Genomic DNA, 115343 nt, shown 5'->3' on the forward strand with positions numbered 1-115343 from the left:
ATTGTCGTGTTCTGCAATAACAAGAGTCGTCATCAGATCACCTTCGCTTCGTTCTTCAGTTTTTCGACCAGCGTCTTCACGTCGGGCACCGTGATGCCCGCGCTGCGCTTCGGCGGCTCGACGACTTTCAGCGTCTTCAGACGCGGCGCGACATCGACGTCAAGATCGGCAGGCGTCATCGTGCTTAAAGGCTTCTTCTTTGCCTTCATGATGTTGGGCAGCGTCACATAGCGCGGCTCGTTCAGGCGCAGGTCTGTCGTGATTACCGCGGGCAGCTTCAACAAAAGCGTCTCGGCGCCGCCATCGACCTCACGCGATACAGTCGCTTTACCATCGGCGATAACGACCTTCGATGCGAACGTCGCTTGCGGCAAACCCGCCAATGCAGCAAGCATCTGACCGGTCTGATTCGAATCGTCATCGATAGCCTGCTTGCCGAGGATCACGAGTTCAGGCTTCTCCTGATCGACCAATGCCTTCAACAGCTTCGCCACCGCCAACGGCTGCAATTCCTCTGCGCTTTCGATCAGCACAGCGCGATCCGCACCGATAGCCAACGCCGTCCGCAACGTCTCCTGACATTGCGTAACACCACACGACACGGCGATCACTTCCGTAGCGACGCCCGCTTCCTTCAATCGCACCGCTTCCTCAACAGCGATTTCATCGAACGGGTTCATCGACATCTTCACGTTCGCGATATCGACACCCGTGTTATCCGATTTCACGCGGACCTTCACGTTGTAATCGACGACGCGCTTCACTGGAACCAATATCTTCATTCGGTTGTTCTCCGTTGAACCTCGTTCACGCGGCTTGAATTCTTCGCGCACGATCGACGATCGGCTTGTCGACCAGTTTCCCGTCCACCGAGATCGCGCCGCGCGGATTCGCTTCCAGCGCAGCGAGCACGCGTGCCGCCCATTCGCGTTCGGCGGCGCTCGGTGCGAAGCCGTCATTCACGGCGTCCACCTGCTTCGGATGAATGCATAGCTTGCCGCCGAAACCGAAGCGGCGCGCATCGAGCACGTCGGCGTTGATCGCGTCGAGGTCGCTCGTCGCGAGCGTTACGCCATCGATCGGCGGCGGCAGGCCCGCAAACCGCGACTCGATCACGAACTGCGAACGCACGTAGTCCAGTTCGCGCCCGGTGCCGTCGATGCCCGCGTCCACGCCGAAATCGAACGAGCCGAACGCGAGCCGCGCAACGCGCCCGCATTGCGCGATCTCGCGCATACGCACCACGCCCGCAACGCTCTCAACCAGCGCGATCAACTCGACGTCATCGGCGCAACGTGCCGCGATATCCGCGAGTTGCGCCGCATCTTCGGCCTTCGGCACCATCACGGCGCGCACGTTCGCCGCGCGAATCATCTCGACGTCTTCCTCGTGCCATGGCGTACCGAAAGCGTTGACGCGAATCACGACGCGCTCATGCGTCTCACGTAACCAATGCGCGATCTGCGCGCGAGCTTGCGCCTTGGCATCGATGGCCACGGCATCTTCCAGATCGATGACCACGCGATGCGCGTGCGTCGCCAATGCCTTGTCGAACCGTTCCGGACGATCGCCCGGAACGAACAAAAAACTGCGTGCAATCATGCGAATTTCCTCGAATGCGTCAGGTGCCGCTCCAGCCGCGCTGGAACGTCTCCGAATAACTGAAGCGGTCGGCGGGATGAATGCTGACCGCCGCTTCGACGATCTCGCCGCGCTTGTTGAAGTAGCGGCGCGACAGCCATAGCGCGGGCGAACGCGCCTTCGCGTTGACGAGACGCGCGATGTTCGCGGGCAGCGCCACCGCGCGAATCTCCTGCTCCACGCGCGCGATCTGCTCGCCGAACTGACGCTCGATCATCGTGAAGATCGGCGTGTGTGGATCATCCTCGATGCCTGTCAGCGAACGAAACGCCGGCTGGATATAGACCTCGGTATGACAGATCGGATCGACGCTCTCCGGCGAACGACGAATGCCTTCGAGACGCAACCACGTTTCGCCGGGCTTCGCCTGCAACATCTTGCAGAGCGACGCATCGCTCACTTCGACGGTCTCTTTTTTCAGGACCTCGAGCGCGGTATCGGCGGAATAGCGATGCAGGTCGCTCAACTGCTGCATGACCTGCCGATAGCTGCCTTCCGAATTCACGGCCTTGACGGTCGTGCCGATGCCGGCCTGCCGCACGACCATGCCGAGCTGCACGAGCTGCTTGACTGCCTCGCGCACGGTCGAGCGGCTCGCGCCGAACTGCTCGCAGAGTTCGAATTCGGTGGGAATGGTGGAGCCCACCGGAAAGCGCCCGCTCTGTATTTCGTTGATGAGCGTCTGCGCCAATTGCAGATAGCGCGGCTGCTGACCGAGCACGTTGACCATCTTTTGCACGCACGATGAAGGATTGACGGAGGGATCCGCCTGTCGCGCGACATCATCCGGTGCGAGCATCGTCATTGCACCGCACCGCTCTCGCGCAACCGGGCGATCCGACCAGCATCGTAACCGAGTTCGGCGAAAAGCCTCGCGTTGTCCTGTCCCAGTTCGGGCGCCGAACGCGCGGGCAAGGTCTCGTTCACGCGAACCGGCGCCGCCACGTTGCGCACCTTGCCGAAGCGCGGATGCTCCGCTTCGGTCACGCCTTGCCGCTCCGCGACGAACGGATTGTCGAGCGCCTGCTTGATGTCGTACACCGGCGCGGCGGGCACGCGTCCGCCCAGACGTGCGAGCCATTCGGCGGTCGTCGCGCGCGAAAGCGCCGCATCGAGTTCCTGTTCGACGAGATCGCGATTCGCGAGCCGCGCCTTGAAATTGCAGAAGCGTTCATCGGTGATCCACGAAGGCTTGTCGAGTATCTCCGCCAGCACGCCCCAGAACTTTTCCTTGTTGCACATCAGGAAGATCCAGCCGTCCTTCGTCTTGTACAGCTGGCTCGGCGTCAGCGACGGATGCGCGGAGCGCCGGTCCCGTCCTGTCACCGTGCCGCCGTTCAGATACCAAGTGCCGACATACGCGAGGTTATGCAGCGCGACATCGAAGAGACTCGTGTCCATGTCGCGGCCGATGCCCGTCGTGCGCGCCTGCACGAGACCCGCGAGCAGCGCCATCGCGGCGGTGGTGCCCGTCATCAGATCGATGATCGACAGACCGAAGCGCGCCGGCGGACTGTCCGGCTCGCCAGTGACCGAGAGATAACCCGCTTCCGCCTGCATCAGATAGTCGTAGCCGGGCCACGATGCGCGGCTGCCGGTGCGTCCATATGCCGACAAATGCGCGCATACGATAGCCGGATTCGCGTCCTTCAACTGATCGTAAGTGAGACCCAGCTTCACGGGCAGATCGCCGCGCAGATTGTTGAAGACGGCATCGCTCGACTTGACGAGATCGAGCAGCACGTCGCGCCCTTCGGGCTTCTTCAGATCGAGCGTCAGACTGCACTTGTTGCGATTGAACGCTTCGAAGAAGTGGCTATCGCCTTCGCCGAAAAAATGCGGTCCCACGTTGCGGCCCACATCGCCGCCTTCGCGGAAGTTTTCGATCTTGATGACTTCCGCGCCGAGATCGGCGAGATGTTGGGTCGCGAACGGACCCGCGCCGTATTGTTCTATGGCGACGATGCGTACGCCGGAAAGAGGCAGGCTCATGCAGGGTTCCTCGCAATCAGCATCTTGGCGATGATCAGGCGTTGCATCTCGTTGGTGCCTTCGCCGATGGTCAGAAGCGGCGCATCGCGATACAGCCGCTCGACGTTGTATTCCTTCGAATAGCCATACGCGCCATGAATGCGCATTGCTTCCATGCTGTTCTCGACAGCCGCTTCGGTTGCGAAGTACTTCGCCATGCCCGCTTCCATGTCGCAGCGCAGACCTTTGTCGTATGCGCGCGCGGCCGAGTCCGTCAGAAGGCGCGCGGCTTCCACGCGCGTCGCCATTTCGCCGAGCTTGAGCGCAATCGCCTGATGCTCGCAGATCGGCTTGCCGAAGGTCTTGCGCTGCTGCGAATACGCGACCGCTTCATCGAGCGCGGCTTGCGCAACACCGACCCCGCGCGCGGCTACATTGATGCGGCCCAGCTCCAGCCCGCTCAGAATCTGCTTGAGGCCGAGCCCTTCCTGCCCGCCGATCACGCTCGACACCGGCACGCGAAAATCGGTGAACGTAAGCTCGCACGTATCGATGCCCTTATAGCCGAGCTTTTGCAACTGACGGCTCACTTCGAAGCCCGGTCCCTTCTCGACGATCAGAAGGCTCATGCCCTTGTGACGCGGCTGCGCTTCCGGATCGGTCTTCACGAGCAGCGCGAGGATGTTGCCGTACTTGCTGTTCGTGATCCACGTCTTGCTGCCGTTGACGAGATAGTGATCGCCGTCGCGCCTCGCGACCGTGCGGATCGCCTGAAGGTCCGTGCCGCAATCCGGTTCGGTCAGGCCGATACCGCCGCGCAGCTCGCCCGTCGCCATGCGCGGCAGGAACTCGCGCTTCTGCGCTTCGGTGCCGTTGCGCTGGATCGTCATCGCCATGATGAGATGCGAATTGATGATGCCGCTCACCGACATCCATACCGCGGAAATGCGATCGACGATCTTCGCGTACGTCGAAGTCGTGAGACCGAGGCCGCCGTACTCGGGCGAGATCAGGCAGCCGAAGAGTCCCATGTCCTTCATCTTCTCGACGATCTCGTGCGGATACTCGTCCTTCGCATCGAGTTCGTGCACGTAGGGCTTCACTTCCGTCTTGAGGAAGCGGTCGAGCATGTCGAGAATGAGCGTCTCGTTCTCTTCGTAGTCGCTCATGTCCTGCTGTTGATCGGCGTCGATGGTGGCCATTGCTTCTCCTGTATTCATGGGTGTTGCTTACGCGAGCGCTTCCGCCAGACTGCGCGCCGGTCGCGTGTCGAGCGAGAGCACCGCTTCGCAGATGCGCTCGGCGGCATCGCGCGATACGTTGCGCTGCGCGTTGTCGAAGAACTTCGCGACGATGTCCTCATTCGTGAGCGGCCTGTCCGACGAGCCGCGATTGATCGACTCGCGATGCGTCAGCATGCGGCCGTCCCGCGTATGGACGATCACTTCGCCGGTGTAGTGACGCGGAAACGTCGAGTCCTGATCCGCTTCGTGCGTGACGCGGGCCGCGACGGCGCGCACGGTTTCATCGGCGAGCGCTTCGGCTTCGAGATCGTCGAGCGTGAAGCGGCCGCGCAACAACCCCGTCGCGACGATGTACGGAATGCTGAACTGCGCGTCATAGCTGTTCGACGGCCTTTGCTTCGGCGCGACCGGCTCGCACACGATGGGAATCGTCGGGCCGGGCACGCGCACGATCACACGCTCGATGTCGTCGGCTTGCAAACCATGTGCGCGATGAAGCGCGATGGCCGCATCCGACGAAGCATGCGTGAAGTGACACGCGGGAATCGGCTTCAACGCAACGCCGTCGATCTCCCATGTCTCGCCGAGGCCCGCCGTTGCGATATCGATATCGCCCGCTTCGAGCGGCGTCTTCATGTAAAGCGCATAGAGACCGAAGCGTCCTTCATAAGCCGCGCCCGGACCGATATAACCATGCTTCGCGAGCGTCGCCGAAGTCGCGCCCGCTACCGCCGCCCATCCCGGATGCAGACGCTTGGTCCACGCGCCGTCCTGCAGGAACTCGAGATTGCCCGATGCCATCGACAGCACGATGCCTTGCGCATGCTGCGCCGCTTCGACCGGCAGACCCAGAAGACGCGCCGCGCCGAGCGCGCATCCGAATGCGCCGACGAGTCCCGTCGGATGAAAGCCCGCGTGATGAAAGCCGCTCTTCGCCGCCGAGCCGACGCGCGTCGATACTTCCATCGCGCAGAGATACGCGGTGAGCAGATCCGCGCCGCTCGCGTTCTCGCGCTCAGCGAGATTGAACGCGACCGGAAACGCGCTCGCCGTCGAGTGGATCACGCCGCGTGCATGCGTGTCGTCGAAGTCGAGGCTGTGAATCAGAAGGCCGTTGAGCAGCATCGCATCGCGCAATGCGAGCTTCTGCGTTTGGCCGAACACCGTCGCTTCGCCGCTGCCGAGCTCCTGCATCGCGGCGAGCGTCGAGGTCGCGTACGGCAGTTTCAAGGTCGCATAAGCCAGGCCGATGCTGTCGAGAATCAGATGCTTCGCGCGCTCGCGCACGCTTTGCGGCACGTCGCTCAATTGCAGATGCGTCGAAAACGATGCAAGGCGTTGCGATACGGTTTGCGCCTGCTGCATGTCGTTGCGTGCGTTCATCGCGTGGCTCCCTGATGGTTGAGCGGCAGATCGTCTGCGTTGGCTTCTTCATCGGGCGAGACTTCTTCCAGCGAGAACTGGTTCGCGTCCACGCCGAGGCTCAGCACGGCGATCACGAGCAGGATCAGAACGCCCGCGACCATGCCGAGCACGCCGAACAGCCCGAGTTGCGCATACAGGATCACGGCGGCATACGACGTGAGCATCGACGCGATACGTCCGCACACGCCCGCCACCCCGGTGCCGCGCAGGCGCAGCGCGGTCGGGAAGAGCTCGGGCACGTAGCCGAAGAGACCCAGCGTGACGATGCCGAAGATGCAACTGACGAGCGTGAAGCCGACGATGGCGATCGCCGCGTTGGCCGTCATCTGCGGATAGACGAAGCCCAGCACGATCGCGATGACGCTATAGAACACGAGACCTTTCGCGCGTCCGAGGCGGTCGGCGGTGAGGTAGCCGAGCACTGCGCCGAACGGTGCGCCGAACGACATCAGCGTCGTGAAGCCGAGCGACGTGACAATATCGCGCCCTTCGTGGACGAAGAACGTCGGCAGCCACGCGACGAAGCCGTACACCGCGACGTTCACCGCGATCGCCGTCAATGCGGCCGTCAGCGTGCGTCCGATCATGCCGCGGCGAAACAGCGCCGACAGCGGCGCGCGCGGCACTTCGAGATTCTGCGTGCGCGCACAGTCGGGCAGCGGTCCCTTCTGATGCGCGACTTCGGCTTCGATCGCGCTCACGGTGTCCTCGGCTTCCTGCGTGCGTCCGACCGATTCGAGCCAGCGCGGCGATTCCGGCATGCGATGACGCAGCGCCCATACGATCACCGCGCCGATGCCCGCGATGCCGAACATCCAGCGCCAGCCGAGATGCGGAATCACCACGTAACCGACACTCGTCGCGAGCACGAGACCCGAATTGACGATGAGACCGAGCAGCGAAATCCAGCGTCCGCGATACGCGGGCGGAATGAACTCGCACAACGTGCCCGCCGCGACGACCAGCTCCGCGCCCAGCCCGATGCCCATGACGAAGCGCGCGCCGATCAGCCACTGGATATTCGGTGCGAACGCGGCGACGAAGGACATCAAACCGAAGAGCGCGAGATTGAACTGATACGACGAGCGGCGTCCGAAGCGATCGCCGAGATAGCCGGACAAGCCCGCGCCGATCACCATGCCGAAAAAGCCCGACGACACGAACAATGCGTTGAGCTGCATCGTCGAGAAACCCGCCTTGAGCATCGCGGCGGATACGCCGCCCGCGAGATAGACGTCGAACGCGTCGAGGCACGCGCCCGCGCTGATGAGGCCCAGAATCTTCCAGTGAAAACGCGACATCGGCAGCCGGTCCAGCCGGGCGCCCGAGCTAACGTAATGACTCACAGTTGTCTCCAGTACTGTGACGATGAACCGTCTCGCCGCCGTGCGCCGATGCATCGATGCAATCGAACGGTCTTGTATGCGAAACGGAAACGGGACGCCGGCGCGCGACAACGCCGGCGATATGTGCGGTCAGTCTTCGGCGGTGCCGTGGCCGCGCTTGGCGATCAGCGCGGTACGGATGAAATCCATGACGGGCTTGCCGTCCTGATTGAACGCGCGCGTGTGCACCGTGACGATGCCCTGCGTCGGGCGCGATTTCGATTCGCGCACTTCGAGCACTTCCGACTCCGCATAGAGCGTATCGCCCGCAAAAACAGGGCCCGTCAGGCGAATTTCCTTCCAGCCGAGATTGGCGATGGCCTTGCCGCTCACGTCGTTCACCGACATGCCGAGCACGATCGCGACCGTGAGGCCGCTGCTCACGAGAAGCTTGCCGAACTCGCTCTTCGAGGCGTGATGCGCGTCGCAGTGCATCGGATGAAAGTTCATCGTCAGCAGCGAGAACTGAATGTTGTCCGCGTCCGTGATCGTGCGGCCCGGGCGATGCTCGTATATATCGCCGACTGTGAAATCCTCCAGATAACGGCCGTAACTCGCCCGATATCGCTGCTTGCCTACTCTGTCCGAATGCATTGCGTCATGCCTCCTGTCTTAAACATCACTTTGTACGGACAAAGTATCAGGCGCAGCGCGGCCGACGTCAAGCAGGAATGGATTGCGGTAAACCCTCGCTTACTTAGCGGGGCTGGCGGGCGGCGGCGGCGGCGGGCACTGCATGTCCGCGCCTTTCGCGCCATCGAGATTCTTCAGCGATACGAGCAGCCTGCTTCCCGTATTCGCCGTGATGATGTGCCCGTAACTGACGGTCGGGATGAACTTGATATCGGGCGCGACGGCGACGGGCGGAGTCTGCGCGCCATCGACGGTCAGATCGAGTTCGACGGTGATCGAATCGATCGCCACGCCGTAGTTCTGCTTGCGCTCGGCCTGCGTCTTCCGGAAGTTGCACACGCCATCGAGGACGTTCTGAAGCGCCGTGGGTATGTCCACCGATTTGCCCGGCGGAATCGGCGGCGTGTTGCACGCGGCGAGAAGCATCGGCAACGCAAGAACCGGCAGCGAGACGAAGGCGCGCATCGAATTCTCCCAGCCCCTGGCGGGGCAACAGTATCCGGTAAATGACCGCTTGAACTGAATCCGTTTTCGTCTACAACCTTATTGTCACGTGTCTCTTCGAACGGGTAGAAACAAGCAATATCACACGCTCGCCTTTCGAGCATGAACTGCGTGGCAATACGCCGTGAACGGAAGTCTTCAACAAGAGAAGACGATGGCAAACGCATCGGGGAGATTCATCGCGATCGTCGGCGCCGTGCTGCTCGCGCTGCTGACATCGGGCGCGCCCGTCCTCGCGGCGGGATCGGACACGCTCGCGCAAGTCAAGGCGCGCGGCGTTCTGCGATGCGGCGTCAGCGACGGCATCGCGGGCTTTTCACAGCAGGATGCGTCCGGACACTGGTCGGGCATCGACGCGGACTTCTGCCGCGCGGTGGCCGCCGCGACGCTCGGCGACGCGAACAAGGTCGCCTTCGTTCCACTCAGGACGTCCGCGCGTTTTCCGGCGCTCAGGACGGGCCGCGTCGATCTGCTCGCGCGCAACACGACCTGGACGCTGCTGCGCGAAGGCACGCTCGCCGTGCAGTTCGCGGGCGTGCTGTTCTATGACGCTCAGGCGTTCATGGTGCCGGCGAAGAGCGGCATTCGCACGCTCGCGTCGCTCAGGGGCGCCACGGTCTGCGTGCAACGCGAGACCACGAGCGAAAGCAATCTCGCCGGCTATTCGAATGCGAACGCGCTCGACCTGAAGCCGCTCGTGCTCGGCTCGGTGACGGAACTGGAGCACGCGTTCGTCTCCGGCCGATGCGGCGCCGTGACCGCCGATACCTCCCTGCTCGCCACGCTGCGCAGCCGCGCGCCGGGCGGCCCGTCGTCCATGACGATCCTGACCGAGCGAATCTCGAAGCAGCCGCACGCGCCCGCCGTGCGCGGCGACGATGACCGCTGGCTCGTTATCGTCCGCTGGGTGCTCTTCACGCTCATCACCGCCGAAGAAGTCGGCGTGACGCGGAGCAACGAAGCGGAGCGCGTCCGCGATCCGATCGTGGCCCGCGCGCTCGTGCCGGATGCGAGCGTCACCGCGACGCTCGGCATCGACCCCGGCTGGACGATTCGTGCGCTGAAAAGCGCCGGCAATTACGGAGAAATGTTCGACCGCAATCTCGGCACCGGAAGTCCGCTCAAACTCGAACGCGGACTGAACGAACTCTACCGACGCGGCGGCCTGATGTACGCGCCGCCGATGCAATAGCGCCCGCGCGAGCCCATCATGAGCGATTGGCAAATCTATCTCGTAGTCGGCGTGTTCTCGGCGGTGATCCTCGTGATCGCCTTCGATCTGATCGACATGGCCGTCGCCGCGCTCGTCGGTGCAAGCGTGCTGATCGCGCTCGGCATCATCGACGAGCAGGATCTGATCGCGACCGCGCGCACCGCGGCAGGACCGATCAGCCTGCTGTTCGGCGGCATGATCGTCGCGCGGATTCTTTCGACGACGGGTCTCTTCGATCTCGTCGGCGAATACTATCTGCGCGCGACGGCGGGCAGCGGCAAACGCTTCCTGCTTCTCTTGATCGTGATCGTCGCGCCGCTATGCGCCTTGCTTCCCAACGCGACGACGGTGATCCTGCTCGCGCCGATCATCGTTCGCGTCGCGCGCGCGCTCGAACTCGATATCGTGCCGCCGCTGATCCTCACCGCCCTGCTCAGCAACGCCGCCGGCCTGCTGACGCTCGTCGGCGATCCGGCGACGTTTCTCGTCGGCAGTTCGATCGGCATGAGCTTCGGCGAGTATCTGCGGCGCGCGAGCCTCGGTGGTCTGCTCGCGATCATCGTCGTGATTCCGCTCTTGCCGATCCTCATGCGCGGCATCTGGCGCAGCGTCACGCCGCTACCGCCGCGCAGCCCGGGAACGAAGCTCAAGCGGCCCGTGTACGCGGCGCTCGCCGTCGTCGTGCTCGCGCTGATGATGGTCCTCTTCGTGCTCGGCGAAGAGTTGCCGACGCGCATTGTGCCACCCGTCGTCGCCGTGATCGCGAGTGCGCTCGCGCTGCTCGTCGCGTATGCGTTCAGGGTCGAGCCGACCGATCGCGTGCTGCGCGACGTCGACTGGAAGACGCTGCTGTTCCTCACCTGCATTTTCTGTCTCGTGCAGGGCATGGCCAAGACGGGACTGCTGCAAGTCATGTCGCTCAAGCTGTATGAAGTGTTCGGTACGCGACTCGCGCTCGTCGCGCTCGCGATGATCGGCGGCATCGGCCTGCTCTCTTCCGTGCTCGCGAACGTGCCGGTCGCGGCTGCGTCGATCGTGATGGTCAAGGGCTATCTCGTCACGGCGGAATTCGTGCCGGAGGCCGCGCTCTCCGACCAGTTCACGCAGTGGCCCGACGCGGTGATTCCGGTCTTCATCGGCATGATGTACGGCGCGACGCTCGGCGGCAACGCGACGCTCGTCGGCTCGGCGGCGAACATCGTGGCAGCGGGAATCTGCGCGCAGGAAGGCGCGCCGGTCAGCTTCGGGCGCTTTCTGCGCTATGGATTGCCGTTCACCTTATGTCAGCTTGCGATCACGGCGGTGTATGTGATCGTGCTCGGGCATATTCTTCGCTGATCTTCGTAAGCGTCTGCATAAAGAATCGTTCGCTGCCCCATTCAGGAAATGGATACCCTGCATTCGAACATTTAATTTGTCGATAGCGCGCATCTCCGATATTTTGTATGTGTTCTGCCGGGTAAATTCGTCGCGCCTGTCATTCGCGTCCGGGAAAGCCGGACGACCAAGGCGTCGAAATCACGACGACGGCGTGAACCTAACGGAGACTTTCGTATGTCAAGCAACACGTACTACGCGCCGCACGGCGGTCATCCATCGCAGACCGAGCTGCTCACCGATCGCGCGATGTTCACTGAAGCGTATGCCGTCATTCCCAAAGGCGTGATGCGCGATATCGTCACGAGTCATCTGCCGTTCTGGGACAAGACGCGTCTCTGGGTGCTCGCGCGTCCGCTTACCGGATTCGCCGAGACGTTCTCGCAATACATCATGGAAGTGGCGCCGGGCGGCGGCAGCGAAAAGCCCGAACAGGACCCGAATGCCGAAGGCGTGCTGTTCGTCGTCGAAGGCGAGATCGAACTGACTTTGCAAGGCACCTTGCATGTTCTGAAGACAGGCGGGTATGCGTTCATTCCGCCCGGCACGAACTGGCAGTTGCGCAATCGTCATAAGGATGCGGCGCGTTTTCACTGGGTTCGCAAGCACTATGAAGCCGTCGATGGCGTGCCGCTTCCCGAAGCGTTCGTCACGAACGAGCAGGACATCGAGCCGATTCCGATGCCGGGCACCGAAGGCCGCTGGGTGACGACGCGTTTCGTCGATACCAGCGACATGCGTCACGACATGCACGTCAACATCGTTACGTTCCAGCCGGGCGGCGTGATTCCGTTCGCAGAAACGCACGTGATGGAGCACGGCCTGTATGTGCTCGAAGGCAAGGCGGTGTATCGGCTGAATCAGGACTGGGTCGAAGTCGAAGCCGGCGACTTCATGTGGCTGCGCGCATTCTGTCCGCAAGCCTGTTATGCGGGCGGACCGAGCCGCTTCCGCTATCTGCTGTACAAGGACGTGAACCGCCATATGAAGCTGACGCTCAACGCACCGCGTTGAGCGTCATGCGCGAGGCGGCGTCAGCACGCCGTCGCGCGCGACGATACGTCCGTTCGCAACGACGAGCTTGCGCACGGGCCGCGTCACGACCGCATGGGCGACGGTCTCGGCATCGACGAGCACGAGATCCGCGCGCGCGCCCACGCGCAGGCCGTAGTCCGCGAAACCGCAGCCGCGCGCTGCCGCGTCGCTCACGCAATCGAACGCGATCGTGAGATCGTCGTCGCGCCGCAAGTCGTAGCGCATGCCGATCAGCATCGCGCGTTCGAGCATGTCGGGCACGCCGTACGGCGTCCATGTATCGCGGATGCCGTCGTTGCCGCCGAACATCGTGATGCCCTTCTCGCGGCATAGCTTGAGCGGCGGCACCGTGCACGAAGGCGGCGCGCTCGTCAGCAGCGCCACGCGCAAATCAGCGATGCGATCGAGCAGCACATCGCGCTCGCGCTCCGGCAGCGCGCCAAGACAAAAGCCGTGACTGACGACGACCTGTCCCTGCATGCCCGACGCTTGCACGCGATCCAGCAGCAGTTTCAGCGTGAACGCGCCGATCTCGCCCGGTTCGTGCAGATGGATGTCGATCGGCTTGCGATAGCGTTGCGCGAGCGCCAAGGTCGCGTTCAACGATGCGACCGGATCGCCGTCGATCAACGCGGGATCGAGCGCGCCGAGCACATCGGCGCCTTCTGCGAGCGCTTCGCCGAGCAGCTCGACGGTGCCCGGACGAATCAGCATGCCCGACTGCGGAAACGCGACGATCTGCATGTCGAGCGTATCGCGCATCGTCTGCCGTGTTGCGAGTACGCCTTCGAGATGGCGCAGGCGTGCGTCGGTGTCGATATCGACGTGCGTGCGCAGACGCGTCGTGCCCGCAGCCACGAATGCACGCGACAGCGCGAGCGATTGCGCGGCCGCATCGTGTCCCGATGTCCTGCGCCATTCGCGTTCGTTGCCGATGCGATCGGTGAGCAGCGGGCCGACTTCGTTGCGATACCACGGACGCCCCCAGTTGCTCTTATCGACATGCGTATGACCTTCGACGAAGCCCGGCAGCAGCAACGCGCCGCCGCCGTCTTCGATCTGCGCATCGCGTGGGGCGGCGGCATCTGCGCCGAGCGCGTCGATACGACCATCGACGATGGATACGGAAACCTGTTGGCCATCGGCCAGGCGGACATTGCAGAGATAGAGAGAACGAGTCATGTCGGCGATATCGGTAAGCGGACGCACTGCCCTACCGGAACACTATCACGCGATTGCCAGCGCCCTTCGCGCGTGATAGAAGTCGATGTCCCATTCGAAGATCCATCGGGTCGATGAAACACCTTCCCAACGCACGCACGCCGCTGTTCGACCTCGACTTGTTGAAGGCCATCGTCATGGTGGCCGATTGCGGCACCTTCACCGCCGCATCCGCGCGGCTTCATTCGACGCAATCGACGATCAGCCAGAAGGTGCGCCGGCTCGAGGACATGGCGGGGCACAAGCTGCTCGAACGCGGCAGCGGCGATGTTCGCCCGACCGACGCCGGTGAAACCCTGCTCGCCTACGCGCGCCGCATGCTCGCGCTCAACGACGAAATGATCGAGGCGCTATCGGGCGCGAACGTCGGCGTGACGGTCCGGCTCGGCGTGCCGGAAGACTTCGTCGGCGGACCGACGACGCACATGCTCGCGGCCTTCAATCGCAAGCATCCGCAAGTGAAGCTCGAAGTGACGAGCGGACTGGTCCGCGATCTGAGCAACAGCTACGATCGCGGCGATCTCGATCTCGTCCTCGTGAAGCAGCGGCGCAATAGCCGCGAAGCCGTCGCGACATGGCCCGAGCAATTGCGATGGATCGACAGCGCGACGAATCCGTCGATTCAACTCGATCCGATTCCGCTCGTCGCGTTTCCGCCGCGCGGGCTGTATCGCGACGACATGACCCATGCGATCGAAAGCATCGGCCGACGCTGGCGGCTCGCGTTCATCTGTTCGAGTCTGAGCGGCATCCAGGCGGCCGTCGCCGATGGTCTGGGCATCAGCCTGCTTCCGGCGCGCGCCGTATCGCCGGATCACGTCGTGCTGACAGCGAAAAGCGGCTTGCCCGCCATCGAGACAATGGATATCGCGCTGCTGCATCACCCGACTGCCGATGCCGTTGTGAAGGAACTCGCGCGGGCCTTGTCGCGCATGTTCGGGCCGCAGCGTCGTTGAGCGCGTTGTTCAAGGGGCGGGCGCGAAAGGAAAGTTAGTTGCATGGCTAACTAACCCATCCTCGTTCGATGAGCGGCACGTCCCACGCCGGCTCCGGACCCAGCCGCTCGGCGAGAAATTCGACCAGCGCTTTCACCTTGAGCCCTTGCCGCTGCGTCGCGGGATAGACGGCTGCGAAGTTCATTGGAGAGAGCGCGTAGTCCGGCAGAATCGGCACGAGCGAGCCATTGAGCAGCGACGCGCTCGCGACGAGCGTCGGCAGGCACACCACGCCGCCGCCCGTCAGCGCGTAGTCGTGCAGCAAGTGCACCGAATTCGAACGCACGATGCCCGGCAGTTCTATTTCGACGACCTCGCTGCCGCGCGTCATCGTCCAGCGATTGCGCGACGGATAGCCCGAGTAAAGCGCCGTCCTGTGATCGAGCAGTTCGCGCGGATGCCGCGGCGCGCCATGTTCGTTCACGTAGGAAGGCGCGGCGCAAAAGAGCCGCCGGACGGTGAAGAGACGCCGCTCGATCAGCGATTCGGAGATCGCCGGAAAGATCTGGAACGCGACGTCGAAGCCCTCTTCGATCGGATCGACGACACGGTCGTTGACGATCACGTCGAGTTGGATGCCGGGATACCGTCGATTGAATTAGGCCAGCGATGCGCCGAAGTGACCCAGCGCGAAGCCCGGCAACATCTGAATGCGCAGCCGCCCGGTCGGTGTCGCGCGCAACTCGCGCATCTGGTCGGTCAGTTCGTTGACGCGCCCCACCACTTCCGCGCAGTCCCGATAGAACGCCTCGCCGACATCGGATAGCCTGACGTGCCGCGTGCTGCGATGAAACAGCGGCACATTGAGGAATTTCTCCAACTGCTGAATGCGCGTGGTGACGACCGAACTGGCGACGCCGAGCTGCCGCGCCGCTTCCGCGAAGCTGCTGGTCTCCGCCACGCGCACGAAGGCCTCTATGCTGAGAAAACGATCCATGCTGGTCCCTTTCGAGCGTGTCCAGCATGTCAGTGTATCCGCAGCGCGCGTATGCGCTTACTCGGGCTGCTCGCCTCCGACGAGTCCCACGCCGCGCGCTTTTCCGCGCACGCGGGCGGGCGCGGTCTCTTCGAGCAGCAGGCTCACGCCGATGCCCAGAATCACCGCGCAAATCGGGAGCCAGAGAATATTCTGGATTCCGAATCGTGTAGCGACGAAACCCGCGATCGCGGGCGCCACGCCGCCGCCGAAGATCTCGCCCGCGCCGACGACGATGCCGATCGCCGTCGACACCATGCCGATCGGCGCCGCTTCCGTCGCGACCGGCCCGGACAGCAGCGAAACGAGGCCGAGCGTGAAGAACGACGCCACGAACAGCACGATGAACAGAACGAGCGGCTGCGCCCCGACGCCGCGAAACACGTACAGCATGACGGCCGTGCCCGCGAAACCGGCGATGCTCGCAAGCCGCCGTCCGACGAGATCGGAGAGTCCCGGCAACGCGAACTGGCCGACGAATCCGCCAAAGCCAATCGCCGATACGACGATGCCCATGCGCTGCGTGTCGAGCGCGAGATAGTCGGTGAGGTAAAGCGGCAGCATCGCGCCGAGCACGAAGACGCCCGTCATCGCGCAGAAGAGCGCGACCATCGCGACGCGAATGTTGCGGCTCTTCAGCACGTCGCGCCAGTTGCCCTTCGCGGCCTGCTGTTGCGCAGGCGCCGACGCCGGTTCGCGAATCACGAAGAACATCAGCACGCCGAGTATCAAGCCGGGAATGGACACGAGCGCGAACACCCAGCGCCACGACACGACGTTGAGCAGTTGCGTCGCGATGATCGGCGAAAGCGCAAGCCCGAAGAGTGCGAATCCGCTTTGCTGCAGCCCGAGATTGAAGCCGCGCCGCTTCGGATGCGAGGCGTCGGCGGTCGCGGCGAAACTCGTCGGACAGAACGAGCCTTCGGCGACGCCCATCAGCGAGCGCACGGCGAGCAGGCTGGCGAGGCCGCCCGCGACGCCCGAAAATCCGGATAGCAGCGAAAACGCGATGATCGCGGGAATCAGCACTTTGCGACGTCCGATCTTGTCGGAGATGCCGCCCATCAGCGCGGCGAACACGCCCCACGACAGCCCCAGTATGCCGATGCAGTTGCCGACATCCTGCGCGGTGAGATGCAGGTCCTTCATCATTGCCGGAAAGAGCGGCGCGATCAGCCATCGATCGAGGCCGACAAGGCCGAATCCGAGCGCAAGCAGCGTCACGGCTTTCCATTCGTAGGACGTATCCCACCGGTTCGAGGTCATCTTTGTCTCCTGAGTCAGAATCGCGCGCCGCGTGGTTGAAATGCGGCATCGTCGACGCAACAGAGGGTGACTCAGACGCGCTTCGAAAAGAACGGGCGAACCGCCGAATGCGTCATTCGCGATTCGCAAACAATGGCGCGGCTGCAGCGCTCGCCGGGCTGCGCGAAGCAGTTCGAGCGGATTTCCGCTCAACTAGGATACTTCCGATAGACGCCCCGAACCGGAGGAAAACGCAACATGAAAACACTTTCGATGATCCCGGCGCTCGCCATTGCGCTCGCCGGTTGTGCCGCAGGCGGCTCGCAGCCAGGCGCGCCGAATCTGAGCGCTGCGCAATGCCGCGATCTCACCGCGCTCAGAAACCACGCGCCGCTGACGCGCGAGCGCAATCTGAGCGAACTGGCCGCGCTCGAACGAGCGGGCTACGATCCGTCGAAATTTTTCGACCCGTACTATCCCGACGATCTGCATGCGGCGCAACGTCAGGTCGATATCTGGTACCGGACGGAATGCCCGGAGGCGCGGACGAATTGAGGCCAAAGGGCTGTCGATATAATGGCCCTTCCGTTCAACGAGGTTATCGCATGAAATCAGTCATCGCTCTGCTCGCCGCATCCGCCATCGCAACCACCGCGTTCGCCGCCAACACCACCGAGAAGCTGCCGTCGGGTGTCGTCGTCGAGCACCTCAAGCAAGGCACCGGCGCGCAACCCACCGCCGACGACACCGTGAGCGTCAACTATCGCGGCACGCTCGCCGACGGCACCGAATTCGACAGCTCGAGCAAGCACGGCGGCCCCGCGACCTTCCCGCTCAACCGCGTGATTCCGTGCTGGACGCAAGGCGTGCAGAAGATCAAGGTCGGCGGCAAGGCGAAGCTGACCTGCCCGGCCGCAACCGCCTACGGCAGCCGCGGCGTCGGCACGATTCCGCCGAACAGCGACCTGACGTTCGAAGTCGAACTGCTCGAGATCAAGAAGTAATCGAAGCACGCGCAATCGCGGACGATGCGCTTTCTAAGCGGCCTCGTCCCGCAATTGCGCGAGCGATGCACGCTGCCTGCCGTTCACGTCGAAGTTATCGTCGGCGAGCCAGCGTTCGAAGCCGCGCCGGATGCGCGGCCAGTCCTTATCGATGATCGCGTACCACGCCGTATCGCGATTGCGTCCCTTGTAGACGATCGCCTGCCTGAAGATGCCTTCGAACTCGAAGCCGAGCCGAAGCGCCGTCTTGCGCGAAGGCGCGTTCAGGCTGTCGCACTTCCATTCGTAGCGCCTGTAGCCCAAATCGTCGAAAACATAGCGCATCAGCAGATATTGCGCTTCCGTCGATATGCGCGTCTGCTTGAGCAGGGGCGAGAACGTGACGCTGCCCATTTCGATGACGCCATGCACAGGCTCGATCCGCATCAGCGCGAGCGTGCCGACCGCCTTGCCGCTCGCCGAATCGATGACCGTGTAATGCAGCGGATCGGCGGACGCGGCGGCTTTCGCCAGATAGTCGCGAAAGGTTTCGAAATCCGCGAACGGCCCGACGAAAAGATAAGTCCAGTCGCTGCCGTCCGGCGCGCGACCGTAGGCATCGAAGAGATCGGCCGCGTGGCGATCCACGTCGAGCGGCTCGATGCGGCAATGCCTGCCGTCGATGCCGATGCGCGCCGGGCGCTCACGCGTTTTCCAGTCCGTTACCGCTTCGCCGATCGGCTGCTGATATTCGTTGGTTCTCGTCATGCGTGAAGGCGCTCCGGTTGCGTGAAAGGGCAACTCGCAGTCTAAAAGCTCGGCCATCGAAAATCGAGCGATTCTGAAATTTCGGAATGCGGCGCGTGCCGCGAACCTCGCCTTCGGAAAACTTCGCGCATCTGTTCGATCCGCTGGTCACGACCAAGCCGCGCGGACACGGACCCGGCCTCGGGCTCGCGATCACGTCGCCCATCGTCGACGGATTCGGCGCGCGGATCGCGGCTGTCAATCGAGAAGAAGGTGGCGCACAATTCACCATCGCATTCGTGGCGGCGAACGGCCGGAGCATCGACAGTGCATGAAAGCATGAACGTTTCGACGCGCTGGACACGGTCATCGAGGAACTCAAACGCAAGGAGAAACGTGATGGTCGCAAGCAGAGAAAATGAGCCCGCCCGCACGAGCAACCGCACGAGCAACCGCACGGCATCGGAGCGCAAGTCCGAGCGCGAGATGGTCATCACGCGAATCTTCGACGCGCCGCCGCGGCTCGTGTTCGAAGCGTGGACCACGCCCGAGCTTTTCCGGCAATGGTGGGTGCCGAAGTCGAGCGGTGCGACCCTGCTCTCGTGCGAACAGGACGTGCGTGTCGGCGGGCGCTATCGGCTGGCGTTCGCTCATCCCGAGGCATCGGCGCCCATGGCGTTCTTCGGCAGATACCTCGACGTGGTTCCGGATGCGCGCCTCGTCTGGACCAACGAGGAAAGCGACGATGGCGCCGTCACGACCGTGACCCTCGAAGAGAAAGATGGCAAGACGCTGCTCGTGATGCACGAGCTGTATCCGTCGAAGGAAGCGCTCGACGTCGCCATCGAGGGAATGGACGAAGCAATGCCCGAAACGTTCGAGCAACTGGACGAATTCCTGATTCAGCGCGGCGCGTTCCCCGGTAGGTCTTGATGAACGCAAATATGGCCCGATCAGCGCAAGCCGATCGGGCCATTTGTCATTTCGCGTGAAGTACGAGCGCGATCAGAACTGGTTCATCGTGTTGTCTTTCCCCGCCGCCTTCAAAGCCGCTTCGCCGCTGAAATACTCCTTGTGATCGTCGCCGATGTCCGAGCCGGACATGTTCTGGTGCTTCACGCACGCGATGCCCTGACGGATTTCCTTGCGCTGCACGCCCGCCACATAACCCAGCATGCCCTGGTCGCCGAAGTATTCCTTGGCGAGATTGTCGGTCGACAGCGCGGCCGTGTGATACGTCGGCAGCGTGATCAGATGATGGAAGATGCCCGCTTCGCGCGACGCGTCGGCCTGGAAGGTGCGGATCTTTTCATCGGCGAGCTGCGCGAGTTCGGTCTGATCGTATTCCACGCTCATCAACTGGGCGCGGTCGTAGGCCGAAACATCCTTGCCCGCGGCCTTCATCGTGTCGTACGCCTGCTGGCGGAAGTTCAGCGTCCAGTTGAACGACGGGCTGTTGTTGTACACCAGCTTGGCGTTCGGAATGACCTTGCGGATCTCGCTGACCATGCCGCCGATCTGCGCGATATGCGGTTTCTCGGTTTCGATCCACAGCAGGTCGGCGCCGTTCTGCAGCGCGGTGACGCAATCCAGCACGCAGCGCGCCTCGCCCGAGCCGGCACGGAACTGGAACAGGTTGCTCGGCAGGCGCTTGGGACGCAGCAGCTTGCCGTCGCGCTTGATGATGACGTCGCCATTGCCCAGTTCGTCCGCCGTCAGTTCTTCGCAATCGAGGAACGAATTGTATTGATCGCCCAGGTCGCCCGGTGTGCGCGTCACGGCAATCTGCTTGGTGAGGCCCGCGCCGAGCGAATCGGTACGCGCCACGATGATGCCGTCGTCGACACCGAGTTCCAGGAACGCGTAACGGATCGCGCGAATCTTGGCGAGGAAATCCTCGTGCGGCACGGTGACTTTCCCGTCCTGGTGACCGCACTGCTTCTCGTCGGACACCTGATTTTCGATCTGGATGCAGCACGCGCCCGCTTCGATGAACTGCTTGGCAAGCAGGTACGTCGCTTCCGCGTTGCCGAAACCCGCGTCGATGTCGGCGATGATCGGCACGACGTGCGTCACGTGGTTGTCGATCTTTTCCTGAATGGCGGCCTTGGCAGCGCCTTCGGCCGCATCGAGCTGACGGAACAGGCCGCCGAGCTCACGCGCGTCGGCCTGGCGCAGGAACGTGTACAACTCGCGGATCAGCGCGCTGACCGAGGTTTTTTCGTGCATCGACTGATCCGGCAGCGGACCGAACTCGGAGCGCAGCGCGGCGACCATCCAGCCGGACAGATAAAGGTAACGGCGCTCGGTGCTGTTGAAGTGCTTCTTGATGGAGATCATCTTCTGCTGGCCGATGAATCCGTGCCAGCAACCGAGCGACTGCGTGTACTTCGACGGGTCGGCGTCGTAGGCGGCCATGTCGGCACGCATGATTTTCGCCGTGTACTTCGCGATGTCGAGGCCCGTCTTGAACTTGTTCTGCGCACGCATGCGCGCGGCATATTCGGGATTGATGGCACTCCACGCGCTGCCGTGATTCTCTTTCAAACCGGCAACTGCCTTGATGTCGTCTTGATACTGGGCCATGTGACTCTCCTAAGAACAAAGCGCGTTAGATGAATAGTCGAAGCGAAACCGCATGACTACATGGTAACGCCGTTTCTTCGCTGGCAAGCCAAGTCTTATATAAGACACAAGACAGTATTTATCCTTTCATATCAACGAGATAGCCGACCGTTTTTGCGATGCAAAACACGCTTTCAAGCCGCGAAAAGTCGAAGCGCCGCACGCGCGACGCGTGTCCCGCGATGTGAAACGCGCTTTCGAAAAATGGATGCGTGCGGCGAGCCGCCGGGATCACTCGACCGCGGCCAGCGCCAGATCGATTCCCGATTGACGGATGCCCGTTGCGGCAGCCGGGGCGAGGCCATCGTCGGTGATGACCTGATCGAAGCTTTCGAGACTCGCTACCTTGTATAGCCCGACCGTGCCGTATTTCGAACTCGCGACCGTGAGCACGTTGCGCGAGGCGGCTTCCATCGCAGCGAGCTTGACTTCGACTTTCGGCGCGGAAGGCGTGGTCACGCCACGGCGCAAGTCCCACGAACTCGCCGAGATGAACGCGACGTCGAGCACGACCTGGCGCAGCGTCGCCGCCGCGAGCGTGCCGACGCTCGAAAGGTTCCGGTGATCGAGCTGTCCGCCGATGTGTATGACGTTCACATGCGTCGCGCTGGCGAGTTCGCGCACGATCTGGAAGTCGTTGGTCACGACCGTCATGTCCGACAGCTCGACGATATGCGGCACGAACGACAGCATGGTCGTGCCGGCATCGAGATAGATCGACATGCCGGAGCGCAGACCTTCTGCGGCGCGGCGCGCGATGGCCTGCTTCTGCGGCTGTTCGACGACCGCCTTCGACTGATGGCTCGGCTCGCTGTTCAGATGACTCGCGATCCGCACGCCGCCCGGCACCGTATAGACGAATCCGGCTTCCTCGAGTGCGGCGATATCGCGCCGCACCGTCATGTGCGAACAGTTGAACGATTCCATCAGCTGATGCACCGACAGCACCTTGTCCCGGCGCAACTGGCGCAGCATGGCCTCGCGCCGCTGATCGGGAATCAGCGGGACATCGGATGCATCGGGTTTGGCCTGGCTCGACATGAGAAAACCTTCATTAAGCGCCCCGGCGCGCGGGCTCGCCGGGGGTCGCCTATCTTAGCCGATGAACATGTTGATGAGCAGCACCCCCGCGAGCCCGACCAGCGACTGCACGCACAGCATCAGCGTCCACGTCCGCAGGGTCTGCGAGACCGTCAGCTGGAAATACTCCTTGAAAAGCCAGAAGCCGGAGTCGTTCACATGCGACAGCATCACCGCGCCGGATGCGGTCGCGAGCACCATCAGTTCCGGCGAGACGCCCGGATGCGACATAAGCAGCGGCGCGACGATGCCCGAAGCCGCCACCGTCGCGACCGTCGCCGAGCCGACGCACACGCGCAGCAGCGCGGCGATCACCCATGCCAGCACGAGCGGGCTCACGGCCCAGCTCGCCGTGTGCGTGACGATGATGGTGTCCAGATGGATCGATGTCAGCATCTGCTTGAAGCCGCCGCCCGCGCCGAGAGTCAGCAGGATCGCCGAGAGCGGCGCGATGCCCTTGCCGATCATCTTCTGCATGTCCGCGAGCGGGAATCGCGCCTTGATGCCGAGCGCGAAGAACGCGAAGATCACCGCGGCAAGCAGCGACAGGATCGGATCGTTGAGCGACTGGAAGAACACGTATTGCCCGGTGCCCTTCGTGCTGTAGTCCATCCCGACGGTGCCCGCGAGCATCAGTCCGGGCGGAATCAGCAGGCACAGCACGGACAGCGCGAGCGACACGTCGGTGGCGTTCTCCGCATCGGTGCGCGTGCCGCCCGGGCCCTTCGAAAGATCGGGCGCCGGGCCGAAGCTGCGTCGCGCGAACGCGGTGAAGAGCGGACCGGTAATCACCGCCGCCGGAATCGCGATGATGAGACCGTAAAGCAGCGTGAGGCCGGTGTTGGCGTGATACGCGGTCACGGCGAGCGTCGGCGCCGGATGCGGCGGCAGCAGACCGTGCGACACGTAAAGGCCGGCTGCGAGCGGCAAGCCGATATACAGCAGATGGCTGCCGGTGCGCCGCGCGATCGTATAGACGAGCGGCGCGAGCATGATGAAGCTCACGTCGAACAGATGCGGCATGCCGATCAAGAGCGCCGCCGCGCAGACCGTCCACGGCGCGAGCCACAACGGCCGCTTGCCGACGAACGCATTCGCGATGCGGTCCGCGCCGCCCGTGCCGATCATGATGCCGCCCAGCACCGCGCCCAGACCCACGACCGGCCCGGTGCGCGCCAGCGCGCCGCCGAAGCCCTTCGTGAAGCTGTCGATCGCGTGCTCCGGCGTCACGCCCGCCGCGAGCCCGAGTCCGAGCGCGACCAGCGTCAGCGCGATGAACGGACTCAGCCTGTATCGCGCGATCAAAACGATCAGCACGACAATCGCGATCACAGCCATCGTGATCGTCCCGAATTCTCCCCGCATGGTGTCCCCTTCCTGATTCAGTGTTCGAATGATTTCGTCGTTATCGGAACGTGCGGCGCTCAGGCGCAGCCCGTCGTCCATGCGCTCAACAGCGCTTCGTCGGGGTTGTACAGATCGGCGATCGTGATGAGTTCGCCCGCCTTCACATCGCGTGCGAGCGTCGTGTGAGCCGCGAGATACAGCGGCGCGACATCGGCGGGGGCGTTCCTGCGATCGAGCAGCACGGCCTGCACGCCGGTCACGTCGTGATGATGGCCGCCCATGTGCAGCACCGTGCCCGCGGCGATATCCACGTTCGCGCGGCCCGCCAGCACGACGCATTGCGCCGGCTTCGCCGCGCCCGACGGACGCCCGTGCAGCACCGCGTCGAGCAGCGTGATCGGCGTCTCGACGCCCATGAAGTGATACGGCAGATACAGGCACGCGTAGCGGCCGTTGCGGCTCACGACGTGGCCCTTTTGCGCGAGCAGTTTCCACGTCGGCGCATCGAAGGTACGCACGACGACGAACACGCCGCCCGCGAAGCTCGCCTCGTCGGGACGGCGCAGCATGTTGAACACGTCGATGACGCCCGAGCGCGACAGCACGCCGCCGTCTTCGCGCAGCGCGTAGATGTCGGCAAGTTCGGTCGTGCGCGCGACCGGGTAATGCAGCAGTTCGACGTCGGATACGAGGTTCGTGTTCGTCGCGACGACGCTCATCTCGCAGTAATCCGCCGTCGCCGATGTCTTGCGGCCGCGCAGCGCTTCGCGGCGCGCGGCGAGCGTCGCGGGAATGTCGTCGCCGAGCGACATGAGGCCGGCGAGTTCCGGCGCTTCGAACGTCTGATCGAGCTGTGTGACCTTGCCGGTCGCATCGTCGAACACGAGGTCGTATTCGCTCGACTTGCCCGCCGCGACGACATCGAGCCCCAGCACGCGCGCCCACGTCACCCAGCCGATCAGGTTCGACGGCTGATCGCCGTCCGCCGTCGTGTAGACGACGCCCTGGCGCTGGGCGAGCCGCGCGAGCGACACGCCCGCGACCGAATCGACTTCCTTGCTGACCATCGCGACGTGGCGCTTCGCGATGAGCGCCGCGACCGCCACGCGATAGCCCACCGAGGGATTGCCGGTCGCTTCGACGAGGATGTCGTACTGCGCCGAGGGGATCAGCGCGACGTCGGCGACGAGCGCGATCTTGCCGGCGTCGAGCGCGGCGACGCTCGCGGCATCGGCGCATTCGACGAGCGCGGCTTCATCGAAACCCAGCTCGATGCACATCGCGCGCAACCCGGCGACGTCGAGATCGCACAGGACCGCCGGAAAGAGGCGCGCCATCAGCCGCGTCTGCGCGAGCAGCGTGCGGGCGAAACCGCCCTTCGCGCCGGTCAGCGCGTAACGCACCGGCTGGCCCGCGTGCGCCGACGAAGCCGGGGAAAACAGAAGTTCGAAGTTCATCTTGGGATCCGCGCAAAAAAGCGTTGCCGACGCACGTTAGCCGGCGAACGGGGTGACAGGTCGCGGACACAGCCCGCGCCCAATGGAGCAGACGTTAACGCTCTTTATCATTACAGTCAATTTTTTTAACATGGATTAACACGGAATGTTCACTGCGCCGTACAATCGGCCGCCGGAGGGAACACCATGCAAACAAGCCATCGCCGTCCCGTTCTGGGATGCATCGCCGACGATTTCACCGGCGCCACCGACCTCGCCAGCACGCTGGTGCGCGGCGGCATGCGTACGATCCAGACCATCGGCGTGCCAGCATCCGCCGTGCTCGACGATGTCGACGCGCTCGTCGTCGCGCTCAAATCGCGCACCATCGCTAAGGACGACGCCATCGCGCAGTCGCTCGCCGCGCTCGACTGGCTGCGCGGCCAGGGCTGCCGTCGGTTTTTCTTCAAGTACTGCTCGACCTTCGATTCGACCGATGCGGGCAACATCGGACCGGTTGCCGAGGCGCTGCTCGATGCGCTCGCCGACGGCGGCAAAGGCGACTTCGCGATCGCCTGCCCGGCGTTTCCTGAGAACGGGCGCACCGTGTATCGCGGACATCTGTTCGTCGGCGACGCGCTGCTCAACGAATGCGGCATGGAGAACCATCCGCTCACGCCGATGCGCGATCCCAACCTCGTGCGCGTGCTGCAGCGTCAGTCGAAGTCGACAGTCGGCCTGATCGCGAGCGCGACGGTCGCGGCGGGCGCCGATGCCGTGCGCGACGCGATCGCGAAGCTGCGCGCCGACGGCGTGCGCCTCGCCATCGCCGATGCGCTCACCGATGCCGACCTGCGCACGCTCGGCGAAGCGTGCGCTGAGTTGCCGCTCGTCACGGGCGGCTCGGGCGTCGCCATCGGATTGCCGGAAAATTTCCGCCGCGCGGGACTGATCGAGCCGAACGACAAGGCCGCCGATCTTCCGGCCGTCAGCGGCCCGGCGCTCGTTCTGGCAGGCAGCGCGTCGAAGGCAACCAACGCGCAGGTCGCGGAATGGCTCGAGACGCGCCCCGCGTACCGCATCGATCCGCGTGCGCTCGCGCGTGGCGAAGCCGTCGTCGAGGCAGCGCTCGCTTTCATCGATACGCACGCGACGCAGCCGGTGCTGGTCTATGCGACCGCCGCGCCCGACGAAGTGAGCGAAGTGCAACGCGAGCTGGGCGTCGCGGCGGCGGGCAAGCTCGTCGAGGATGCGCTCGCCGCCATCGCCCGCGAGGCGAAGGCGCGCGGCGTGCGCAAGTTCGTGGTGGCGGGCGGCGAGACCTCGGGCGCGGTGGTGCAGGCGCTCGGCGTCGACATGCTGCAGATCGGACCGCCGATCGATCCGGGCGTGCCCGTCACGGTCGCGCTCGGCGAGACGCCGCTCGTGCTCGCGCTCAAGTCGGGCAACTTCGGCGCACGCGATTTCTTCGCGAAGGCCCTGCGCTATGCCGAAGGAGAACGTTCGTGATGACCGACGCGAAATTGCGCGAGGAAATCTGCGCGGTCGGCGCGAGCCTCTATGCGCGCGGCTATACCGTGGGCAGCGCGGGCAATATCAGCGCGCGCTGCGACGATGGCTGGCTCATCACGCCGACCGACGCCTGTCTCGGGCGGCTCGATCCGGCGGACATCGCGAAGGTCGATGCGCAAGGCCGGCATGTGTCGGGCGCGCGGCCATCTAAGACGCTGGAACTGCATCGCCGAATCTACGAAAACAACGCCGACACGCGCGGCATCGTGCATACGCATTCCACTTCGCTCGTCGCGCTGACGCTCGCGGGCGTATGGAGCGATGAAGACGTGCTGCCGCCCATCACGCCGTACTACGTGATGAAGGTCGGGCATGTGCCGCTCGTGCGATACCGGCGTCCGGGCGACCCGCAGGTGGCCGCGGAAATCGCGCGGCGTGCGTCGTCCGTGCGGGCCGTATTGCTCGAACGGCTCGGGCCGGTAGTGTGGGAACGCAGCGTCTCGCACGCTTCGTATGCGCTCGAGGAACTCGAAGAAACCGCGCGTCTGTGGCTCATGACGACGCCGCGTCCCGCTCCGCTGGATCAGTCCGCCATCGCTGACTTGTGCGCGGCTTTTGGCGTGCGCTGGTAGCGGCGCAGCAAGCGAATCGGTGAGATGTGCGTTCGATCGTCGACAGAACGCCGTCGCGATCAGAACTTGTGCACCAGGCCGATCCCGATGCCGCGCGAGTCGCTGCCGGGCGCGACCGAAAGGGCCGAACGCTCATCCCTTGCCGAGCGGCGGCCGGCTCGGAAATCCCGCGAGATTGCTCAACTGGGCCAGCTCACTGGAAGCTTCGAGCAGCAGGACCGAATACTCGTGAATCTTCTCGGCGGTCAGCCGCACGCGCGGACCGGCCAGGCTGATCACGCCGACGCAGCGCGAGCCGCTGACCACAGGCACGGCCACCGCCGACATGCGCGGCGCAAACACCTCGTCGATCATCGCGTAGCCACGCACGCGCGCCGCGTGCAGGAAACCGAGTAGCGCCTTGAGCGTCGTCGGCGCATTGGGTCCGAACTCGTTCGGCTGCCCGAAGCCCTGCTTCAGCACGAGCGCGGCCGCGCGTTCGTCCGACATCGTCATGAGCCATGCGTGTCCGGTCGATGTGCACGAAAGCTGCGCTGCCTGACCCATGTCGGGATCGTAGCGAAAGCCGGTGCGTTGCCCGTCTGCCTTCCCTACCCAGATGATCGCTTCACCGTCCACCAGCGACAGACGCGCCAGTTCGCCGGTCCGCGCGGCGACGCGTTCGATGATCGGCTGGGCGATATCCGCGATGCCCGTGAGACTCAGGAATTCCAGCCCGTTCGATGTCATCCGCATGGTCAGGATGTAGCGGCCCTGATCGGCCATCTGCCTGACATAGCCGCCTTCGACGAGCTCGACGAGCACGCGGTGGCATGTGCTGCGCGGCAAGCCGAGCGCATCGGCGATGGCCAAAAGGCCCGCGCCTTCGCCTTGCGACGCGAGAAAGTCGAGGACACGCAGACCGTTTTTCAGCGACATCGTTTGGCTATTTTCGTGATATGAAACGCAGTTCCGGTGCGGAACGCCTCGCTTTGGCAGCGCAAACAATAGCATCTGTTCGTCACCAGAAACGAACGTTTGAAGATACCGAAAACTCAGGAGACGTCATGTCAGTCATCGCTGACCCAAACATTGCCGCGAGCGAACGATCCGCACAGGCTCACTTGATGGCGCGTCGCGCCGTGGCGGGCGCCACCGTCGGTACGGCGCTGGAATGGTTCGACTTCGCGTTGTACGGCGTGGTCGCGGCCACGATCTTTCCCAAGCTGTTCTTCCCGTCCCTCGACCCGACCGCCTCACTGCTCGCATCGCTCGCGAGCTTCTGGGCCGGGCTTGCCGCGCGGCCCCTCGGCGCGGTGATCTGCGGCATGCTCGGCGATCGTTGGGGACGCCGCAACCTCATGCTGATAACGGTCTCGGTGATGGGCGCGTCGTCGTTCCTGATGGGACTGCTGCCCACTTATCAGCAAGTCGGCATCCTCGCGCCCACGTTGCTGGTCTCGTTGCGCATCGTTCAGGGTTTCGCGCTCGGCGGGGAATCGACGGGCGCGCAGTTGATGGCCGTCGAACACGCATCCGCTTCGAAGCGCGGGCTGTATTCGGGCCTGCTCGGCATTTGCTCGCCGCTCAGCCAGATACTCGCCAATCTCGCGCTCTTCACGTTGTCCGCCTTGCTGTCGGCCGATGACTTTGAATCGTTCGGATGGAGAATCCCGTTCCTCGCGAGTTTCGTGCTCGTGCTGCTCGGCATCTATATCCGCATGAAGGTCAGCGAGACGCCGGCATTCGAGGCGCTCAGGAAGAAAGGCGAAGGCGCGCGCGCCGCGAATCCCCTCGGCGTCGTATTCAAGTTCCACTGGCGCACCGCGCTGCGCCTCACGCTGTTCTTCTGCGGCCCGGCTGCGCTGTTCTATCTGATCGTGGTGTTCTCGCTCAGCTATCTGACGAAGAACCTCGGCGTGCCCAAACAGACCGGCTTCATGCTGCTGATGGTCGCCAATGTCTGCGCCATCGTGGGCGCTCTGGCGGGCGGCTATCTGAGCGACCGGATCGGGCGCAAGCGCGCGCTGATGATCGGCTCGTTCTGCACGCTGATCTGCTGCCTGATCTACTTTCCGATCCTCAATCAGCACTCCATCGCCATGACGATGGCCGTGATGGGCGCCTTCCTCGGCTTCACACAGTTCCAGAGCGGCATTCAGCCGGTGTGGTTCGCAGAATCGTTTCCGACCGAAGCGCGCTACACGGGCTCCGCGCTGTCCTACTCCGGCGCCAATCTGCTCACCGGCGGACCGATGCCGATCGTCGCGGTCGCGCTGCTCAATGCCTTTCACGGTTCACCGTGGGCCATCGTCGCTGTCTGCGGCTCGCTGAACCTGCTTTCCTTCCTCATGATCGCGACGTCGCGGGAAACCAAAGACACGTCCCTCGAACGCAGCGCTACCCACTGACACCATGGCTCGCAAACTCTACATTCTCAACGGCTCCAATCTGAACATGCTCGGCGCACGGGAGCCGCACATCTACGGGCATACGACGCTAAAGGACATCGAACAGAACTGTCTCGCGCTCGGCGAGACGCTCAAGTTCGACTGCGTATTCCGTCAGACCAACAGCGAAAGTCAACTGATCGACTGGATTCAGGAGGCGTTCTTGCAGGACGCCGCGCTGATCATCAACCCGGCAGGTTTTTCGTTCGGGCGGATTCCGGTGCTCGACGCGGTCAAGCTGATTCGCCGGCCGGTGGTGGAAGTGCACATCACGAACATTCATCGGCGCTCAGAGGAGTATCGCCATTCGACGATCTCGGTGGCCGCCACCGCGGTCATCTGCGGAGCCGGCGCGAACGGCTACTTGCTCGCGATCCGCGCGGTCGACGACCTTTGGGGCGATCAAAGCTGAGTCTCGCAATACGCGGCCGCTGCGTCCGTCAACGCAAGGCCGCGCAATTCTTCCGGCGACGCCCAATGCACGGCGATGATCTCGCGATTATCGAGCCGCAATTCGGGCATCGCATCGAGATGCAGCTCGAAGAAATGCACGGTGTCGCGCCGCCCGTCCCATATGCCGCACGCGCTGCCCGCAGGGCGTAGCGGATGCGACGTGAGGCCGATCTCTTCTTCGAGTTCGCGCAGCGCCGCGGCATGAGGCGTCTCGCCCGGGTCGATACTTCCGCCGGGCAAGTTCCATTCGAGCCGATACGACGGCTTCACCAGGAGGAGCATCGATCCGACGTAGATCGCCACGAGCGCGCCTTCGTGCTCAGGCTGTCGAAGGCTCCACCACGCGCGCGCGAGCCGGAACGCGACGCGAAGCATCACGCGCCAGACAGAGTCGATCAGCGTGGCCGGCCGCGCCTGGTCGTGATTGCGCGTGGGGGCTCGCTCCTTTCGTTGCATCGTCAGAGAGTCTTTCCGTTTCGTTGCGTTCATGCGGCACAGTTTATCGCGCGTGCTCATGCAGCCTGAACCGCGTCACCGCGCAATCTGAACACCGCCACCGCGTCACGCAGCGACGCGGACTGTTCCGCCAGCGCGTGCGCGGCCGCGGACGCCTGCTCGACCAGCGCGGCATTCTGCTGCGTGACTTCGTCCATTTGCGTCACGGCCAGATTGACTTGCTCGATGCCGCTGCGCTGCTCTTCCGACGCCGCCGAAATCTCGCCGACGACGCCCGTCACGCGTTGCACCGAACCGACGATATCGGCGATGATCGCGCCCGCATCGCGCACCAGCGCCGCGCCGGTTTCGACGCGGCCCGTCGACTGTTCGATCAGCACCTTGATCTCCTTCGCCGCCGACGCGCTGCGTTGCGCGAGCGAGCGAACTTCGGCCGCGACGACCGCAAAGCCGCGCCCTTCCTCGCCGGCGCGCGCTGCTTCCACGGCCGCGTTCAACGCGAGGATGTTGGTCTGGAACGCGATGGCATCGATGACGGCGATGATCTCGCTCACCTTGCCCGAGCTTTCGGAGATGCCTTGCATGGTCTCGATGACCTGCTCCATCGTGTCGCCACCGGACGCAGCGGTTTGCCATGCGGTTTGCGCGAGCGACGACGCAGCGGCCGCGTGCTCCGCGTTCTGCCGCACGGTCGCCGTGATTTCTTCCATGCTGGCCGCGGTTTCCTGCAGCGATGCGGCCTGTTCCTCGGTACGCGAGGACAGATCGAGATTGCCCGATGCGATCTGCGCGCTCGCGGTCGCGACGCCTTCCGCGTTATGACGCACCTGCCCGACCACCTTCGCGAGACTCGTCTGCATGTGCTTGAGCGCGACGAGCAGTTCCGCGATTTCGTCCTTGCCGCGCGCATCGAACTCGAGCGACAGATCGCCCGTTGCAACAGCCTGCGCGCAGCCCAGCGCACGATTGAGCGGACGCGACACGCTGCGGCTGAACACGTATCCGCCGATGAGCGCGAGCGCCAGCACGACGAGCATCAACGCGATGCTGGCGAACGATGCCTGCCGCGCATCGGCGTCGGCTTGCGCGGAGACGCGGGCGCTGTCGGCGGCAATTTTCCTCGCGGCCTGTTCGAGCAGCTCGGCCGGTTCACGGTCGACGCCTGCAACTGCGCTATCCCCGGCAGATGCCTCGGATCCCGCTGACTTGAACGCTTCGAAGCCGCGCCGGTATCCCGTGCCCATCGCGAGGTGCGCGGACGCGAATCGCTCGATCAGATCGCGGCTTTCTCCTGCGGGCAGCGTGCGCTTGAGTTCGTCCGCGAGCTTGTTGACGGTGCGCTCGCGGGTTTCGAAAGCGCTCCAGTACTTCTGCAGCTTCTGCGGATCCTTGCCGCGCAGGAGCGTGTCCTTCCACTCCTGCACCTGCAGCTTGAACGTGACGAGCATCTCCGAAACCATGCGCTCGCTGGCGACGTTGGCCGCGACTTCGGTGCGGTAGGCGTCGATGGAGCCGTTGAGCGCGAAAATGCCATAGAGGGCGCCGGCGAACATCAAAACGAGCGCGGCGGCGAATGCGAGGGGAATCTTGAGACTGAGTTTCATCGGGAAAGTGTGGATAGACGCTGCGAGCGCTTTGGGACGCGGATCGCTGGTTTATCGGCAACCCCGGCCGGAACTGGAGGGCGGCGAGCCCGAAAAACGCCATGAGCCGCCCGTTTGGGATCAGTTACGGACGGCCATTCCATCGACGAACCGGGCTATTCTGAAATGGCGCTTTGGCCCCCGCCTCGGCGCGCTCGCAACGCATGGCCCGCCCTCTCTCACGGCGGGCTTTTTCTCGTATCGGTGACAGATTGAGCAAAGAATTGACGGTAATCGACCGCCATATTCAAGACTGCAAGGGGATGATCGCCCGGCAGCAGACGCGCCTCGCAAAGCAAAGGCAACTCGGACGCGAAGATCAGTCTTCCGCGTATCTTCTACGCTGCCTGCAACATAACCTGCATGCACTGATCGGCGCGCGCGTCGCGTTTTGCTCTTCCGACGTGCGCGATTTGTCCCTTCCGTCCCTCTGATCACGATGCAAAGCGCCGTGAGCGCTTCATACGAGTCTCGCTCTCCACACGCCTGAGCATTTTTACGTCGTCTTCATGTGCGCGGGTTTATGCTGAAGTGCTTGCTTCGCCACGCGTCCGTAAAGGAGTCGACATGGTCAGCGCGCTGTCAGCCTTCATCGCGCGATTGGGCTTCGCGAGAACCGCGCCGGGCCGCGTCGCGCCATTCGGCGAGAGCCGTCATGTGATGGTTCACGTAACCATCGACGCAAAACATGCCACGCCGCTGCGCCGCTCGCTCGTGCGCGACTGCGTGGGCGAACCGTGGACGATACGCGTCACGCCACTGCACGAACGCGATCGCGTCCGGCTCACGCTGATCCTGCCGCGAACGGCCCTCCACGGCGCGATCGATCGTCTGTCCGACGTCGCGCCATCGGCAAAAGTAAGCGGCTTGCTCGAAGTTCCGGACACGCCTTCCGATGCCTGGCGCAACCTCATGGAACGCAGCGTTTCGATCGGCGGTGATTCGGCGGCGCATATCGTCAAGCCGCGCGACGAACCGACTTCGCTATCCGGCCTGCTGACGCCGGAGCACATATTGCTCGGCGCGGATATCGCGAATCGGGACGCGCTTTTCAGCACGATCGGGCGCTTCGTCGACGATCGATATGGATTCGCGGCGGATCAAGTCACGTCATGCCTCGCGGCCCGCGAGGCGCTCGGTTCGACCGCGCTTGGCGAAGGCGTTGCCGTCCCGCACGGACAACTCGAAGAAGTGAATCAGGCGATGGCGCTGTATATCCGCCCCGCAGCGCCGATTCCCTACGCCGCGCCCGATGGAAAGCCCGTAACGGATGTGATCGCCCTCTTCGTTCCCGAGCGCGTGAGCATGACGCATCTGCATTTGCTCGGTGAAGTCGCGGAGCACTTTTGCGATCATCGGTTCCGCGAGCAACTTCATTTCTGCCGCAATGCGACTGCGGTATGCAGGCTTTTCGCGGATTTCCCCGTCAGCGGACCCGCGCGAAGCGCGACGTAATTTATTTCGCCATCCTACCTTGTTTCCGCCTGCGGAACTTCGATCGGCTTTACTTCGACGGGTGCGGTGCCATCCTTTTTGATCCCGAGCTTGTCCGCCGTCTTCGGCGATACATCCACGATCCGGTTCTTCGCATAAGGACCGCGGTCCTTGATCTCGACGACATCGCTGTTGCCGTTCTCGAGATTCGTGACGCGCGCCTTGGTGCCGAGCGGAAGGGTCTTGCTCGCGGCCGCGTTGGACTGCGGATCCATGTGTGTGCCATCGGCCATTTTTTTCTTGTAGAACTTGCGGCCGTAGTACGAAGCCTCGCCCTTGCGCGGCTTGCCTGAGCGATCGATCCCGCTTGCATGCGCGGACTTCGCCTTGGCGTGATGACGATGATGATTCGGCGATGCCGTCTCGCGCGCCGCATAAGCGCTGCTCAAACACGTCGACATCAACGCGCATACGAATGCCCGAAGCCGCTTCATGTTCTTATCCTCTCGAATCCGATGTCCCGACTTTGCATCGGCGTAGCAGACTTCGGACCGTTTCCCTCTGCGCAATACGCTTGTATAGTGCGAGAGCCCACGATACTGTCGATGAGAGGAACCGTATGAATCAGAAGAACAAGAGGCGTCTTTTGCTCACCGGCGGCATGGCGGCGGCGGCGCTGTGCATTGCCGGATGCACGACCACGGGTCCGTCGTCCGGCGAAACCGCAGCCGGCACGGCCGATCGCGATCGCGCCATCGACGCCGCCGTCGATGCGACGCTGCAACGGTTATATGTTTCCGTGAACGGCTCGCGCGAACTCGTGAGCAAGGCGCGCGGCGTGCTCGTTTTTCCTCGCGTGATCGCGGCGGGCTTCTGGTTCGGCGCGCAATATGGCGAAGGCGCATTGCGTATCGATGGCCGCACCGACGGCTACTACAGCACGGCGGGCGGCTCGTTCGGCTTGCAGATTGGCGCGCAATCGAAAGCGATCATCTATGTGTTCCTGACCGACGATGCGCTCGCGCAATTCCGTCGGCGCGACGGCTGGGCGGCCGGCACCGATGCGACCGTCGCGGTCGCCAGGCTCGGCGCGAACGGCCAGCTCGATACGACCACGGCCACGAATCCCGTCGAGGTCTTCGTGCTGACGAATGCCGGTCTCATGGCCGGCGTGTCGCTCGAAGGCACGAAGGTCAGCCGGCTGAGTCCGTAACCGCGCTCACAGATCCTTCACCAGACGAAGCGCGTCATAGATCGCGGCGTGCGTGTTGCGCGCCGACACCGCATCGCCGATTCTGAAAAGCTGGAACTGTCCTTCGGGATTCGTCTCTCCGCTCTGCGGCCTGCCGTCGATGAGTTCGTCGTAATTCACCGCGCCGCGGTTCTTCGATAGCGGCTTGAGCTCGAAGTAAAGCTCGTCCATCGGAATCGTGCCGTGATTGACGACGATCTGATCGTGACGCTGCTCCTTCGTCACTCCGCCGTAATCGCTGCCGATGGTCGCCACCAGTTCACCGCCCTCGCGACGCACCGATTCCAGCCGGAACGTCACCGTGAAGGTGGTCGCGAGCTTTTGCAGCGAGCGCATGTAGGGCACGAGATTCATGCTCATGACTTCGGGCGAGAACGAGCGGTCGGGCGTCATCACTTCCACCTTGCCGCCCGCCTGCGCGATCGTTTCGGCAGCCTGAAGCGCGGCGTGATCGCCGGCATCGTCGAAGATGAGCACGTTCGCGCCGGGCTTCACGTCGCCGGAAATGATGTCCCACGACGAGACCACATGCTCGTTGCCTTCGCTGCAAACCTCCGTGTGCGGCATGCCGCCGGTCGCGACGATCACTACATCGGGTTGCGCCGCGAGCACCGTTTCCGTATCCGCCCACGTATTGAACTTGAACCGCACGCCGAGCTTTTCGCACTGCGCCATGCGCCAGTCGATGATGCCCATCATCTCCTTGCGGCGGACGTTCTGCGCGGTGAGACGAATCTGGCCGCCGGGATCGTTCATCGCTTCGAGCACGACGACGTCATGCCCGCGCTCGCCCGCGACGCGCGCCGCTTCGAGTCCCGCCGGCCCCGCGCCGACGATCACGATCCTGCGCTTCGTCGCGGCCGGCGCGATGGTGTGCGGCATCTCGAGTTCGCGGCCCGTCGCGGCATTGTGGATGCACAGCGCCATGCCGCCCTGATAGATGCGATCGAGACAATAGTTCGCGCCCACGCACGGACGGATGTCGTCCTCCCTGCGCTCGATGATCTTGCGCACGATATGCGGATCGGTCATGTGCGCGCGCGTCATGCCGACCATGTCGAGCTTGCCGGCTTCGATCGCATAGCGCGCCGTGGCGACGTCCTGAATGCGCCCGGCATGAAACGTCGGAAAGTCCGTCGCCCGCCTGATCTCGCCCGCGAACTCCAGATGCGGCGCGCTCTTCATGCCCATGATCGGGATCACGTCGGTCAGGGCGGCATCCGTTTCCAGATGCCCGCGAATGACGTTGAGAAAATCGACGAGACCGCTGTTCTTGAGGCGCATCGAAATCTCGATGCCCTCTTCCTTCGTGATGCCGCCCGCGAGCATTTCATCGGCCGTATAGCGAAGGCCGACGAGAAAGCGCTCCCCGACGCGCTCGCGAATCGCGCGCAACACATCGAACGTGAAGCGCATGCGGTTATCGAGCGAACCGCCATATGGACCTTCGAGCGTATTCGTCAGAGGCGACCAGAACTGGTCCATCAAATGACCATACGATTCGATCTCCATCCCGTCGAGCCCGGCTGCTTTCATGCGCTCGGCCGCATCCGCGAAATCGCGCACGATGCGTTCGATGTCCCAGTCTTCCAGCTTCTTCGGGAAGGTCCTGTGCGCAGGCTCGCGGCAATGCGAAGGCGACACCGCGGGCAGCCAGTCGCCCGTGTCCCAGCGCGTGCGCCGGCCCAGATGCGTCAGCTGGATCATCACCTTCGCGCCGTGCTCGTGACATTCGTCGACGAGATCCTTCATCCACGGCACCACTTCGTCCTTGTACGCGAGGATGTTGTTGAAGACCGGCGGACTGTCCTTCGAAACCGCTGCGGAGCCGGCTGTCATCGTCAATGCGATTCCCGCTTTCGCCCTTTCGACGTGATACGCCCGATAACGCTCCTTCGGCATCCCGTCGTCGGCGTAAGCCGGTTCATGCGAGGTCGTCATGATCCGGTTTCGAAACGTGAGATGTTTCAGCGTATAGGGCTGCAGCAGCGGATCCGTGGACATGAGCGCCTCTTCGAAGCAAGTGGGAACGAACGCCGGTTGTGAATCAAGCGTAGAAGCTCTGTACACATGTGTCAAGTAGAGAGACAATGGTGTACAGCGGAACGCATACAGGAAAAAAACGAAATGGATCAGACCCTCGACGCGGTGCGCGGCTCCGCCGACATGTGGCTGGACGCGGCGTACGAAGGGCTTCTCGAAGGAGGCGTGGATGCGGTCCGCATACTTCCGCTCGCGAAGAAGCTGAATCTTTCGCGCACGAGTTTTTACTGGTTCTTCAAGGACCGCGAGGAACTGCTTGCCGCGTTGCTCGGCCGATGGAAGCAGAAGAACACCGGCCACTGGATCGAACGAACCGAGGCATACGCGGACAGCGTGTGCGAAGCGATGCTCAACGTCTTCGACTGCTGGTTCGACGATTCGCTCTTCGACTCGCGCTTCGAAGCCGCGATGCGCAGTTGGTCGCAGCAATCGCAGGAGATCGCGGAGCAGATGGCGCAGGACGATGCGCAACGCATCGCGGCATTGACGGCGCTGTTCGTGCGCTTCGACTATGAACCGCGCGCCGCCGACGTCCGCGCGCGCGTCGCGTATTACACGCAGGCCGGCTATGTGTCGATGAAGCTCCACGAAGACATGGCGGTGCGCATGTCGCGCATTCCGGAATACGTCGAAGTTTTCACCGGCGTGCGGCCGCAGCAACACGAGCTTCAGCGCTTCTACTCGCGGCGCAACTTCGAGTTCGAGTGAGCGGCCGCTTATTGCCGCTTATTGCAGCTTATTGCAGCTTATTGCCGCTTGAGGCCAATCCCTTGGCGGAATCGGTCAGGTGCGACGTGAGTCCGATCGCCCGGCATAGGCTTGTGCGAAACATTCAGTCCGCGTGCAGCCGGTCTATTCCGCCTTTGGGGCCATCATGTACAAAATCCTCAGTCCGATTGGAACCGAGATAGAAATTCCGGAAACGGTCGAAGAAAATTCGGCCACGTTCGACCTGACCGACCTCGCTGGCGCAAAGCAATACTACGAGGAAAACGGCTATGTGGTCGTGCGCCGCGTCGTGGACGGGGCCGCGTGCGATTCGATCCGCAATGCATTCGATAAAACGGTCAAGCAGTACCCGGGATACATCTACCGGCAGGCCACTGCGAATCCGGAAAAAAACCGGATCAACGAATACGGCTTCGTGATGAATCCGCTGCTCAACCTTCAGTCGCTCGGCGACGTAGCGTTCGCGCCGCTCAAGAATCTCGCGGTGAAGGCGTTCGCGAGCAGGCCTGTCAAAGCCATTACACGCGAGATTTTTTCGGAAGAAGGCAAGCTCGTGCAGAGCATGTATTTCGAAGGCAACGCGGAGACGTGGCCGCATCAGGACACGTATTACCTCGATAGCGAATTGATCGGCACGATGGTCGGATGCTGGTACGCGCTCGAAGATATCGACGCGGGAGCCGGGCGTTTCTTCGTCGTGCCGCAAAGTCATCGCATCGACATGGTGAAGAACGGAAAAAACTTCGACGTCGCGTTCAATCACGGCCAGTACAAGGAGCTGGTCAAGAAGATCCTCTCCGAACAACGGCTCGAATTTCGCGCGCCATTCCTGCAAAAGGGCGACGTGCTTCTATGGAATTCGAAAACGATTCACGGCAGTCTGCGCACGACGCGTCCGCAATTTTCGCGCAGCTCTCTGACGTCGCATTTCATTCCGGTTTCTCACCGCTTCCTGCAGTTCCAGTCGAAGATCAAGCCGCTGAATCTGCGCGAGTTCAACGGCATGGCGTTCAATTGCCCGAAGGACATGGAGCGGTTATCGAGCCGCGTCGTGCTGGGCATCGAAACGACCTTTCCCAGGACATTCCAGATGGCAAAGAAACTGGCCATCAAGGCGCTCGTGAAATGAGATTCGCTCGAGTCATTCGATAGCGAGCGGATGCCAGACGACATCGTCACGCCGCCTTTGCGTCATCGGGACGTTCCGCCAGAAGCTCGCGCATCGCGTTGAGCGCGGCCGAAAAATGCCCCTTGCGCCAGACGAGCAAGGTGTCGATGCGACCGAATTCGCCCATCGGATGCAGATCCACTTCGTCATCCAGACGCGCGAGTTCGAGCACCGAGCGCGGCGCCACCGCGACGCCCGCACCGGCCGCCACGCACGCGACGATCGCGTGATACGAACCCAGTTCCAGCACCCGCGCGGGACGGATGCCCTGCTGCTCGTACCAGCGCGTCGCGTATGAGCGATACGCGCAGCCACGCTCGAACGCGATGAGCGTGAGGCCGGCGCTCGCCTGCGCCATCGTCGACGGATGCTGCCCGCGCGGCGTGACGAGCGTCAGTTCCTCCTCGAACACTGGCACGGACTCGAATTGCTCGGCGGGCAGCGTGTCGGGCTCGATCGGCCGCGCCATCACCGCCGCGTCGACTTCGAACGCACGCACGCTGTCGATGAGCGCGCGCGTCACGCCCGTCGTCAGTTCGAGCGTGACCTGCGGCCAGCGCTGGTGATACGCGGCCAGCACGCGCGGCAGACGGCTCGCGGCGGTGCTCTCCATCGTCCCGAGCCGCAGCCGCCCCTGCGGACGATCCTCGCTGACCGCATGACGCGCCTCCTCCGCGAGCGCGAGCAGACGTTCGGCATACGGCAGCAGGGTTTCGCCGGCGGGCGTCAGCACGAGACGGCGGCCATCGCGGATGAAGAGATCGGTGCCGAGCGTCTCCTCCAGTTGACGGATGCGCGTCGTCACGTTCGACTGCACGCGATTGAGCTTCGCGGCCGCGCGCGTCACGCCGTTTTCGCGCACGACGGCCCTGAAAATGTTCAATGCAGACAAATCCATGATCTTTTCCGAAGATTGATCGCATCTCGATTATTCATTTTTCAAGATGGATCGGTCAAGCTACGATGGGGTTTATCCCTTCTTCGCCGACCGACTCATGGCCTCGCACGCTCACGCTTCGCCGCTGCCCGCGCATCACGCCCGAAACGCCGCGCTCGCGTGCGCCGTCGTGCTGGCGGTGGCGCTCGGCGTCGGCCGGTTCGCCTTCACGCCGCTCCTTCCGCTGATGCTCAACAGCGGCGGGCTCGATATCCGGCACGGCGGCTGGCTCGCATCGGCCAATTACGCCGGCTATCTGATCGGCGCGTTGTCGTGCGCGGCGATCCGCATCGATCACGCGCGCATGGTGCGTCTCGCGCTCGCGTGGACCATCGCGCTGACGCTCGCGATGGGCATCATCCATCTCTTCTGGATGTGGGCCGCGATACGTTTCGCGGCGGGCGTCGTCAGCGCGTGGGCCTTCGTGTTCGCGTCGCAATGGGGATTGCGCCGGCTCGCGGAACTCGATGCGCACGGTCTCGCCGGCGTCATCTACGCGGGGCCGGGCGTGGGCATCGTCGCGACCGGTTTGCTCGGCGCGGCCGCCGCGGCGCTCGGCGTGCCCGCGCCATCGGTATGGATCGGATTCGCGCTCTGCTCGGCGGTGGCGGGCGTGTTCGTGTGGCAGGCGTTCGCGCATCGGGCGCCGGTCGCGCGCAGCCCGGCGCATGCCGCCAAAAGCGTGGCGAACGCATCGGCGCGCGTCGATTCGATCGGGCTCGTCGGCCTTTACGGTCTTGCGGGATTCGGCTACATCATCACCGCGACGTTTCTGCCCGTCATCGCGCGACAGGCCTTGCCGGGCTCGCCGTGGCCCGATCTCTTCTGGCCTGCCTTCGGACTGGCGCTGATCGCCGGCGCGCTGGTCGCCGCGCGGCTGCCGCTGTCGTGGGACAACCGGCTGCTTTGCGCTGCGTGCTATCTGATTCAGGCGCTCGGCATCTTGCTCGGCATCGTGTTTCCGAGCGCGCTCGGCTTCGGCATCGGCAGTCTGCTGCTGGGCTTGCCGTTCACGGCCATCACCCTGTTCGCGATGCGCGAAGCGCGCCGTCTGCGTGGCGAAGCCGCAGCCGGATTGATGGGATACGCGACCGCCTCATACGGGCTCGGTCAGATCGCGGGACCGCTCGTCGCCGCACCGATCGCCGCGCACACCGGATCGTTTTCCATCGCGCTGTGGATCGCGGTCGCGGCGCTCGGATTCGGCGCGGCCGGATTGACGTGGCTCGGAATGCGCAACAAGGCAAGCGCCGCGTAAGCAACAGGATCGTCCTATCCGCGCGCGCGGGCCGCGTGTCACAGTGGCGGGCATCCTCTGACGTGGAGCATGCCGTGTCCGCTGCCGAAACATCCACTCTGCTGTATCGCCCTTTCACCGCCGATGACATCGCCGCCGCTCACGCGCTTTCGGTCGAAGTCAAATGGCCGCATCGCGCCGACGACTGGCGCTTCGTGCTCGACGCCGGCGCGGGCTTCATCGCGCAGGAAGGCGAGCGTGTCGTCGGCACCGCGCTGTGCTGGAAGTACGGCGACGATGGCGGATCGCTCGGCATGGTGATCGTCGCGCCGGACTGCCAGGGCAAAGGCATCGGCCGCAAGCTGATGGAACTGCTGCTCGAAGCGCTCGGCAAGCGCATCACCGTGCTGCACGCGACGCCCGCAGGCGAGCCGCTTTACGCGAAGCTCGGGTTCGCGCGCATCGGTGCGATTCATCAGCATCAATCCGCCGATTTCGCCGTGCCGCGCATCGATCTCGCGCAAGGCGAGCGCCTGCGTGCGATCGATCCGCGCGATACGGATGCACTCGTCGCGCTTGCATCGCGCGCAAGCGGACTCGATCGAAGCACGCTCCTGCCTGCGCTGCTGAAAGTTGCCGACGGCATCGTGCTCGAACGCGACGGCGAAGTGCTGGGCTTCGCACTGATCCGCGAATTCGGGCGCGGCCATGCGATCGGTCCGGTGGTCTCCGTCACCGCCGACGCGCAGCACGCGCGCCGCGCGCAAGCGCTCATCGCCCATTGGCTCGCGCATGAGGAAGGCAAGTTCACGCGCATCGACACGCCCGATGAAAGCGGCTTGTCGGCGTGGCTCGAAAGCATCGGCATGAAACGCGTCGATACCGTCATCAAGATGGCGCGCAATGGCACGCCGCCGCGTGACGCATCGGTAGCGCAGTTTGCGATCATCAACCAGGCGCTGGGTTGAACGCCGATGACGATCCTCTATAAAGCCGATCCCGAACGCGGCAAGCAATGGGCCACGCACTTCGCGCTGAAAGCGCCCGACGTGCCGTTTCGCGTATGGCCCGATATCGGCGATGCCAATGCCGTGCGCTATCTCGCCGCGTGGCAGCCGCCCGCGGATGTCATGCAGACATTCCCCAATCTCGACGTGATCTTCTCGGTCGGCGCGGGCATCGATCAGTTCGACCTGTCCGGCGTGCCGCCGCATGTCGCGGTCGTGCGGATGACGGAGCCGGGCATCGTCGAAGGCATGGTCGAGTATGTGACGCAAGCCGTGCTCACGATTCATCGCGATCTTTTCGATTACGCCGCGCAGCAACGCGAGCGCGTGTGGCGCGAGATGCCGGTGCGCGCGGCTTCGACGCGGCGCGTCGGCGTGCTCGGTCTCGGCATGCTCGGCACCGCCGTGCTGAACACGCTGCGTGCGTTCGGCTTCGATTGCGCGGGCTGGAGCCGTTCGCCGCATGAGATCGAAGGCGTCGAATGTCATGCGGGCGCGGCATCGCTAGATGCGTTTCTCGCGCGCACCGATATCCTCGTGTGCCTGCTGCCGCTCACGGATGCGACGCGCGGGCTTATCGGCAAACGCGTGTTCGAGACCTTGCCGGAGGGCGCATCGTTCATCAATGTCGGGCGCGGTCCGCATGTGATCCAGCAGGATCTGCTCGATGCGCTCGATAGCGGGCATCTGAACGCCGCGATTCTCGACGTCACCGATCCCGAGCCCTTGCCGCGCGAGCATCCTTTCTGGACGCATCCGCGTGTGCGTCTCACGCCGCATATCGCGAGCGCCACGCGGCCCGAAACCGCCGTCGAAATGGTGTTGGAGAACTTGCGCCGTCATCGCGCGGGCGAGCGCATGATCGGCGAAATCGACCGCACGCGCGGCTATTGAATCGTCGGGCAAAGACCGCGAAGGCCGCAGCAGAAAATGCTGCGCGCCCCCCGCAAAACGCTGCGGATTCGCTTTTTGGCGATTTTTTTGGCGATGCACGCGATGCGGCTCTGCCGATAGTATGAAACGGTCAAGAGCCATTCCGCCCCCTTCGCGAAGAGAGAGCCGCATCATGTCGATCAAGTCGCTTGTCGAGTCCGACCGTAAGCATCTGATTCATCCAGTCGTCAGTTATCGCGCGCATGAAGCGCGCGGCGTCACCGTGCTCGATTCCGCCGATGGCGTGTTCCTGCGCGACATCGAAGGCCGCGAACTGCTCGATGCGTTCTCCGGCCTGTGGTGCGTGAACACGGGTTATGGACACGCGAGCATCGTCGAGGCCGCCGCGAAGCAGATGGCGAAACTGCCCTACGCCACGGGCTATTTTCATTTCGGCTCGGAGCCTGCCATCGAACTCGCCGCGAAGCTCGTCGAGCTCGCGCCTGCTTCGCTGCAACATGTGTACTTCACGCTCGGCGGCTCCGATGCCGTCGATTCCGCGCTGCGCTTCATCACGCACTACTACAACGCGACGGGCCGTCCGTCGAAGAAGCATTTCATCGCGCTGCAACGCGGCTATCACGGATCGTCGTCGATCGGCGCGGGCATGACCGCGTTGCCTGCGTTCCATCGCAACTTCGATTTGCCGCTGCCGACGCAGCATCACATTCCTTCGCCGTACGCGTACCGCAACGATTACGCCGATGACGCCGCGCTCATCGCCGCTTCGGTGCAAGCGCTCGAAGCCAAGGTCGCGGAACTCGGCGCGGACAACGTCGCCGCATTCTTCTGCGAGCCGATTCAAGGCTCGGGCGGCGTGATCGTGCCGCCCAAAGGCTGGCTGAAGGCGATGCGCGAAGCGTGCCGCAAGCTCGATATCCTCTTCGTCGCGGATGAAGTCATCACGGGCTTCGGCCGCACTGGCCCGCTCTTCGCGTGCGAAGGCGAAGGCGTCGAGCCCGATCTGATGACGGTCGCGAAGGGACTCACCGCGGGTTATGCGCCGATGGGCGCGGTCCTCATGTCCGATGCGGTCTACCAGGGCATCGCGGATGGCGGAGATGTGTCGGCGGTCATCGGTCATGGACATACGTATTCGGCGCATCCGGTGAGCGCAGCGATCGGCCTCGAAGTGATGCGGCTGTATCACGAAGGCGGCCTGCTCGCGAATGCGCAGTCGCTGGCGCCGCGTTTCGCGCAAGGGCTCGATGCGTTGCTCGATCATCCGCTCGTCGGCGATTCGCGGCATCGCGGCTTGCTCGGCGCGCTCGAACTCGTCGCCGATAAAAACAGCAAGCGCGGCTTCGATGCATCGCTCAAGCTGCCCGACCGCATTGCCGCCGCAGCTTATGCAAACGGCCTCGTGTTCCGCGCATTCGGCGATAACATTCTCGGCTTCGCGCCCGCGCTTTGTTATACCGAAGCGAACTTCGACATGCTGTTCGAGCGCCTCACGAAGACACTCGACGATGTACTCGCGCAAAGCGACGTGCGCGATGCATTGAAAGGCGCATCGGGCTTTAGTTCGCGCGCGGCTGCGTGATAACATCGACCGACCGCCGACATGCGAGACCGAACCCGCCGCGATGAGCACCGACAGCAAGCTGGACCGAATCGATCTGCGTATCCTCTCGCAATTGCAGAAGCGCGGGCGCATCACGAACGTGGAACTCGCCGATGCGGTCGGCCTCTCGCCCAGCCCTTGCCTGATTCGCGTGAAACGGCTGGAAAAGGCGGGTTATATCGTCGGTTATGGCGCGCAGATTCAGCTCGAAAAGCTCGGCGACGTGCAGGTGGTCTTCACCGAAGTCACGCTCGCCGATCATCGCCGCGAAGACTTCATCAACTTCGTGAATGCCGTGAAGGATGTCGACGAGATCGTCGAATGTCATCTCGCGAGCGGCGGTTACGACTATCTGCTCAAGTTCGTCACGCGCAGCGTGAGTCACTATCAAAGTATTATCGAAGGGCTGCTGGAGCGCGGCATCGGCATCGAGAAGTACTTCAGCTACGTCATCATCAAGACGTCGTTCGTGAAGACGCATTACCCGCTCGAAACGCTCTTCTCGCAGAACCATCACTGAGGCGCGCGCCTCTCATTCTCATGCATTCAACGGACGCACGCGCTTTATGCACGTGCGTGCTTTTTATCGTCGATCATTTTCACGCGGAGTAGCACATGTCCAGCAAATATCGTATTGCCGTGATTCCGGGCGACGGCATCGGCAAGGAAGTGATGCCCGAAGCAGTGCGCGCGCTCGACGCGGTGAGCAAGCGCTTCGGTATCGAACTGGAGTACCGGCATATCGAATGGGCAAGTTGCGATTACTACGCGCAGCACGGCCAGATGATGCCGGACGACTGGAAGGCGCAGTTGCAAGATGCCGATGCGATCCTGTTCGGCGCGGTCGGCTGGCCCGATACCGTTCCGGACCATATCTCGCTGTGGGGCTCGCTGCTCAAATTCCGGCGCGAGTTCGATCAATACATCAATCTGCGCCCCGCTCGTCTTTTCGATGGCGTGCCCTCGCCGCTCGCGAATCGCAAGGCGGGCGATATCGACTTCATGATCGTGCGCGAGAACACCGAAGGCGAGTATTCATCGGTCGGCGGCACGATGTTCGAAGGCACCGAACGCGAGTTCGTATCGCAGACGTCGATCTTCACGCGCAAGGGCGCGGAGCGCGTGTTGAAGTTCGCATTCGATCTTGCGCAAAAGCGCGAGAAGAAAGTTACGGTCGCAACTAAAAGCAACGGCATTTCGATCAGCATGCCGTGGTGGGATACGCGCGCCGCCGAAATCGCCGCGCAGTATCCCGAGATCAAGTGGGACAAGCAGCACATCGACATTCTGTGCGCGCGCTTCGTACTGAGCCCGGATCGCTTCGATGTGGTCGTCGCCACCAATCTCTTCGGCGACATTCTTTCCGATCTCGGTCCGGCCTGCACGGGCACGATCGGCATCGCGCCTTCGGCCAACATGAATCCGGAGCGCAACTTCCCGTCGTTGTTCGAGCCGGTGCATGGCTCCGCGCCGGATATCGCGGGCAAGGGCATCGCGAATCCCGTCGCGATGATCTGGTCGGCGGCGATGATGCTCGACTTCCTCGGCGAACGCGAAGCACACGATGCGATGCTTGCCGCGATCACGGCGGTATTGAAGGAAGGTCCGCATACGGGCGATCTCGGCGGCAAGGCGAAGACGACGGAAGTCGGCGCGGCCATTGCGCAAATGCTCGCCTGACTTTTCTGGAGACCATCATGACGCAACGATATGAACTGAGCGATCTGATTCGCGCCGATAACTTCATCGACGGCAAATGGGTTGCCGCTGCAAGCGGCCGACGCTTCGCCGTCACCGATCCCGCGACGGGCGACGTCATCGCGCAAGTGGCCGACAGCGGCCCCGCCGATGCCCGCGCCGCCACCGATGCCGCCGCGCGCGCCTTCCCCGCGTGGCGCGATACGCTGCCGAAAGATCGCGCCGCGGTCCTGCATCGCTGGCACGCGCTGATCGTCGAGCATGCCGATGCGCTCGGACGTCTCATCTCGCTCGAACAGGGCAAGCCCTTCGCGGAAGGCCGCGGCGAGGTGATGTACGGCGCGTCTTACGTCGCGTGGTTCGCGGACGAAGCCACGCGCATCTACGGCGACATCATTCCGCAGCAGCAACGCGGCAAGCGCATGAGCGCGGTGAAGGAACCGGTCGGCGTCGTCGCTGCGATCACGCCGTGGAATTTCCCGCTCGCGATGATTGCGCGCAAGATCGCGCCCGCGCTCGCGGCGGGTTGCACGGTCGTCGGCAAGCCGGCCGAAGATACGCCGCTCACGGCGCTCGCGCTCGTGATGCTCGCCCATGAAGCGGGCGTGCCGGCGGGCGCGTTGAATCTCATCAGCGCATCGCGCGAAAACGCGCAGGACGCGGTCGCCGACTGGCTCGAAGATGGCCGCGTGCGCAAGATCACCTTCACCGGCTCGACGCCGGTGGGCAAGTATCTCGCGCGGGAATCGGCGGGCACGTTGAAGAAGCTGTCGCTGGAACTCGGCGGCAATGCGCCTTTCATCGTATTCGACGATGCCGATCTCGATGCCGCCGTCACCGGATTGATGGCATCGAAATTCCGCAATGGCGGACAGACTTGCGTGTGCCCGAATCGCGTCTATGTGCAGTCGTCCGTGTATGACAAGTTCGCTGACCTGCTCGCGAAGCGCGTCGCCGCATTGAAAGTTGCGCCTGCAACTGATTCCGATGCGCAGATCGGCCCGATGATCAACGCGCGCGCGGTCGAAAAGATCGAGCGTCATGTAAACGACGCGTTGAAGCGCGGCGCACGCGCGCTGACGGGCGCCAAGCGTCTCGCGGAACTCGGCCCCAACTATTACGCGCCGACCGTGCTCGCCGATGCAACGTCCGACATGCAGTTGAGCTGCGAAGAAACCTTCGGCCCGGTCGTGCCGCTGTTTCGCTTCGACGACGAAGCCGAGGCGATCCGCGCCGCCAATGACACGCCTTTCGGCCTCGCAGCGTACTTCTATAGCCAGAACCTGAAGCGCATCGATCGCGTATCGCGTCTGCTCGAATCGGGACTCGTCGGCATCAACGAAGGCGCGATTGCGAGCGAGGCCGCGCCGTTCGGCGGCGTCAAGGAATCGGGCTATGGTCGCGAAGGCTCGAAGTACGGCCTCGACGATTACCTCTCGATCAAATATCTCTGCCAGGGCGGGCTCGAATGAACGCGCATTCAAACGCATACCCGATCGAGATCGCGTTCCCCGATATCGGCGCGCATGCCTCGGGCAACGCGGGCGTGCCGTATGTGCATACGTTCGATTCGGGCATCGACGGTCCGCATGTGATGATCAACGCGCTCACGCACGGCAACGAAGTGTGCGGCGCGATCGTCGTCGATGCCTTGCTGCGTGCCGAACTGCGCCCGCGGCGCGGCAAGCTCACGCTCGCGTTCGCGAACGTCGATGCTTACGCGCGTTTCGATGCGAGCAAGCCCGATGCATCGCGCTTCGTCGATCAGGACTTCAATCGCGTATGGACCGCGCAAGCGCTCGATGACATGTCGCGCGATTCGAGCGAGCTGCGCCGCGCCCGCGCGATGCGGCCCGTCATCGATACGGTGGACCTTCTGCTCGATCTTCATTCGATGCACGAGAAGAGCAAGCCGTTGATCGTCGCGGGACCGCTCGATAAAGGCATCGACTTGTCGGCGAGGCTCGGCACGCCTGCGACCGTGATCTGCGACGAAGGTCATCCGGAAGGACGGCGCATGCGCGATTACGAAGGCTTCGGCGATCCGTCGAGCGACAAGAACGCGTTGCTCATCGAATGCGGACAGCACTGGGAAGCGAATGCCGTGACCGTCGCGCGCGACGTGACCGCGCGCTTTCTTTTGCTATCCGGCGTGATCGACGAAGAAGACTTGCCCGCCGGATGGGTTCAGCCATCGCCGCAGGAAATGCTCGTTGTGCGTGTGACGGAACCGGTCGTAGCCAGGAGCATGGACTTCCGTTTCGCCGATGCCTACACGGGGCTCGAAGTGTTTCCGAAAGCGGGCAGCGTGATCGGCTGGGCGGAGGGCGTTGCGGTCGAAACGCCCTATGACGATTGCATGCTCGTGATGCCGTCGCTGCGGCAGTTGCGTCCGGGCGTGACGGTCGTGCGGCTCGGCAAGGTCGAACGGCGCATTCGAGTTGCAGGTGGTTTTGCTCGTTGAAGCGCTGTTCTACGGTTGTGATGTGAGGTCGCCGGATCCCGTGTACTTGTCGGTCTATCAGCGCTGCCCCTGTGCGGGGCGGCACTCACTTTCCTTCCAGTAGTCGCCGGATCCCGCTTTCGCGTCGGTCTATTAGCGTTGCCCCTGTGCGGGGCGGCACTCACTTTCTTTGCTGCTGCAAAGAAAGTAAGCAAAGAAAGCAGCTTTTCAGGCCCGCGGTCACACGCAATTTGGGTAGTTCTCTCGTCCTCGATGGCACTCGCCTAAACAGTGCCCTCATCACAATAACCGGGCCTGGCTCGCGCACGGTCCGCCGCCCAATAACTTCGAGCGCGCTGGTTCAGCACGAAAGACCTTCGGCACAGCGCTACGCGCTGCCGCCGGGTATGCAAGGGAAACCAACGTCCGGCGAAGGCGGCGAGATGGAGACGTTTTTAGAGAAGCACGCGCATTCCCGATTGACCGGTCGGCCGCGAAGCGAGCCGGAGCTATTTGGTGCTGAACCAGTTTGTTGTGTGGTGCGATGTGACAGACCGTGCGCGAGCCAAGCCCGATGGGGCCTATGAGGCACTCTTTAGGCAGCCCACGAACGACGAGAGGACTACCCAAACTGCGTGTGACCGCGGGCGTATCGGAAGCCGCTTTCTTTGGTTACTTTCTTTGAAAGGACCAGAGTAAGCGCTAAAGCGCTAACTCTGGTCGACGGCAAAGAAAGTGACTGCCGCCCCGCACAGGGGCAACGCTAATAGACCGACGCGATAACGGGATCCGGCAATCACCCAAAACCATCAAGAGGCAAGAAAGCAAATGAAAGTACAGCAACTCAAACAGAGCATAGCAATCGAAGGACTGGAAGACTGGGGCACGGCGGGACTTCCCGGCACGCAGGAAATAAAGATATCCGGCGTGCAAAAAGTGATTCCCGGCAGCGAAGCAATCGATACGGGCGTATTCGAATGCACGCCGGGCACGTACCGGCGTTCGGTGAAGGAAGCGGAGGTCATGCATTTTCTGGCCGGCCGTGGCCGCTTCACGCCCGATGGCGAGGACACGATCCACTTCACCGGCGGTGATACGCTCTTCTTCGCGGCGAACACCGAAGGCACATGGGAAGTCGATGAAACCATGCGCAAGGTCTACGTGATCTTCTGAACGTGCATCGGACGTGGCCATTGCGCTGACATAACATCAGGTCATGGTCACTCCAACAATTCCGGCGTTGCCCCCGCGTATTTGACTCAATATATTTTTAGTCATCCGCGCGCCGTCCTCGTCTTCGCTCGAAGCCGGACGGGACCGCGATCTGCAGGACGTCCACTGCTTCAATCTTGTCGAGGAAAACGCCGTGATGAAGATTGCAAGATTCCGCTGTCCGCACTTTCCCGTTCGTCCGCTGGCCATGACATTGCTGCTCTCCATCGCGAGCGCGGCGCCGTCGTTCGCAGCGGGCAAGATCACGTTCGTATCGCAAGGCGGCGCATATCAGGAAGCGCAAACCAAGGCGATTCTCGATCCCGCCGCGAAAGAGCTCGGCATCACGATCAACCAGGACAGCATTCCGGATGCGTGGCCGCAGATCAAGGCGCAAGGCTCAACCGGCAAGCCGATCTGGGACGTCGTCGATACGCCCACGTCGAACTGCTTGCGCGGCGGGCGCGAAGGGCTGCTCGAAAAGCTCGACTTCTCGAAGTTACCCAACGCCGCAGCCATTCCCGAAAAATACCGCACGCCCTATTCGGTGGCGTACGAGTTCTATTCGACGGTCATCGGCTATAACAAGAAGTCGCTGAAGAAAGTGCCGCAAAGCTGGAAGGACTTCTGGGACGTCAAGAACTTCCCCGGCACGCGCGCACTGCGCAACGATCCGATGACGGTGCTCGAAGCCGCACTGCTCGCGGACGGCGTGCAGCGCGACAAGCTCTATCCGCTCGACGTGGATCGCGCGTTCAAGAAGCTCGAAGAGATCAAGCCGAACGTCACGGTGTGGTGGACTTCGGGCGGACAGTCGGCGCAATTGCTGCACGACGGCGAAGTCGACATGACGATGATCTGGAACGGCCGCGCGAGCGCCGTAATGAAGGACAATCCGGATGTCGCCTTCACGTTCAACGACGGCATTCTGCAGAACACGCAGCTTTGCATCCTCAAAAACGCGCCGAACATGAACGAAGCCGTGCGCTTCCTTAACGCGGCCGTATCGCCGGAATTGCAGGCGAATCTGCCGCTTTATATCGATTACGGTCCGGGCAATCCGGCTGCATTCAAGACCGGCAAGATCACCGACAAGCGCGCATCCGAATTGCCGAGCGCGCCCGCGAATGCGGCGAAGCAGGCGTTGCTTTCCGAAGAATGGTGGGCTTCCGAGTCCGGCATTCAGGCGAAGGCGCGCTGGCTCAAGTTCATGCAATAACGCCGACGTGTTCGACTTTCTGATTCTTGGCGGCGGCTCGGCCGGCTGCGTGCTGGCCGCGCGCCTTTCCGAAGATGCGCGCGCGACCGTGTGTCTCGTCGAAGCGGGCCGCGACATCTCCGCGCGCACGATGCCCGATGCCATCCGCAGCCGCTATCCGGGCCGCGCTTATCTCGACACGCGCAACATCTGGCAGGCATTGAAAGCGCGCATGAGCGAACGCGCCGCGGCGCTGCGACGCTATGAACAGGCGCGGCTTCTCGGCGGCGGCTCGGCGATCAATGCGTTAATGGCCAATCGCGGCTCTCCATCCGATTACGATGAATGGGAAGCGCTTGGCGCCGATGGCTGGAACTGGCAAGCGTGTCTGCCCTACTTTCGCAAGCTGGAAACCGATTGCGATGTCACCGGCCCGCTGCACGGCAGCGATGGCCCGTTACGCATTCAACGCACGGCATGGCCGCGCATTTCGCCGTTCGTGCGCACGGTGCTCGCCTCGCTTGCCGATAGGGGCCACGCCTTGCGCGACGATCAGAACGGACCTTGGGAAGACGGCACGTTCATCGGTTCGATCGCGGTCAGCGCGAACGGAGAACGCATACCGACCTCGGTTTGCTATCTCGACGATGCCGCGCGCGCTCGCGGCAATCTGACGATACGCACCGGCGATGTCGTCGAATGCATTCTGTTCGATGGCAAGCGCGCGATCGGTGCGCGCATCGTTCGCGCCGACGGCACGCGTGAAGACTTGCGCGCGCATCGCGTGATCGTATCGGCGGGTGCGATTCACAGTCCCGCATTGCTGATGCGAAGCGGCATCGGCCCCGGCGATGAACTCGCCGCGCTCGGCATCGACGTAGTGACGGATCGTCCCGGCGTCGGGCGCAATCTGATGGAACATCCTTCGATAGCGGTCTCCGCGTTTTTGCCGCGCGCCGCACGCACGCCGTTTCCGGATGAACATCACGAGCAGGCGATCGTGCGCTTTTCATCCGGCCTGGCCGACACCGTTCAAGGCGACATGCACGGCGCGATCCTGTCGCGCTCGGGCTGGCATTCGGTGGGTTATCGGCTGGGCACGATCTTCTTCTGGGTCAACAAGTCCTATTCGCGCGGACGCGTCACGCTGGCATCGGCGAATGCATTCGATGAACCCAACGTCGACTTCGCGATGCTCTCCGATTCCCGCGATCTCGAACGGCTCAAGCTCGCGCTGCGTTTCGGCGCTGCAACGCTTGCATCGGCTTCGATGGATGCGATCTTTCCATCGAGCTATTCACCGCGCGTTGCAGCGGTGGCGGTGCCGGGAACATGGAATGCGCTCCAGCGCGGCGCGTTGAGCGCGCTGCTCGATATCGCCGGGCCGTTGCGTGGTGCGTTGATCAAAGGCGTCGTGACGCAAGGCATCACGATCGACGAACTGCTCGCCGATGATCGCAAGATGATCGAGTTCGTCATGCGCCATGTCGGCGGGACATGGCATCCGTCGGGAACGTGCCGCATGGGTTCATCGAGCGATCCGCTGGCCGTGACCGATGCGCGCGGCGCGGTGCATGGCATCGAAGGTCTGCATGTATGCGACGCGTCGTTGATGCCGTCGATTCCATGCGCGAATACGAACGTGCCGACGATCATGATCGCCGAGCGCGTGGCGGATGCATTGCGCGGCACGGTCCTCGACAAGCATGAACCGGCCGCGCACGCCGTGACTCAGGCGCCGTAACCCACGATGCCCTTCACTTCGAGAAACGCTTCCAGTCCCCACTCGCCATATTCGCGCCCATTGCCCGACTGCTTGTAGCCGCCGAACGGCGAGCCCGGATCCCACGCCGGATAGTTCACGTAGACACTGCCCGCGCGCATTCTCATCGCCACGCGGCGCGCGCGCTCCTGATCCTGCGATTGCACGTAAGCCGCCAGGCCATAAGGCGTGTCGTTCGCGATGGCGATCGCTTCTTCTTCATCGCGATACGGCATGATCGCGAGCACCGGGCCGAAGATTTCCTCGCGCGCGATGGTCATCGAAGGATTCACGTTAGCGAACACGGTCGGCTTCACGTAATAACCGCGTTCGAGTCCAGCGGGACGCCCCGCGCCGCCCGTCACCAGTGCAGCGCCCTCTTCTATGCCGACATCGATCAGCCGCTGCACGCGTTCGAACTGCACGTCGCTGACGACGGGGCCCATCGTCGTCGCCGGATCGCTCGGTGAGCCGACGCGCTGCTTCTGCGCCGCGCGCAACGCGATCTGCACCACTTCGTCGTGCCGCGATGCGGGCACGAGCATTCGCGTCGGCGCATTGCAGGATTGACCGCTGTTGCTGAAGCACGAATTCACGCCGGCCGTGACGGCTACTTCGAAATCGGCATCGTCCAGCAGGATGTTCGCCGACTTGCCGCCGAGTTCCTGATGCACGCGCTTCACTGTCGGCGCGGCCAGCTTCGCGATCTCGATGCCCGCGCGCGTCGATCCGGTGAACGACACCATATCCACATCCGGATGCGCGCTCAATGCCGCGCCGACGGTCGGACCATCGCCATTGACGAGATTGAAGACGCCTTTGGGCACGCCGGCCGCATCGATGATTTCGGCGAAAAGCACGGCGTTCATCGGCGACACTTCGCTCGGCTTCAACACCACCGTGCATCCCGCCGCGAGCGCAGGCGCGACCTTGCAGACAATCTGATTGATCGGCCAGTTCCACGGCGTGATGAGCGCGGCCACGCCCACGGGCTCGTGATTGACGAGCGTCGTGTTCTTCTTGCGTTGCCATTGAAAGCGTTCGACCGTGCGCAGCGTCTCTTCGATATGACGCTTGCCGAGCGCCGCCTGCCACGCATGAGCGAGCTTCGCCGGTGCGCCGATCTCGCGCGAGATGACATCGGCCATCTCGTCGTAACGCGCGACATACGCTTCGAGCAAACGCTCGAGCAACGCTACGCGCTCTGCGACGCTCGCCCGTGAAAACGATGAGAACGCACGCCGCGCCGCCGCGACCGCGCGATCGACATCGCGCGCATCGCCGAGCGCGACCTCGCCGATCGCTTCTTCAGTCGATGGATCGATGACCGGCAAACGTGTATCGCCGTACGGTTCGACCCATTCGCCGTCGATATAGAACTGCTGTAGATGTCGCATGGTTTTTCGTTGTGAAAGATTCAGGCTCGCGCCGCAGCCGAAGATCGCCGGCTCACGACGACGATCATCACGAGACACAAGGTCAACGCCGTCAGCATCGTGCTGATGGCGGCGATGGTCGGATCGATTTCATCGCGCAGCGTGACGAACATGCGGCGCGTGAGCGTCTGATTGTTGCCGCCCGAAATGAAGAGCGCAACGACGGTTTCATCGAGCGCCTGAATGAACACGAACACGGCACCCGAGATCACGCTCGCCTTGATCTGCGGCAACGTCACCGCCATGAACGCGCGAAAGCGATTCATGCCGAGACTGCGCGCGACCATCTCCTGCGTGCGATCGAACGTGCGCAAGTCCGCGCCGACGGAAATGAGCACATACGGCAGGCCGAGCATCGTATCCGCGATGATGAGACCGCCAAGCGTGTTCACATAACCCATCTGCGTGAAGACGAAGAACACGCCCACTGCAACGATGATGATCGGCACCATCAGCGGCAGCATCAGCAATGTGCGCAGATAGCGCAACGACCAGTGCGATCCATACTGGATGCCGTATGCCGCCGCGATGCCGACCGGCGTCGCGATCAAGGCCGCGCACGTCGAGGCCGCAAAGGTGGTCTTCGCCGCATCGATCCACGCGGGATTATCGAAGAACGCGTGATACCAGCGCAACGAATACGCAGGCGGCGGAAACGTGAGGAAACGCGCATCCGAGAAAGACAGCGGCACGACGATGACCACGGGAATCATCAGAAACGCGAGAATCAGCATCACCGATGCACCGAGCGTCACGCGGCCGAACGATAAGGTATTCATTTCGCCCCCAGTGTCTTTTCGAGCGGAATCACGCGGCTCACGCAATAGAAGATCGCGCACACGCAAATAAGCAGCACCACGCTCACCGAGCTTGCCGCGCCCCAACTGTTGTAGATCTCGACGTTGCGGCTCACGATCATCGACACCATCATCGACTTGCCGCCGCCCATCAGCTCGGGCGTGATATAGAAGCCGAGGCACAGCACGAAGACGAGCGTGACGCCCGCGAGCACGCCGCTCATGGACAGCGGCAGAAACACGCGCAAGAACACATGCAGCGGCGAACCGCCGAGACTCGCACCTGCTTGCGAGAGATTCGGCGGAATCTTCTGCATCGCGGAGTAGAGCGGCAGCACCATGAACGGCAACAGGATATGCACCATCGCGATGATCGTGCCGAACTGGTTATACGAAAGCTGTAACGGGCGCTCGATCAGACCCATGCCGAGCAGCGCCTTGTTGATGAGACCGGTGCGTTGCAAGAGCACGAGCCACGCATACGTTCGCACGAGCACGCTCGTCCAGAACGGAAGAATCACCATGCCGAGCACGAGCGCGCTCCATCGCGGCGATATCGATGCCGCGAAATACGCGACGGGATAGCCGAGCAGCAGCGTAATCGCCGTCACGATGAAACTGAGCTTGAACGTCAGCAGAAAGGTGTCGAGATAGGCACCGGTAAAGACACGCTTGTAATTGACGAGCGAGAACACGCCGTCGTGATAGAACGATTGCCACGACAGCCACGCGAGCGGCACGACGAGCAATACGACGACCACGAACAGCGCGGGCGCCATCAACAGCAGCATCGCGCGGTCTTCGCGTCGCTGATGCCGCACCGATGGATCGATCGTCGCGGGTTGCATCACGGCGGGGTCCTGGAGAATCCGTTTGGCTGTCGTCATCATGCACCTACTGCATCGAGGAACTGATACCACGCAGCGACGAGCCGCACACCCGGCGCGCGCAACGCATGAAACGGTACGGGCCGCAAGCCGTCTTGCGCGAGCAGCGCGAGTTCGGGCTTCTCACCGAGCGCAAGCGCAGCGGCATGCTGACCGATCAGGCTCGCCATCGCGACACCGGCGCCGTTATAGCCGAGACAGAACGTGGTCGCATCGTCGCTGCGGCCCACGTGCGGCAATGCGTTGAAGGTCATCCCGACATAACCCGACCAGCGAAATTCCACCGGCACGTCCTTCAATTGCGGAAAGAGCGCGACCATCGCGCGTTGCAGCGCATCGAAGCCGGTCGGCTCGCCTTCCTTGCCGAACGCGTCGCGGCCGCCGAACAACATGCGGCCATCGACCTTGCGGAACCACTTCATCATGCGGCGCGTTTCGGTGTAGCTGCGGCGGTTCACCATCAACTGCGCATCGAGTTCCGGAGATAAGGGCGCGGTCGCGATCATCGCGCTTCTGAACGGCACGAGCTCGCGATGATATGAAGCGGTTGCCTCGGTCAGATTCGAATAGGCGTTCGTCGCGACGATGACCTGCTTCGCGCGCACCGTGCCGCCGGGCGCCGTCAACAGCACGCGGCCGTCCTGTTCGCGCGACATGTCGATGACAGGCGTCGCTTCGTAGATCGGCACGCCGCGCGCGATCAGACCGGCCGCGATGCCGCGCACGTATTCGAGCGGCAGGATCGTGCCCGCGTCCGCGCTCAACACGCCGCCGACGAAGCCCTTCGAGCCTGTCTCATGTTCGACTTCAGCACGAGATTGCACGCTCATCGACGTATCGTTGAGCGTCGTGCGAACCCAGTCCGCCTCGGCGCATATCGATGCGAGCGCACGTTCCGTATGCGCGCAACGCAGGCTGCCCGTATGTTCGAAGCGCGCGCGTTCGAGCTTGAACTCGTCGACGAACGCCTCGACGGTGCGCACGCCATGGTGCGCGAGCCGATGCATGCGCTTCGCGACATCGATGCCATGCGTGCTCGCGATCGTCGGAAACGAGAGACGAAACTTCGACGACACCACGCCGCCATTGCGTCCGCTTGCGCCCCAGCCGATCGGATTCGCATCGAGCACCGCGCATTCGACGCCGCGCTTTTGCAGCGCATACGCGGCGCTCAAGCCCGAATAGCCCGCGCCGATGATCGCCACTTCGACATCGATATCGCGTGCGAGCGGTGCGCCGGTGCTCATCGGCGCGGCTATCGCCCGCCACAACGAGTCCGGTTGCGGGCGCAGCGGTGTCGTCGGGGCGCGCATGGTCAGGCGGCGGCGCGGAGTTCGTCGTCGACGGCATCCGCGAGCGCGGCGAGCGTCGCGAACTTCCACGTCGGCGTCGTCACGCTCTCGGGCACGGGTGTCGCGCCGAAGCCCTTCATGCCCTGGCGCCGCTCGATCCAGCATGTCGAATAACCGAGCTTCGTTGCGATGCCGATGTCGTGATACTGGCTCTGCGCCGTATGCAGGATCTCTTCGAACTTATAGCCGAACGCCGCCTGACGTCCACGGTTATAGGCAAAGAATTGCGGATCGGGTTTGGCGACGCCGGTCTCATCGCAGCAGACCGTATCGTCGAACGGATTGCCGAGCGTGTGAGCATAGGCCGACAACGCAACGCGATCCGCGTTGGTCATCGCGACAAGACGGAAGTGCTTGCGCAGACGCTTCAATGCCGCGACCGAGTCTTCGAATGCGGGCCATTCGAGCACATCGCGCTGGAATGCCGCGGCGGATTGCGCATCGTCGGGCAAGCCGAGTTTGCTCGCGAGATGCAGATACACGTTCGCCATTTCATGACTCGATCTGCCCGGATACTTCGCGCGCCCTTCCATGTACGGCTCGAAGATCTGATCGTCGGTCAGGTCCTTTGCCTTCGCTCCGCCCAGCCGGCGCACGGAATCGAGCACGCCTTTTTCGAAGTTGATCAGCGTGCCGACGACATCGAAGGTCAGGACCTTGAAATCGGTGAGATTCATTGCGTCATCCTTTACGGGTTGCGTATCTACGTTTGCAGTCGAAATCGCCCGTGCACAGGCGGTGAGAAGAAATCAGGCCGACACGACGATCGTGTCTTGCGGATCGAGCGCGACCGTCATCGATGCGCCCGGCTCGGGGATGCGCTTGCGCGCGTCGTGGCTGCCGGGTTGCCGAAGACTGATCGCCGTGCCGTCGGCGAGCGCGGCGAACACGCGCAGGCTCTCGCCTTGATAGAGCACTTCGGTCACGCGGCATGAAAGACGGTTCGCATCCGCATGACGGTTCTCGCCGTCGATGACGAGCTTTTCCGTTTGCACCGCGAGCAATAGCTTCTCGCCGCGCGGCAATGGATGCGCGGTGCGCAGAACCGTATCGCCGAGACGCACGGCATCGTCGCCGGCGCGCGTGACATCGAGCATCGTCGCTTCGCCGATGAAGCTCGCGACGAACGCATCGCAAGGACGGTCGTACAGGCGCTCGGGTGTGTCGATCTGCACGAGCCTGCCGTCCTTCAACACGGCGACGCGATCGCTCATCGTGAGTGCTTCGCGCTGGTCGTGCGTCACGTTGACGATGGTCGCCCCGAGCTGCCGATGCAGCCTGCGCAATTCGATTTGCATGGTCTCGCGCAGTTGCTTGTCGAGCGCGGACAACGGCTCGTCCATCAGAATGAGTTGCGGTTGAAACACCATTGCGCGGGCAAGCGCCACGCGTTGCTTCTGTCCGCCCGAAAGCTGATGGATGCTGCGGCTTTCATAACCTTTGAGTTCGACCATGGCGAGTGCTTCGGCGACGCGCTTCGCCCATGTCGATTTCGGCTCGCGCCGCGCACGCAGCGAGAACGCGACGTTCTCGCCTACCGTCATGTGCGGAAAGAGCGCGTAGTTCTGAAACACGATGCCGATATCGCGCTTGTGCGGCGGCGCAAATGTAATGTCACGCTCGCCGACCCACACGCTGCCCGAGCTCGGCTGCACGAAGCCGCCGAGAATGCCGAGCAGCGTCGTCTTGCCCGAGCCAGAAGGCCCGAGCAGCGAGACGAATTCGCCCGGCGCGATATCGAGCGATACGTCATCGAGCGCCATCACCGCGCCATAGCGCTTCGTCGCGGACCTGATCGACACTCCCGTTTTAGCGCGTGCGTCCATGTCGTTCGTCTCGTCGGAAATAGAGGGGTTGGGAAAATATTAAGTCGCGATGTTTTTGACGGCAATTCCAAAATTGTTGGATCGGGCATAACATGAAGTCATGCCAAACCTTCGCAAGAAACTGCCGAGCGCCAATGCGCTTTTCGTATTCGAAGCGGCCGCGCGCTGCGGTAATTTCACGCGCGCCGCGCAGGAGCTTTATGTGAGTCAGCCCGCGGTGAGCCGCATGCTCGCGCGCATGGAGGACCATATCGGCGTGCGGCTTTTCGAGCGCGTGCGCGGCGGCATCGAACTCACGGAGAGCGGCGAGATTCTTTATCGCAAGATTTCCGAAGGCTTCAGCGGCATCGAAAGTGCGATCCGCGAAATCGAGGCGCGCGCGACGGGCATCGAGACCGTCACGCTTTCCGTATCGACCGGCTTCACGACGCATTGGCTCATGCCGCGCATGAGCCGTCTGAATCAGGCGTTTCCATCGGTCGATCTGCGGTTTCAATTGATATCGGGGCGCATCGGCGGGCCGCTCGTCGATGTCGATCTCGGCATGCGCTTTGTTCACGACGAAGAGATCGACGAGCACGCGGTGCTCGTGATGCCCGAGATGCTCTTGCCGCTTTGCAATCCGCGTTATCACGAACTCGCAGAGACCGATGCGGCGCGCGCGCATGGCGATACCGTCATCGTGATGGACGATGAAGAACGCGGCTGGCACGAGCGTTTTCATGCGTTCGCTTCAAAGGAGCGCCATGCAGCGGGCATGTTGCGTTTCAACGATTACGCGATCGTCGTGCAGGCGGCGTTGCTCGGACAAGGCATCGCGCTCGGATGGCTCAACGTGACGTCGCACTGGCTCGCGCAAGGCGCGCTCGTGCCCGCCGAAGAAGAACTGGTGGTCACGAGCCGGCGTTGCTGTCTGCTCACGCCGCCGAACAAGTCGATGCGGCCCATCGTCGCCAGCGTGCGCGAATGGATCATCCAGGAAGCGCTAAGCGACATGCGCTCCGTCGAAAGCAAATACCCGCGGCTGGGCTTGCGTGACGCGCTTGCCCAGACCGGCATCGAGCTCGGCTGAGCGCGCTTTTCTGCGCGCGCGCTCGACGAACGCGCTCGGCGTCATGCCGCACAGGCGCTTGAAATGCCGCGCCAGATGACTCTGATCGAAGAAGCCCACTTCCGTCGCGACGACCGATCCTGGCACGCCCGCGAGCAATAACGTCTGCGCGCGCCGCACGCGCAACTCGCACAGGTACTTGTACGGCGAAAGTCCGAATTGCTCGCGAAACACGGTCGCGAAGCGCGACACGCTCAGCGCCGAAAGATCCGCGAGTTGCGCGAGGCTCACGGTCTTGTCGAAATTGGCTTCGATGTAGGCGAGCGCGTCGACCAGATTGGCTTGGCTCATGGCGAAGTCTCGGAGGTAAGCGATTGCGCGTGCGTCGACGAAGCGCGCTGAAATCGTCTGATGGAAAACGAAGAAAGATCGATCGGCGTGCTGCCCGTATCGAGCAATTCGGCAAGCGTCTCGCCCACGCCCGGTCCGATCTGAAAGCCCGATCCGCTGAAGCCGAACGCGTAGAACAGGCCATCGGCTTTCGAACTAGGACCGATCACCGGCTCCGAATCCGGCAGATAGCTTTCCACACCGCTCCACACGCGAATCACATGCAGCGGGCGCATCGCGGGCACCATGCGGCGGAACTGCGCCAGTTGCGCGACGGTGTTCTCGGCCAGGACGGAAGCGCGTCGCGTGTCTGCGTCCGCGGGTCCAGGCGGTCCGCCCCCGAGCACGATATTGCCCCGCTCCACTTGCCGGAAATAAACGCTCTCTTCCTTGATCGACGTGTACACGCCCATCGAAGCCTTGAACACGTAAGGCACGGGTTCGGTCACCGCCATTTGCGGGCCGCGCGCGACGAGCGGCACGGGTTCGCCGAATTGCGTCGATAGCGTATTGGCCCACGCGCCCGCGCAAATCAGCACTTGCTCCGCCCGATACACATCGCCCGCCGCGCTTTCCACGCGAAAGCCGCCCGCTTCCTTTTCTACGCGCACCACTTCCGTGCTCTCGACGACGCGCGCGCCGAGCCGCGCGGCAGCACGCCCGAACGCGGGCGCGGCAAGACGCGGATTCGCGTGGCCGTCGAGCGGCGAGATGGATGCGGCGATCACGTCGCGGCCCAGAAAAGGAAAGCGCTCGAACATGGCCGCGCCTTCGAGCACTTCGAGATCGAGGTCGTAAGCGCGCGCATCGGCGGCATAGCGATGAAAGTATTCCGCGTCATGCGCGTGATAGCACACCCGCGTATGCCCCGATGGCAAGAACTCGACATCTTCGCCGAGCAGTTCGCGGGAACGCCGCCACGTTTGCAGCGCGCGATTCGACATTGCGAGTTGCTCCAGCGCGCGGCCTTGGCGACGCACGCCGCCGAAGTTCACGCCGCTCGCCTGTTGTCCGGTCAAGCCGCGTTCGAGCAGGATCACCGAACGCTTGCGACGGCGCAAAAAGAAAGCGGTCGTCGTGCCGACGATGCCCCCGCCGATCACGATCACATCGGCGCGCTCGTTCATTCGCTGGTCTCCAGATCCTTGTGCGGCGCGAGCGCCATGGGCAGAGGTTTCACCGGTGCCTGCCCGCGCAAGCGGCCGACCGCTTCCAGCGGCACGCGTGCTTCGGCTGCAATGACTTCCGCGCCCGCATGTGCGCAGAAGCGGCCCTGGCATCGGCCCATGCCAACGCGCGAAAAAGCCTTCGCGCGATTCGCTTCCTTTGCGCCCATGTCGTTCACGACGCGCCTCAGGTCGCCTGCCGTTATCGCTTCACATCGGCACACGATGGTTTCATCCGGCAAGGCGGCGGCAAAGCGCGCGGGCCACGGAAACGCGGTGCGCAAGCCGGAAGCAAAACGCGTGAAGCGATTTAGTTGCAAGCGCAACTTGTTGGCTTCGTCTTCGCTGCACGTCATGCCGATGTCCTTCAACGCCGCGAGCGCCGCAAGACGTCCCGCGCGCTCGGCGGCATCCGCGCCGCGCACGCGCGCGCCATCGCCGGCAAGATAGATGCCTTTCACGTTGCTGCGGCCATCCACATCGGCGATGGGAAGCCACTGTTGCAACGCCTGATCGAAGCGGAACTCGCAGCCCGCGAGATCGGCGAGCTGTGTTTCAGGGCGCAAGTGATAGCCGAGCGCGACGGCATCGCATCCGACTTGCAGCATCGCGCCATCGGCTTGCCTGACGCGCACGCCTTGCACGCCATGCTCGGGCGTGCCTCGAATCTCGACCGGCGTGATGCCGCGATGAACCGGCACGCGCGCATCTTTCAGCACGCGCATCAACGCGACGCCCTTCCTTAACGCCGATGGAATCGCGAGCAGTTGCGGCAACGCGCGCAGACGCTGCGCGAACGTCGATGTATCGAGCACCGCACTTACTGTCGCGCCCGCCTTCACGTATTGCGCGGCGACGAGATAGAGCAACGGACCGGTGCCCATCATCACGACGCGCGAACCGATCGCGCAGCCCTGCGATTTGAGCGCGACCTGCGCGCCGCCGAGGCTATACGCGCCCGCGTGATGCCAGCCGGGAACGGGCATCAGCCTATCGGTCGCGCCGCTGCAAATGATGAGCGCATCGAACGCGAGCTTGCGATGACGCGTGCCGCTCACCGTGTGCAGTGCATTCGGCTCGATGTTCCAGACGAGCGTATCGGGCACGTAGTCGATCTTCGGGCGCAACGCATCGAACGCATCGTGCAATGCACGCGCGCGCGTTGCTTCCGTGCCGTACAAGGTCTCGTACGTGCGCTTGAATCCTTCCGGCTGACGACGATAGATCTGCCCGCCGTCGCGTCTGCCTTCATCGATAACGACGGGACGCAAGCCCGCTTCGACGAGCGCCTGCGCCGCACGCACGCCCGCCGGTCCTGCGCCGATCACGATCACAGTCGCGGCCATACGCCCTCCTGCGCTTCTGCAAGACGCGTGACGATCGACATGCCTTCGGCCGCCTGCGTCGTGCACGCGCGCACGCGCTCGCCGTTAGCGGTCCACACCCAGCAGTCCTGGCATGCGCCCATTACGCAGAAGCCCGCGCGGCGGCCATCGCCGAACTCGGAGTCGCGCAATGCTTCCTGCGATGTGAGCAGCGCGACCATCAGCGTGTCGCCTTCGGCTGCGAGCGCGCGCTTGCCGTCGATGACGATCTCGAACGTCCTGCGTCCTTTCTCGGCGACTCTCACGAAGCGTCCGCTCATGCCGTCACCGTTTCCATCGACTGCATGCGGGCGAGATCGTCGGCGCTGTGATGACACAGGATGTGCGCGCCCGAAGGCAAAGTCTTCTTCGCGGGCGACGTCACGTTGCACTTGCCGTCGATGCGCGCCGCACAGCGCGAACGGAAGCTGCACAAGTCGGGCGCATCGCTTTCCGGACCGAGCGCGGGCAATGCGCCGAGCGCCATCGCACGACGTGAATCGAGCCAGCCGGGACGCAACGCAGGAACCGAATCGACGAGCAAGCCCGTATAAGGGTGATACGGCGGATGCGAAAGCGCATCGCGCTGGCCCGCTTCGACGCACTGGCCCGCATACAGCACGATGACTTCATCGCAGATGGCGCGCACGGTCGAGATGTCGTGGCTGATGAACATGTACGACACATTCAGTTCGCGACGCAGCTCGGCGAGCAGATCGAGAATCGCCGCGCCGACGACCGTATCGAGCGCGGACGTCACTTCATCGCAGAGAATGAGCTCGGGATTCGCCGCGAGCGCGCGCGCAAGATTCACACGCTGCTTCTGCCCTCCCGACAGGCCGCCCGGCTGACGCTTCGCGATCGATGCAGGCAGCTTCACGAGATCGAGCAGCTCCAGCATGCGCTTTTGCGCGGCCGCGCCACGCAGACCGTGATAAAAGTTCATGGGCCGCGCGAGAATATCGGCAATGGTGCGGCTCGGGTTCAACGCGGTATCGGCGTTCTGAAACACGATCTGTACGCGACGATATTGATCCAGCGTGCGTTCCGATAGTTTCGCTGGCAACGACTTGCCGTCGAGCAGCACGTCGCCGTGCGCGCGATCGACGAGACCCGCGATCACGCGCGCGAGCGTCGTCTTTCCCGAGCCCGATTCGCCGATCACGCCAAGCGTGCTGCCGCGCGCGATCTTCAGGCTCACATCATCGAGCACGCGCACGGCGGGCACGCCGTTCGCATCGATGCGTCCATAGCCCGCGCTCAGATTGCGGATTTCGAGCAGCGGCACTTTGCGTGCATCGTCGGGCGTTGCGCGTTCCACTTCGGGACGGCGCGTTGCCGCGAGTAACTGGCGCGTGTACTCGTCGGCCGGCGCGTCGAGCACTTGCGCGGTCGCGCCGTTCTCGCGCACGCGTCCACCGTTCAACACGACGATGCGATCCGCCATCTGCGCGACGACCGCGAGATCGTGCGACACATACACGGCCGTCGTGCCCAGCTCGCGCACCACGCCCTTGAATGCGGCGAGCACTTCGATCTGCGTGGTCACGTCGAGCGCGGTGGTCGGTTCATCGAACACGACGACGGCGGGATCGGTGATCAGCGCCATTGCCGCCATCAAGCGCTGCAACTGGCCGCCCGACACCTGATGCGGATAACGATCGCCGATGGTCTCGGGATTCGGCAACGCGAGCGAACGAAACAGGCTGATCGCTTTCTCACGCGCGACAGCGGGCGTCATGAGTTTGTGCAGCAGCGCGGGTTCCGTGACTTGATCCATGATCGTGCGCGCCGGATTGAAGCCCGCCAATGCGCTCTGCGCGACATACGCGACGGTGCGCGAACGCAATGCGCGACGGCCCTTCGCGTCGAGCGACAACACATCGGTATCGCCGATCTTCACCGAGCCGCCCGCGATAGAACAACCGCCGCGCGCATGACCGAGCAGCGCGAGCGCGATGGTCGTCTTGCCCGAGCCCGACTCGCCGATCAGCGCGAGCACTTCGCCCTTCTTCACCGTGAAGTCGACGCCCTTCACGATCTCGACGACGGGATCCGGCGCCGCGCCAGCAACGACGCGCAAGCCTTTCACTTCGATCATGTTCGTGCCTGTGTTCGATGTCATTGGCCGCCTCCATGCGAACGCGCGCCATGACGACGCAAACTGTCGATGAGCAGATTCACGCCTACAGTCAGCGTCGCGATCGCGACTGCCGGCATCAGCACCGCGGGCGCGCCTTCAGCCAGCCCGCCGATGTTCTCGCGCACGAGCGAGCCCCAGTCCGCGTTCGGCGGCTGCACGCCGAGACCGAGAAAGCTCAGGCCCGAAAGCAGCAGCACGATGAACACGAAGCGCAGGCCGAAGTCCGCGAGCATCGGGTGAATCATGTTGGGCAGCACTTCGACGCGTGCGATATAGAAGAGCTTCTCGCCGCGCGCCTTCGCGACCTGCACGTATTCGAGCGTCATGATGTTCACCGCGAGGGAGCGCGAGATGCGGAAGGCACCGGGGATATAGGCGAGTGCGGCGACCATCATCAGCATCGGAATGGACGAGCCGAATGCGGCAATCACGACGAGCGCGAGAATCTTGCTCGGGATCGAAATGAGCGCATCGAACAGGCGGCTCAGCACTTCATCGACCCAGCGTCCCGACACGGCGGCCACGAGACCGAAGAACGTGCCGATGACGCTCGCGGCCACCGTCGCGGCGAGCGCGAGGCCGACCGTGTATTGCGTGCCGTAAAGAATGCGGCTCAGCATGTCGCGGCCGAGATAGTCGGTGCCGAGCAGATGTGCCGCGCTATACGAGCCGAACACTTCCGTCGATGTGAACGCGCCGCCTTTATAAGGCGCGACAACCGGCCCGACGAACGCGACCACGAGCCAGAAGACGACGATGAACAGACCGATGAGACCCAGCACCGAAAAGCGGTTGACGAGGCGGCTCATGAGGCCGCGCCTGACGACGACGGGCGCTTGCTCCTGCGGGGCATCGGCGGGCGGCTGATCGTATAGCACGGTCGTGGCGTGAGAAGTGACGTTCCGATTCATCGTTGACGCAGCCTCGGGTTGGAGACGATCTGAGCCAGATCGGCGATGAGCACGAGCGCGAGATAAGCCGCGCAGAACACCATCACGCAGCCCTGCACGAGCGGCATGTCGCGATTGGTGACGGCGTCGACCATGAGGCTCGCGAGACCGGGATAGTTGAAGATCGATTCGACGATCACCACGCCGCCGAACAGATACGAAAGCGAGAGCGCAACCGCATTTGCAATCGGCCCGATGGTGTTCGGCAACACATGCCGCAACACGACGCGCATGGGCGAGGCGCCTTTCAGGACCGCCATCTCCACATACGAAGCGTTGAGCTGATCGAGCACCGCCGCGCGCGTCATGCGCGCCATCTGCGCGACGATCACGCAGCAGAGCGTCATCACTGGCATCGCATAGGTCCGCACGAGCGCGCCGAACGACGATACATCCGACAGATACGACAACGCCGGCAGCCAGCGCAGCTTCACCGCGAAGATCAGCACCGCGATGGTCGCGACGAGAAACTCCGGCACCGCCACCGTCGAAAGCGTGAGCACGTTGAGCACGCGATCGACGAGCGAGCCGCGATACATCGCCGAGAGAATGCCGATGAACAACGCGATCGGCACCGACACCAGCGCGGTCAATCCCGCGAGCACGAGCGAATTCGGCAGACGCGTCGAGATGAGTTCACTGACCGGCAGATTGTTCGACAGCGACGTGCCGAAGTTGCCCGTCACCACATGCAGAAGCCATTGCAGATAACGCGTGACGGCAGGCTGATCGAGGCCGAACTGATGCCGCAGCGCGGCCACCTGTTCGGGCGTCGCCGCCTGACCGAGCGCCTGTTGCGCGGCATCGCCCGGCAAGAGACCGGTGATGCCGAACACCACCATCGACACGATCAGCAGCGTGAGCAGCGCGAGGCCGAGGCGCGCGGCGACGAGTCGTTGCGCATGAGCTTTCATCGGATAAACGCCTCTCTCTCGTTGAAGGTTTGACTGCGCGCGCCATCGGAAGATGGCGCACATCCCGCTTCAAAGCATGCTCATGCCTCGAGCCACACGTTCTCCGCGAACATCCAGCCCATCAGGCCCGCGAGCGGAATGCCACCCAAGCCCTTCAGCTTCGTCGTATGCGCGTCGAGCGAACTCTGGAACATCGGAATGCCGATGCCGCCGTCCGTATGCACGAGCTCCTGCATGTCGCCGTAAATCTTCTTGCGCTTCGCATCGTCCGGTTCGCCACGCGCGGCGACGAGCATCTGGTCGAACTGCGGGCTCTTCCAGTTCGCTTCGTTCCACGGCGCATCGGATTTGAAGAACTGCGTGAAGATCACGTCCGCACTCGGGCGCGCGTTGATGTTGCCGAAGCCGAGCGGATGCTTCATCCAGTGATTCGACCAGTAACCATCCGACGGCACGCGCGTCACTTGCAGATTGATGCCCGCTTGCGGCGCGACCTGCTGCATCAGCACGGCCATCTCCACGGAACCTTCCGCCGCCGGCGATGCGTACAGTTGGATCGGCGTGCTGCCGAGCTTCGCCTTCTGAAAGTGGAACTTCGCCTTGTCCGGATCGAAGCCGCGTTGCGGCAGACCCGACATGTAGTACTTGTTGCTCGGATCGATAGGCTGATCGTTGCCGATCGCGCCATAGCCGCGGAAGATCGTCTTGCGCATCTGCTCGCGATCCATCAGGTACATCATGCCGCGGCGGAAATCCGCATTGCCGGTGATGCCGCCATCGTCGCGCATGATGAGATCGGTGTACTGGCCCGTCTTCGTTTCCAGCACCGCGAAGCCCGGCGTGCCCTTGATCCGCTCGGTCGAGCGCGCGCTCACTGCATTGATGAGCTGCACGTCGCCGGACATCAGCGCGTTCACGCGCGCGGGTTCGTCCGCGATGCCGATCAGCTCCACTTCGTCCAGATGCGGCATGCCCGGCTTCCAGTACTTCTCGTTGCGCACGCCGACGGTACGCACGCCCGGCGAGAACTCCTTCAGCTTGAACGGGCCCGTGCCGACCGCCGTCTTGAAGTCCGTCGTGCCGTCCTTGATGATGAGGAAGTGCGAGTCCGCGAGAATCACGGGCAGGTCCGCGTTCGCGCCCGTCAGCGTGATCGTGAGCTCGTTCGGGCCGGTCGCCTTGATTTCCTTGAACTGATCGGCGAGCGTCTTCGCCTTCGAGCCGACCGCCGGATCCTTATGGCGCATCAGCGAATAGATGACGTCCTGTGGCGCGAGCGATTTGCCATCGTGGAACTGCACGCCGCTGCGCAGCTTCACGACCCACACGGTCGCGTCTTTCGTTTCGAGCGATTCGGCGAGCGCCATCTTCGCGCCGAGATGATTGTCGAGTTCGGTCAGGCCGCTGTAGAACATGAAGCCGCGCGCGTAGTCCGTGCCGAGCGCGCCCTTCGCCGGATCGAGCGTATCGGCGGCTGACGACGACTGCGTCGCCACGCGAATGCGTCCGCCCTGCTTCGGCTTGTCCTGCGCGAAAGCCGCGCCGCTCGCGGTGAGCAGACCCGCGCCCGTCATTGACATGAGTCCGCCCGCGGCCATCGCGCGAAGGACATTGCGCCGGGACGCGCCACGGCGCGTCAGTTCTTCCAGGCGTTTGCCGGCATCGGCGTGAACGAGTGCTTCAGGCGATTTGTCGATGCTCATGAACTTCTCCGCGATAGGGACTGTGAATGTTCGACGGCTTGGTTATTGGATGAAGGCCGTCTGTCTTTGCTTTCGATGCTTCAATAGAAAACGTCTTTGATCGAGTAATACGCGCCGACGAGCGGCAGGAACCACGGCTTGCCCGTATGGCCCGGAATCGCGGGCCAGTCGAAATCGCGCCACGGGTTCGCATCGGCGTTGCCGTTCATCACGTCGGCCATGATCTGGCCCATGTGCGTCGACATCTGCGTGCCGTGGCCGCTGTAGCCCATCGAGAAATAGATGCCATCGTGCTGGCCCGCGCGTGGCAGGCGATCCGCGGTGATATCGACGAGACCGCCCCAGCAATAGTCGATGCGCGCACTGGCGAGACCCGGGAAAATCGCTGCGAGATTCGCCTGCAGAATGCGTCCGCTCTTCGCGTCCGATGGACGTTCCGACGCGGTGAAGCGCGCGCGGCCGCCGAGCAGCAAACGTGAATCGGGCGTCACGCGAAAATAGTTGTGCATCAGGCGGCTCGTCGTGTACGAGCGGCGCTGCGGCAACAGTTGCTTCAGTTGTTCCGCTGGCAGCGGCTCCGTCACGATGATGAACGAGCCGACCGGTGCAAGCCTGCGCCGATACCACGCGAACGGTCCATGCTTCGAAGGCCCTGTCGCGATCAGCACTTGCCTTGCGCGCAACGTGCCGCGCTTCGAATCGATTCGATAGGCGCCGCCTTCCTTCGCGATCGCCGTGACTTCAGCGTGCTCATAGAGACGCGCGCCTTGCCTCGCCGCTGCATTCGCGAGGCCGACGGCGAACTTGCCCATATGCATCTGTCCGCCGTGACGTTGCAACAGCCCGCCGTGAAAGGCATCGGACTGCACTTCATTGCGGACCTGCTCGCGATCGAGCACATCGATATCCGGATCGACTTCGCGCCGGATCAACTCGGCGGTCGTCGCGATATGTTCGAGATGATGCGGCTTCGCGGCGAGCTTCAGCTTGCCCGACGCGAGATAGTCGCAATCGATGTTTTCTTCGCGGATCAAACGTTCGACCGTGCTCACCGCCGCCGCATACGCGCGATAACAGCCTTGCGCGCGCTCCGCGCCGAGTTGCGAGCGCAGCGCCGCATAGTCCTGCGCGACGCCCGTATTGCATTGACCGCCGTTGCGTCCCGACGCGCCGCCGCCTATGCGCCCGGCATCGAGCACGACGACCGACGCGCCGCGCTTCGCCAACGCGAGCGCCGCCGACAAACCGGTGAACCCGCCGCCGATCACGGCGACATCGGCCTGGCCATCCGCCGGGCCTTCGCACGTCGAGATGATCGAAGGCGCGGTATCGAGCCAGTAGGAGTCGAGTTTCATCGGCATTGCTCGCGTGAAGTGGCTTCGATTACAGACCGAGTTGACCGGCGAGATCGCCGATGGTGTCCACTTCGTAATACTCGTAGTACGGCGTGCCCGGCTCGTGGCCGCGCTTCACGAACGCCTTGTGCTTGATGCCCATGTCGTGCGCGGTCATCAGGTCGTAGCGCAGGCTCGACGACACATGCAGCACGTCTTCCGGATTGCAGTTCAATTGATCGAACATGTACTCGAAGCCCTGCATGCGCGGCTTGTACGACTGCGCCTGCTGCGCCGTGAACACGCGATGAAACGGCGCGCCGAGCTTGTCGACGTTGCTCTGAATCTGATCGTCCGATGCGTTCGACAGAATCACGAGCTTGTACTTCTTCGCGAGACGCGAGAGACCTTCCGGCACATCCGGATGCGGGCCCCACGTCGGCACGGCGAGGTAGTATTTTTCGGCTTCGGCTTCGTTGAATTCGACGTTCATGCGCTCGCACGCGCGGCGCACCGAATTGACGATCACGTCGCGATACGGCTTCCACGCGCCGAGCACTTCGTCGCGGCGATAGCCCGCGAAGAACTTGACGAATTGTTCGAGGTCGTCGCCCTGCAGGCGGTCTGCGTACATCTCGCGGGTCATGTCGGCCATGCGGAATTTCGTCAGCGTGCCGTAGCAGTCGAACGTGATGTACTTCGGCTCGAAATCGATCATGATGTCAGTCCTGTCGTGTGTTGGTTGAAACAAGAAACAGCGAAGTGTCGAGAAAATTTAAACAAGGCAAAAATGACTGATGGCGTTGAATGCGTGCCTCGCGACGATACAAGTCATGCGTTTTGAGGCGTCGCCACAGCAGAAAATGCGGCGCACGTTTGGAACGATCGTGCGCTTCAGACTTCCGTATCGATGAGCACGCTCTTGAAGCGCAGATTCGCTTCGTAAGCCTGCCGTCCGAGATCCTTGCCAATGCCAGAGCGCTTGTAGCCGCCCGTCGGAATCACGAAATCGCTGGTACGTCCATAGCGATTCACCCATACCGTGCCCGCTTCGATGCCGCGTACCATGCGCAACGCGCGACCGATGTCCGCGGTATGCACGCCCGCAGCAAGGCCGTAGTCCGGATGCGCTGCGAGTTCCAACGCTTCTTCTTCGGTGTCGAACGACTGCACGGTGAGCACCGGGCCGAAGATTTCATTGCGCACGGCGTCGCTCTCCTGCGTGACGTCGCACAGCAACGTTGGCGAATAGAACGCGCCGGGCGTCGCAGCATCGGCACGCTTTCCGCCGCAACGCAAGGTCGCGCCGTTCGCGATGCTGCGCTGAACGATCGCATCGATGCGCTGCGCCTGCGGCTCCGAAATGATCGGCGGCAAGGTGGTGCCCGCAGCCCAGGTCGCGCCCGCTTTCAGTTCGCCGAATGCTTGCGCGATGCGATCCGTCAGTTCTTCGGCGATGCCGCGCTGCACGAGCAGCCTCGATCCCGCGACGCACACTTGCCCCGCATTCCCCGTGATGGCGCCCGCGATGCGACGTGCGACCTCATCGATGCGCGGTGCGTCGGCGAACACGATCTGCGGGCTCTTGCCGCCCAGTTCCAGCGTGACCGGCTTCGTGCCGCTTTGCGCGCATGCGGCCATGATCGCGGCGCCGGTGTGCGTCGATCCGGTGAACGTCACTTTGCCGATGCGGGGATGACGCACGAGCGCATCGCCGGTGGTGCGGCCATCGCCCTGAACGACGTTGAAGATGCCCGGCGGCACGCCCGCTTCGAGCGCGAGCTCGGCGAGACGCAACGCGCTGAACGGCGTCATCTCCGAAGGCTTCAGCACGACCGCGTTGCCCGCCGCGAGCGCGGGCGCGGTCTTCCATATGCCCATCACGAGCGGAAAATTCCACGGAGCAATCGCGCCGATCACGCCATACGGCTCCGCGATCGTCATGCCGAGATGTCGATGATCCGTTGCCGCAACATCGCCGCCGATCTTGTCGGCAAGCTCCGCATAGAAGCGAATGCTCTCGGCGGTGAACGGCACGTCCCAGTTGTATGCGTCGCGCACCGGCCGCGTCGAGCCGATCGCTTCGAGCGGCGCGAGATTCGCAGCGTCGGCAGCGACGAGATCGGCGAACTTGCGCAGCACGCGTGCGCGCTCGCGTGGCGCGCGGCGGGCCCAGTCGCTCTTTTTGAACGCGCTGTAGGCGTTCTGCACGGCGTAGTCGATCATCGCGTCATCGGCGACGGGCACCGAGGCATACGCGACGCCATCCGACGGACGCGTTACCTCGATACGCGACGCGCCCGCATCGATCAGTTCGCCGCCGATGAAGTGCCCGCTTCTGATGACGATGCTGGCAGGATCGAACCGGTCCATATGCGTGAGTCCTCCTCGGCATGTTGCGTTGACATGACTCCATCGTAGGGCCAGCGCGCCGGCATATTTCGCCGACAAAATTGCCGATTCAGCACAGCGCGCGCGTTCTTGCCGCGATAACCTGCGGTTTTGCGTTGCACCACGCGGCGGAATCTCGGGCCGTGCGGGACAGGAAGATCGTCCTAGCCATGCGCGCTGCGCGGTGTCAAAGTCACGGTAAATGTCTTCAAACTGAGGAGGCCGCGTGCCTGACTCGAACAATAACGAAGTGGTCGAATACCGGGCTTTCACGCTCGACGACCTTCCTGCAGCGCACGCGTTGTCCGCGTCCGTGAAATGGCGGCATCGCGCGGACGATTGGCGTTTCGCGGCGCGTATCGGCAGCGGCTTAGCGGCGGTCGATCAGAACGGTGCGCTCGTCGGTACGGCGCTCGCGTTTCAGTTCGGCGCGGATGCGGCGACGCTCGGCATGTTCATCGTGTCGCCGGAACATCAGCGGCGCGGCATCGGGCGCGGACTGCTCGACCGCCTGCGTGCGAAGCTCGGTCCGCGCATGCTGCTGATCCACGCATCGAACGAAGGCAAGCCGCTTTGCGTGGAACGCGGCTTCGAAACCATCGACACCATTCATCAACATCAGGGCGCGGCCTTTCAGCCGCCGCTCGTTTCGCTGCCGCCGGGCGAACGGCTCCGTCCGATCGGCGCGAAGGATACGCCGCGTCTTGCCGCGCTGGCATCGCGCGCAAGCGGGCTGGATCGCACGGAACTCATGTCGCGATTGCTTGATGTCGCGAGCGGCATCGCACTCGATCGCGATGGCGAACTGATCGGCTTCGCACTCTTCCGACGTTTCGGCGATGGTCACGTGATCGGCCCGGTCGTCGCGCCCGAGTCGGCGGACCAGAGCCGCGCCAAAGCGCTGATCAGCTATTGGCTCGCGCTGAACGCGGGCATGTTCGTGCGCATCGATACGCCCTTGCGTTACGGCCTTTCCTCGTGGCTGGAAGGACTCGGCCTGCCGCTCGTCGATACCATCGAGCAGATGGCGCTCAACGGCAAGCCATCCACCGATGCGACGTTCACGCAATTTGCGCTGACGAGCCAGGCCGTGTGGTAATCGATCGTCACGCCTTCGCGAGCCACGCGAACTCCGCGAACCGATAGCCCATCACGCGTCCTGACGGCGTCCCCTTCAAGCCGCGCAAGTTCGAGCTTTGCGCGTCGATGAAGTTGATGAAGGCCGGAATCACGAGACTGTTCTTCTCGTAGACGATGGTCTGCATGTCGCCGTACATCTGCTTGCGCTTCGCTTCGTCGCGTTCGCGGCGCGCCTGTATCAACAGTTGATCGAACTGCTCGTTCTTCCAGCCGGACTCGTTCCAGTTCGCGTTCGAGCGAAAGAACTGCGTGTACAGCAGATCGAGCGTCGGGCGCGGCAGGATCGAGCCGTAGGTCATCGGATACTTCATCCAGTAGGTCGTCCAGTAACCATCGGCGGGCACGCGGCGCACGTTGATGTCGACGCCCGCCTGTTTCGCCGCCTGCTGGATCAGCATCGCGGAATCGAGCGCGGTCTCGACGGATGGCGGCGCGATGATCTCCGCACGCGCGCCCGGCGTGCCGGCCTTCTTGAAGTGGAACTGCGCCTTGTCCGGATCGAACGTGCGCTGAGGCAATCCCTTCATGAAGTATGGATGCCACTCGGGCACCGGATGATCGTTCGCGAGCGTGCCGTGTCCGCGCAACATCACGTTCACGATGCGCTGGCGATCATGCAGATACTTGATGCCTTCGTTGAAGTCCGCGCTCTTCGTCGGCAGCATGTCCTGCCGCAGCGCGAGATCGGAATAGAGTTGCGACGGACTTTCGAGCACGGTCACCTTGCCGGTCTGCTTCACGCGGTCGACATCGCGCGCGGGCAGTGGCGAGATGAGCTGCACATCGCCCGCGAGCAGCGCATTGGTGCGCGCTGCATCATCGCCGATGCCGATGATCTCCACCTCATCCAGATACGGACGCCCCGGCTTCCAGAAGTTCGCATTGCGCGCGCCGATGCAGCGTTGCGCCGGCGTGAACTCCTTGCATGTGAACGGTCCCGTGCCGTTGCCCTTCGAAAAATCGGTTGTGTTCGCGGCGACAATCACGAGATGCGGAATCGCGAGCAGCGCGGGAAGATCGACGTTCGGCTCGGTCAGCGTGATCTCGACTTTCAACGGTCCCGCCGCCTTCACCGAGCTGATGCCATCCGCTATCGATTTCGCTTTCGAGCCGGTCGCCGGGTCCTTGTGGCGCATCAACGAGAACACGACATCGTCGGATGTCAGCGGCTTGCCGTCGTGGAAATGCACGTTGGGCCGCAGTGTGACGGTCCATGTCGTGAAGTCGTCCGATTCGAGCTTCTCCGCGAGCGCGTTCTGCGTCTTGAAGTCGGCGTCGAGTTCGGTGAGGCCGCTATAGAACATGTACGCGCGAGCGTAATCGCCGGTATGCGTTCCCTTCGCGGGATCGAGCGAGTCCATCAGCGACTGATTCGCGAGCGCCACGCGGATGCGTCCGCCGCGTTGCGGCGCGGGCTCGTTCGCGGCGAATGCAAGCGACGATGCGCCCGGCAAGATCAGCGTCGCCGCACCCGCCGCGGCAAGCGTTTTGATCGCCTTGCGGCGGCTCGGATCGGCAACTACGAAGTCCTTCGGCAATGTCATGTGAGCCTCGCTCGTTCATTGTCGTTTCAACGGATGAGATGCAACCTGCCTTCACAGCGCCATGCAAAGCCGATAGGCGTCATAGATGGCCGTATGGATATCGCGCGACGCGCTGGCATCGCCGATGCGGTACAAGTGGAACTGTCCTTCCTCGCGTTCCCTCGCTTCGGGTTGCGGCTTGCCTGTCGCGAATGCTTCGAGATCGGTGTAGCCGTCATTGGCCGAATACATGCGCGCCGCTTCGAAGAGATCCTCGACCGCGAGCATGCCGCGCTCGACCACGACATGATCCGCTTCCATCTCGACGAGCTCGTTCGTCAGATGATGACGGAACACGGCGCGGCGCTTGCCGCCATCGGTCGCGCTCACTTCGATCAATTCGATGTTCGTGCGGACCGGCACATCCCAGCGCGCGATATTGCGCATCCAGACCTGATCGTCGCCGCGTCCGCCGGTTTCCTGCGCGGGCACGCTGTCGATGAGCGCGAGCGATACAGCAAGGCCCGCATCGACATAACGCTCGGCGCAGAGATACGCGTTATGCCGGCCCGTGCCGTCGTAGACGAGCACGCTGCCTTCGCGCGGCGGCGTTTCGGTGAGCGCATCGAAGACGGACTTGCAGAGCTCGCCGCCCGGCAACGCATCCAGATTCGGCAGGCCGCCCGTCGCGACGATGACCACATCCGCGCCATGATCGAGCACGTCGCTCAACTCGGCGTAGTGGTTGTAGCGCACATCGACAGCGAGCTTGTCGAGTTGCGCCACGCGCCAGTCGACGATGCCGATAAGATCGCGCCGCCAGCTTCCCGTCGCCGCGAGCAACATCTGTCCGCCCGCCTCCGAGTTCGCCTCGAGCACGGTGACGTCATGGCCGCGCGTCGCGCAGATGCGCGCGGCTTCGAGGCCCGCAGGTCCCGCGCCGACGATGAGCACGCGCTTCTTCTGCTCGGCCTCCGGTATGTCATGCGTGAGATACGTCTCGCGCGATGTCGCCGGGTTATGAATGCACGTCGCGCGAAAGTTGCGGCAGAACGATGCGCCGACGCACGGCCTCGCTTCATCCTCCTTGCCTGCTTCGACGAGCTTCACGAGATGCGGCTCCGCGATATGCGCGCGCGTCATGCCAACCATGTCGAGCAGACCTTCGCGTATCGCATAACGCGCCGTGGCGAGATCGGCGATCTTCGCTGCGTGGAAGACGGGCAGATCGACCGCGCGCTTGAACGCGGCCGCTTTGGGCAGCCACGGTGCAGACGGCACGAACATGCCCGGCATCGAGTTGACCGCGAGCGACATCTTCGTGTCCATGCGCCCGAACGTGACGTTGAAGAAATCGAACAGACCCGTGCTCTGCAGGATGCGCGACATCTCCAGCCCTTCCTCGAAGCTGCATCCGTCTTCGAGCGCGAAGCGAAAGCCGACGATGAAATCGTCGCCCACCTGCTTGCGTATTTCTTCGTGAACCTCGATTGCGAAGCGCACGCGATTCGCCGTCGAACCGCCGTATTTATCGGTGCGCAGGTTCACGGTCGGGTCCATGAACTGGCCGATGAGATGCCCGCCCGCATGCGTTTCGATGCCGTCCAGACCGCCATCGCGGCAGCGCTTCGCCGCAAGGCCGAAGTCGCGGATCACGCGTTTGATGTCGGCATCGTGGATAGCCTGCGGCATCGCCCGATGCAGCGTTTCGCGCACGGCCGATGGCGCGATCATCGGCAGCCACGGTTCCGTGTATGCATCGCCGCGCCGCCCGAGATGTGTGATCTGGCACATGAGCGCGGCGCCGTGCGTATGGACGCGATCGGAAAAGCGCCGCAGATGCGGCACCACGGCATCGGTCGAGACGTTGATCTGCTGGAACGTATTGGGACTGTCGAGACTGACGTTCGACGAGCCGCCGAACATCGTCAGCGCGATACCCCCTTTCGCCTTTTCCTCGTGATACCGTTGATAAACCTCCTGAGGGAATTCATCACGCGTGAGACGGCTCGCGTGACTCGTGCTCATCACACGGTTTCTGAGTACGAGATGCCTGAGGGCAAAGGGCTGAAGCAACGGGTCCGACGAAGCAGTGGTCATGGCCTGCGAGAAGAAGTAAGCGTCGGACTCAAGGTAAGGAGGTCAATATGCGCCGTCAAATTACAAATGGATGCACGCCCCTTAACATGGTGTTGTATGAGTCTGCGACTTCCGTCCCTTCAGGCACTGCTCGTCTTCGAAACATCCGCGCGGCTCTTGAGTTTCACCAAGGCGGCCGGCGAACTCAACGTGACGCCCGTCGCCGTGAGCCGCATGGTGGCGCGTCTCGAAGACGCGCTCGGCTTCAGGCTCTTCGATCGCACGAAGCTAGGACTTACCCTGACCGATCGCGGCGCAACATTGCAGCGCGCCGTTGCATCGGGTTTCGGGCAGATCGGCGATACCATCGATGAACTCAAGCGCGATCATGCGCAAGGCGAAATCGTCACGCTGTCGCTCGCGAGCGGCTTCGCCGCCTTGTGGCTCTTGCCGCGTTATGCGGGGTTTCGCCGCGCGTTTCCTTCCATCAATCTGCGCTTGCAAGTGATGGCCGGGCGGCTCTACGGACCGCTCGAAGATGCGGACCTCGGCATCCGGCTGCATGGTCCGGGTTCGGAGAAGGAACCGCTTCTTCTTTGTCCGGAGATCATCGTCCCTGTCTGTAGTCCGAACTATCGCGCCGAATTCGGGCCGCTCGATACGCCGGCGAGCATCGAAGGTCACGCCTATATTCATCTCGACGTGACCACGCTTTCCTGGGCGGATTTTCATCGTGCGACGGGGCTGTCCGACAAGGGCATCGGCGAAGCGGTGCATCACACCGATCCCGGACTCGCCGTGCAATGCGCGATGCTCGGACAAGGCGTCGTGCTCGGCTGGCTGCTCGCGATCGCGGCGCCGTTGAACGAGGGCAAGGTCATTCCCGCGTGGGACCGATACATCGAAACGGGCTGCAATTACGTGCTCGAACATCGCTCGTCGAATCCGTCGGAAAGCACGCGCGCGGTGGCGCAATGGCTCATCGACGAAATGAGGAAGGAACTTGACGATGCCCGTCGCGTGCTCGCGCCGCTGAAAGCGGTGCGCAAGCACCGCGCCGATCACGCAAGCACGGTTCGATCACCTTCCTGAGGGCGCGGACACCGAACGCTCGCGCTGCCAGCAGCGCAGGCCGAAAAACGGCACGACGCCATAAGCGTGATCGAGCATGTCCGATAGCAACGCCTCGTAGCGCTCCCAGCGAATCTCGTCGATGAACACGCAGATCTCCAGTGCCACGACCGCCGTCGTGGACTGGACGTGGCGAATCACGAGCGGCATGTCGCGACGCACGGCCGGGTGCGCGCGCAAATATCCGCTGAGATAGTGCCGATACAAACCGAGGTTCGTGCGGCGCTCGCCTTCGACGGTCACGAGCGGCTGTTCTATCGCTGCGTGCAATTGCGCGAGCAACGCGTCGTCGGGATAGCGGATCGTGTCCACGTCGAAGTGAATCGCATGCCGCAAGCGTCGCGCGCCCGACGCGACCATGCCGCGCCAGTTCTTCACGCTGTTCGTCAGCAGCAGTTGGCTCGGCAACATGACGACGGTGTTGTCGAAGTTGCGCACCTTGATCGTGTTCAAGGCAATATCGATGACGATGCCATCGGCTACATATCCGGGCACTTCGATCCAGTCGCCCACGCGCAGCATGTCGTACGCGGCGAGCTGGATGCTGGCGACGAAGCCGAGCAGCGAGTCGCGAAAAATGATGATGAGCAGCGCCGTGATCGCGGAGAGACCGGTGAGCAGATAAACGGGCGAACGCTCGAGCAGCAGCGAAACGACCGCGATCAGCGCGACGAGATACACGACGATCGTGGCGATCTGCAGAAAGCTCTTGATGGGCCGCTCGCTCGCCGAAGGAAAGTGGCTATAGCGCTCGTCGATGCTGTCGCGCAATGCAAGCGCCGCGCGCACCATCGTGTAGACCATGTAGCAGGCCGCGAGTATGGCGAGCGGCTTGCCGAGCGCCGGGATCACCGGAAACGTGAGCCCCGTGAGCAACGGCGCCGCGGCATAGACGATAGCGGCAGGCACGAGCGGCGCAAGCCGATGAAACACGCGATGTCGCTCCGCCGCGATCAGCCACTTGCGCCCTTCCTTGCGTGCGAGCCGGTTGACGATCACGAGCATGATCCAGCGCGTCAGGTAGTAGCAGATGACGCTCGCGAGGAAAATCGCCAGCAGCATGGCGATCACGAGAAGCGTCGCGATGAGCCAGCTATCGGTGGCGACGTTGACTTGCCAGTCGGGTCCCACTTCGAAACGCAAGCTGTTGCCGAACATGGACGCTCCCGTATGGGCGAACCGATGTGATTATTCAGGCGAATCCGACGAGACCGTTGCTTTGCCGAATATTGTAGTAGCGTCGCGACGATGCACGCGATGATCGAAGCCCTTCGCATTTCCCGATTTTCCCGCTACAATTCGGTCCCCTTGCCCAGGTGGCGGAATTGGTAGACGCACTATCTTGAGGGGGTAGCGCCGCGAGGCGTTCGGGTTCGAGTCCCGACCTGGGCACCAGTTGCATCCGCAACGACTTCTGTTTTCTTCTCTCTGCGCGTCGAACGCAGCTTGTGCGTTTCCGGCGGCGCAGTCAGGCCCGCGACGGCCGCTCCCGACTGAATCAAGAATTCCCTGAACGCATTCGCGACCTGAGGCAGGCGTCGCTCCGACATATGCACGACATGCCAAGCGCGCTCGATCGGCGTCGAAGGCACGGGAAGCGTCGCGAGCAAGCCCGCCTGCATTTCGAGCGCGCACGCGTGCAGCGAAAGAAACGCCACGCCGAGTCCCGCTTCGACGAGCTGCTTGATCGCTTCATTGCTCGATAACTCGGACGCGGCATGCAGCTTCAGACCCGCTTCCTTGAACAGCCCTTCGATCGCGACGCGCGTGCCCGAGCCGCGCTCCCTGACGAGCAGATTCGCCGATTCGAGATCGGTCAGACGCAGGCGCTTCGCGCGCATCAGCGGATGCGAAGGCGCGGCGACGAACGCCATCGGATGCTTCGCGAATGCGGCGACGCTCGTGCGCAGTTCGCGCGGCTGCCGTCCCATGATCGCGAGATCGATTTCATTCGTCGCGAGCATGCGGACGATGTCATCGCGATTGCCGATGCGAAACTGCAGCTTCACGCCGGGCCGCTCCTTCGTGAAGCGCACGAGCAGCGGCGGCACGAGATATTCCGCCGTCGTGATCGCACCGATGCGCAACGTGCCGCCCAGTTCGCCGCGCAACGCCGCCACTTCTTCGCCCGCTTCGTTCCAAAGGCTCAGGATTTCGTTCGCGTAACGCGCCATCACTTCGCCCGCAGCCGTGAGCTGCACTTCGCGGCCGACGCGGCGCAAAAGCGGCGTGCCCGCGGCTTCGCCGAGCAACGAGATTTGCAACGAGACCGCCGGCTGCGTGAGATGCAGTTCATCGGCGGCGCCCGAGATGCTGCCCACGCGCGCGACGGTCTGCAGCGTGCGCAACTGACGGAAGGTCGTGGTCTTTAACATTAGTGAAAACTTATGAGTCGGCGATAAATACTAAATAGCGCATATGTTTTCGGGACCTTATATTTTTCCCAACGAGGTCGTCAAGCATCCACACAGCACTTCCGGGAGAGCCATGATGTTGAATCCTTACGCGCAACGGCAGGTCGATTCGCCTCATCGCATCGTGATCGTCGGCGGCGGCGCCGCGGGGCTGGAACTCGCGACGCGTCTCGGCAATAGCGTCGGCAAGCGGCGGCGCGCCGAGGTGATCCTCATCGACCGCTTTCCGACGCACTTCTGGAAGCCGCTTCTGCATGAAGTGGCGTCGGGACAGATCGATGCATCGAGTCATCAGATCGATTACGCCGCGCACGCGAAGTGGAATCACTTTCGCTTCGAGCAGGGCGCGCTCGCGAACATCGATCGTGGACGCCGCGAGATCGTCATCGACGAGACGACCGATATCGACGGACGTCCGCTCCTGCCGAAGCGAACGCTCGCCTTCGATTCGCTCGTGCTCGCGCTCGGCAGCGTGACGAACTTCTTCTCGATTCCCGGCGCGGCGCAGCATGCGCTGACGCTCGAAACGGTGGAGCAGGCGGAAACGTTCCGGCGGCGCCTGTTGTCGAGCCTTCTGCGTTCGAGTCATGCGCGGCAGGCGACGCCCGGCGCGGCGCGCACGCCGGTTTCGGTGACGGTGATCGGCGGCGGCGCGACGGGCGTCGAACTGGCCGCCGCGCTGCGCGGATCGGCGGAAATGCTGCGCGAGTATCACCTCGCGTCGATCGACCCGGCCAGCGACATCCGCATTCGTCTGCTGGAAGGCGCGCCGCGCGTGCTGCCCGCGCTGCCCGAACGCATTTCGACGCGCGCTCAGGACGTGCTCGCCAAGCTCGGCGTGGAAGTGCGGCTGGGTTGCCGCGTGCGTTCGGTGGACGAGCACGCCGTATCGACCGCGGATGGCGAAACGCTCACAAGCGACATCACGATCTGGGCTGCGGGCGTGGAAGGCGCGCCGGTGTTGCGCAAGCTGGAAGGATTGCCGCTGAACCGGCTGGGACAGGTGATCGTCGATGCAACCTTGCAGGTCGAACCCGGCTCAGGCATCTACGCGATGGGCGACTGCGCCGCGTGCGCCGCAGCGAAAGGCGACGCGCTCGTGCCGCCGCGCGCGCAGGCCGCGTTTCAGCAGGCCGTCTATCTCGCCGATGCCCTCGCGCGCCGCCTCGACGAACGCGCCGTGCCGCTCTTCGCATACCGCGATCAGGGCACGCTCGTCTCCTTCGGACGCGCAGGCGCGGCGGGCGCGCTGATGAGCGAGTTGCTGCGCCGGCCGCTGTTCATCGACGGATGGTTCGCGGCGTCGTGCTACCGGCATCTGTATCGCCGGCACATCATGGGGCTGACGGGCGTCAAGCGGGCGCTGATGTACGCCGCGAGCCAATGGCTGCGCGAGCGCGTGCGGCCTACCGTGAAGCTGAACTGACGCCGATTCAGCGCATTGCGACGGCCGTGCCGGACTCGGCGCGGCCCGACACGAGGCATTGCGACCGGAACGCGTCGCGCTGGCTGCTCGCGGCGGCGTGGCTGAAGCCCTTGCTCAGGGCGTCGAATTCGATCTGCGCCGCGCTCTGCGCGCACGACGACGCGGCCAGGTCGCGTCCCTGCGCGTGGAGCATGGCGCGATCGGCGACGAGATACGCGACGAGCGCAAAGACGACGGCCTTGAATGTTTTCTTCATGCTTGTCTCCTTCCTTGCGTTCTAGGCTAAGGGCCACGCGGCTTCCGGCAAATCAGGGCAAGCCCGAAGCGAACGAACGATTCATCCACGTCGACGTGTCGCTGAGCGGGAATCGGTAAAAAAGTCAAGGCCGTTCGGCGCAATGAATTTGATACGCCGCAATGCACAAAAAACTATTCTTTTGAGTTATCCTCGTTAACCCTTAGGAATACGCCTAAGTCATTCGGGCTGCGCGCCGGATTCAAGCCTCCGCGCACTCGTCCTGCCTTACATTCCACTGTCAGCGCCTTCCCAGCGAGCACGTTTCTTCGCGTGCTGGCCGTGCTTTGCGCCCGATTTCGACCGAGCTATGCATCTGCCGTCAGTTCTCAGTTTTCTTATCTGGATTCCAGTGGTGTCGGGCATCTTCGTGCTGACGTTCAGCGCATCCGCGACGCTCTCGCGCGCCGTCGCCCTGTTCGGCGCGATTCTCAGCCTGTTGCCCGTCGTGCCGCTGCTCTCCCGCTTCGACGCGTCGTCCAGCGCGATGCAGTTCGTCGAGCGCGTCGAGTGGCTGCCGCAGTTCGGCATTTCGTACCATCTGGGCGTCGACGGCATTTCGCTGTGGTTCACGGTGCTGACGGCCGTCACCACGCTCATCATCTTCGTCGCGTCGTGGCGCTCGGTCACGAAGCAGGTCGCGCAATACTACGGCGCGTTCCTCGTGCTGTCGGGCTGCATGCAGGGCGTGTTCGCGTCGCTGGATGGCATGCTGTTCTTCGTGTTCTTCGAGGCTTCGCTGATTCCGCTGTATCTGCTGATCGGAACGTGGGGCGGCGAGCGGCGCGTGTACGCGGCGATTCGCTTCTTCTTTTTCTCGCTGCTCGGCTCGCTTGCAATGCTGGCCGCGCTCGTTTATCTGTGGACGCAGGCGCATACCTTCGATATCGACGCATGGCGCAACCTGAAGCTCGGCTTCACGCCGCAGATCGTCGTCTTCGTCTGCTTCCTCGCGGCCTTTTCGGTCAAGGTGCCGATGTGGCCGGTCCACACCTGGCTGCCCGACGTGAACTCGGAAGGCCCGACGGGCGCGGCGGTGCTGCTCGGCATGCTGAAGATCGGCGGCTACGGCATGTTGCGCTACGTGTTGCCGATCGTGCCCGACGCATCGCACTTCTTCGCCCCGGCGATGATCGCGCTGTCGCTCGTCGCGGTGATCTACGGCAGCCTCGTCGCGCTCGCGCAGACGGACATGCGCAAGCTGCTTGCCTACTCGGCAGTCGCGCACATGGGTCTCGTGACGCTCGGCCTCTTTACCTTCGACCGCCTCGGCACCGAAGGCGCGGTCGTGCAGATGCTGTCGTACGGCATCGTGTCCGGCGCGATGCTGCTGTGCACCGGCGTGCTCGTCGAGCGCACGAAAAATGGCTCGATCGATGCCTACGGCGGCGTCGCCAACACGATGCCCCGCTTCGCGGTCTGCGCGATGCTGTTCGCGATGGCCAATGTCGGCCTGCCGGGCACCTCGGGTTTCGTCGGCGAGTTTCTAGTGTTGATGGGCGCGATCCGCCTGAACTTCTGGATCGGCGCGGCTGCGGCCACGTCGCTGATCCTGAGCGCGGCCTATACGCTGTGGATGGTCAAGCGTGTGATTTTCGGCGCGGTGAAGAACGAGCGCGTCGCCGGTCTGCGCGATCTCGGCAAGCGCGAACTCGTGCTGTTCGGCGCGATGGCCGTGCTGGTGCTGGGTATCGGCGTGCATCCGAAGACCTTCACGGACGCGATGGGCCCGTCCGTCGAAAGACTGCTCGCGGCGGCGCAAGGCTCGACGCTGCCCGACGACGGCAGCGCGCCGTCCTACAACGCGCGCCGCGAAGCGGTTTCGGAGCGCACGCCGGGCTGAGTTCCGGCAAAGATGGAACTACGCCGCTAACATTTCGAGTGTTCGCGGACACACGCCGCGGCGCCGCTCTATACTGAGCGGCGCCGCGTTCGTTTTTGCATCGCCTGATCCATCCGAAATTCGCCATTGCATTCGTTCGATATGCAGTCAATGGAGGCCTGGACATGAAGAAGAACTCCGCAGCCATCTGGATTCTCGGCGCGATGGTCATCGGCATAGTGGTTGGCTACATGATCTTCACGAGCTTTCCCGACAAGAAGACCGCCACGGAGATCGCCGGCTACATCTCCCTCGTGTCCGACGTGTTCCTGCGCCTCATCAAGATGCTGATCGGGCCGCTCGTGTTCTCCACACTGGTCGTCGGCATCGCGCACATGGGCGACGCCGCCTCGGTCGGACGCGTGTTCGCCAAGGCGCTCGGCTGGTTCCTCACCGCGTCGCTCATTTCGCTGCTGCTCGGCCTCGTGATGTCGAACTTGCTCAAGCCCGGCGATAACCTCGGCTTGCCGCTTCCCGACATCGGCGCATCGGCGAATCTCGCGACGTCGAAGTTCACGCTCAAGGACTTCGTCAGTCACATGGTGCCGCGCTCGTTTGCCGAAGCGATGACCAACAACGAGATCCTGCAGATCGTCGTGTTCTCGATGTTCTTCGGCGTCGCGCTCGCCGCGCTCGGCGAACGCGGCAAGATCCTGCTCGCCGCGATCGATCAGCTGTCGCACGTCATGCTCAAGATCACCGGCTACGTGATGAAGCTCGCGCCGCTCGCCGTGCTCGCCGCGATGGCCGCGACCGTCGCGGTCAACGGGCTGACGATCCTTCTGAAGTTCGCGGTCTTCATGGCCGACTTCTATATCAGCCTCTTTCTGCTGTGGGGCCTGCTCGTGCTCGCGGGCTTCCTGTTCCTGCGGCGGCGCGTGTTCAAGCTGCTGTCGCTCATCAAGGAAGCGTTCATGCTTTCGTTCGCGACCGCGAGCTCGGAGGCCGCGTATCCGAAGATCCTCGACGCGCTCGATCGTTTCGGCGTGAAGCGCAAGATCTCCAGCTTCGTGATGCCGATGGGCTACTCGTTCAACCTCGACGGCTCGATGATGTATTGCACGTTCGCGACGCTCTTCATCGCGCAGGCGTACGGCATTCATCTGCCGATCAGCACGCAGATCACGATGCTGCTGATCCTCATGCTGACATCGAAAGGCATGGCCGGCGTGCCGCGCGCGTCGCTGGTCGTCATCGCGGCCACGCTTAATCACTTCAACATTCCCGAGGCGGGACTGCTGCTGATTCTCGGCGTCGATACCTTCCTCGACATGGGGCGCTCGGCGACCAACGCCGTCGGCAATTCGATCGCGAGCGCGGTCGTCGCGAAGTGGGAAGGCGAGCTGCTGACGGAATCGGAGGCGGCGAAGAATGCGGCGCGCATCGAGGCCGAACAGGACGCGTCGCTCGCGCATCCCGCGCAGGTCTGACGGAGGCGAGCCATGAAGACGCAGCGCTTCTGGTCGGCGCTGGCTGCGGCCAGCCTGATCGCGATCGCTCCGAACGCGCGCGCGGCCGACGACGTGCAGACACCGCCGCCCGACAACGACGCCTACGCGCCCGCGACGCTGACCGGCACGCTCGCCAAGGCGCGCGACACGGGCACGATCGCGATCGGCTATCGCGATGCCTCGGTGCCGTTCTCGTATCTGAACGCGCGCAAGGAGCCGATCGGCTATTCGATCGAACTCTGCAAGTCGATCGTCGCCGCGATCGGCAATGCGGTGCACAAGAACCTGAACATCCGGTGGGTGCCCGTGACGCCGGAGAATCGCATCGAAGCGGTCGTCGATGGCCGTGTCGATCTCGAATGCGGCTCGACCACGAGCAACGTCGAGCGGCAGAAACGCGTGGCCTTTTCGCCGATCTTCTTCGTGGCCGGCACCAAGGTGATGGTCAGGAAAGGGTCGCCGATCCGCTCGTTTCGCGATCTCGCGGGCAAGAAGGTCGCGGTGACGGCAGGCACGACGAACGAGAAGGCGCTGCGCGATCTCGACCGGAAGTTCGCGCTCGGCCTGCAGTTGCAGATCGTGCCGGATCACGCGGAAGGCTTCGCGCGCGTTGCGAACGGCGAGGCCGATGCCTTCGCCACCGACGACGTGCTGCTCTACGGCCTCATCGCGGAGAACGCGGCGAAGGGCGGCGCGTATCAGGTGATCGGCGATTATTTGTCGTATGACCCGTACGGCATCATGTATCGCAGGGACGATCCCCAGCTTGCGCAAGTCGTGAAGGATACGTTCCAGAACCTCGCCGCCGATGGCGAAATCGAGCGTCAATACAAGCGCTGGTTCCTGCAACGTCTGCCGTCGGGAAAAAGCCTCGACATGCCGATGAGCGCGCAACTCGAAAGCATCATCGAGTCGATGGCGGGCGGCGAGGCGCAGTAGCGCGCGGGCGTCCTTACTCGTCGACGAGCTGGCGCACGCGCGCGGCCAGCGTTTCGATCGCGAACGGCTTGGTCAGCACTTGCATGCCGGGCTCCAGGCGTCCATTGCCGATCACCGAATTCTCCGCATAGCCGGTGATGAAGAGCACTTTCAGATCGGGACGCGCCTCGCGCGCCGCATCGGCCATCTGGCGTCCGTTCATGCCGCCGGGCAAGCCGACATCGCTGATGAGCAGATCGATCCGCACATTCGACTGCAACAGCTTGAGGCCCGCGATGCTGTCGGCGGCTTCGATCACCGCGTAGCCGGCCTCTTCCAGCACATCGACGATAAGCATGCGAACGCTCGGTTCATCGTCGACGACGAGCACGGTTTCTCCCGACTCCGCGCCGGAGATCGGCGATGCGGATTGATCGGCGGCATCGTCATCGACACCGCCATAGAAGCGCGGCAGATAGATGCAGACCGTCGTGCCCTGCCCGACTTCGGAATAGATCCGAACCTGGCCGCCCGATTGCTTCGCGAAGCCGTAGATCATCGATAGACCGAGGCCCGTGCCCATGCCGATCGGCTTGGTCGTGAAGAACGGATCGAACGCATTCGCGATGACATCGGGCGTCATGCCGGTGCCGGTATCCGTCACGCACAGCGACAGGAACTGGCCTTCGGGCATGTCGTGGCTTTGGGCCGCGCGGTGGTCGATCCACTTGTTGGCCGTTTCGATGGTGATGCGCCCGCCATCGGGCATCGCGTCTCGTGCATTGATGCACAGGTTGAGCAGCGCGTTTTCCAGTTGTCCCGAATCGACGAGCGCGGGCCACAGGCCCGTCGCGCCGACAGACTCCACCTTGATGCCCGGGCCGACCGTGCGCTGGATCAGTTCGGTCATGCCGTTGACGAGCGCGTTGACGTCCGTGGGACGCGGATCGAGCGTTTGCCGCCGCGAAAACGCCAGCAGCCGATGCGTCAGCGCCGCCGCGCGCCGCACTGCGCCTTGCGCCGCGACGACGTATTTGTCGACCTCCGCGATCCGTCCTTGGCTCAGCCGAATGCCGAGCAACTGCAGCGAGCCCGACACGCCCGCCAGCAGATTGTTGAAGTCGTGCGCGAGGCCGCCCGTCAACTGACCGACCGCTTCCATCTTCTGCGCCTGACGGAGTTGTTCTTCCGCGCGCATCAATTCCGCCGTGCGCTCGGCGACGCGCTGCTCCAGCGTTTCGTTGAACGCGCGCAGCGACGCGATCGCGCGATCGCGTTCTTCCTCCGCTTTCTTGCGCGCGGAGATGTCGCGAAAGAGGATCGACACTTGCCGCAGGCTGGGCGGTTCGACGCGCGACGCCGACACCTCGATATGCCGCCCCGCCGACAGAAAGTAGCGCTCGAAACGCGCGGTCGCGCCGGTGCGCAGAACGTCGCCGTAGATTTCGACCCAGCCGTCGGCATCGGTCGGATCGATCTCGCGCAAGGTCTTGCCGACGATGTCGCGAATGCCCGAGTGCCGCTCGTATCCCGGATTGGCTTCGACGTGCAGATAATCGCTGAGCGGTCCGTGCGGGCCATCGATGAATTCGATGATGCAAAAGCCGTCATCGATCGCGTTGAAGAGCGTGTGGTAGCGCGCCAGCGTGGCGAGGCGGCGGGCTTCGGGATCGGGCGTTTGGGTCATCGGAAGGGTTCGGGTCGGTCGCGTCGTGGGCGGGCGGCCCGCGCGGCGTCGAGAGCTTACGGCAAAACAAGCATTTTGCGTGCACGCACATGCCCGGCCGTTGCGCGACGAACTTTCGTCCACCGTCTCAGACGAAACTTGCCTGCATGATGCGGTTGCGCCCGCGCGCTTTCGCATCGTAGAGCGCCTCGTCGGCCGCGCGAATGAGCGCGCTTACGTCGTCGTCGCGTTCCGGCCGCCAGCTCGCGAGACCGATGCTCGCCGTGACGCGGCCGAACTCGCTGCCCGCGTGCTCGATCGACAGATCGCTGATGGCCGCGCGAATCTTCTCGGCGATTTTCGCGGCGCCGTCGGCGGGCGTGTCGGGCAATACGACGACGAACTCCTCGCCGCCGTAGCGCGCGGCGGTATCGACGGGCCGCCGTATGTTGTCGCCGATGCAGCGTGCGACGGCCGCGAGCGCGTCGTCGCCGGCCTGATGGCCGTAGGCATCGTTGAAGGCCTTGAAGCGGTCGATATCGACGAACAGCAGCGAAAAGAGACTGCGCGTGCGGCGCGCCCTGCGCCATTCCTGATCGAGAATCTCGCCCAGCGTGCGGCGATTGTGCAGCCCGGTGAGTCCATCGGTGCGCGCGAGCAACTGTAGCTCCGACTCCGCGCGCATGCGCCGCCTGAATTGCGCGGCGAGCACGAACGACAACGCGATGAATCCGATAGCGAGCACGCCCATCGACGAGCCGATGATGATCGCGCGCCGCCGCCATGCCGCGTAGATGTCCTCTTCTCCTTCGGCCACCATGATGATGAGCGGCAGATTCGGGAAGTTGCGGAAGTAGTAGAGGCGGCGCCTCCCGTCGATCGACGATGTTTCGCTGAAGCTGCCCTGCTCCGCCGCCCGAAATTTCTTGAAGGTATCGGCCTGGCTGATGTCGCGGCCGATCACGCGCGGATCGAACGGCTGACGCATGATCATCAGGCCGTCGTGATTGATGAGCGACACCGCGCCGTGCGGCCCGAGCGAAAGCCCCGCGAAAAGATTGCGGAAGTATTCGAGGTTGATGGCGAGCATCGCGACGCCCGCGAAGGACCCGTCGGGACGCGAGAGTCTGCGGCTCAACGCGATGCTGGGCGCGCCGCCGCGCAATCGCGACGCATACGGGCCGCTGATGTAAAGCCCGGCGTCTGGCCGGTCGCGTTGGACCGTGAAATAGCCGCGATCCGCGAAATCGCCCGGCCGGGGCACGAGGCTGCCCGAATCGATGATGATCTTGCCGTTCTCGTCGAGCACGAGGATCGACCCGAGATCGCGCGCTGTGGCCGCCCGGTCGAACAGCACGTCGTTGCGCAGGCGGGGCGGAAGGCTCATTACGTCGTCGCGTTCGACGCCTTCGACGACCGCTTGCAGCGACAGTTCGTAGAGTTCGAAATTGCGCTCGATGTCGCGCTCGGCGAGCAACGCGAGATTGCGGGACGTGTCGCGCGCGCGATCGAGCGCATCGACCCGGCCCTGATACAGGACCAGCGCGCAAAGCGCCACCATGAGAAGCGCGATGAGCGTGCCGCACAGCACGATGACGTTCGGCGTCGAGCTTCGCGCGCGTGCCGGGGCGGGTGCGTTGAGACTCGGGTTGTAGATATTTTCGGTTGCCACTATCTGGAGGTCCGGGAACCTGGCTCGCGAGTTTATCTGTTGCTCTGCATGGTCCTTGGGTTGCGAGCTAGGGCGTCATTGTCTCCTATTTGTATGATCCCGGCTTGAAGTAGTGAAGCTCCAGCGAAGCGCCCCCCGCCCCAGCGCGATATACCGCGCGAGATGATGATCCTCATCGCCCAATTGATGATCGATCATCACGAGCCGCTTCGCGTAATGAGCAAGCGGCAGCTCCCACGTCATGCCGATGCCGCCATGCATCTGAATGGACTCTTCCGCGACGAGCGTGCCGATGCGCCCGACCGAATGCTTCGCCGCCGACAACGCTCGCTCGCGCGCAACACCCGATGCGCCGACCGCCGCCGCCGCATTGATCGCAGCGGAACGCGCCTGCTCGATCTCGAGCAGCACATCGGCCATGCGATGCTGCAACGCCTGAAACGCGCCGATCGGCACGCCGAACTGCCTACGCGTGCGCAAATATTCGAGCGTGTGCTCCTTCGCGACATCCATCGCGCCGACCGCTTCCGACACGAGCGCGACGAGACCATATCCGATCGCATGCGTGAGCGTCGCGTAGGCATCGCCTTCATTGCCGACGAGCGCATTGGCATCGAGCGTCACATTTTCGAGCGATACTTCCGCCACGCGTCCGCCATCGATCTTGCGGTAGCCGCGCATCTTCACGCCCTGCACATCGCGCGGCACGATAAAGAGCGAAATGCCCGCTTCGTCGTACTCGTTGCCCGACGTGCGCGCCGACACGAGCAGCACGTCCGCATGTTCGCCCTGCTGCACGACGCCCTTCGCGCCGTTGAGCATCCATCCATCGCCATGCCGGGTCGCGCGCGTGTTCACGCGTGCAAGCTCGTAGTGCGAGCCGGGTTCGTCATGCGCGAATGCTGCGATCGCCGTCCCGTCGATCATGCTCGCAACGATCTCGCGCTGCCGCTCATCGCCCGCGAAAGCAAGTGCGCGCCCGACGATCAACGTATCGAGAAACGGTTCGACGACGAGCCCGCGACCGAGCGCTTCGAACACGACGGACACATCGAACCCGTCGCCACCGAAGCCGCCGATCGATTCATCGAAGAACGCGCCGACGATGCCAAGCTCGCAAAACCGTCGCCACATATCGCGGCTGAAGCCCTCTTGCGAACGCGCGATCCTGTCGCGCACATCGAAGCCATATTGCTCGGCGATGAAGCGGTTCAGCGAATCCGCGAGCATCCGCCGGTCTTCCGTGTGCTGGAAATTCATCGTGCGCGTCCTTTAAAGACCGAGGATCATCTTCGAGATGATGTTCTTCTGTATTTCGTTTGAGCCGCCGAAGATCGACAGCTTGCGATTGTTGAAGTACTCCGACGCCGCATCCAATGTTTCGGCATCCTTGTCATCTTCGAATGCTTCGTCTATCAACGGCTGCGCGTACGGACCCATCGCGCGACGCATCAGCGAAGAGATTTCCTGGCGAATCTCCGTGCCGCGAATCTTCAGCATCGAGCTTTCCGCGCCTGGCGCGCCGCCGCCCCCGACCGCCGCGATCACGCGCAGGTTCGTCGTCTTCATGTTCTCCAGATCGATCTCGACACGCGCGAGACGCGCGGCGAACAAAGGATCGTCGATGAGCGCGCGGCCGTTGCATTGCACCTTGCCCGCAACAGCCTTCAGCCGGCTCAGCGCGGCCACTGAAAAGCCCACGCCCGCGATGTTCGTGCGCTCGTAGGTCAGCAGATACTTCGCATACGTCCAGCCCTTGTTCTCCTCTCCGACGAGATTCGCAACGGGCACGCGCACGTCCGTGAAGAACACTTCGTTGACTTCGTGCTCGCCGTCGAGCGTGATGATCGGACGCACGTCGACGCCCGGCGTATTCATGTCGATGAGCAGAAAGCTGATGCCTTCCTGCTTGCGCGCATCCTGCGACGTCCGTACGAGACAGAAGATCATGTTCGCGAAGTGCGCGAGCGTGGTCCACGTCTTTTGTCCGTTGACGATGTAATACTCGCTGCCGTTCTCCATCGTGCGAACGGCTGTCGTACGCACCGATGCGAGATCGGAACCCGCGCCCGGCTCCGAATAGCCCTGACACCACCAGTCCGAGCCATCGAGAATACGCGGCAGCCAGTGACGCTTCTGCGCCTCGCTCCCGTATTTGATGAGCACCGGCCCGAGCATGTTCACACCGAAAGGCACGATGCGCGGCGCGCCCGCAATCGCACATTCGTTCTCGAAGATGAACTTCTGCACCGCGGTCCAGCCCGGGCCGCCATACTCCTTCGGCCAGTGATTCGCGAGCCAGCCCTTCGCGTTGAGCGTGGCGTGCCATTGCGCCATGTCGTCGCGCGTCAGGCGCTCGCCCGTGCGCGCCTTCTGCGCAACATGCTCTGGCAGCGATGTGCGCAGAAACGCTAGGACTTCGGCGCGAAAGGCTTCTTCGTCTGCGTTGAATGTCAGGTCCATGACTGCGATTCCATGAGTGATTGAAAGGCCACGCGTCAGGCCGTCTGATTCAGGCTCGCGAAATTCCTCCCGCGCGCCACGAGATCGACGATCAACGGCGACGCGCGCCAGAAGAGCGGATCTTCCTGCGCGAATGCGCGGATATCTGCGAGCACGTTGTCGAGACCCACGGTATCGGCATAATGCATCGGGCCACCGCGATAGCGCGGGAAACCGAAGCCGTGCATCAACGTGGCATCGACATCGAGCGGACGTTGCGCAATGCCTTCGTGCACGATATTCGCGCCCTCGTTGATCATCGCGGCCAGGTAGCGGCGCACGATCTGCTCATCGGTGAATGGTCGCGGCTTGACGCCCGCACGCTCGCGCTCGGCATCGATGATCGACTCGACTTCCGCATCCGGCGTGCCCGTGCGCGCACCGTCTCCGTAACGATAGAAACCGCGTCCCGTTTTCTGGCCGAACCAGCCGCGCTCGCACAGTTCATCGCCGATACGCACGTAACGCGCGTTCGAATCGCGCGTCGCGGCGCGGCGCTTTCTCGCGGCCCAGCCGATATCGCCGCCAGCCAGATCGATGACCTGATACGGTCCCATCGGAAAGCCGAAGTCGCGCACGGCCCGATCGATCTGATACGGCGACGCGCCGTCTTCCATCAGATGATCCGCCGCCGCGCGATACACCGCGAGCATGCGATTGCCGATGAATCCATCGCACACGCCCGCACGCACCGCCACCTTTTTCAGCTTCTTCGCGAGTTCGAAACCGGTCGCAACGACATCGGCGCTCACGCGCGCGGGCACGACCACTTCGAGCAGCTTCATGATGTTCGCGGGCGAAAAGAAGTGCAGCCCGAGCACGTCCTGCGGACGCGAGATGCTCGCCGCGATCTCGTCGATGTCGAGATACGACGTGTTCGTCGCGAGCACCGCGCCCGGCTTGCACACGCGATCGAGTTGCGCGAACACGGCCTTCTTCGCGGCCATGTCCTCGAACACGGCTTCGATGACGAGATCGGCATCGGCGAGCGCGTCGTATTTCGTTTCGCCGTGAAAGCGTTGCAGCGCGCGCGTTTTCGATTCGTGCGTCAGGCGGCCCTTCGCGATCAGCGCGTCGTACACCTTCTCGACATGCGCGCTTCCGCGTTCGAGCGAGGCTTCGTCGCGCTCGATCATCGTCACCGCGAGACCCGCGTCGAGCAGCGCGACGGCGATGCCCGCACCCATCGTGCCGCCGCCAATCACACCGATGCGATCGAGCGCGCGCGGCTGTGCGTCGCGCGTTTCGGGCGACTTCTGAGTTTCGCGTTCGACGAAGAACGCATGCACGAGACCCGCGCGTTGCGGGCTCTCGCGGCATTCGAGGAATTGCTCGCGTTCGAAGCGCAAGCCTTCGTCGAAGGGCAGATTCAACGCCGCTTCCACGCAATCGACGATCTTCATCGGCGACAGCAATCCGCGCGACTTCTTCTGCGTCTCGGCGCGCGCGGCGGCGATCGCTGCCACGCTCGCTTCCTTGTCCGCGAGTCCGCGCGCGTTCTTCGTGCGGCGCGGCGCGGCCTTCGTCGCGATGAGTTCGTGCGCGAAAGCAAGGCCTTCGGCGAACACGTCGTCGCTCTGGCCGACGCGGTCGACGAGACCCAGACGCAGCGCTTCCTCCGCGCCGATGTGACGGCCACTCAACATCATCGACAACGCGGCCTGTGCGCCGATCAGACGCGCCGAGCGCTGCGTGCCGCCCGCGCCCGGCAAGAGTCCCAGTTGCACTTCGGGCAGGCCGAGCTTCGCGCCGGCGACCGCGATCCGGTAATGCGACGCCAGCGCGACTTCGAGTCCGCCGCCAAGCGCCGCGCCGTGTATCGCCGCGACGACGGGCTTCGCGCAACGCTCGATGCGGTTGCACACCTCCGGCAACGACGGCGGCACGGCGGGCTTGCCGAACTCGCGAATGTCCGCGCCCGCGATGAAGTTCCGGCCTGCGCCGACGATCAGCACCGCGCGCACGGAGGCATCTGCATCGGCGGCTTCGATTGCATCGATGAGACCGCGCCGCACGGCAGCGTTGAGTGCGTTGACGGGCGCATGATCGATCGTCACGACAAGGACGCTGCCGCGCAATTCGTGTTGAACGGCGGATACGGTTTCAGGCGCGCTCGAAAGCGTCATGGATGAAGTCTCCTGGGTCGATGTTCCTGTTTTACGTGGAAGCATTCTCGCGGGGACAGGCATCCTTGACAATCACAGGCTCGATTGACAGACTGTCAAATCTCTTTTGACAATCGAACCATACCGTGGACGTCAACGAACTGACGCTGCTGGTCGAAATCCTCGATGCGGGCAATCTGAGCGAAGCGGCGCGCCGCCTCAAGATGACGCGCGCGAATGTCAGCTATCACCTGAATCAGCTCGAAAAGTCCGTCGGCCTGCAGCTCGTGCGGCGAACCACGCGACGCGTCGAGCCGACCGAGCTCGGCCTCAAGCTCTATGAGCACGGCCGTTCGATCCGCAACGCGCTTTTCGCGGCGCAGGAATCGGTATCGACGCTCGGGCAAGGATTGCAGGGGCGCGTGAGGTTATCGGTGCCGAGCGGTTATGGACAGCTCGTGATGTCGGAATGGCTGATTGCGTTCAAGCGCGAGTACCCGGATATCGTGCTCGACGTGATGTTCGAAAACCGCGTCGAAGACCTGCTGCGCGACGAAGTCGATATCGCCGTGCGCGTGATGCCCGAGCCGCCGCCGAGTCTCGTTGCGCGCGACATGGGGCCGGTGCGGTACGTCGCGTGTGCATCGTCCGCGTATGCCGAAACGCACGGCATGCCCACGCGGCTCGAGCAACTGGGCGTCGTGCCGGTGATCACCGCGACGGTCGTCGGCAAGCAGACGCGCGTCGCCGCCTATCTCGACGATGAACGTCACGAAGTGCTCCTCGAACCGAGCCTCATCTCCGAGAACTTCCTGTTTTTGCGCGATGCGATCCTCGCGGGTCTCGGCGTCGGCATCGTGCCGGATTACGTCGTGTCGGAAGACATGCGGCGCGGCGCGATCGTCACCGCGCTCGACGAATGGCGGCTCAGCATCTTCGGCACGCACATGTACATGCTCTACATGCCGAACCGGCATCACACGCGCGCGACGCTGGCGTTCATCGAGTTCATGCTCGACCGCGCGCGAATGGCGGGGCGCGGGCGTCATTGAAGCATCTGCGTCACGCCTTGCGGACGCGCTCCGCAAAGCCTATCGCCACCGACATCAACGCAATGCCCGTCATCTGCGCGCCGCTCAAACGCTGATCGAAAACCAGCCAGTCGATGACGATGGCCACCGCCGGATAGATGAACTGAAGCACGGCGACGCGCGCGGTGTCGAGCCGCGCCATGCCGATATACATCAGTGTGTACGCAAAGCCCGTGTGAATCAGCCCGAGGCCCGCGAGCCACGCCCACGACATGCCCCATGCGGGCCACCCGTGCTGCATCGGCCAGAACCATAACGACAGCGTGCCGATGGCGCACTGCCACCACGCGAGCACGCCCGCAGGCAGATCGCGCAGCCGTCGCGCGGTGATCGTCACGCCCGCCATGCACAGCGAACCGGCCAGGCATGCGGCCACGCCCGTCCAGTACGCGGGCTGCAAAGAGCCGTCCGACGCGTGCCCGGCGACGCCCGTCGCGAGCACGAGTCCGCACATCGCGACTGCCACGGCCATGACGCGCTGCCTGCCGATCGTCTCTTTGAGCCACAACGATGCGAATAGCAGCACCCACATCGGCTGCACATGAAACAGAACGATGGCGACGCCCGCCGATATGCGCTCGACCGCGCTGAAGAAGAGCGCCCAGCTCGACACCATCAGCAGGCTCGCCGCGAGCACCCAAAGAACGTTGCTGCGCGTGAGGCGCAGAAAGCGGGTCTGTCCGCGCGAGATGAGCCACGCGCTCATGCCCAGAAGCCCGAAAGCGCAGCGAAACCATGTCGCGGTCAGCGGATCGGCATTCGCTTCGTGCAGGAAAACACCGATCGTGCCGAGCAGCGCGCAGCCGACGATAAAGGGCAACGCGCCTGCCGCAGATCGTGCTTCACTGCGCGCGGTTGTACGGGAAGAGGATGACGCGTTCGTGTTCATGCCCCAAGTGTGTGCCGCGATCGATAGAACGAAAAGCGCATAATTCGAAGATCATCCATTCGATTTTCGAAATCGCCGATCAGACCCATGAAACAACACGATTTGCAGATGGACTGGCTCAAGTGCTTCGTCGCCGTCGTCGATGCGGGTTCGCTGTCGAGCGCGGCGGGCGAAGTGCATCGTTCGCAATCGGCGGTGAGCATGCAATTGAAGAAGCTCGAAAGCGCGCTCGGATTGCGGCTCATCGAACGCGGCTCGCGCGCGCTCGAACTGACTCACGACGGGCAAACGCTGCTCGGCTATGCACGGCGCATTCTCGATCTGCATGCCGAGGCGCAGGTCGCGCTTCAGGGCGAGCAACTCACCGGCCGCGTGCGCCTCGGCGTGCCCGACGACTACGCGGCCAAATATCTGACACCCGTGCTGAAGCGCTTTGCGCCGCGGCACAGCGGCGTCGAGATCGAGTTGATCTGCGAGCAATCGACATCGCTGATTCCGCGCATCGCGAATAGCGAGCTCGATATCGCGCTCGTATCGCGCGATCACGGCCGGCGCGGCACGCTGCTGTTCCATGAGCCGATGGTCTGGGTCGGCGCGGCGCAATTCGAATTATGGAGACGCGATCCGTTGCCGATCGCCGTCTATGAAAGCGCGAGCCTCGCGCGGCGCAGCGCGATTCATTCGCTCGCGCAGCAAGGCCGCCGCTACAAGGTGGTCTACAACAGTTCGAGTCTGGCCGGGCAGATCGCCGCCGTCGAAAGCGGTCTCGCGGTCGCGGTGCTGACGCAATGCAGCGCGCCGGACCATCTCCGCATTCTGGGCAACGATGAAGGCCTGGGTCCGCTCGAACCGATGGAAGTCGCTGTCTATCGCAGTCGCGATTCGCGCGGCTCCAAAGCGGTGGACGGCCTGTATAGCCTCCTCGTGAAGACGCTCAGGCAATCGGCGTCAGTCTGATCGACGACGATATGAAGCAATGCCCTCGATCTCGACGAGCAAATCGGCGCGGCAGATATCGGCCTTGACATAGCGGATGTTCGCATCCGCATGAAACGCGGTCTGCGCGAGTTTCATCACGCGCGGCAAGTCCGCCGCATGACGGTAATACACCTTGATCTGATCGAGGTCGCGCAGCGTATAGCCGCCGCTCACGTTCTGCGCTTCGAGATTCTCGATGCCGATCAGATGCGCGATATTGCCGATCGCGACATGCCATTGCTTGTCGAGATCGCCTTCGTGCACGGTCTCGTGTCCGAGAATGCTCGCGGTGCCCGAGACGTACAACGTATCGTCCAACAAGGTGCCGCGCGCGAAGCTCGGCGACTTAGGACCGTATCGCTGCGGATATTCATACGCGGGCGTCTGTCGCGAGTTCTCGATATGCCGCGGCGAATTTGCGCGGCACGCCAGAAAATAGAAGCCGACGCCATCGCCCGACGTGCCGATGCCGGTCGCCGCCGGCATACCCGATGCGCCCGTGTAATCCTGCTCGAACGCGATGGCGCGTCCACGGCAGAAATCGCGATACACCTCGAGCCCTTCCCGATTCGCCCCGTTGATGTGCGGGATGAAATTCCACATGCGGAAAATCTTCGGGAAGTCCCGCTCGCCGACGAGCGCGAACGCATCGCCATAGGCTTGTCGCGTGGCTTCGGTATAGCGGCCGGACGACGCGATGAAGCCCGCGCAAAAGAGAAACTCGTCGTCGTGCGCGAAGACGAGATCATTGAAGCGTCCGCTGTGGATCGGCCCGTTGCCTGTCCAGATTTCGGCGAAGCCGTCGTGAGAGTCGTCGCACATCGCGAGGCGCAGCGTCGGCACACCGCTTTCGATGCACGGCCCGCCGCTCGCCGCACCGAAGACGATGCGCGCGAGCACATCGTCTTCGCATGTCGCGTCATGCGCGATGAAGCGCGATCGGGGCGTCGCCATCATCGATCATTCATCGGCCTGATCGCCGAAGAGGTCCGCGGTCGAGACGCGATCCTGCTGCAACGGCGGCAACGCACCGCTCCTCACTTGTTCGAGCACGTCCGGCGGCAACCAGGTTTCTTCCATTGCGCCGATGCCGTTCTCGATCATCTGCTGGAGGAAGAACGATTGCTTGCGCCCCGTCACTTCCGCCAGAAGTCGCAGCCGTTGTTCGAATTGTGGATCGACCCGCACTGCGACCACCTTCAGCTTGTTTTCGGCGGTCCTTCTCACTGCATGCTCCTGTTACGTTCGTTGCGCGCCGCGAGCGGGCGCGCGCATGCGGTGCTTATACCACAGCCTGATTGCGCGACGACCGATGCGCACTCATGCATGGCGATGACAGACCTGCGTGCTACCATCGAAACGAGCGTTTCGGCGCTCGCGCACGCCTTGCAACGCGCCATGAACGAATCTGAAGAACACTCCGCTTCAGGCACCGCAGAGACCCTGCCCTCTCTGCCACCGCTCGACTTTCGCGCGGCGCGCAGACGGCTCTTCGCTGCACTCGTTGCGTCGATCGTCATTCCCTTCGCATTTTTCTGCCTGTACGGTTACTACACTTACGGACGCACATTCGCCGAAACCGGCGAGTCGCTCGAACGACTCGTGCGTATCGTCGACGAAAAGGCCAACACCGTTTTCAGCATCAACCGCGAACTGATCTCGCGCATCGACGAGATGCTCGGCAGCGGCGACGCGGATTTGATCGCGCGCAGCCAGTCGGAGCTGCACGACAAGCTCGCGCGTCTCGCGGCGGCTCATGAACAGATCGCGGCGCTCTCCGTGCTCGACAGTCGCGGCAGGCTCGTGCTCAGCAGCCGCTTTTTTCCCGCGCCCGATGTGTCCGTCAGCGATCGTGCGGATTTCATCGCGACGCGCGATACGCATTCGAGCTTTCATGTTTCCATGCCCGAGCGCGGGCGCGTGAAGAACACGGACATCGTCAACACGCTGAGCGCACGCTATGCGAAAGACGGCCGCTTTCTCGGCGAAATCGCGATTGCCGTGCGGCGCGACTATCTGTTCGATTTCTATCGCGAACTCATTGTGAGCGATCCCGCGCTCACGCTCGCGCTACATCGCGACGACGGCGCCGTGCTCGCGCGTTTTCCGCCAGCGTCCGCGCCCAATGCGCCCGATCGCCATTCGGTGCTGGCGAGCGCATTCGCGCAAGGCAAGCCCACGGGTCTGATGCGTTACATATCGCCGCTCGACAACGATGAAAAGCTCGCGGCGTGGCGGCGTGTCGGCGACTATCCCGTCTATGCGGCGGCGGGCTTTTCGATTCATGACGTGCGCCTCGCATGGTGGCGGCGCGATGTATCGATCGCGTCGATCGCACTGATTCCGTGCATCGCGCTGTGGGTGCTGATCGGCTTCTCGCTGCGACGCCTCAAAGCGGAAGAAGCGGCATGGCACAACTGGCGCGGCGAACTTGCGCTGCGCCGCTCGGCCGTCGCGGCCACGCGGCGGCTTCAACGCATGGGCGCGCTCGGCAATCTCGTCGCGAGCGTCGCGCACGACTTCAATAACCTGCTGATGGTCGTCACATCGAACATGGAACTGGCGCGGCGCAAGGGCTTCAACGGCCTCGAAAAGGAAGTCGCGGCGGTGGAGCGCGCATCGAAGAATGCGCAATCGCTCGCACGCCGCCTGCTGAGCGTCGCGCGACGTCAGCCGCTTCAGATGCAGGTCATCCGCCTCGATCGCTGGATGATGGACTCCGAGCCGCTCGTGCGCGCGTCGGTGGGCGACAAGGTCACGTTCGGCTCGCGCGTGCCGCCATCGACGTGGACCGTGCGCGTCGATGCGACGGAGCTGACCTCGGCGCTCATCAACATCGCCGTGAATGCGAAGGACGCGATGCCTCACGGCGGCGACTTTCGCATCGAGTGCAACAACGTGCGTTATACGTCTACGCATGAAGGTCTCGGCGCCGGCGAATACGTCGTGATCTCGTGCAAGGACAGCGGCGTCGGCATGCGCACCGACGTCGCAAAACAAGCGTTCGAACCGCTTTTCACCACCAAGGGCGCGGGCGCCGGGACAGGGCTCGGACTCGCGCAAGTGCTCGCGATGTCCGAGCAGGCGGGCGGCACGGCGCGCGTGAATTCTGCATGGGGCTTCGGCACGACAGTCGACATCTATCTGCCGCACTGGACCGGCGAAGTCGATGCGCCTGCGGATGCGCCGCCTGTGGAGACCGTCGATCGCGAAGCGCCATCGTCCACCGTGCTGATCGTCGAAGACAACGAGGAAGTCGCGGCGGGCCTGTGCGCCGTGATCGACGTGCTCGGCTGGCAAGCGCGCCACGCATCGTCAGGCGATGCCGCGAGACAGATGCTCGAAGCCGGCGATGAATTCGATCTCGTGCTTTCCGACATCCAGATGCCCGGTAGTTACGACGGCATCAAGCTCGCGGAATGGATCAAGTCGACGCGCCCGAATCAGCCGGTCACGCTGATGACAGGTTACGCCGATCAGCTCGACGAGGCGCGCCGCACCGGCTTCACCATACTCGCGAAGCCTTTCAATATCGACGAGTTGCAACGGCTGCTGAACGGCCTGTCGATGCGCGCCGCGCGGTGAGTCTCGTTCGTGCGCTTCAGTGCAGCGGCGATTCTCCGGGCAACTGAAACGCATCCACGGTATAGCCCATGTTGAAATATCCCGCGCGCGCGTAGACGGAAATGTGCTCGAGCTGCTCGGCGCGCGTGGTTTCGCTCGCGGCGTGCGCGTCGTTGGCCGAACGCTCACGCGCACGCTGCGAAGGGCCCGAAAGCGCCTGCCAGTAGTGAGTCAGGAAGTGCGGCATGGCTCGCCTCCTCGATGCATGAACAGCTCGAATCTAAGCCTTCAAAAAGACTTGGACAAACAAGCTTTTCTGCAATGCATTGCAGGCCGCACCGCTTTGGCGCATCAGGCTGCGTCGACGCCTTCCCGCACGGTGCCCGTGGCCTGCGACTGCTCCAGATGGCGCAGCAGCAACGTCACCATCGCGACGACGGTGAACGCGAGAATCACGAAGAACGCCGCGAGGGGCGTGAGAATCTGCACCGACACGAAGCCCGCGAGACCCATCATCACCGACGACACGAGCAAGAGCGAGCAGCCGAGAATCGCCGCGGTAAGGCCCGCGATATGCGGAAAGAGCGAATTGCCCTTTGCCATCAGCGTCGGGTACATCGCGCCGGCGCAGAAGCCCATCACGAGCACCGGCGCGGACAACGTCCATACGGTGAGGCCGACCGTCAGCGAGAGCAGCAGCATGACGACCGATGCGCCCGCCATCACGCGCGCGCCGATGCGCAGCCGTTGCTCCGCGCTCGGCAGACGCGCGCCATGCACGCGGTTCGACAGCCCGCCGAGGAAATACATCATGCCGATGGCGAGCGCGAGATAGCCGAAGTACGTCGGCGGCTTGTGCAGCGTGTTCTGCACCATGAAGGGGCCGACGATGTTGAATACGAGCAGGATGCTGTAGCACAGCCCTTGCGCGAGAAAACAGCTCTGGAAAACGCGGCTCGACAACACCTTGCCCGCATTCGTGAACAGCGTGCGCGGCGCGAGATGCACCGGCTTCTGCAAGGTCTCGCGATAGCGCCATATGAGCGTCCACATCACGATCGAATAGATGAGCAGAAAGACGAGGCACGACTTCCAGCCGAACCATTCCTGCAAGTGCGCGCCGATCACGGGCGCCACGATCGGCGCGAGCCCCCACGCGATCGACATGTAGGTGAACGCGTGCAGCAGCGCCAGGCCCTTGAACGAATCGGTGATGATCGCCTTCGCGAGCAGGTTGGTCGCCGCGATGCCGAAGCCTTGCAGGCACCGCGCGAGCAGGAAGGTTTCGAGGTTCGTCGCCGCGAGCGACAGTAAGCAGCCGAGCGTGAAGACGACGAGCCCGAACGCCAGCACTTTTTTGCGCCCGTACGCATCGGCGATGGGGCCGAAGACCAGTTGACCGATCGCATACGCCGCCATGTAGCCGGAGACGCTCGACTGGATCGCCTGGGGCGACGTGGCGAAGTAACGCGCCATCGCGGGCAACGCGGGCACGTAGATATCGATGGCGAGCTGCCCCGCCGACGCGAACAGGCAAACCAGAAACAGCAGGAATTGCGGGGAATTCTTCGAAGGATGAGCGTGGTTCATGACAACGACGAATGAGCGAAGGCCGGCGGCCTCTGCGGGCCAATCCGGATGGGGATTCATCGTATTGTGCCTGTCATCGCGCGAATCGGCTCAAAGCCCTCGTCGCGCGTACGTCAACCTGCGCGTTTCCCGCGCGATCGATCACGTCTTGCCATGCAGAATGGGATGCGACTGGCCCGGTATCGGGCGGCCACGGCTGTCCGTCGGCACGAGCTGCGTCTGGAACGCGACGAACAGCGCCTGAAACTTGCCGTCCAATTCGATCATGACCGCGCCGTCCTGAAACACGCCGTTCTCGTTCGAGTGGTCCTTGACATGCGTGCCCTTGCCCGGCTTCGGGTTGCCCTGATTCATATGCGTCTCGTGCAGCCCGTCCTTCCCCGGCTCGAACAGGAAGCCAAAGCCATAGACGGTCACGTCTTTCGTCGGCTTCCATCCGAGGCGATCGTCGCTATAGCTCGGCGTTTCATAGACGTAATCGACGCCGTTCGCCGACATGTCCAGTTGCAGCATCTCGTTGAGAAGCGCATTGATATCGTTCTTCTCGTCCTTGGTGTCGAGCGGGATCGGGCGCATCGCGTCGAGATCGACGAGTCGCGAATCGTGTACATAGTCGAGCTTCGGGAAGTTCGCTGTCGACACACCCGCCGACAGCTTGTCGAGATCGGCCGTCATCGGATGATCGAAGTATCGATTCCAGACATACAGCACGAGATAACCCGCTGGCCCCGTCAGCGAGCTATCCGATTTCACGTTGGTGACGATGTCGAATGGCTTGCCGTTCGCGTCCTCGCTGACGATCACGTAATGCGGATCGCCCTTATAGCCCTGAAGAAAGGGGACGCCGAGCTTGACCGTGCCCTTGAAGACAACGTATTCGTTGCGCGCCATGATGACAACATCCTTTCGGCCGATATGCGATCACGACGATATCAACGAATCGCTTTTCTCGCAGCTTTGAAGCGATGTTTCTGCTCCGCCTTCAGCGCACGTAACGCGTGCTTTTCGCTGGCATCGTCGGCGAATTCGCCTCGTGAATTCGAAAGCAAATCGCGGCTCGCAACGACATCGTTCAACGCGCCGAAGCGCTTTTGAAGCCGCTTGAGGCTCTTCACCTCGGCGCGCAGTTTCGCCGGGATATCCGGCTCGAAAAACTCGATCAGATAACGCACCTTCTTTCCCGCCTTGCGCACTTCGTGATACGCAGCATAGTCCGACTGTTTCGCGCGCAACGCCCGCTTGATGCGCTTCTTCAGCTGACTGCGCGCCGCGCCGATGCGCTTCTTCGCGAACCGTTCGACCGGCACGCGTTGCGGTCCCGTGTTGAGCTGATGATTCGCTTCCTTCAATCCGCTCAGCAGCACATGCTTCATGTCCGCGTTGGCGAGATTTTCGATGCTCGTCGCGAGCACGTTAGCCCGATGCGCCTTCACCGTTTCGTCGAATCCTTCGACATCGAGTTCATGCAGCAATTCGATCAGAATGTCCCAGTCCCGCGCGCTGCCCGCCGATGTCGCGAGATACCTGAACAGGGCGCGCTGACGCGTATCGAATTCTTCGTCCAGCAAAGGCCGGTATGCCCAGAACAAAGTGCGCAGCCTGCGCAACGCAACACGCAGCTTGTGAAGCACTTCCGGGTCCGTGTTTCCGTCGAGCGTGGCAGCGTGCTGCATCGCCTCGTCGATCAGCGGCGACGCGAGATCGCCGAATCTGGCTTCGGCCGTGATGCGCGTTCGATCGTCCATGATCGCTCCCTGTTACCGAATGACCCGGTTACGCAACATGCATACCCGCTGCGCGGGGCGAGCGGAACATGTCTTGCTTCATGCCCAATACGGAAAATGCCGCTGTCATCGGATGCTCCACAATGAAAAAACGGTTGGGTACACTGGGTCCGTTGACAGGACATAGCTTATAGATAACGGAGTCGGTTTGAGGAAGCGAGCCACCGTCATTTGTCGGAAGGGCAACCGGATACTTCTGGTGGCGCGACGTCGCACCAAGTGGGCGCTGCCCGGCGGCATGCTCAAGCGAGGCGAGCATCTTTCGGACGCCGCGCTTCGCGAACTCAAGGAAGAAACGTGTCTCGCGGGCAAGTCGGCGAAATTCCTGTTTCAGCATCGTGGAAGGCAGAAGCATCATCACGTCTTCTTCTGCGATGTGCCGAAGAACGCAAAGCCGCGCGCGAGCAATGAAATCTCTCGCTGCCGCTGGGTTCATATGTCGGAAATTTCACGACTCGCGACCACCGAGCCGACGAGACACATTGTGAAGGCGCTCGGCGGCAAACGCTGACACCGTTTCGCATGGTCGTTCGGCAAACGTCACGCGCTTTGTCCTTTCGCATCGCCATAATCGACGCGCACCGCAGGCACGAACCACGCGAGACAGAGGCCGACGAACGCCGCCATCGCGGCGACCACGAGCCCGACGTGAATCGACGCGACGAGCGCCATGCGCGCCGAGTGCATCATCGTCATCGCATCGGCCGCTTGGCCCGCCGCGACGAGGCGTTCGATCAGCGCAGACTGTTCCGCACGGTCGATCAGCAGGTCCGGGCTCGCGAACGATTTGAGCCACTGCGTCGCCTGATACGAATCGAGCGGACGATGCACGTTTTGCGCATAGAGATGCCCGAGCAGCGCGCCGGTGATCGCGGTGCCCAGCATGCCGCCGAAAATGCGCAGCGATTGCAGCAACGCCGTGACCGCGCCGATCTGCTCGCGCGCGACGATCTGTTGCGAGCAGATGGTGAGATTCGTCGCGACGAGCCCGAGACCGAGTCCGCTCGCGCCCATGCACGCCATCCAGACGGCATGCGGTTCGTGACCATCGAGCGAGACGAGCGCGAGACAGCCGGCCACGGAAAGCGCGAAGCCCGCATACATCAGCACGTTCGCACGCGGGATGCGCGTGACGATGCGGTTGTTGATCATGCTGCCGACGGTCGTGCCGAGCAGCAGCGGCGTGATGAGCATGCCCGAATCGTGCGGCGACATGCCATAGCCGCCCTGAAACAGCAGCGGAATGTAGAAGGCCATCGAGAAGAGCGCGAAGCCGCCGAGCACGGAGATCGCGAAAAGCGCGGCGAGCTTGCGGTCCATCAGCACGTCGACGGGCACGACGCGATAGCCCATGCGCTTTTCCCAGAAGTACAGTGTCGCGCCGAACAGGAGCGTGACGAGCGCAAGCACGATCGTCGTGCGCGAGACGCCTTCTTTCGGCAGCAGTTCGATCAGCAGTTGCAATGCGCCGAGCGTCACCGCGACGACGCACGCGCCGAGCCAGTCGAGCTGAATCCGTCCACGCGTCTTCGCATGATGCAGGTTCGGCACGAACATCAGCACGAACATTAGCGAGACGATGCCGATTGGCACGTTGACGAAAAACACGAGCCGCCAGCCGCGCATCTGCGTGAGCATGCCGCCGAGCGTCGGGCCGATCACGTTGGCGACGCCGAACGTCGACGTGACGAGCACGAGCCAGCGCAGACGCAGCTTCGGATCGGGAAAGAGATCGGCGACGGCGGCGAACACCGTGCCGAGCAGAATGCCGCCGCCGATGCCCTGCACGCCGCGCGCAATTACCAGGAACAGCATGCTGTCGGCGAATCCGCACAGCACCGACGCCAGCGTGAACAGCACGATCGCCGCGAGCAGAAACGGCTTTCGTCCGTAAAGGTCGCCGAGCCGCCCGAAGATCGGAATCGTGATGACGGACGCGAGCATGTACGACGTCGCGACCCACGCGTACAGATCGAAGCCCTTGAGTTCGGCGACGATGCGCGGCATCGCGGTCCCGACGATGGTCTGATCGAGCGCGACGAGCATCGTGACGAACGCGATGCCGAGCATCGCGAGCAGCGATTCGCGAAACGGCAGGCGTTGCCGTTCGCGATCGCCGACATCCAGGAACGAGTTCATGACATGCGCGAGCGCGCGCTCAGAGGCAGTGTGTTACTGCCCGCCTTCCTGAATCGTCAGAACATTCTTCACCGACTTCACGCCGTCCACGCCTTTCGCGATCGACGCCGCCTGGTCGATCTGCTCGCCATCGGCTGCGTGACCGGCGAGCGTGATCGCGCCGTTCTTGGCGATCACATTCATGCCGTTCGTGTCGATGCCGCCTTTCTGCAATGCCTGAGACACCTTCTTGCTGAGCGCGCGGTTGGCTTTGCGCGCCGTCGATTTGGAGCTTCCCGCGCTCGCCGAAGGCGTCGCGGACTGGGTCGATCCCGCATCGCTGGTCTGCGACCATACGTTGACGGAAAAGGCTATCGCTGATGCAACGGCGGCAAATCTGAGCGCATTGATCATCTTCATTGCGTGGCTCCGGTAGCTTGCGTGAAATGGAGGATGCAAAGGCAAGATGGATTCTAATCGGCGCTTCGCGATATCGCAGGGAATCGGGCCGTTCATTTCGCTAGCGCGCGCAATCGCGTCGGCGTAAGGCAGAAATCGGCGTTTCCCGCGAGCTTTGCGATCGTGAAGTCGATGAACGTTCGCACGCGAAGCGGCCGCTCCGTTCGATGCCGATAGTAGATGTAGATCGATTCGCGCTGCGTCATTTGACGCGTGAGCAAGGGTACGAGACGTCCTTCGCCGATATGCGCGACGGCGAAAAAAATACCGAGCGCTTTCGGCGCGCTGATGCGCAACGGCCCGGCGATCTCTTCCTTCGCGCTCTTCGCATCCGCGATGGCAGACGTGAGCATCGCAAGCGCCGGTTCGACGCTCTGCAACAGGCGCTGTGGCTTGCGGCGATATCCCCTGATCAATGACCGCACGCCGCTCATCACGCTCGCCGATGCGCAACGCCGCCGCTGCGCCTCGCGCTCGTCACCGACACGCTGAAGCCCATCGCGGAGAAGAACGCGCATGTCGAAGCCGAAACGGACGCGTGGCGTGAGTCATCGAGTTCGACGGATTTCGCTGTTTGATCGCGCCAATTACCCTCGCACCTTGCCCGTCAGCGCGAGGCGCGTGGCGAGCGTCGAGAGCGCGTCGTAGGCATCGCGCGATACCGTGTCCCACGCGCCGATCGCCTGCGATTGCACTTCCACGACCGCGCGATCGCCGCGCGCCGCCGGACCGGTCAACGCATCCTTCGGCCCGAGCGAAACGACGTTGGTGGCGGCATTGCGCGTGAGCGTGTGCATCATGTCTTCGATGAGCGCTTGCGGAATGCCGGCCGCCTGCCACATCTCGACGGACATCGCCGCGAGTATCGGCAGAAAGTTCGATGCGACGACCGCCGCCGCGTGATAAAGCGCCTTGCTGCCCGGCTCGATATCGAAGCAGCGCGCGCCGATGGCCGCGAGAATCTCGCTCCATGCATCGCGGGCGGCGCGATCGCCTTCGAGTCCGCATGGCGTGCCTTCGAACTGGAACACGGCCGTGCCGGGCTTCGCGAAGCTCAGCATCGGATGCGCGCTCGCCACGCTCCAGCCGAGCGCGCGCAAGGGCGCGAGCGTGTCGGCGTCGAGCGCGCCGCTGCAATGCACGGCAATCGTCGGCGCATCATACTTGCGATGCGCCGCAAGCGCTTGCGCTACGTCCGCGATGCGTGCATCGGGCACCGAGAGCAGCCAGATATCGGCGGGATGCATCGCGGCGATGTCGTCGAGCGCGCGGCCCGCGCCGATGAAATCGACCGCTTCATGCGCATGCGCGAGATCGCTGTCGCATACATCGCCGATATCGAGCACGCGGTTCGCGACGATCAGATTGCCGAGCGTCGCGCCGACCCGCCCCGCGCCGATGATGTTGAGAGTCGCCATGATGATGTGAACCCGCGCGAGACTCAGCCGTGCCTGATCGCGATGGTCTTCAGGCTCGTGAAGCCGTACAGCGCTTCGAAGCCCTTCTCGCGTCCATGCCCGCTCGCCTTCACGCCGCCGAACGGCAACTCGACGCCGCCGCCCGCGCCATAGTTGTTGATGAACACCTGGCCCGCCTGCAGCTTGCGCGCGAGTCGCAGGCCGCGCGAACCGTCGCGCGTCCACACGCCCGCGACGAGACCGTAGTTCGTGCCATTGGCGAGCTTCACGGCTTCGGCTTCGTCGTCGAAGGGCATTACCGCGAGCACCGGGCCGAAGACTTCCTCCTGCGCGAGCCGGCTTTGCGGCGGCACGTCGCGAAACAGCACCGCTTCCTGGAAGAAGCCATTGCGCGACGCTTCCACGACAATCTTGCCGCGCGCCGCGACGCGTATGCCTTCGCCTTCCGCCTGCTCGACGATGCTGCGCACACGCGCATGTTGCTTCGCGTTGACGAGCGGACCCATGTCGAGATCCATCGCGGGCGGCCCGGAACGCAGCGCTTCGAAACGCTGCGCGAGACGTTCGATCACGGTTTCGTAGATGCCGCGCTGAACCAGCAGACGGCTGCCCGCCGAACACGTTTGTCCGGCGTTCTGCACGATCGCGTTCTGGATCACGGGCAAGGCTTCGTCGAGATCGGCATCGTCGAAAACGAGTTGCGGTGACTTGCCGCCGAGTTCGAGCACGCTCGGGCAATGACGTTCCGCCGCCGTGCGTCCGACGAGCGCGCCCGTCGCGGTCGAGCCGGTGAACGAGATATGACCGATGCCTTCGTTCGCCGACAGCGCCGCGCCCGCCTCGCTGCCGAGTCCGGTGACGACGTTGATCGCGCCAGCCGGAAAGCCGACGTCGGCGGCGATTTCTGCGAGCCGCAGGATCGACAGGCTCGCGTCCTCCGCGGGCTTCACGACGCACGCATTGCCCGCCGCGAGCGACGCGCCGACGCTGCGGCCGTAGATCTGCATCGGGTAATTCCACGGAATGATGTGGCCCGTCACGCCGATCGGCTCGCGTACCGTCAGCACCGTAAAGCCGGTCGTATAGGGCAGCGTTTCGCCGTGCAGCTTGTCGACGCAACCCGCGTAATACTGCAGATAGCGCGCGAGCACGGCCGCATCGGTGCGCGCGGTCTTGAGCGCCTTGCCGGTGTCGCGCGCTTCGAGTTGCGCGAGTTCGTCGGCGTGTTCGAGAACGGCGTTCGCATAGGCGAACAGCAGGTTCGAGCGCTCGACAGGCGAGAGCTTCGCCCACGGACCGTCGAGCGCATCGCCCATTGCGCTGCGCGCTGCGTGGACAGCCGTGGCGATATCGGCGGCGTTGCCGCGTGCAATCGCCGCGAACGGCTCGCCGGTGCTCGGATCGATGACATCGAGCGATTCGCCGTTGTCGCCCGCTTTCCACGCGTTGCCGATGAAGTGACGGTATTCCATGCTTACTCCGTGATCAGTGCATGTTCGGTGACGGCTTCGGCGATCGCCTTGCCGACTTCGATGGTGTTCGCCGTGCCGCCCATGTCGGGCGTGCGCGGGCCGTTTTCGAGCACGCTTTCGATGGCCGACACGATGGTCTTCGCCGCCGCTTCGTAGCGCGCGTCGCCGCGTCCGAGATGCTGGAGCATCAGCGCGGCCGACCAGATCTGCCCGATCGGATTGGCGATGCCCTTGCCCGCGATATCGGGTGCCGATCCATGTACCGGCTCGAAGAGCGATGGAAAGCGCCGCTCGGGATTCAGGTTCGCCGAAGGCGCGATGCCGATGGTGCCCGTGCATGCGGGACCGAGATCGGAAAGAATGTCGCCGAAGAGATTCGACGCGACCACGACATCGAAACGGTCAGGATGCTGCACGAAATGGGCGCACAGAATGTCGATGTGAAACTTGTTCATCGCGATGTCCGGATAGCGCTTCGCCGCTTCGGCAAGGCGCTCGTCCCAGTACGGCATCGTGATGGAGATGCCGTTCGATTTGGTCGCGGCGGTGAGCTGCTTCTTCGGACGGCTCTGCGCGAGCTTGAACGCGAAGTCGAGAATGCGATCGACGCCCGTGCGCGTGAAGACCGCCTGCTGCGTCGCGAACTCGCGCTCGGTGCCTTCAAACATGCGTCCGCCGACCGACGAATACTCGCCTTCGGTGTTCTCGCGCACGACCAGAAAGTCGATGTCGCCGGGCTTGCGATTGGCGAGCGGCGAAGGCACGCCGGGCATCAGCCGCACGGGACGCAGGTTCACGTATTGATCGAACTCGCGGCGAATCCTGATGATCGATTCCCACACCGCCGTATGGTCCGGCACGATGTCGGGCGTGCCGACCGCGCCGAAGAAGATCGCGTCGTGCTTGCCGATCTGCTTGTCCCAGTCGACGGGCATCATCGTGCCGTGCTGGACGTAATGCTCGGTGCACCATGATGCGAACTCGTCGAAATCGAGCACGATGTCGTAGCGCGCGGCGGCGGCCTTCAGCACGCGCAGCCCTTCGACCATGACTTCCTTGCCGATGCCATCGCCCGGAATGACGGCGATGTGATGTGTCGTTGCCATTGCGCTCTGTCTCCTCGTTTTCGACGTTTGATCTGAGGGGAAATCTAGCGGAGGCGTTGTTGCTGCGGAAGTGCGAATCCGGAAACGGGAGTCTTCGAATATCCGCAAGGGCTCAGCTTGCGGCGCGTTCCCCGCCGGGCGCGACGAGCGATGCGGGCGCGAGTCCGCTCAGATAATCGAAGAGCCTGCGCGCGGGCAAAGGCGCCGCGCCCACGCGTATGCCGACCGACATCACGCGCTCGGCCCACGGATTCGTCAGGCGAATGAAGCGCAGACGCATGGGTTCGCGAAAGAGCCGCACCGCGCCTTCGGGCAACACGCCGACGCCCTGCCCCGCTGCGATCAGCCTGCACATGCCTTCGAAGCTCTGCACCTGTACGCGAAAGCGGATCGTGCGGCCCGCGAGCGCGGCTTCCTTGACGAGCATGCGCGTGACTTCGGCCTTATCGTCCAGACCGACGATATCGTGCTCGAGCAGCGCGGCGAAATCGATCTGATCGCCTTGCAGAACGTGATCTTCGGGCACGACGACGCTGATGCGATCCGTGCAATATGGCGCGAGGCGAATGCCTTCCATGCCGCTCTGCGACGTCACCACGCCGACATCCGCGCGCCCTTCGCGCAGCGCCTGAAGAATGTCCATGCTGCGCAATTCGCTGATATGCAGCTTGATGTCCTGATAGCGCTGGGAGAACGCACGCAGATGATCGGGCAAGTCCTGGCTGATCGCGGAGATATTGGCGAACACGCGCACGCGGCCGACGGAGCCTTTCGTGTAATCGGATAGCTCGCTATAGATCGCGTCGGTCCTGAGCAGCAGTTCCGTGGCGTGACGCGCGAGCGCTTCGCCGGCCGGCGTGGGCTCGACACCCGCCGACGTGCGATTCAGAAGCCCCACGCGAAAGTGATGTTCGAGCAGCGCGATGCGCCGGCTCGCCGTCGATAGCGACATATGCGATTGCTGCGCCGCCTTGGACAGGCTGCCCATTTCGACGGCGCGCAGAAAGAGAGCCAGCGACGTGAGATCGAACAAAACCGGATGCTCCGTGGAAGTTTATTCCGGGGAGTATGGCATTGGGTTGGGGTTGCTGTGGCGTGGAGGGATACAGGAAAACCCTGAGCGATGCGGCTATTAGAAAGGCGCACCCTCGAATTCCATGAGCGGAAAAAGCGTGTCCTTGCCGTCGATATTCAGCACGAGCCGCGTCGCGTGATGGAAGCTTGCATAGCGGCCAACGAAGCGGCTCAGCACATCGCCGAAGAGCGTCGCATCGCCGGGTCCGTCAAACGCACTCGCATCGAGCCGGACGTGAACGCGAATCTCGAAGCGCATATGCCCCTTTCCCACGCTTTCATGCTCGGACAGCCGCACGTCTCGAATCGCATCGATGCGTCGCGCGATGCTTTCGTCGTGTGACCAGTCGTAGAGCTCCAGCGCCTCACGGAGCACCACCGCGCCGCCCATCCCCAACATGTTCAACTCATTCGCGCCGCCTGCCGTGTAGTGCCCGAGCACGCGCCAGTCGTACTCCGGGTGATAGCGCGGAGGATAGAGCGGCAAAGTCGGCGCTGTCAGATTGCGCACGGAAGCGATGCCGGTAAAACCCGACACGGTCTCGTTGATCGTCGCCTCGGACAGCGCCATGCGCGGCAGGCGTCCGTTGTTCGCGAGCGCGCGAACCGTCAGGTAGCCGTCCGGCTTTGGACGATTCTCATCGTGTCGGGCATCCGCATGGAAGCGCTCCCAGAGCGAACCGGAAAGCGTCACCCAGAGTTCGCGGCCGGTTACGCCAAAGCGCATCGAGGTATGGAAATACCGCTCAGGCTTCTCGTAGCGCAGCGTCCAGCCGCGATGGCGGAAGCTCGTGAATGCGCCGTAGGCGTGGCGCGCGCTGTCTTCCGGATCGGCCGCCGTCACCGCGAGCACGTGATACGGCTCGACGTGCCCCGCCACCTCCTGCTGCAAACGTACGCGATGCTCGCGGTCATGCCGGTCTGTCGGCCGCAGCGGCAACGCGTCCACTTCGAACAGATTGATCACGGGCGTGCAGAAGAGACGAAAGCTGTCGCGACTGACCGGATAGTCGCCAGGCACGCGAGCGTTCAGTTCGATCTCGAAGGTCATTTGCGATTCACCCATCGGCAGCATCGACGCATCGAAGCCGCATAGATCGACGAAGTTGAATTTCTGCGGGAACACGAAGTATTCCAACAGCGTCTGTTCGCGATCCAGCCCGCGGTCACGCTCGGGCTCCGTGACCGGCCACAGCCGCGCGGACGGACCAAAGCCTGCCGCTTCGAAGCGCACGTCTTCGAGCGGTTGCAACTCGCCATCGCGCACTGTAGGCAGGCGCAGGCTGATCGATTCGACTTGGCGCGTCAGCGCCGCGTACAGCGCGGAGGCGGCAGGCCGGTCGCCGTGCAAGTAAAGACGGATGCGCGACAAATCAACCGCCTCGCGTTGCTCGCCAAGCCACAACCGGAACGTAAGGCGAATCACGGTGCGTCCGCCATCGCGGACCGCGATCTCTGCATCTTCGACCGAAAGTGGCAACAACTTCACCGTCTGCGTCGTCCGATAGAGACACTTGACCTGATCCGGACCGACAGGCGTCGACCGCACGGCGGCCCCCGCGGGAATCTGCGTTGCCGAAGCAACTCCGCGACCAATCGGCGTGCATTCGATGATCGACAGCGATGGAATCGCGCGCGCCGCATGTTCGTACAGGTTGTCGATCAGCGTTTCCGTGAATTCCGGAGCGCCGTCATCGAGCTTCATACGTAGACGCGCCGTGAGCAGCGCAAAGCCTTCGAAGGTCGCGCGCGCGCTGTCGCCCACGTCGCCATAACGCATGTCCAGGCGACGCGCGGCGTCGGGATGTGCTTGAGCGAACTCCGCCGATGCCGCGCGCAAGTAGCGCATCTCCGCATCGAAGTACTTCACGAACGGATTCTCGTGTTCCAGCGCGGAACGCTTCCACGGCGCGGTCACGGCTGTATCTCCGCTGGCAAGGGCGGCAACGACGGCGCGCCCGCGTACACAGCGCTCTTGCCGGCGATGAAGACACGCTGCGGCATCTTGAAGCCGCGCAGCTTGAGCAGATCGAGCGGTCCCGCGCCGACCTGCGTCTTCATCACGTAATGCAGCGGATAGTCATTGTCGTGATTGAGTGTCAGCGCGTAGTTCGTGCTGTCGAGCGGCTTGATGTTCGCCGTGCCCAGCAATCGAAGGAATGCCCAGTCACCGACGGCACTGAACGCGACGCGCGTCCCGGCAGTCAGCGATTCCCACGTCAGCATCGCCTGCCCGTCGCGACCATTTCCCGGCCAGACGATCGGCGTGAACGATTCACGTTGATTGAAATACTCGATCTTCGTCTGATCGACCGTGAGGATGCTGCGCACGACTTCTGGCGTCGGGGTTGCCATGATCTGGATGCGGTAGCTCGCATCGCCTCGTGCATACAGCTGCGCGCCGAGCGTCGACAATTGACGCAGCGCCGATAAAAACTCCGGATCGAATTGCAGCGCTTGCGGCGCGAGTTCGTTCGGGGTCCACGCGTTGCCCTGCGGTTGCAGCATGCCCGCGAGTTGCGTCGTGACGAAGCGCGCGATCAGACCCGTCTCCGGCTTGATGTAGCGGCCGAGCTCGACGAATGAGGCGTCGGATGCGGTGTCGGCGAATGGATAGTGACCGTCGAAGGCGCTCGCGAACGGCGCCGCGACTGACGCTCGCCATGCGTCGTTCAGGCTCGCTGCTGCGGGCTGAAGGATCGTTTGCCATGCCACATCGAGCGGTTTGGCGAAGAGCGCATCGCCGAAGCCCGACCACTGCGAGCCGAGGCTCGCGGCGGTCAATGCTGCATCGTCGCGCGCTTGAGTGAGTTCCGAGAGTTTGCCCTGAAACACGGCTTGCGCCATCTGACGGGACATCGCCTGTGCGTCCGCGCTGGTCGCGATCTGCTGCAACTTCAGGCGCATCGTTGTCGCTACGGTCAAAAAGTGCGCGAGACTCACGCCGCTGAAGTCCGCCGCGTTCTTCGATTTCGTGCTGGACTTGCCGTGGCCAGTCACCACATCGTCGCCCATGAGCGCGAGCAGCGGACCGAAGGGTTTATCAAGCGGATTGATTTCCGGCGCG

100 protein-coding genes, 1 tRNA gene and 4 pseudogenes (1 of these 105 running past the window's edge) are annotated in these 115343 nt (G+C 63.3%); 39 read left to right on the forward strand and 66 right to left on the reverse strand.

The genetic code is table 11. The annotated features are described in order from the left end of the window. Positions 1 to 32: 32 nt before the first annotated feature. From NCT05_RS27980 to NCT05_RS28020, 9 genes are all read right to left on the reverse strand, one after another. Positions 33 to 782: an electron transfer flavoprotein subunit beta/FixA family protein gene (locus NCT05_RS27980; protein ID WP_250503682.1), complete on the reverse strand. Its 750-nt coding sequence runs from the start codon at positions 780 to 782 to the stop codon at positions 33 to 35. 25 nt (positions 783 to 807) lie between these two features. After that, complete coding sequence (locus NCT05_RS27985) at positions 808 to 1602, reverse strand: HpcH/HpaI aldolase/citrate lyase family protein (RefSeq protein WP_250503683.1); 795 nt, start codon at positions 1600 to 1602, stop codon at positions 808 to 810. Between the two features lie 19 nt (positions 1603 to 1621). Continuing rightward, positions 1622 to 2371, reverse strand: a complete 750-nt coding sequence (locus NCT05_RS27990) for a GntR family transcriptional regulator (protein WP_051078976.1) — start codon at positions 2369 to 2371, stop codon at positions 1622 to 1624. 71 nt (positions 2372 to 2442) lie between these two features. Continuing rightward, positions 2443 to 3633: a CaiB/BaiF CoA transferase family protein gene (locus NCT05_RS27995; RefSeq protein WP_008346888.1), complete on the reverse strand. Its 1191-nt coding sequence runs from the start codon at positions 3631 to 3633 to the stop codon at positions 2443 to 2445. Continuing rightward, positions 3630 to 4814, reverse strand: a complete 1185-nt coding sequence (locus NCT05_RS28000) for an acyl-CoA dehydrogenase family protein (protein WP_250503684.1) — start codon at positions 4812 to 4814, stop codon at positions 3630 to 3632. Before NCT05_RS28000 ends, NCT05_RS27995 begins: the two co-directional genes overlap by 4 nt. A 27-nt stretch (positions 4815 to 4841) precedes the next feature. Further along, positions 4842 to 6239, reverse strand: a complete 1398-nt coding sequence (locus tag NCT05_RS28005; protein WP_250503685.1) for an MmgE/PrpD family protein — start codon at positions 6237 to 6239, stop codon at positions 4842 to 4844. Continuing rightward, positions 6236 to 7582, reverse strand: a complete 1347-nt coding sequence (locus NCT05_RS28010; protein WP_008346894.1) for an MFS transporter — start codon at positions 7580 to 7582, stop codon at positions 6236 to 6238. The genes NCT05_RS28005 and NCT05_RS28010 overlap by 4 nt, the downstream gene beginning before the upstream one ends. A gap of 174 nt (positions 7583 to 7756) precedes the next feature. Beyond that, a complete protein-coding gene (locus NCT05_RS28015) occupies positions 7757 to 8260 on the reverse strand; it encodes a MaoC family dehydratase (RefSeq protein ID WP_008346896.1) in 504 nt (167 codons plus the stop codon). A gap of 99 nt (positions 8261 to 8359) precedes the next feature. Continuing rightward, a complete protein-coding gene (locus NCT05_RS28020; protein ID WP_175981509.1) occupies positions 8360 to 8764 on the reverse strand; it encodes a hypothetical protein in 405 nt (134 codons plus the stop codon). A 193-nt stretch (positions 8765 to 8957) separates the two neighbouring features. On the opposite strand from NCT05_RS28020, the gene NCT05_RS28025 reads away from it, so the two are divergent. From NCT05_RS28025 to NCT05_RS28035, 3 genes are all read left to right on the forward strand, one after another. Further along, a complete protein-coding gene (locus NCT05_RS28025) occupies positions 8958 to 9995 on the forward strand; it encodes an amino acid ABC transporter substrate-binding protein (RefSeq protein ID WP_175981507.1) in 1038 nt (345 codons plus the stop codon). A gap of 18 nt (positions 9996 to 10013) precedes the next feature. Further along, positions 10014 to 11354, forward strand: a complete 1341-nt coding sequence (locus NCT05_RS28030; protein WP_250503686.1) for an ArsB/NhaD family transporter — start codon at positions 10014 to 10016, stop codon at positions 11352 to 11354. A 216-nt stretch (positions 11355 to 11570) separates the two neighbouring features. Continuing rightward, the gene (locus NCT05_RS28035; protein ID WP_008346903.1) at positions 11571 to 12407 is read left to right on the forward strand and encodes a bifunctional allantoicase/(S)-ureidoglycine aminohydrolase; all 837 of its coding nucleotides are present in this window, start codon (positions 11571 to 11573) and stop codon (positions 12405 to 12407) included. 3 nt (positions 12408 to 12410) lie between these two features. Here NCT05_RS28035 and NCT05_RS28040 read toward each other — a convergent pair whose 3' ends face one another. Beyond that, entirely contained in the window at positions 12411 to 13610 is a 1200-nt protein-coding gene (locus NCT05_RS28040) for an amidohydrolase family protein (RefSeq protein WP_008346905.1), read from the reverse strand. Between the two features lie 113 nt (positions 13611 to 13723). Between NCT05_RS28040 and NCT05_RS28045 the strand changes: the two genes are divergently transcribed. Beyond that, positions 13724 to 14605 (forward strand): LysR family transcriptional regulator, encoded by an 882-nt coding sequence (locus tag NCT05_RS28045; protein WP_008346906.1) that lies wholly within the window; start codon positions 13724 to 13726, stop codon positions 14603 to 14605. 46 nt (positions 14606 to 14651) lie between these two features. Here the strand turns inward: NCT05_RS28045 and NCT05_RS28050 are convergent. Next, a pseudogene (locus NCT05_RS28050) lies at positions 14652 to 15581 on the reverse strand (LysR family transcriptional regulator). Positions 15582 to 15638: 57 nt separating this feature from the next. Then, entirely contained in the window at positions 15639 to 16886 is a 1248-nt protein-coding gene (locus NCT05_RS28055; RefSeq protein WP_250503687.1) for an MFS transporter, read from the reverse strand. 237 nt (positions 16887 to 17123) lie between these two features. Between NCT05_RS28055 and NCT05_RS28060 the strand changes: the two genes are divergently transcribed. Together NCT05_RS28060 and NCT05_RS28065 are read left to right on the forward strand one after the other, a co-directional pair. Next, entirely contained in the window at positions 17124 to 17420 is a 297-nt protein-coding gene (locus NCT05_RS28060) for a DUF4148 domain-containing protein (protein WP_175981500.1), read from the forward strand. Positions 17421 to 17470: 50 nt separating this feature from the next. After that, a complete protein-coding gene (locus tag NCT05_RS28065) occupies positions 17471 to 17869 on the forward strand; it encodes an FKBP-type peptidyl-prolyl cis-trans isomerase (RefSeq protein ID WP_008346914.1) in 399 nt (132 codons plus the stop codon). Positions 17870 to 17905: 36 nt separating this feature from the next. On the opposite strand, the pseudogene NCT05_RS28070 reads toward NCT05_RS28065, so the two are convergent. Next, a pseudogene (locus tag NCT05_RS28070) lies at positions 17906 to 18616 on the reverse strand (GNAT family N-acetyltransferase); the annotation flags it as partial. Between the two features lie 41 nt (positions 18617 to 18657). Then, a complete protein-coding gene (locus tag NCT05_RS37275; protein ID WP_502801802.1) occupies positions 18658 to 19092 on the reverse strand; it encodes a hypothetical protein in 435 nt (144 codons plus the stop codon). Between NCT05_RS37275 and NCT05_RS28080 the strand changes: the two genes are divergently transcribed. Then, on the forward strand, positions 19082 to 19528 hold the full coding sequence (locus NCT05_RS28080) for an SRPBCC family protein (protein ID WP_239295253.1): 447 nt from the start codon (positions 19082 to 19084) through the stop codon (positions 19526 to 19528). The genes NCT05_RS37275 and NCT05_RS28080 overlap by 11 nt on opposite strands. A 72-nt stretch (positions 19529 to 19600) precedes the next feature. On the opposite strand, the gene NCT05_RS28085 is transcribed toward NCT05_RS28080, so the two are convergent. The 4 genes from NCT05_RS28085 to NCT05_RS28100 all read right to left on the reverse strand — a co-directional run bounded on the left by NCT05_RS28085 (position 19601) and on the right by NCT05_RS28100 (position 25104). Continuing rightward, positions 19601 to 21181 carry an isocitrate lyase gene (locus NCT05_RS28085; RefSeq protein ID WP_250503691.1) on the reverse strand — a complete coding sequence of 527 codons (1581 nt, stop codon included), beginning with the start codon at positions 21179 to 21181 and terminating at the stop codon, positions 19601 to 19603. Between the two features lie 270 nt (positions 21182 to 21451). Then, a complete protein-coding gene (locus NCT05_RS28090; protein WP_008346923.1) occupies positions 21452 to 22261 on the reverse strand; it encodes a DeoR/GlpR family DNA-binding transcription regulator in 810 nt (269 codons plus the stop codon). A 54-nt stretch (positions 22262 to 22315) separates the two neighbouring features. After that, entirely contained in the window at positions 22316 to 23665 is a 1350-nt protein-coding gene (locus tag NCT05_RS28095) for a GntT/GntP/DsdX family permease (RefSeq protein WP_250503692.1), read from the reverse strand. 59 nt (positions 23666 to 23724) lie between these two features. Beyond that, positions 23725 to 25104, reverse strand: coding sequence for a homoserine dehydrogenase (locus NCT05_RS28100; RefSeq protein WP_250503693.1), 1380 nt, complete (start codon positions 25102 to 25104; stop codon positions 23725 to 23727). A gap of 186 nt (positions 25105 to 25290) precedes the next feature. Here NCT05_RS28100 and otnK point away from each other — a divergent pair, with 186 nt between their 5' ends. Beyond that, positions 25291 to 26592 (forward strand): 3-oxo-tetronate kinase, encoded by a 1302-nt coding sequence (gene otnK / locus NCT05_RS28105; protein ID WP_250503695.1) that lies wholly within the window; start codon positions 25291 to 25293, stop codon positions 26590 to 26592. Then, positions 26592 to 27227, forward strand: coding sequence for a 3-oxo-tetronate 4-phosphate decarboxylase (gene otnC / locus NCT05_RS28110; protein ID WP_008346930.1), 636 nt, complete (start codon positions 26592 to 26594; stop codon positions 27225 to 27227). Before otnK ends, otnC begins: the two co-directional genes overlap by 1 nt. A 132-nt stretch (positions 27228 to 27359) precedes the next feature. Here the strand turns inward: otnC and NCT05_RS28115 are convergent, their stop codons facing one another. Beyond that, complete coding sequence (locus NCT05_RS28115) at positions 27360 to 28145, reverse strand: IclR family transcriptional regulator (RefSeq protein WP_250503696.1); 786 nt, start codon at positions 28143 to 28145, stop codon at positions 27360 to 27362. Positions 28146 to 28333: 188 nt separating this feature from the next. On the opposite strand from NCT05_RS28115, the gene NCT05_RS28120 reads away from it, so the two are divergent. Both NCT05_RS28120 and NCT05_RS28125 read left to right on the forward strand, forming a co-directional pair. Beyond that, positions 28334 to 29617: an MFS transporter gene (locus NCT05_RS28120; protein WP_008346933.1), complete on the forward strand. Its 1284-nt coding sequence runs from the start codon at positions 28334 to 28336 to the stop codon at positions 29615 to 29617. A gap of 4 nt (positions 29618 to 29621) precedes the next feature. Then, entirely contained in the window at positions 29622 to 30068 is a 447-nt protein-coding gene (locus tag NCT05_RS28125; RefSeq protein WP_008346936.1) for a type II 3-dehydroquinate dehydratase, read from the forward strand. Here NCT05_RS28125 and NCT05_RS28130 read toward each other — a convergent pair. Further along, positions 30059 to 30565, reverse strand: coding sequence for an NUDIX domain-containing protein (locus tag NCT05_RS28130; protein WP_175981487.1), 507 nt, complete (start codon positions 30563 to 30565; stop codon positions 30059 to 30061). The two genes, NCT05_RS28125 and NCT05_RS28130, sit on opposite strands and share 10 nt — an antisense overlap. A gap of 56 nt (positions 30566 to 30621) precedes the next feature. Further along, the gene (locus tag NCT05_RS28135) at positions 30622 to 32169 is read right to left on the reverse strand and encodes a methyl-accepting chemotaxis protein (RefSeq protein WP_250503697.1); all 1548 of its coding nucleotides are present in this window, start codon (positions 32167 to 32169) and stop codon (positions 30622 to 30624) included. A gap of 606 nt (positions 32170 to 32775) precedes the next feature. On the opposite strand from NCT05_RS28135, the gene NCT05_RS28140 reads away from it, so the two are divergent. Then, a complete protein-coding gene (locus NCT05_RS28140) occupies positions 32776 to 33663 on the forward strand; it encodes a PTS sugar transporter subunit IIA (RefSeq protein ID WP_250503698.1) in 888 nt (295 codons plus the stop codon). A gap of 14 nt (positions 33664 to 33677) precedes the next feature. On the opposite strand, the gene NCT05_RS28145 is transcribed toward NCT05_RS28140, so the two are convergent. After that, positions 33678 to 34136: a septal ring lytic transglycosylase RlpA family protein gene (locus NCT05_RS28145; protein ID WP_250503700.1), complete on the reverse strand. Its 459-nt coding sequence runs from the start codon at positions 34134 to 34136 to the stop codon at positions 33678 to 33680. Positions 34137 to 34261: 125 nt separating this feature from the next. On the opposite strand from NCT05_RS28145, the gene NCT05_RS28150 reads away from it, so the two are divergent. Continuing rightward, a complete protein-coding gene (locus NCT05_RS28150; protein WP_008346946.1) occupies positions 34262 to 34855 on the forward strand; it encodes a BPSL1445 family SYLF domain-containing lipoprotein in 594 nt (197 codons plus the stop codon). 6 nt (positions 34856 to 34861) lie between these two features. On the opposite strand, the gene NCT05_RS28155 is transcribed toward NCT05_RS28150, so the two are convergent. Next, positions 34862 to 36898 (reverse strand): NADH:flavin oxidoreductase, encoded by a 2037-nt coding sequence (locus NCT05_RS28155; RefSeq protein WP_008346949.1) that lies wholly within the window; start codon positions 36896 to 36898, stop codon positions 34862 to 34864. A gap of 123 nt (positions 36899 to 37021) precedes the next feature. Here NCT05_RS28155 and NCT05_RS28160 point away from each other — a divergent pair, with 123 nt between their 5' ends. Both NCT05_RS28160 and NCT05_RS28165 read left to right on the forward strand, forming a co-directional pair. Further along, positions 37022 to 37645: a TetR/AcrR family transcriptional regulator gene (locus NCT05_RS28160; protein WP_175981473.1), complete on the forward strand. Its 624-nt coding sequence runs from the start codon at positions 37022 to 37024 to the stop codon at positions 37643 to 37645. A 166-nt stretch (positions 37646 to 37811) separates the two neighbouring features. Then, positions 37812 to 38795, forward strand: coding sequence for a phytanoyl-CoA dioxygenase family protein (locus NCT05_RS28165; protein ID WP_250503709.1), 984 nt, complete (start codon positions 37812 to 37814; stop codon positions 38793 to 38795). Positions 38796 to 38841: 46 nt separating this feature from the next. Here the strand turns inward: NCT05_RS28165 and NCT05_RS28170 are convergent, their stop codons facing one another. Next, complete coding sequence (locus tag NCT05_RS28170; RefSeq protein WP_250458247.1) at positions 38842 to 39732, reverse strand: LysR family transcriptional regulator; 891 nt, start codon at positions 39730 to 39732, stop codon at positions 38842 to 38844. 97 nt (positions 39733 to 39829) lie between these two features. On the opposite strand from NCT05_RS28170, the gene NCT05_RS28175 reads away from it, so the two are divergent. From NCT05_RS28175 to NCT05_RS28225, 11 genes are all read left to right on the forward strand, one after another. Next, positions 39830 to 41029 (forward strand): YbfB/YjiJ family MFS transporter, encoded by a 1200-nt coding sequence (locus NCT05_RS28175; protein WP_250503710.1) that lies wholly within the window; start codon positions 39830 to 39832, stop codon positions 41027 to 41029. A 74-nt stretch (positions 41030 to 41103) separates the two neighbouring features. Next, positions 41104 to 41976 carry a GNAT family N-acetyltransferase gene (locus tag NCT05_RS28180; protein WP_250503711.1) on the forward strand — a complete coding sequence of 291 codons (873 nt, stop codon included), beginning with the start codon at positions 41104 to 41106 and terminating at the stop codon, positions 41974 to 41976. Positions 41977 to 41982: 6 nt separating this feature from the next. Then, positions 41983 to 42909, forward strand: coding sequence for a 2-hydroxyacid dehydrogenase (locus tag NCT05_RS28185; RefSeq protein WP_175981695.1), 927 nt, complete (start codon positions 41983 to 41985; stop codon positions 42907 to 42909). Positions 42910 to 43081: 172 nt separating this feature from the next. Beyond that, complete coding sequence (locus NCT05_RS28190; protein ID WP_175981466.1) at positions 43082 to 44491, forward strand: aspartate aminotransferase family protein; 1410 nt, start codon at positions 43082 to 43084, stop codon at positions 44489 to 44491. Between the two features lie 43 nt (positions 44492 to 44534). Then, positions 44535 to 45032: an Lrp/AsnC family transcriptional regulator gene (locus NCT05_RS28195; protein WP_008346961.1), complete on the forward strand. Its 498-nt coding sequence runs from the start codon at positions 44535 to 44537 to the stop codon at positions 45030 to 45032. 95 nt (positions 45033 to 45127) lie between these two features. Next, positions 45128 to 46192, forward strand: a complete 1065-nt coding sequence (locus tag NCT05_RS28200; RefSeq protein ID WP_008346962.1) for a tartrate dehydrogenase — start codon at positions 45128 to 45130, stop codon at positions 46190 to 46192. A gap of 17 nt (positions 46193 to 46209) precedes the next feature. After that, positions 46210 to 47682, forward strand: coding sequence for an NAD-dependent succinate-semialdehyde dehydrogenase (locus NCT05_RS28205; RefSeq protein ID WP_008346965.1), 1473 nt, complete (start codon positions 46210 to 46212; stop codon positions 47680 to 47682). Next, complete coding sequence (locus NCT05_RS28210) at positions 47679 to 48674, forward strand: M14 family metallopeptidase (protein WP_250503712.1); 996 nt, start codon at positions 47679 to 47681, stop codon at positions 48672 to 48674. Before NCT05_RS28205 ends, NCT05_RS28210 begins: the two co-directional genes overlap by 4 nt. Positions 48675 to 49481: 807 nt before the next feature. After that, on the forward strand, positions 49482 to 49826 hold the full coding sequence (locus tag NCT05_RS28215; protein WP_008346969.1) for a cupin domain-containing protein: 345 nt from the start codon (positions 49482 to 49484) through the stop codon (positions 49824 to 49826). A 196-nt stretch (positions 49827 to 50022) separates the two neighbouring features. Beyond that, on the forward strand, positions 50023 to 51084 hold the full coding sequence (locus NCT05_RS28220) for an ABC transporter substrate-binding protein (protein ID WP_008346971.1): 1062 nt from the start codon (positions 50023 to 50025) through the stop codon (positions 51082 to 51084). 7 nt (positions 51085 to 51091) lie between these two features. Continuing rightward, positions 51092 to 52807 carry a GMC family oxidoreductase gene (locus NCT05_RS28225; RefSeq protein ID WP_250503713.1) on the forward strand — a complete coding sequence of 572 codons (1716 nt, stop codon included), beginning with the start codon at positions 51092 to 51094 and terminating at the stop codon, positions 52805 to 52807. On the opposite strand, the gene NCT05_RS28230 is transcribed toward NCT05_RS28225, so the two are convergent. The 6 genes from NCT05_RS28230 to NCT05_RS28255 all read right to left on the reverse strand — a co-directional run bounded on the left by NCT05_RS28230 (position 52795) and on the right by NCT05_RS28255 (position 59123). Next, complete coding sequence (locus tag NCT05_RS28230) at positions 52795 to 54222, reverse strand: aldehyde dehydrogenase family protein (RefSeq protein ID WP_250479272.1); 1428 nt, start codon at positions 54220 to 54222, stop codon at positions 52795 to 52797. The genes NCT05_RS28225 and NCT05_RS28230 overlap by 13 nt on opposite strands. Positions 54223 to 54242: 20 nt before the next feature. Continuing rightward, positions 54243 to 55040 (reverse strand): ABC transporter permease, encoded by a 798-nt coding sequence (locus NCT05_RS28235; protein WP_008346975.1) that lies wholly within the window; start codon positions 55038 to 55040, stop codon positions 54243 to 54245. Next, the gene (locus tag NCT05_RS28240) at positions 55037 to 55948 is read right to left on the reverse strand and encodes an ABC transporter permease (protein WP_008346976.1); all 912 of its coding nucleotides are present in this window, start codon (positions 55946 to 55948) and stop codon (positions 55037 to 55039) included. Before NCT05_RS28240 ends, NCT05_RS28235 begins: the two co-directional genes overlap by 4 nt. Beyond that, the gene (locus NCT05_RS28245; protein WP_250503714.1) at positions 55945 to 57258 is read right to left on the reverse strand and encodes an NAD(P)/FAD-dependent oxidoreductase; all 1314 of its coding nucleotides are present in this window, start codon (positions 57256 to 57258) and stop codon (positions 55945 to 55947) included. The genes NCT05_RS28240 and NCT05_RS28245 overlap by 4 nt, the downstream gene beginning before the upstream one ends. Positions 57259 to 57260: 2 nt before the next feature. After that, positions 57261 to 57974, reverse strand: a complete 714-nt coding sequence (locus NCT05_RS28250; RefSeq protein WP_008346978.1) for an HAD-IA family hydrolase — start codon at positions 57972 to 57974, stop codon at positions 57261 to 57263. Between the two features lie 72 nt (positions 57975 to 58046). Next, positions 58047 to 59123, reverse strand: coding sequence for an ABC transporter ATP-binding protein (locus NCT05_RS28255; RefSeq protein WP_250503715.1), 1077 nt, complete (start codon positions 59121 to 59123; stop codon positions 58047 to 58049). Between the two features lie 100 nt (positions 59124 to 59223). Between NCT05_RS28255 and NCT05_RS28260 the strand changes: the two genes are divergently transcribed. Next, positions 59224 to 60195, forward strand: coding sequence for a LysR family transcriptional regulator (locus NCT05_RS28260; protein ID WP_008346980.1), 972 nt, complete (start codon positions 59224 to 59226; stop codon positions 60193 to 60195). Here the strand turns inward: NCT05_RS28260 and NCT05_RS28265 are convergent. The 11 genes from NCT05_RS28265 to NCT05_RS28315 all read right to left on the reverse strand — a co-directional run bounded on the left by NCT05_RS28265 (position 60109) and on the right by NCT05_RS28315 (position 72511). Then, positions 60109 to 60525 carry a helix-turn-helix domain-containing protein gene (locus NCT05_RS28265; RefSeq protein ID WP_175981448.1) on the reverse strand — a complete coding sequence of 139 codons (417 nt, stop codon included), beginning with the start codon at positions 60523 to 60525 and terminating at the stop codon, positions 60109 to 60111. The two genes, NCT05_RS28260 and NCT05_RS28265, sit on opposite strands and share 87 nt — an antisense overlap. After that, complete coding sequence (locus NCT05_RS28270) at positions 60522 to 61691, reverse strand: NAD(P)/FAD-dependent oxidoreductase (protein WP_250503716.1); 1170 nt, start codon at positions 61689 to 61691, stop codon at positions 60522 to 60524. The genes NCT05_RS28265 and NCT05_RS28270 overlap by 4 nt, the downstream gene beginning before the upstream one ends. Continuing rightward, positions 61688 to 63076 (reverse strand): FAD/NAD(P)-dependent oxidoreductase, encoded by a 1389-nt coding sequence (locus tag NCT05_RS28275; protein ID WP_250437415.1) that lies wholly within the window; start codon positions 63074 to 63076, stop codon positions 61688 to 61690. The genes NCT05_RS28270 and NCT05_RS28275 overlap by 4 nt, the downstream gene beginning before the upstream one ends. Beyond that, entirely contained in the window at positions 63061 to 63375 is a 315-nt protein-coding gene (locus tag NCT05_RS28280) for a (2Fe-2S)-binding protein (RefSeq protein ID WP_008346985.1), read from the reverse strand. The genes NCT05_RS28275 and NCT05_RS28280 overlap by 16 nt, the downstream gene beginning before the upstream one ends. Continuing rightward, positions 63372 to 65219 carry an ABC transporter ATP-binding protein gene (locus NCT05_RS28285; RefSeq protein WP_250503717.1) on the reverse strand — a complete coding sequence of 616 codons (1848 nt, stop codon included), beginning with the start codon at positions 65217 to 65219 and terminating at the stop codon, positions 63372 to 63374. The genes NCT05_RS28280 and NCT05_RS28285 overlap by 4 nt, the downstream gene beginning before the upstream one ends. Further along, the gene (locus NCT05_RS28290) at positions 65216 to 66148 is read right to left on the reverse strand and encodes an ABC transporter permease (protein WP_175981439.1); all 933 of its coding nucleotides are present in this window, start codon (positions 66146 to 66148) and stop codon (positions 65216 to 65218) included. The genes NCT05_RS28285 and NCT05_RS28290 overlap by 4 nt, the downstream gene beginning before the upstream one ends. Further along, positions 66145 to 67101: an ABC transporter permease gene (locus tag NCT05_RS28295; RefSeq protein WP_008346990.1), complete on the reverse strand. Its 957-nt coding sequence runs from the start codon at positions 67099 to 67101 to the stop codon at positions 66145 to 66147. The genes NCT05_RS28290 and NCT05_RS28295 overlap by 4 nt, the downstream gene beginning before the upstream one ends. A gap of 80 nt (positions 67102 to 67181) precedes the next feature. Next, on the reverse strand, positions 67182 to 68804 hold the full coding sequence (locus NCT05_RS28300) for an ABC transporter substrate-binding protein (protein WP_250437419.1): 1623 nt from the start codon (positions 68802 to 68804) through the stop codon (positions 67182 to 67184). A gap of 80 nt (positions 68805 to 68884) precedes the next feature. Next, positions 68885 to 70159 (reverse strand): NAD(P)/FAD-dependent oxidoreductase, encoded by a 1275-nt coding sequence (locus NCT05_RS28305; protein ID WP_250503718.1) that lies wholly within the window; start codon positions 70157 to 70159, stop codon positions 68885 to 68887. A gap of 28 nt (positions 70160 to 70187) precedes the next feature. Then, complete coding sequence (locus tag NCT05_RS28310) at positions 70188 to 70856, reverse strand: haloacid dehalogenase type II (RefSeq protein ID WP_008346995.1); 669 nt, start codon at positions 70854 to 70856, stop codon at positions 70188 to 70190. A gap of 176 nt (positions 70857 to 71032) precedes the next feature. After that, on the reverse strand, positions 71033 to 72511 hold the full coding sequence (locus NCT05_RS28315; protein ID WP_250503719.1) for an aldehyde dehydrogenase family protein: 1479 nt from the start codon (positions 72509 to 72511) through the stop codon (positions 71033 to 71035). A 244-nt stretch (positions 72512 to 72755) separates the two neighbouring features. On the opposite strand from NCT05_RS28315, the gene NCT05_RS28320 reads away from it, so the two are divergent. After that, positions 72756 to 73628, forward strand: coding sequence for a GNAT family N-acetyltransferase (locus NCT05_RS28320; RefSeq protein ID WP_250503720.1), 873 nt, complete (start codon positions 72756 to 72758; stop codon positions 73626 to 73628). A gap of 7 nt (positions 73629 to 73635) precedes the next feature. Here NCT05_RS28320 and NCT05_RS28325 read toward each other — a convergent pair whose 3' ends face one another. Further along, positions 73636 to 75213, reverse strand: coding sequence for an ABC transporter substrate-binding protein (locus tag NCT05_RS28325; protein WP_008347001.1), 1578 nt, complete (start codon positions 75211 to 75213; stop codon positions 73636 to 73638). A 51-nt stretch (positions 75214 to 75264) separates the two neighbouring features. Further along, positions 75265 to 77292, reverse strand: a complete 2028-nt coding sequence (locus NCT05_RS28330; RefSeq protein ID WP_502801803.1) for an oxidoreductase — start codon at positions 77290 to 77292, stop codon at positions 75265 to 75267. Positions 77293 to 77388: 96 nt separating this feature from the next. Here NCT05_RS28330 and NCT05_RS28335 point away from each other — a divergent pair, with 96 nt between their 5' ends. Continuing rightward, complete coding sequence (locus NCT05_RS28335; RefSeq protein ID WP_250479276.1) at positions 77389 to 78363, forward strand: LysR family transcriptional regulator; 975 nt, start codon at positions 77389 to 77391, stop codon at positions 78361 to 78363. Here NCT05_RS28335 and NCT05_RS28340 read toward each other — a convergent pair. After that, complete coding sequence (locus tag NCT05_RS28340; RefSeq protein WP_034470218.1) at positions 78352 to 79560, reverse strand: mechanosensitive ion channel family protein; 1209 nt, start codon at positions 79558 to 79560, stop codon at positions 78352 to 78354. The genes NCT05_RS28335 and NCT05_RS28340 overlap by 12 nt on opposite strands. 152 nt (positions 79561 to 79712) lie before the next feature. Here NCT05_RS28340 and NCT05_RS28345 point away from each other — a divergent pair. Further along, positions 79713 to 79797, forward strand: a tRNA-Leu gene (locus NCT05_RS28345). Positions 79798 to 79847: 50 nt separating this feature from the next. Here the strand turns inward: NCT05_RS28345 and NCT05_RS28350 are convergent. Continuing rightward, positions 79848 to 80777, reverse strand: a pseudogene (locus tag NCT05_RS28350) (LysR family transcriptional regulator); the annotation flags it as partial. A gap of 112 nt (positions 80778 to 80889) precedes the next feature. Between NCT05_RS28350 and NCT05_RS28355 the strand changes: the two are divergent. Beyond that, a complete protein-coding gene (locus tag NCT05_RS28355; RefSeq protein ID WP_250503722.1) occupies positions 80890 to 82242 on the forward strand; it encodes an NAD(P)/FAD-dependent oxidoreductase in 1353 nt (450 codons plus the stop codon). 7 nt (positions 82243 to 82249) lie between these two features. On the opposite strand, the gene NCT05_RS28360 is transcribed toward NCT05_RS28355, so the two are convergent. Continuing rightward, positions 82250 to 82498: an adhesin gene (locus tag NCT05_RS28360; protein ID WP_175981421.1), complete on the reverse strand. Its 249-nt coding sequence runs from the start codon at positions 82496 to 82498 to the stop codon at positions 82250 to 82252. Between the two features lie 349 nt (positions 82499 to 82847). Here NCT05_RS28360 and NCT05_RS28365 point away from each other — a divergent pair, with 349 nt between their 5' ends. The 3 genes from NCT05_RS28365 (at position 82848) to NCT05_RS28375 (ending at position 86809) form a co-directional block, all read left to right on the forward strand. Continuing rightward, positions 82848 to 84380, forward strand: a complete 1533-nt coding sequence (locus NCT05_RS28365; RefSeq protein ID WP_250503723.1) for a complex I subunit 4 family protein — start codon at positions 82848 to 82850, stop codon at positions 84378 to 84380. 164 nt (positions 84381 to 84544) lie between these two features. Continuing rightward, positions 84545 to 85849 (forward strand): dicarboxylate/amino acid:cation symporter, encoded by a 1305-nt coding sequence (locus NCT05_RS28370; RefSeq protein WP_008347015.1) that lies wholly within the window; start codon positions 84545 to 84547, stop codon positions 85847 to 85849. A 12-nt stretch (positions 85850 to 85861) separates the two neighbouring features. Continuing rightward, complete coding sequence (locus NCT05_RS28375) at positions 85862 to 86809, forward strand: amino acid ABC transporter substrate-binding protein (protein ID WP_008347016.1); 948 nt, start codon at positions 85862 to 85864, stop codon at positions 86807 to 86809. A gap of 13 nt (positions 86810 to 86822) precedes the next feature. On the opposite strand, the gene NCT05_RS28380 is transcribed toward NCT05_RS28375, so the two are convergent. The 5 genes from NCT05_RS28380 to NCT05_RS28400 all read right to left on the reverse strand — a co-directional run bounded on the left by NCT05_RS28380 (position 86823) and on the right by NCT05_RS28400 (position 94754). Continuing rightward, on the reverse strand, positions 86823 to 88475 hold the full coding sequence (locus NCT05_RS28380) for an ATP-binding protein (RefSeq protein ID WP_008347018.1): 1653 nt from the start codon (positions 88473 to 88475) through the stop codon (positions 86823 to 86825). Positions 88476 to 88602: 127 nt separating this feature from the next. Beyond that, positions 88603 to 90126, reverse strand: coding sequence for a sensor domain-containing diguanylate cyclase (locus tag NCT05_RS28385; protein ID WP_051996395.1), 1524 nt, complete (start codon positions 90124 to 90126; stop codon positions 88603 to 88605). Between the two features lie 75 nt (positions 90127 to 90201). Beyond that, positions 90202 to 91386: an acyl-CoA dehydrogenase family protein gene (locus NCT05_RS28390; RefSeq protein ID WP_250503724.1), complete on the reverse strand. Its 1185-nt coding sequence runs from the start codon at positions 91384 to 91386 to the stop codon at positions 90202 to 90204. A 12-nt stretch (positions 91387 to 91398) separates the two neighbouring features. Continuing rightward, entirely contained in the window at positions 91399 to 92589 is a 1191-nt protein-coding gene (locus tag NCT05_RS28395) for an acyl-CoA dehydrogenase family protein (RefSeq protein WP_250503725.1), read from the reverse strand. A gap of 35 nt (positions 92590 to 92624) precedes the next feature. Continuing rightward, the gene (locus NCT05_RS28400) at positions 92625 to 94754 is read right to left on the reverse strand and encodes a 3-hydroxyacyl-CoA dehydrogenase NAD-binding domain-containing protein (RefSeq protein ID WP_250503726.1); all 2130 of its coding nucleotides are present in this window, start codon (positions 94752 to 94754) and stop codon (positions 92625 to 92627) included. Positions 94755 to 94879: 125 nt separating this feature from the next. On the opposite strand from NCT05_RS28400, the gene NCT05_RS28405 reads away from it, so the two are divergent. Beyond that, positions 94880 to 95785: a LysR family transcriptional regulator gene (locus tag NCT05_RS28405; RefSeq protein ID WP_175981409.1), complete on the forward strand. Its 906-nt coding sequence runs from the start codon at positions 94880 to 94882 to the stop codon at positions 95783 to 95785. A 10-nt stretch (positions 95786 to 95795) separates the two neighbouring features. Here the strand turns inward: NCT05_RS28405 and NCT05_RS28410 are convergent, their stop codons facing one another. Continuing rightward, positions 95796 to 96644, reverse strand: a complete 849-nt coding sequence (locus tag NCT05_RS28410; protein ID WP_250503727.1) for a DMT family transporter — start codon at positions 96642 to 96644, stop codon at positions 95796 to 95798. Positions 96645 to 96800: 156 nt separating this feature from the next. Between NCT05_RS28410 and NCT05_RS28415 the strand changes: the two genes are divergently transcribed. Then, on the forward strand, positions 96801 to 97670 hold the full coding sequence (locus NCT05_RS28415; RefSeq protein ID WP_008347029.1) for a LysR family transcriptional regulator: 870 nt from the start codon (positions 96801 to 96803) through the stop codon (positions 97668 to 97670). On the opposite strand, the gene NCT05_RS28420 is transcribed toward NCT05_RS28415, so the two are convergent. Both NCT05_RS28420 and NCT05_RS28425 read right to left on the reverse strand, forming a co-directional pair. After that, positions 97662 to 98648, reverse strand: coding sequence for an FkbO/Hyg5 family chorismatase (locus NCT05_RS28420; protein WP_144403714.1), 987 nt, complete (start codon positions 98646 to 98648; stop codon positions 97662 to 97664). The two genes, NCT05_RS28415 and NCT05_RS28420, sit on opposite strands and share 9 nt — an antisense overlap. Positions 98649 to 98651: 3 nt before the next feature. Continuing rightward, positions 98652 to 98918 (reverse strand): YlcI/YnfO family protein, encoded by a 267-nt coding sequence (locus NCT05_RS28425; RefSeq protein WP_033536447.1) that lies wholly within the window; start codon positions 98916 to 98918, stop codon positions 98652 to 98654. 171 nt (positions 98919 to 99089) lie between these two features. Here NCT05_RS28425 and NCT05_RS28430 point away from each other — a divergent pair, with 171 nt between their 5' ends. After that, positions 99090 to 101276, forward strand: coding sequence for a hybrid sensor histidine kinase/response regulator family protein (locus NCT05_RS28430; protein WP_250503728.1), 2187 nt, complete (start codon positions 99090 to 99092; stop codon positions 101274 to 101276). 16 nt (positions 101277 to 101292) lie between these two features. Here NCT05_RS28430 and NCT05_RS28435 read toward each other — a convergent pair whose 3' ends face one another. The 4 genes from NCT05_RS28435 to NCT05_RS28450 form a co-directional block, all read right to left on the reverse strand. Beyond that, positions 101293 to 101502 (reverse strand): hypothetical protein, encoded by a 210-nt coding sequence (locus NCT05_RS28435; protein ID WP_008347038.1) that lies wholly within the window; start codon positions 101500 to 101502, stop codon positions 101293 to 101295. A gap of 104 nt (positions 101503 to 101606) precedes the next feature. Further along, entirely contained in the window at positions 101607 to 102845 is a 1239-nt protein-coding gene (locus NCT05_RS28440; RefSeq protein WP_175981403.1) for a multidrug effflux MFS transporter, read from the reverse strand. A 141-nt stretch (positions 102846 to 102986) separates the two neighbouring features. Beyond that, positions 102987 to 103736 (reverse strand): DUF2278 family protein, encoded by a 750-nt coding sequence (locus NCT05_RS28445; protein WP_175981401.1) that lies wholly within the window; start codon positions 103734 to 103736, stop codon positions 102987 to 102989. 41 nt (positions 103737 to 103777) lie between these two features. Further along, complete coding sequence (locus NCT05_RS28450) at positions 103778 to 104590, reverse strand: CHAD domain-containing protein (RefSeq protein ID WP_008347044.1); 813 nt, start codon at positions 104588 to 104590, stop codon at positions 103778 to 103780. Positions 104591 to 104777: 187 nt separating this feature from the next. On the opposite strand from NCT05_RS28450, the gene NCT05_RS28455 reads away from it, so the two are divergent. Beyond that, positions 104778 to 105140, forward strand: coding sequence for an NUDIX hydrolase (locus NCT05_RS28455; RefSeq protein ID WP_250441551.1), 363 nt, complete (start codon positions 104778 to 104780; stop codon positions 105138 to 105140). Positions 105141 to 105169: 29 nt separating this feature from the next. On the opposite strand, the gene NCT05_RS28460 is transcribed toward NCT05_RS28455, so the two are convergent. Further along, positions 105170 to 106768, reverse strand: a complete 1599-nt coding sequence (locus tag NCT05_RS28460; RefSeq protein WP_250503729.1) for an MFS transporter — start codon at positions 106766 to 106768, stop codon at positions 105170 to 105172. Between the two features lie 33 nt (positions 106769 to 106801). Further along, the gene (locus NCT05_RS28465; RefSeq protein WP_250437445.1) at positions 106802 to 107167 is read right to left on the reverse strand and encodes a BON domain-containing protein; all 366 of its coding nucleotides are present in this window, start codon (positions 107165 to 107167) and stop codon (positions 106802 to 106804) included. 491 nt (positions 107168 to 107658) lie between these two features. Between NCT05_RS28465 and NCT05_RS28475 the strand changes: the two are divergent. Then, a pseudogene (locus NCT05_RS28475) lies at positions 107659 to 107784 on the forward strand (short-chain dehydrogenase/reductase); the annotation flags it as partial. Between the two features lie 9 nt (positions 107785 to 107793). Here NCT05_RS28475 and NCT05_RS28480 read toward each other — a convergent pair. From NCT05_RS28480 to NCT05_RS28505, 6 genes are all read right to left on the reverse strand, one after another. Then, positions 107794 to 108624, reverse strand: coding sequence for a Rossmann-like and DUF2520 domain-containing protein (locus NCT05_RS28480; RefSeq protein ID WP_250503730.1), 831 nt, complete (start codon positions 108622 to 108624; stop codon positions 107794 to 107796). Between the two features lie 23 nt (positions 108625 to 108647). Then, the gene (locus NCT05_RS28485; RefSeq protein WP_250503731.1) at positions 108648 to 110096 is read right to left on the reverse strand and encodes an aldehyde dehydrogenase family protein; all 1449 of its coding nucleotides are present in this window, start codon (positions 110094 to 110096) and stop codon (positions 108648 to 108650) included. Between the two features lie 2 nt (positions 110097 to 110098). Beyond that, positions 110099 to 111202: a tartrate dehydrogenase gene (locus NCT05_RS28490; protein ID WP_250503732.1), complete on the reverse strand. Its 1104-nt coding sequence runs from the start codon at positions 111200 to 111202 to the stop codon at positions 110099 to 110101. Positions 111203 to 111314: 112 nt separating this feature from the next. Continuing rightward, positions 111315 to 112235 (reverse strand): LysR family transcriptional regulator, encoded by a 921-nt coding sequence (locus NCT05_RS28495; RefSeq protein ID WP_250503733.1) that lies wholly within the window; start codon positions 112233 to 112235, stop codon positions 111315 to 111317. A 99-nt stretch (positions 112236 to 112334) separates the two neighbouring features. Next, positions 112335 to 114194: a type VI secretion system baseplate subunit TssF gene (gene tssF, locus NCT05_RS28500; RefSeq protein ID WP_250503734.1), complete on the reverse strand. Its 1860-nt coding sequence runs from the start codon at positions 114192 to 114194 to the stop codon at positions 112335 to 112337. After that, a protein-coding gene (locus tag NCT05_RS28505) for an ImcF-related family protein (RefSeq protein ID WP_250503735.1) crosses the window boundary here: on the reverse strand, positions 114191 to 115343 show its final stretch. It continues 2363 nt past the right edge of the window; only the last 1153 of its 3516 coding nucleotides appear in the window; the start codon falls outside the window, past its right edge; its stop codon occupies positions 114191 to 114193. Before NCT05_RS28505 ends, tssF begins: the two co-directional genes overlap by 4 nt.

Source organism: Caballeronia sp. AZ7_KS35 (genome assembly GCF_023631045.1).
In the GTDB taxonomy this organism is placed as follows: domain Bacteria; phylum Pseudomonadota; class Gammaproteobacteria; order Burkholderiales; family Burkholderiaceae; genus Caballeronia; species Caballeronia zhejiangensis.

Coding starts and splice junctions, on each gene's coding strand:
- NCT05_RS27980 (WP_250503682.1), bottom strand. CDS start 782: ATGAAGATATTGGTTCCAGTGAAGCGCGTCGTCGATTACAACGTGAAG.
- NCT05_RS27985 (WP_250503683.1), bottom strand. CDS start 1,602: ATGATTGCACGCAGTTTTTTGTTCGTTCCGGGCGATCGTCCGGAACGG.
- NCT05_RS27990 (WP_051078976.1), bottom strand. CDS start 2,371: ATGGTCAACGTGCTCGGTCAGCAGCCGCGCTATCTGCAATTGGCGCAG.
- NCT05_RS27995 (WP_008346888.1), bottom strand. CDS start 3,633: ATGAGCCTGCCTCTTTCCGGCGTACGCATCGTCGCCATAGAACAATAC.
- NCT05_RS28000 (WP_250503684.1), bottom strand. CDS start 4,814: ATGGCCACCATCGACGCCGATCAACAGCAGGACATGAGCGACTACGAA.
- NCT05_RS28005 (WP_250503685.1), bottom strand. CDS start 6,239: ATGAACGCACGCAACGACATGCAGCAGGCGCAAACCGTATCGCAACGC.
- NCT05_RS28010 (WP_008346894.1), bottom strand. CDS start 7,582: ATGTCGCGTTTTCACTGGAAGATTCTGGGCCTCATCAGCGCGGGCGCG.
- NCT05_RS28015 (WP_008346896.1), bottom strand. CDS start 8,260: ATGCATTCGGACAGAGTAGGCAAGCAGCGATATCGGGCGAGTTACGGC.
- NCT05_RS28020 (WP_175981509.1), bottom strand. CDS start 8,764: ATGCGCGCCTTCGTCTCGCTGCCGGTTCTTGCGTTGCCGATGCTTCTC.
- NCT05_RS28025 (WP_175981507.1), top strand. CDS start 8,958: ATGGCAAACGCATCGGGGAGATTCATCGCGATCGTCGGCGCCGTGCTG.
- NCT05_RS28030 (WP_250503686.1), top strand. CDS start 10,014: ATGAGCGATTGGCAAATCTATCTCGTAGTCGGCGTGTTCTCGGCGGTG.
- NCT05_RS28035 (WP_008346903.1), top strand. CDS start 11,571: ATGTCAAGCAACACGTACTACGCGCCGCACGGCGGTCATCCATCGCAG.
- NCT05_RS28040 (WP_008346905.1), bottom strand. CDS start 13,610: ATGACTCGTTCTCTCTATCTCTGCAATGTCCGCCTGGCCGATGGCCAA.
- NCT05_RS28045 (WP_008346906.1), top strand. CDS start 13,724: ATGAAACACCTTCCCAACGCACGCACGCCGCTGTTCGACCTCGACTTG.
- NCT05_RS28055 (WP_250503687.1), bottom strand. CDS start 16,886: ATGACCTCGAACCGGTGGGATACGTCCTACGAATGGAAAGCCGTGACG.
- NCT05_RS28060 (WP_175981500.1), top strand. CDS start 17,124: ATGAAAACACTTTCGATGATCCCGGCGCTCGCCATTGCGCTCGCCGGT.
- NCT05_RS28065 (WP_008346914.1), top strand. CDS start 17,471: ATGAAATCAGTCATCGCTCTGCTCGCCGCATCCGCCATCGCAACCACC.
- NCT05_RS28080 (WP_239295253.1), top strand. CDS start 19,082: ATGGTCATCACGCGAATCTTCGACGCGCCGCCGCGGCTCGTGTTCGAA.
- NCT05_RS28085 (WP_250503691.1), bottom strand. CDS start 21,181: ATGGCCCAGTATCAAGACGACATCAAGGCAGTTGCCGGTTTGAAAGAG.
- NCT05_RS28090 (WP_008346923.1), bottom strand. CDS start 22,261: ATGTCGAGCCAGGCCAAACCCGATGCATCCGATGTCCCGCTGATTCCC.
- NCT05_RS28095 (WP_250503692.1), bottom strand. CDS start 23,665: ATGCGGGGAGAATTCGGGACGATCACGATGGCTGTGATCGCGATTGTC.
- NCT05_RS28100 (WP_250503693.1), bottom strand. CDS start 25,104: ATGAACTTCGAACTTCTGTTTTCCCCGGCTTCGTCGGCGCACGCGGGC.
- otnK (WP_250503695.1), top strand. CDS start 25,291: ATGCAAACAAGCCATCGCCGTCCCGTTCTGGGATGCATCGCCGACGAT.
- otnC (WP_008346930.1), top strand. CDS start 26,592: ATGACCGACGCGAAATTGCGCGAGGAAATCTGCGCGGTCGGCGCGAGC.
- NCT05_RS28115 (WP_250503696.1), bottom strand. CDS start 28,145: ATGTCGCTGAAAAACGGTCTGCGTGTCCTCGACTTTCTCGCGTCGCAA.
- NCT05_RS28120 (WP_008346933.1), top strand. CDS start 28,334: ATGGCGCGTCGCGCCGTGGCGGGCGCCACCGTCGGTACGGCGCTGGAA.
- NCT05_RS28125 (WP_008346936.1), top strand. CDS start 29,622: ATGGCTCGCAAACTCTACATTCTCAACGGCTCCAATCTGAACATGCTC.
- NCT05_RS28130 (WP_175981487.1), bottom strand. CDS start 30,565: ATGCAACGAAAGGAGCGAGCCCCCACGCGCAATCACGACCAGGCGCGG.
- NCT05_RS28135 (WP_250503697.1), bottom strand. CDS start 32,169: ATGAAACTCAGTCTCAAGATTCCCCTCGCATTCGCCGCCGCGCTCGTT.
- NCT05_RS28140 (WP_250503698.1), top strand. CDS start 32,776: ATGGTCAGCGCGCTGTCAGCCTTCATCGCGCGATTGGGCTTCGCGAGA.
- NCT05_RS28145 (WP_250503700.1), bottom strand. CDS start 34,136: ATGAAGCGGCTTCGGGCATTCGTATGCGCGTTGATGTCGACGTGTTTG.
- NCT05_RS28150 (WP_008346946.1), top strand. CDS start 34,262: ATGAATCAGAAGAACAAGAGGCGTCTTTTGCTCACCGGCGGCATGGCG.
- NCT05_RS28155 (WP_008346949.1), bottom strand. CDS start 36,898: ATGTCCACGGATCCGCTGCTGCAGCCCTATACGCTGAAACATCTCACG.
- NCT05_RS28160 (WP_175981473.1), top strand. CDS start 37,022: ATGGATCAGACCCTCGACGCGGTGCGCGGCTCCGCCGACATGTGGCTG.
- NCT05_RS28165 (WP_250503709.1), top strand. CDS start 37,812: ATGTACAAAATCCTCAGTCCGATTGGAACCGAGATAGAAATTCCGGAA.
- NCT05_RS28170 (WP_250458247.1), bottom strand. CDS start 39,732: ATGGATTTGTCTGCATTGAACATTTTCAGGGCCGTCGTGCGCGAAAAC.
- NCT05_RS28175 (WP_250503710.1), top strand. CDS start 39,830: ATGGCCTCGCACGCTCACGCTTCGCCGCTGCCCGCGCATCACGCCCGA.
- NCT05_RS28185 (WP_175981695.1), top strand. CDS start 41,983: ATGACGATCCTCTATAAAGCCGATCCCGAACGCGGCAAGCAATGGGCC.
- NCT05_RS28190 (WP_175981466.1), top strand. CDS start 43,082: ATGTCGATCAAGTCGCTTGTCGAGTCCGACCGTAAGCATCTGATTCAT.
- NCT05_RS28195 (WP_008346961.1), top strand. CDS start 44,535: ATGAGCACCGACAGCAAGCTGGACCGAATCGATCTGCGTATCCTCTCG.
- NCT05_RS28200 (WP_008346962.1), top strand. CDS start 45,128: ATGTCCAGCAAATATCGTATTGCCGTGATTCCGGGCGACGGCATCGGC.
- NCT05_RS28205 (WP_008346965.1), top strand. CDS start 46,210: ATGACGCAACGATATGAACTGAGCGATCTGATTCGCGCCGATAACTTC.
- NCT05_RS28210 (WP_250503712.1), top strand. CDS start 47,679: ATGAACGCGCATTCAAACGCATACCCGATCGAGATCGCGTTCCCCGAT.
- NCT05_RS28215 (WP_008346969.1), top strand. CDS start 49,482: ATGAAAGTACAGCAACTCAAACAGAGCATAGCAATCGAAGGACTGGAA.
- NCT05_RS28220 (WP_008346971.1), top strand. CDS start 50,023: ATGAAGATTGCAAGATTCCGCTGTCCGCACTTTCCCGTTCGTCCGCTG.
- NCT05_RS28230 (WP_250479272.1), bottom strand. CDS start 54,222: ATGCGACATCTACAGCAGTTCTATATCGACGGCGAATGGGTCGAACCG.
- NCT05_RS28235 (WP_008346975.1), bottom strand. CDS start 55,040: ATGAATACCTTATCGTTCGGCCGCGTGACGCTCGGTGCATCGGTGATG.
- NCT05_RS28240 (WP_008346976.1), bottom strand. CDS start 55,948: ATGATGACGACAGCCAAACGGATTCTCCAGGACCCCGCCGTGATGCAA.
- NCT05_RS28245 (WP_250503714.1), bottom strand. CDS start 57,258: ATGCGCGCCCCGACGACACCGCTGCGCCCGCAACCGGACTCGTTGTGG.
- NCT05_RS28250 (WP_008346978.1), bottom strand. CDS start 57,974: ATGAATCTCACCGATTTCAAGGTCCTGACCTTCGATGTCGTCGGCACG.
- NCT05_RS28255 (WP_250503715.1), bottom strand. CDS start 59,123: ATGGACGCACGCGCTAAAACGGGAGTGTCGATCAGGTCCGCGACGAAG.
- NCT05_RS28260 (WP_008346980.1), top strand. CDS start 59,224: ATGCCAAACCTTCGCAAGAAACTGCCGAGCGCCAATGCGCTTTTCGTA.
- NCT05_RS28265 (WP_175981448.1), bottom strand. CDS start 60,525: ATGAGCCAAGCCAATCTGGTCGACGCGCTCGCCTACATCGAAGCCAAT.
- NCT05_RS28270 (WP_250503716.1), bottom strand. CDS start 61,691: ATGAACGAGCGCGCCGATGTGATCGTGATCGGCGGGGGCATCGTCGGC.
- NCT05_RS28275 (WP_250437415.1), bottom strand. CDS start 63,076: ATGGCCGCGACTGTGATCGTGATCGGCGCAGGACCGGCGGGCGTGCGT.
- NCT05_RS28280 (WP_008346985.1), bottom strand. CDS start 63,375: ATGAGCGGACGCTTCGTGAGAGTCGCCGAGAAAGGACGCAGGACGTTC.
- NCT05_RS28285 (WP_250503717.1), bottom strand. CDS start 65,219: ATGACATCGAACACAGGCACGAACATGATCGAAGTGAAAGGCTTGCGC.
- NCT05_RS28290 (WP_175981439.1), bottom strand. CDS start 66,148: ATGAATCGGAACGTCACTTCTCACGCCACGACCGTGCTATACGATCAG.
- NCT05_RS28295 (WP_008346990.1), bottom strand. CDS start 67,101: ATGAAAGCTCATGCGCAACGACTCGTCGCCGCGCGCCTCGGCCTCGCG.
- NCT05_RS28300 (WP_250437419.1), bottom strand. CDS start 68,804: ATGAGCATCGACAAATCGCCTGAAGCACTCGTTCACGCCGATGCCGGC.
- NCT05_RS28305 (WP_250503718.1), bottom strand. CDS start 70,159: ATGAAACTCGACTCCTACTGGCTCGATACCGCGCCTTCGATCATCTCG.
- NCT05_RS28310 (WP_008346995.1), bottom strand. CDS start 70,856: ATGATCGATTTCGAGCCGAAGTACATCACGTTCGACTGCTACGGCACG.
- NCT05_RS28315 (WP_250503719.1), bottom strand. CDS start 72,511: ATGGACCGGTTCGATCCTGCCAGCATCGTCATCAGAAGCGGGCACTTC.
- NCT05_RS28325 (WP_008347001.1), bottom strand. CDS start 75,213: ATGACATTGCCGAAGGACTTCGTAGTTGCCGATCCGAGCCGCCGCAAG.
- NCT05_RS28330 (WP_502801803.1), bottom strand. CDS start 77,292: ATGACCACTGCTTCGTCGGACCCGTTGCTTCAGCCCTTTGCCCTCAGG.
- NCT05_RS28335 (WP_250479276.1), top strand. CDS start 77,389: ATGAGTCTGCGACTTCCGTCCCTTCAGGCACTGCTCGTCTTCGAAACA.
- NCT05_RS28340 (WP_034470218.1), bottom strand. CDS start 79,560: ATGTTCGGCAACAGCTTGCGTTTCGAAGTGGGACCCGACTGGCAAGTC.
- NCT05_RS28355 (WP_250503722.1), top strand. CDS start 80,890: ATGATGTTGAATCCTTACGCGCAACGGCAGGTCGATTCGCCTCATCGC.
- NCT05_RS28360 (WP_175981421.1), bottom strand. CDS start 82,498: ATGAAGAAAACATTCAAGGCCGTCGTCTTTGCGCTCGTCGCGTATCTC.
- NCT05_RS28365 (WP_250503723.1), top strand. CDS start 82,848: ATGCATCTGCCGTCAGTTCTCAGTTTTCTTATCTGGATTCCAGTGGTG.
- NCT05_RS28370 (WP_008347015.1), top strand. CDS start 84,545: ATGAAGAAGAACTCCGCAGCCATCTGGATTCTCGGCGCGATGGTCATC.
- NCT05_RS28375 (WP_008347016.1), top strand. CDS start 85,862: ATGAAGACGCAGCGCTTCTGGTCGGCGCTGGCTGCGGCCAGCCTGATC.
- NCT05_RS28380 (WP_008347018.1), bottom strand. CDS start 88,475: ATGACCCAAACGCCCGATCCCGAAGCCCGCCGCCTCGCCACGCTGGCG.
- NCT05_RS28390 (WP_250503724.1), bottom strand. CDS start 91,386: ATGAATTTCCAGCACACGGAAGACCGGCGGATGCTCGCGGATTCGCTG.
- NCT05_RS28395 (WP_250503725.1), bottom strand. CDS start 92,589: ATGGACCTGACATTCAACGCAGACGAAGAAGCCTTTCGCGCCGAAGTC.
- NCT05_RS28400 (WP_250503726.1), bottom strand. CDS start 94,754: ATGACGCTTTCGAGCGCGCCTGAAACCGTATCCGCCGTTCAACACGAA.
- NCT05_RS28415 (WP_008347029.1), top strand. CDS start 96,801: ATGAAACAACACGATTTGCAGATGGACTGGCTCAAGTGCTTCGTCGCC.
- NCT05_RS28420 (WP_144403714.1), bottom strand. CDS start 98,648: ATGATGGCGACGCCCCGATCGCGCTTCATCGCGCATGACGCGACATGC.
- NCT05_RS28430 (WP_250503728.1), top strand. CDS start 99,090: ATGAACGAATCTGAAGAACACTCCGCTTCAGGCACCGCAGAGACCCTG.
- NCT05_RS28435 (WP_008347038.1), bottom strand. CDS start 101,502: ATGCCGCACTTCCTGACTCACTACTGGCAGGCGCTTTCGGGCCCTTCG.
- NCT05_RS28440 (WP_175981403.1), bottom strand. CDS start 102,845: ATGAACCACGCTCATCCTTCGAAGAATTCCCCGCAATTCCTGCTGTTT.
- NCT05_RS28445 (WP_175981401.1), bottom strand. CDS start 103,736: ATGGCGCGCAACGAATACGTTGTCTTCAAGGGCACGGTCAAGCTCGGC.
- NCT05_RS28450 (WP_008347044.1), bottom strand. CDS start 104,590: ATGGACGATCGAACGCGCATCACGGCCGAAGCCAGATTCGGCGATCTC.
- NCT05_RS28460 (WP_250503729.1), bottom strand. CDS start 106,768: ATGAACTCGTTCCTGGATGTCGGCGATCGCGAACGGCAACGCCTGCCG.
- NCT05_RS28465 (WP_250437445.1), bottom strand. CDS start 107,167: ATGAAGATGATCAATGCGCTCAGATTTGCCGCCGTTGCATCAGCGATA.
- NCT05_RS28480 (WP_250503730.1), bottom strand. CDS start 108,624: ATGGCGACTCTCAACATCATCGGCGCGGGGCGGGTCGGCGCGACGCTC.
- NCT05_RS28485 (WP_250503731.1), bottom strand. CDS start 110,096: ATGGAATACCGTCACTTCATCGGCAACGCGTGGAAAGCGGGCGACAAC.
- NCT05_RS28490 (WP_250503732.1), bottom strand. CDS start 111,202: ATGGCAACGACACATCACATCGCCGTCATTCCGGGCGATGGCATCGGC.